The organism is Streptomyces sp. NPDC093591 (genome assembly GCF_044764885.1).
Taxonomy (GTDB): Bacteria; Actinomycetota; Actinomycetes; order Streptomycetales; family Streptomycetaceae; genus Streptomyces.
The window spans coordinates 282,912-392,617 of the sequence record NZ_JBIWIY010000003.1 but is presented as its reverse complement, the minus strand read 5'-3'; the positions used below and the strand labels follow the sequence as shown (position 1 = coordinate 392,617).

The 109,706-nt window shown below is 71.2% G+C and carries 94 protein-coding genes, 1 tRNA gene and 3 pseudogenes (1 of these 98 only partly in view); 45 read left to right on the top strand and 53 right to left on the bottom strand.

Annotated elements, in window-relative coordinates; genetic code table 11:
* Positions 1–99 precede the first annotated feature (99 nt).
* The gene (locus ACIREI_RS08410; protein ID WP_403328910.1) at positions 100–1,095 is read right to left on the bottom strand and encodes a methyltransferase domain-containing protein; all 996 of its coding nucleotides are present in this window, start codon (positions 1,093–1,095) and stop codon (positions 100–102) included.
* Positions 1,096–1,212: 117 nt separating this feature from the next.
* Here ACIREI_RS08410 and ACIREI_RS08405 point away from each other — a divergent pair, with 117 nt between their 5' ends.
* Entirely contained in the window at positions 1,213–1,617 is a 405-nt protein-coding gene (locus tag ACIREI_RS08405; RefSeq protein ID WP_403328908.1) for a globin, read from the top strand.
* A 203-nt stretch (positions 1,618–1,820) separates the two neighbouring features.
* Here the strand turns inward: ACIREI_RS08405 and ACIREI_RS08400 are convergent, their stop codons facing one another.
* From ACIREI_RS08400 to ACIREI_RS08360, 9 genes are all read right to left on the bottom strand, one after another.
* Positions 1,821–2,513: a hypothetical protein gene (locus tag ACIREI_RS08400; protein ID WP_403328905.1), complete on the bottom strand. Its 693-nt coding sequence runs from the start codon at positions 2,511–2,513 to the stop codon at positions 1,821–1,823.
* Positions 2,510–2,923, bottom strand: a complete 414-nt coding sequence (locus tag ACIREI_RS08395) for an acyl-CoA thioesterase (protein WP_403328902.1) — start codon at positions 2,921–2,923, stop codon at positions 2,510–2,512. The genes ACIREI_RS08400 and ACIREI_RS08395 overlap by 4 nt, the downstream gene beginning before the upstream one ends.
* 6 nt (positions 2,924–2,929) lie before the next feature.
* Entirely contained in the window at positions 2,930–4,594 is a 1,665-nt protein-coding gene (gene ettA / locus ACIREI_RS08390) for an energy-dependent translational throttle protein EttA (RefSeq protein ID WP_403328900.1), read from the bottom strand.
* A gap of 208 nt (positions 4,595–4,802) precedes the next feature.
* A complete protein-coding gene (locus ACIREI_RS08385; protein ID WP_403328898.1) occupies positions 4,803–5,417 on the bottom strand; it encodes a dihydrofolate reductase family protein in 615 nt (204 codons plus the stop codon).
* A 143-nt stretch (positions 5,418–5,560) separates the two neighbouring features.
* Positions 5,561–6,094, bottom strand: a complete 534-nt coding sequence (cpt, locus tag ACIREI_RS08380) for a chloramphenicol phosphotransferase CPT (RefSeq protein WP_403328895.1) — start codon at positions 6,092–6,094, stop codon at positions 5,561–5,563.
* 152 nt (positions 6,095–6,246) lie between these two features.
* Positions 6,247–7,668, bottom strand: a complete 1,422-nt coding sequence (locus ACIREI_RS08375; RefSeq protein WP_403328892.1) for a Cys-Gln thioester bond-forming surface protein — start codon at positions 7,666–7,668, stop codon at positions 6,247–6,249.
* Positions 7,669–7,941: 273 nt separating this feature from the next.
* Positions 7,942–8,406: a single-stranded DNA-binding protein gene (locus tag ACIREI_RS08370; protein WP_403328889.1), complete on the bottom strand. Its 465-nt coding sequence runs from the start codon at positions 8,404–8,406 to the stop codon at positions 7,942–7,944.
* Between the two features lie 399 nt (positions 8,407–8,805).
* On the bottom strand, positions 8,806–10,473 hold the full coding sequence (locus ACIREI_RS08365; protein ID WP_403328886.1) for a GTP-binding protein: 1,668 nt from the start codon (positions 10,471–10,473) through the stop codon (positions 8,806–8,808).
* 648 nt (positions 10,474–11,121) lie between these two features.
* A complete protein-coding gene (locus tag ACIREI_RS08360; protein ID WP_403328883.1) occupies positions 11,122–12,729 on the bottom strand; it encodes a dynamin family protein in 1,608 nt (535 codons plus the stop codon).
* Positions 12,730–13,051: 322 nt separating this feature from the next.
* Between ACIREI_RS08360 and ACIREI_RS08355 the strand changes: the two genes are divergently transcribed.
* Positions 13,052–13,124, top strand: a tRNA-Arg gene (locus ACIREI_RS08355).
* An 80-nt stretch (positions 13,125–13,204) separates the two neighbouring features.
* Here ACIREI_RS08355 and ACIREI_RS08350 read toward each other — a convergent pair.
* Positions 13,205–14,059, bottom strand: coding sequence for an SDR family oxidoreductase (locus ACIREI_RS08350; protein ID WP_403328880.1), 855 nt, complete (start codon positions 14,057–14,059; stop codon positions 13,205–13,207).
* A gap of 98 nt (positions 14,060–14,157) precedes the next feature.
* On the bottom strand, positions 14,158–15,102 hold the full coding sequence (locus ACIREI_RS08345; RefSeq protein ID WP_403328877.1) for an NAD-dependent epimerase/dehydratase family protein: 945 nt from the start codon (positions 15,100–15,102) through the stop codon (positions 14,158–14,160).
* 144 nt (positions 15,103–15,246) lie between these two features.
* Between ACIREI_RS08345 and ACIREI_RS08340 the strand changes: the two genes are divergently transcribed.
* On the top strand, positions 15,247–16,206 hold the full coding sequence (locus ACIREI_RS08340; protein WP_403328874.1) for a D-2-hydroxyacid dehydrogenase family protein: 960 nt from the start codon (positions 15,247–15,249) through the stop codon (positions 16,204–16,206).
* A gap of 43 nt (positions 16,207–16,249) precedes the next feature.
* Here ACIREI_RS08340 and ACIREI_RS08335 read toward each other — a convergent pair whose 3' ends face one another.
* The 5 genes from ACIREI_RS08335 to ACIREI_RS08315 form a co-directional block, all read right to left on the bottom strand.
* Positions 16,250–16,846 carry a DUF2087 domain-containing protein gene (locus tag ACIREI_RS08335; RefSeq protein ID WP_403328871.1) on the bottom strand — a complete coding sequence of 199 codons (597 nt, stop codon included), beginning with the start codon at positions 16,844–16,846 and terminating at the stop codon, positions 16,250–16,252.
* 82 nt (positions 16,847–16,928) lie between these two features.
* Positions 16,929–17,789 (bottom strand): tyrosinase family protein, encoded by an 861-nt coding sequence (locus ACIREI_RS08330; protein WP_403328868.1) that lies wholly within the window; start codon positions 17,787–17,789, stop codon positions 16,929–16,931.
* On the bottom strand, positions 17,773–18,270 hold the full coding sequence (locus ACIREI_RS08325; protein WP_403328866.1) for a tyrosinase cofactor: 498 nt from the start codon (positions 18,268–18,270) through the stop codon (positions 17,773–17,775). The genes ACIREI_RS08330 and ACIREI_RS08325 overlap by 17 nt, the downstream gene beginning before the upstream one ends.
* 100 nt (positions 18,271–18,370) lie before the next feature.
* Positions 18,371–18,973, bottom strand: a complete 603-nt coding sequence (locus ACIREI_RS08320; protein ID WP_403328863.1) for a vitamin K epoxide reductase family protein — start codon at positions 18,971–18,973, stop codon at positions 18,371–18,373.
* A complete protein-coding gene (locus tag ACIREI_RS08315; protein ID WP_403328861.1) occupies positions 18,970–19,707 on the bottom strand; it encodes a beta-glucanase in 738 nt (245 codons plus the stop codon). Before ACIREI_RS08315 ends, ACIREI_RS08320 begins: the two co-directional genes overlap by 4 nt.
* A gap of 233 nt (positions 19,708–19,940) precedes the next feature.
* Here ACIREI_RS08315 and ACIREI_RS08310 point away from each other — a divergent pair, with 233 nt between their 5' ends.
* The 4 genes from ACIREI_RS08310 (at position 19,941) to ACIREI_RS08295 (ending at position 21,895) form a co-directional block, all read left to right on the top strand.
* The gene (locus ACIREI_RS08310) at positions 19,941–20,333 is read left to right on the top strand and encodes a hypothetical protein (protein WP_403328858.1); all 393 of its coding nucleotides are present in this window, start codon (positions 19,941–19,943) and stop codon (positions 20,331–20,333) included.
* A gap of 468 nt (positions 20,334–20,801) precedes the next feature.
* Positions 20,802–21,137, top strand: coding sequence for a hypothetical protein (locus ACIREI_RS08305; protein ID WP_403328855.1), 336 nt, complete (start codon positions 20,802–20,804; stop codon positions 21,135–21,137).
* A 55-nt stretch (positions 21,138–21,192) separates the two neighbouring features.
* Entirely contained in the window at positions 21,193–21,513 is a 321-nt protein-coding gene (locus tag ACIREI_RS08300) for a hypothetical protein (RefSeq protein ID WP_062714412.1), read from the top strand.
* A gap of 61 nt (positions 21,514–21,574) precedes the next feature.
* Positions 21,575–21,895, top strand: coding sequence for a hypothetical protein (locus ACIREI_RS08295; RefSeq protein WP_062714413.1), 321 nt, complete (start codon positions 21,575–21,577; stop codon positions 21,893–21,895).
* A 408-nt stretch (positions 21,896–22,303) separates the two neighbouring features.
* Here the strand turns inward: ACIREI_RS08295 and ACIREI_RS08290 are convergent, their stop codons facing one another.
* Positions 22,304–22,606 (bottom strand): hypothetical protein, encoded by a 303-nt coding sequence (locus tag ACIREI_RS08290; protein WP_062714421.1) that lies wholly within the window; start codon positions 22,604–22,606, stop codon positions 22,304–22,306.
* A gap of 366 nt (positions 22,607–22,972) precedes the next feature.
* On the opposite strand from ACIREI_RS08290, the gene ACIREI_RS08285 reads away from it, so the two are divergent.
* Genes ACIREI_RS08285 through ACIREI_RS08250 form a run of 8 tightly spaced genes read left to right on the top strand, consistent with a single transcriptional unit; the run spans position 22,973 to position 32,343 of the window.
* Positions 22,973–24,112, top strand: a complete 1,140-nt coding sequence (locus ACIREI_RS08285; RefSeq protein ID WP_403328851.1) for a glycosyltransferase — start codon at positions 22,973–22,975, stop codon at positions 24,110–24,112.
* Positions 24,109–25,575: an exopolysaccharide biosynthesis polyprenyl glycosylphosphotransferase gene (locus ACIREI_RS08280; RefSeq protein ID WP_403328848.1), complete on the top strand. Its 1,467-nt coding sequence runs from the start codon at positions 24,109–24,111 to the stop codon at positions 25,573–25,575. The genes ACIREI_RS08285 and ACIREI_RS08280 overlap by 4 nt, the downstream gene beginning before the upstream one ends.
* A gap of 6 nt (positions 25,576–25,581) precedes the next feature.
* A complete protein-coding gene (locus ACIREI_RS08275) occupies positions 25,582–26,937 on the top strand; it encodes an O-antigen ligase family protein (RefSeq protein ID WP_403328845.1) in 1,356 nt (451 codons plus the stop codon).
* A complete protein-coding gene (murJ, locus tag ACIREI_RS08270) occupies positions 26,934–28,628 on the top strand; it encodes a murein biosynthesis integral membrane protein MurJ (RefSeq protein ID WP_403328842.1) in 1,695 nt (564 codons plus the stop codon). The genes ACIREI_RS08275 and murJ overlap by 4 nt, the downstream gene beginning before the upstream one ends.
* Positions 28,618–29,409: a polysaccharide deacetylase family protein gene (locus tag ACIREI_RS08265; RefSeq protein WP_403328839.1), complete on the top strand. Its 792-nt coding sequence runs from the start codon at positions 28,618–28,620 to the stop codon at positions 29,407–29,409. Before murJ ends, ACIREI_RS08265 begins: the two co-directional genes overlap by 11 nt.
* Complete coding sequence (locus ACIREI_RS08260; protein ID WP_403328836.1) at positions 29,406–30,560, top strand: glycosyltransferase; 1,155 nt, start codon at positions 29,406–29,408, stop codon at positions 30,558–30,560. Before ACIREI_RS08265 ends, ACIREI_RS08260 begins: the two co-directional genes overlap by 4 nt.
* A complete protein-coding gene (locus ACIREI_RS08255) occupies positions 30,560–31,231 on the top strand; it encodes a lipopolysaccharide biosynthesis protein (RefSeq protein ID WP_403328833.1) in 672 nt (223 codons plus the stop codon). The genes ACIREI_RS08260 and ACIREI_RS08255 overlap by 1 nt, the downstream gene beginning before the upstream one ends.
* Positions 31,228–32,343: a GNAT family N-acetyltransferase gene (locus ACIREI_RS08250; protein ID WP_403328830.1), complete on the top strand. Its 1,116-nt coding sequence runs from the start codon at positions 31,228–31,230 to the stop codon at positions 32,341–32,343. Before ACIREI_RS08255 ends, ACIREI_RS08250 begins: the two co-directional genes overlap by 4 nt.
* Here ACIREI_RS08250 and ACIREI_RS08245 read toward each other — a convergent pair.
* The 11 genes and pseudogenes from ACIREI_RS08245 to iolC form a co-directional block, all read right to left on the bottom strand.
* On the bottom strand, positions 32,340–33,608 hold the full coding sequence (locus tag ACIREI_RS08245) for a glycoside hydrolase family 26 protein (RefSeq protein WP_403328827.1): 1,269 nt from the start codon (positions 33,606–33,608) through the stop codon (positions 32,340–32,342). The two genes, ACIREI_RS08250 and ACIREI_RS08245, sit on opposite strands and share 4 nt — an antisense overlap.
* 155 nt (positions 33,609–33,763) lie before the next feature.
* Positions 33,764–35,683 carry an AMP-dependent synthetase/ligase gene (locus ACIREI_RS08240; RefSeq protein WP_403328824.1) on the bottom strand — a complete coding sequence of 640 codons (1,920 nt, stop codon included), beginning with the start codon at positions 35,681–35,683 and terminating at the stop codon, positions 33,764–33,766.
* Between the two features lie 549 nt (positions 35,684–36,232).
* Positions 36,233–37,795 (bottom strand): von Willebrand factor type A domain-containing protein, encoded by a 1,563-nt coding sequence (locus ACIREI_RS08235; protein WP_403329448.1) that lies wholly within the window; start codon positions 37,793–37,795, stop codon positions 36,233–36,235.
* A gap of 147 nt (positions 37,796–37,942) precedes the next feature.
* Positions 37,943–38,809, bottom strand: coding sequence for an ABC transporter permease (locus tag ACIREI_RS08230; protein WP_403328822.1), 867 nt, complete (start codon positions 38,807–38,809; stop codon positions 37,943–37,945).
* Entirely contained in the window at positions 38,806–41,463 is a 2,658-nt protein-coding gene (locus ACIREI_RS08225; RefSeq protein WP_403328819.1) for a CocE/NonD family hydrolase, read from the bottom strand. Before ACIREI_RS08225 ends, ACIREI_RS08230 begins: the two co-directional genes overlap by 4 nt.
* 223 nt (positions 41,464–41,686) lie before the next feature.
* A complete protein-coding gene (locus tag ACIREI_RS08220) occupies positions 41,687–43,078 on the bottom strand; it encodes an APC family permease (protein ID WP_403328816.1) in 1,392 nt (463 codons plus the stop codon).
* Positions 43,079–43,308: 230 nt separating this feature from the next.
* Positions 43,309–44,811, bottom strand: coding sequence for a CoA-acylating methylmalonate-semialdehyde dehydrogenase (mmsA, locus tag ACIREI_RS08215; RefSeq protein ID WP_403328814.1), 1,503 nt, complete (start codon positions 44,809–44,811; stop codon positions 43,309–43,311).
* A gap of 14 nt (positions 44,812–44,825) precedes the next feature.
* Positions 44,826–46,709 carry a 3D-(3,5/4)-trihydroxycyclohexane-1,2-dione acylhydrolase (decyclizing) gene (iolD, locus tag ACIREI_RS08210; protein WP_403328812.1) on the bottom strand — a complete coding sequence of 628 codons (1,884 nt, stop codon included), beginning with the start codon at positions 46,707–46,709 and terminating at the stop codon, positions 44,826–44,828.
* A 77-nt stretch (positions 46,710–46,786) separates the two neighbouring features.
* Positions 46,787–46,918 (bottom strand): annotated as a pseudogene (locus ACIREI_RS08205) (5-deoxy-glucuronate isomerase); the annotation flags it as partial.
* 19 nt (positions 46,919–46,937) lie between these two features.
* On the bottom strand, positions 46,938–47,819 hold the full coding sequence (locus tag ACIREI_RS08200) for a deoxyribose-phosphate aldolase (protein ID WP_403328810.1): 882 nt from the start codon (positions 47,817–47,819) through the stop codon (positions 46,938–46,940).
* Complete coding sequence (gene iolC / locus ACIREI_RS08195; protein WP_403328808.1) at positions 47,816–48,766, bottom strand: 5-dehydro-2-deoxygluconokinase; 951 nt, start codon at positions 48,764–48,766, stop codon at positions 47,816–47,818. Before iolC ends, ACIREI_RS08200 begins: the two co-directional genes overlap by 4 nt.
* A gap of 391 nt (positions 48,767–49,157) precedes the next feature.
* Between iolC and ACIREI_RS08190 the strand changes: the two genes are divergently transcribed.
* Positions 49,158–49,361 (top strand): helix-turn-helix transcriptional regulator, encoded by a 204-nt coding sequence (locus tag ACIREI_RS08190; RefSeq protein ID WP_403328805.1) that lies wholly within the window; start codon positions 49,158–49,160, stop codon positions 49,359–49,361.
* A gap of 53 nt (positions 49,362–49,414) precedes the next feature.
* On the top strand, positions 49,415–49,972 hold the full coding sequence (locus ACIREI_RS08185) for a GNAT family N-acetyltransferase (RefSeq protein WP_403328802.1): 558 nt from the start codon (positions 49,415–49,417) through the stop codon (positions 49,970–49,972).
* A gap of 7 nt (positions 49,973–49,979) precedes the next feature.
* On the opposite strand, the gene ACIREI_RS08180 is transcribed toward ACIREI_RS08185, so the two are convergent.
* Together ACIREI_RS08180 and ACIREI_RS08175 are read right to left on the bottom strand one after the other, a co-directional pair.
* Entirely contained in the window at positions 49,980–51,023 is a 1,044-nt protein-coding gene (locus ACIREI_RS08180; protein WP_403328799.1) for a zinc-dependent alcohol dehydrogenase family protein, read from the bottom strand.
* 218 nt (positions 51,024–51,241) lie between these two features.
* Positions 51,242–53,488 carry an MMPL family transporter gene (locus tag ACIREI_RS08175; protein ID WP_403328796.1) on the bottom strand — a complete coding sequence of 749 codons (2,247 nt, stop codon included), beginning with the start codon at positions 53,486–53,488 and terminating at the stop codon, positions 51,242–51,244.
* Positions 53,489–53,649: 161 nt separating this feature from the next.
* Between ACIREI_RS08175 and ACIREI_RS08170 the strand changes: the two genes are divergently transcribed.
* The 3 genes from ACIREI_RS08170 (at position 53,650) to ACIREI_RS08160 (ending at position 57,112) form a co-directional block, all read left to right on the top strand.
* The gene (locus ACIREI_RS08170) at positions 53,650–54,321 is read left to right on the top strand and encodes a TetR family transcriptional regulator (RefSeq protein WP_403328793.1); all 672 of its coding nucleotides are present in this window, start codon (positions 53,650–53,652) and stop codon (positions 54,319–54,321) included.
* 275 nt (positions 54,322–54,596) lie between these two features.
* A complete protein-coding gene (locus ACIREI_RS08165; RefSeq protein ID WP_403328790.1) occupies positions 54,597–54,839 on the top strand; it encodes a heavy-metal-associated domain-containing protein in 243 nt (80 codons plus the stop codon).
* A gap of 8 nt (positions 54,840–54,847) precedes the next feature.
* A complete protein-coding gene (locus tag ACIREI_RS08160) occupies positions 54,848–57,112 on the top strand; it encodes a heavy metal translocating P-type ATPase (RefSeq protein WP_403328787.1) in 2,265 nt (754 codons plus the stop codon).
* Positions 57,113–57,811: 699 nt separating this feature from the next.
* On the opposite strand, the gene ACIREI_RS08155 is transcribed toward ACIREI_RS08160, so the two are convergent.
* The 3 genes from ACIREI_RS08155 to ACIREI_RS08145 all read right to left on the bottom strand — a co-directional run bounded on the left by ACIREI_RS08155 (position 57,812) and on the right by ACIREI_RS08145 (position 62,024).
* On the bottom strand, positions 57,812–59,101 hold the full coding sequence (locus tag ACIREI_RS08155; RefSeq protein WP_403328784.1) for a citrate synthase: 1,290 nt from the start codon (positions 59,099–59,101) through the stop codon (positions 57,812–57,814).
* 265 nt (positions 59,102–59,366) lie between these two features.
* The gene (locus ACIREI_RS08150; RefSeq protein ID WP_403328781.1) at positions 59,367–61,628 is read right to left on the bottom strand and encodes an ATP-dependent RecD-like DNA helicase; all 2,262 of its coding nucleotides are present in this window, start codon (positions 61,626–61,628) and stop codon (positions 59,367–59,369) included.
* Positions 61,629–61,658: 30 nt separating this feature from the next.
* On the bottom strand, positions 61,659–62,024 hold the full coding sequence (locus ACIREI_RS08145) for a hypothetical protein (protein ID WP_403328778.1): 366 nt from the start codon (positions 62,022–62,024) through the stop codon (positions 61,659–61,661).
* A 222-nt stretch (positions 62,025–62,246) separates the two neighbouring features.
* Here ACIREI_RS08145 and ACIREI_RS08140 point away from each other — a divergent pair, with 222 nt between their 5' ends.
* From ACIREI_RS08140 to ACIREI_RS08105, 8 genes are all read left to right on the top strand, one after another.
* Positions 62,247–63,284, top strand: coding sequence for a LacI family DNA-binding transcriptional regulator (locus tag ACIREI_RS08140; protein ID WP_403328776.1), 1,038 nt, complete (start codon positions 62,247–62,249; stop codon positions 63,282–63,284).
* Positions 63,281–64,822: a sugar ABC transporter ATP-binding protein gene (locus ACIREI_RS08135; protein WP_403328773.1), complete on the top strand. Its 1,542-nt coding sequence runs from the start codon at positions 63,281–63,283 to the stop codon at positions 64,820–64,822. Before ACIREI_RS08140 ends, ACIREI_RS08135 begins: the two co-directional genes overlap by 4 nt.
* Positions 64,812–66,761: a substrate-binding domain-containing protein gene (locus tag ACIREI_RS08130; RefSeq protein ID WP_403328770.1), complete on the top strand. Its 1,950-nt coding sequence runs from the start codon at positions 64,812–64,814 to the stop codon at positions 66,759–66,761. The genes ACIREI_RS08135 and ACIREI_RS08130 overlap by 11 nt, the downstream gene beginning before the upstream one ends.
* 88 nt (positions 66,762–66,849) lie before the next feature.
* Positions 66,850–67,752, top strand: coding sequence for a ribokinase (locus ACIREI_RS08125; protein ID WP_403328767.1), 903 nt, complete (start codon positions 66,850–66,852; stop codon positions 67,750–67,752).
* Positions 67,749–68,138 (top strand): D-ribose pyranase, encoded by a 390-nt coding sequence (gene rbsD, locus ACIREI_RS08120; RefSeq protein WP_403328764.1) that lies wholly within the window; start codon positions 67,749–67,751, stop codon positions 68,136–68,138. Before ACIREI_RS08125 ends, rbsD begins: the two co-directional genes overlap by 4 nt.
* Before the next feature lie 245 nt (positions 68,139–68,383).
* Positions 68,384–68,767: a DUF937 domain-containing protein gene (locus tag ACIREI_RS08115; protein ID WP_403328761.1), complete on the top strand. Its 384-nt coding sequence runs from the start codon at positions 68,384–68,386 to the stop codon at positions 68,765–68,767.
* 109 nt (positions 68,768–68,876) lie between these two features.
* Entirely contained in the window at positions 68,877–69,023 is a 147-nt protein-coding gene (locus ACIREI_RS08110) for a hypothetical protein (RefSeq protein ID WP_403328759.1), read from the top strand.
* Between the two features lie 145 nt (positions 69,024–69,168).
* Positions 69,169–70,035, top strand: a complete 867-nt coding sequence (locus ACIREI_RS08105) for a maleylpyruvate isomerase family mycothiol-dependent enzyme (RefSeq protein WP_403328757.1) — start codon at positions 69,169–69,171, stop codon at positions 70,033–70,035.
* Between the two features lie 171 nt (positions 70,036–70,206).
* On the opposite strand, the gene ACIREI_RS08100 is transcribed toward ACIREI_RS08105, so the two are convergent.
* Positions 70,207–71,253, bottom strand: coding sequence for a LacI family DNA-binding transcriptional regulator (locus tag ACIREI_RS08100; RefSeq protein ID WP_403328754.1), 1,047 nt, complete (start codon positions 71,251–71,253; stop codon positions 70,207–70,209).
* A 317-nt stretch (positions 71,254–71,570) separates the two neighbouring features.
* On the opposite strand from ACIREI_RS08100, the gene ACIREI_RS08095 reads away from it, so the two are divergent.
* Genes ACIREI_RS08095 through ACIREI_RS08085 form a run of 3 tightly spaced genes read left to right on the top strand, consistent with a single transcriptional unit; the run spans position 71,571 to position 74,709 of the window.
* Positions 71,571–72,728: a Gfo/Idh/MocA family protein gene (locus tag ACIREI_RS08095; protein WP_403328752.1), complete on the top strand. Its 1,158-nt coding sequence runs from the start codon at positions 71,571–71,573 to the stop codon at positions 72,726–72,728.
* Positions 72,725–73,879, top strand: coding sequence for a dihydrodipicolinate synthase family protein (locus tag ACIREI_RS08090; RefSeq protein ID WP_403328749.1), 1,155 nt, complete (start codon positions 72,725–72,727; stop codon positions 73,877–73,879). Before ACIREI_RS08095 ends, ACIREI_RS08090 begins: the two co-directional genes overlap by 4 nt.
* Before the next feature lie 32 nt (positions 73,880–73,911).
* Positions 73,912–74,709: a sugar phosphate isomerase/epimerase family protein gene (locus ACIREI_RS08085; RefSeq protein WP_403329446.1), complete on the top strand. Its 798-nt coding sequence runs from the start codon at positions 73,912–73,914 to the stop codon at positions 74,707–74,709.
* A 65-nt stretch (positions 74,710–74,774) separates the two neighbouring features.
* Here ACIREI_RS08085 and ACIREI_RS08080 read toward each other — a convergent pair whose 3' ends face one another.
* Positions 74,775–75,515 (bottom strand): class I SAM-dependent methyltransferase, encoded by a 741-nt coding sequence (locus tag ACIREI_RS08080; RefSeq protein WP_403328746.1) that lies wholly within the window; start codon positions 75,513–75,515, stop codon positions 74,775–74,777.
* A 280-nt stretch (positions 75,516–75,795) separates the two neighbouring features.
* Between ACIREI_RS08080 and ACIREI_RS08075 the strand changes: the two genes are divergently transcribed.
* The 3 genes from ACIREI_RS08075 to ACIREI_RS08065 all read left to right on the top strand — a co-directional run bounded on the left by ACIREI_RS08075 (position 75,796) and on the right by ACIREI_RS08065 (position 78,927).
* Positions 75,796–76,728: a GNAT family N-acetyltransferase gene (locus ACIREI_RS08075; RefSeq protein WP_403328743.1), complete on the top strand. Its 933-nt coding sequence runs from the start codon at positions 75,796–75,798 to the stop codon at positions 76,726–76,728.
* Between the two features lie 61 nt (positions 76,729–76,789).
* The gene (locus tag ACIREI_RS08070; protein WP_403328740.1) at positions 76,790–77,590 is read left to right on the top strand and encodes a sugar phosphate isomerase/epimerase family protein; all 801 of its coding nucleotides are present in this window, start codon (positions 76,790–76,792) and stop codon (positions 77,588–77,590) included.
* Between the two features lie 98 nt (positions 77,591–77,688).
* Complete coding sequence (locus tag ACIREI_RS08065; RefSeq protein ID WP_403328737.1) at positions 77,689–78,927, top strand: MFS transporter; 1,239 nt, start codon at positions 77,689–77,691, stop codon at positions 78,925–78,927.
* Here the strand turns inward: ACIREI_RS08065 and ACIREI_RS08060 are convergent.
* Positions 78,908–79,489, bottom strand: coding sequence for an RBBP9/YdeN family alpha/beta hydrolase (locus ACIREI_RS08060; RefSeq protein WP_403328734.1), 582 nt, complete (start codon positions 79,487–79,489; stop codon positions 78,908–78,910). The two genes, ACIREI_RS08065 and ACIREI_RS08060, sit on opposite strands and share 20 nt — an antisense overlap.
* A gap of 50 nt (positions 79,490–79,539) precedes the next feature.
* Between ACIREI_RS08060 and ACIREI_RS08055 the strand changes: the two genes are divergently transcribed.
* Positions 79,540–80,541 (top strand): LysR family transcriptional regulator, encoded by a 1,002-nt coding sequence (locus ACIREI_RS08055; RefSeq protein WP_403328731.1) that lies wholly within the window; start codon positions 79,540–79,542, stop codon positions 80,539–80,541.
* Here the strand turns inward: ACIREI_RS08055 and ACIREI_RS08050 are convergent.
* Positions 80,456–81,097, bottom strand: a complete 642-nt coding sequence (locus tag ACIREI_RS08050) for a GNAT family N-acetyltransferase (RefSeq protein ID WP_403328728.1) — start codon at positions 81,095–81,097, stop codon at positions 80,456–80,458. The two genes, ACIREI_RS08055 and ACIREI_RS08050, sit on opposite strands and share 86 nt — an antisense overlap.
* 13 nt (positions 81,098–81,110) lie before the next feature.
* On the bottom strand, positions 81,111–82,346 hold the full coding sequence (gene aroA, locus ACIREI_RS08045; protein ID WP_403328726.1) for a 3-phosphoshikimate 1-carboxyvinyltransferase: 1,236 nt from the start codon (positions 82,344–82,346) through the stop codon (positions 81,111–81,113).
* 436 nt (positions 82,347–82,782) lie between these two features.
* Here aroA and ACIREI_RS08040 point away from each other — a divergent pair, with 436 nt between their 5' ends.
* Positions 82,783–84,645: a glycoside hydrolase family 3 protein gene (locus ACIREI_RS08040; protein ID WP_403328723.1), complete on the top strand. Its 1,863-nt coding sequence runs from the start codon at positions 82,783–82,785 to the stop codon at positions 84,643–84,645.
* 129 nt (positions 84,646–84,774) lie between these two features.
* Positions 84,775–85,422, top strand: a complete 648-nt coding sequence (locus ACIREI_RS08035) for a hypothetical protein (RefSeq protein ID WP_403328720.1) — start codon at positions 84,775–84,777, stop codon at positions 85,420–85,422.
* A 7-nt stretch (positions 85,423–85,429) separates the two neighbouring features.
* Here the strand turns inward: ACIREI_RS08035 and ACIREI_RS08030 are convergent, their stop codons facing one another.
* From ACIREI_RS08030 to ACIREI_RS08015, 4 genes are all read right to left on the bottom strand, one after another.
* Positions 85,430–85,819 carry a hypothetical protein gene (locus ACIREI_RS08030; protein WP_403328717.1) on the bottom strand — a complete coding sequence of 130 codons (390 nt, stop codon included), beginning with the start codon at positions 85,817–85,819 and terminating at the stop codon, positions 85,430–85,432.
* Between the two features lie 93 nt (positions 85,820–85,912).
* Entirely contained in the window at positions 85,913–89,650 is a 3,738-nt protein-coding gene (locus ACIREI_RS08025; protein ID WP_403328714.1) for an ABC transporter ATP-binding protein, read from the bottom strand.
* 134 nt (positions 89,651–89,784) lie between these two features.
* On the bottom strand, positions 89,785–90,816 hold the full coding sequence (locus ACIREI_RS08020) for an esterase-like activity of phytase family protein (protein WP_403328711.1): 1,032 nt from the start codon (positions 90,814–90,816) through the stop codon (positions 89,785–89,787).
* Positions 90,817–90,882: 66 nt separating this feature from the next.
* Positions 90,883–91,776: a serine hydrolase gene (locus tag ACIREI_RS08015; RefSeq protein WP_403328708.1), complete on the bottom strand. Its 894-nt coding sequence runs from the start codon at positions 91,774–91,776 to the stop codon at positions 90,883–90,885.
* A 61-nt stretch (positions 91,777–91,837) separates the two neighbouring features.
* Between ACIREI_RS08015 and ACIREI_RS08010 the strand changes: the two genes are divergently transcribed.
* The 4 genes from ACIREI_RS08010 to ACIREI_RS07995 all read left to right on the top strand — a co-directional run bounded on the left by ACIREI_RS08010 (position 91,838) and on the right by ACIREI_RS07995 (position 96,208).
* Positions 91,838–92,329, top strand: coding sequence for a nucleotidyltransferase domain-containing protein (locus ACIREI_RS08010; RefSeq protein ID WP_403328705.1), 492 nt, complete (start codon positions 91,838–91,840; stop codon positions 92,327–92,329).
* A 224-nt stretch (positions 92,330–92,553) separates the two neighbouring features.
* Complete coding sequence (locus tag ACIREI_RS08005; protein WP_403328703.1) at positions 92,554–94,833, top strand: glycosyltransferase family 39 protein; 2,280 nt, start codon at positions 92,554–92,556, stop codon at positions 94,831–94,833.
* Between the two features lie 207 nt (positions 94,834–95,040).
* Positions 95,041–95,844, top strand: coding sequence for an endonuclease I family protein (locus ACIREI_RS08000; protein WP_403328701.1), 804 nt, complete (start codon positions 95,041–95,043; stop codon positions 95,842–95,844).
* Between the two features lie 130 nt (positions 95,845–95,974).
* Positions 95,975–96,208, top strand: a complete 234-nt coding sequence (locus ACIREI_RS07995) for a hypothetical protein (RefSeq protein WP_403328698.1) — start codon at positions 95,975–95,977, stop codon at positions 96,206–96,208.
* 105 nt (positions 96,209–96,313) lie between these two features.
* On the opposite strand, the gene ACIREI_RS07990 is transcribed toward ACIREI_RS07995, so the two are convergent.
* A complete protein-coding gene (locus ACIREI_RS07990; protein ID WP_403328696.1) occupies positions 96,314–96,580 on the bottom strand; it encodes a hypothetical protein in 267 nt (88 codons plus the stop codon).
* A gap of 260 nt (positions 96,581–96,840) precedes the next feature.
* On the opposite strand from ACIREI_RS07990, the gene ACIREI_RS07985 reads away from it, so the two are divergent.
* Positions 96,841–97,071, top strand: coding sequence for a hypothetical protein (locus ACIREI_RS07985; protein WP_403328693.1), 231 nt, complete (start codon positions 96,841–96,843; stop codon positions 97,069–97,071).
* A gap of 61 nt (positions 97,072–97,132) precedes the next feature.
* Here the strand turns inward: ACIREI_RS07985 and ACIREI_RS07980 are convergent, their stop codons facing one another.
* From ACIREI_RS07980 to ACIREI_RS07955, 6 genes are all read right to left on the bottom strand, one after another.
* On the bottom strand, positions 97,133–97,429 hold the full coding sequence (locus ACIREI_RS07980) for a S1 RNA-binding domain-containing protein (protein WP_403328691.1): 297 nt from the start codon (positions 97,427–97,429) through the stop codon (positions 97,133–97,135).
* Positions 97,426–97,578 carry a hypothetical protein gene (locus ACIREI_RS07975; RefSeq protein ID WP_403328688.1) on the bottom strand — a complete coding sequence of 51 codons (153 nt, stop codon included), beginning with the start codon at positions 97,576–97,578 and terminating at the stop codon, positions 97,426–97,428. The genes ACIREI_RS07980 and ACIREI_RS07975 overlap by 4 nt, the downstream gene beginning before the upstream one ends.
* A 286-nt stretch (positions 97,579–97,864) precedes the next feature.
* Complete coding sequence (locus ACIREI_RS07970; RefSeq protein WP_403328685.1) at positions 97,865–98,314, bottom strand: SUKH-3 domain-containing protein; 450 nt, start codon at positions 98,312–98,314, stop codon at positions 97,865–97,867.
* A gap of 313 nt (positions 98,315–98,627) precedes the next feature.
* Positions 98,628–99,131 (bottom strand): polymorphic toxin-type HINT domain-containing protein, encoded by a 504-nt coding sequence (locus ACIREI_RS07965; RefSeq protein ID WP_403328683.1) that lies wholly within the window; start codon positions 99,129–99,131, stop codon positions 98,628–98,630.
* Positions 99,132–99,497: 366 nt separating this feature from the next.
* Positions 99,498–99,821: a hypothetical protein gene (locus ACIREI_RS07960; protein WP_403328680.1), complete on the bottom strand. Its 324-nt coding sequence runs from the start codon at positions 99,819–99,821 to the stop codon at positions 99,498–99,500.
* A complete protein-coding gene (locus ACIREI_RS07955; RefSeq protein WP_403329481.1) occupies positions 99,821–100,246 on the bottom strand; it encodes a hypothetical protein in 426 nt (141 codons plus the stop codon). Before ACIREI_RS07955 ends, ACIREI_RS07960 begins: the two co-directional genes overlap by 1 nt.
* Between ACIREI_RS07955 and ACIREI_RS07950 the strand changes: the two are divergent.
* Positions 100,232–100,354, top strand: a pseudogene (locus ACIREI_RS07950) (GlsB/YeaQ/YmgE family stress response membrane protein); the annotation flags it as partial. The gene ACIREI_RS07955 and the pseudogene ACIREI_RS07950 sit on opposite strands and share 15 nt — an antisense overlap.
* Before the next feature lie 941 nt (positions 100,355–101,295).
* Here the strand turns inward: ACIREI_RS07950 and ACIREI_RS07945 are convergent.
* From ACIREI_RS07945 to speB, 3 genes and pseudogenes are all read right to left on the bottom strand, one after another.
* Positions 101,296–104,573, bottom strand: a pseudogene (locus ACIREI_RS07945) (polymorphic toxin-type HINT domain-containing protein); the annotation flags it as partial.
* 131 nt (positions 104,574–104,704) lie between these two features.
* The gene (locus tag ACIREI_RS07940; protein WP_403328678.1) at positions 104,705–106,396 is read right to left on the bottom strand and encodes a thiamine pyrophosphate-binding protein; all 1,692 of its coding nucleotides are present in this window, start codon (positions 106,394–106,396) and stop codon (positions 104,705–104,707) included.
* Positions 106,393–107,373: an agmatinase gene (gene speB / locus ACIREI_RS07935; protein WP_403328675.1), complete on the bottom strand. Its 981-nt coding sequence runs from the start codon at positions 107,371–107,373 to the stop codon at positions 106,393–106,395. The genes ACIREI_RS07940 and speB overlap by 4 nt, the downstream gene beginning before the upstream one ends.
* 177 nt (positions 107,374–107,550) lie before the next feature.
* Here speB and ACIREI_RS07930 point away from each other — a divergent pair, with 177 nt between their 5' ends.
* Positions 107,551–109,017 (top strand): PucR family transcriptional regulator ligand-binding domain-containing protein, encoded by a 1,467-nt coding sequence (locus ACIREI_RS07930; RefSeq protein WP_403328672.1) that lies wholly within the window; start codon positions 107,551–107,553, stop codon positions 109,015–109,017.
* 74 nt (positions 109,018–109,091) lie between these two features.
* Positions 109,092–109,706, top strand: the 5' portion of a protein-coding gene (locus tag ACIREI_RS07925; protein ID WP_403328669.1) for a phosphatase. 177 nt of this gene lie beyond the right edge of the window; 615 of the gene's 792 nt are visible here — the first part of the coding sequence; its start codon is at positions 109,092–109,094; the stop codon falls past the right edge of the window.

The following is a 109,706-nucleotide window of genomic DNA, read 5'->3' as shown; positions in this document are numbered from 1 at the left end:
GCCCGCGCGCGGGGGGGGGGGGTTCGGGGGGGCGGGGCGGGGGGGGGGGGGGGCGCCCCCCCCCCCCCCCCCCCCCCCCCCCCCCCCCCTCCCGGTGTGTCAGCCGGGCAGCGCCCATGCGTACGGCCCCTCTGGATCGTCCAGCCACGCCCACTCGTGCTCGCCGCTCACGGTGATCCCGTACCGCTCCCGCGGCGGCTGTCCCTCGCGCTCCCACAGCGCGTACGCCTCCTGCGGATCGAGGCTGCCGCGGGTCAGGGCCAGCAGGAAGCGGAACAGCTCGTGCTCCCTGGCCCGGCGGGGCAGCCCGCCGACGTGAGCGGGCTCCGTTTCGGACAGGCTGCCGCCGCGCAGCGGCACGAAGTAGGCGGGCGTGTGCAGGAAGCGGCCCTCGGCGTGCTCGGCGTCGTGCACGACGAGGGCGACCAGGCCGGTGGCGAGCGGCGTGAGGATGCGGGCGCCGGGGCGGCACTGGGCGAGCCAGGCGCGGGGGATCGACCGCAGGGTGCAGGTCGCGATGATCCGGTCGAAGGGGGCGCGTTCGGGTACACCGCGCGCGCCGTCGCCGGTGACGACGACGGGGTGGTACCCGGCGGCGGCCAGGTGCTGCCGGGCCGACTCGGTGATCTCCGGCTCCAGGTCGACGGTGGTGACGAGGCCGTCGTCGCCGAGCCGGTGGGCGAGCAGGGCGGCGTTGTAGCCCGTGCCCGCGCCGATCTCCAGGACTCTGTTGCCGTCCTCCACCTCCAGCGCGACCAGCATCATCGCCATCAGGGACGGCTGGCTGCTGGAGGAGAGCAGCTCGCCGTCGCGCAGCCGGGTGGCCAGCGGGGTGTCGAGGTACGCCCCGCGCACCCAGCGCTCCCGCGCGGCCGGGTCGGGGCTCTGGCCCCAGCGGCGCTCGTAGCCACCGGCGACGCCGACGTAGTAGTACGGCACGAACAGATGCCGCGGAACGGCGGCGAAGGCCTCCCGCCACACCGGGTCCTCGGCCCACGCCCCGCTCGCGTCGATCTCGTCGACCAGTGCGGCCCGCGCCGAGGCGGCGACGTCGGCGAGCTCCTCTGCGTCCCTGCCGAGATCCTGCGCGCTCATACGTCCACTGTGCTGCGGCGGACGGCACGAGGCGAGTACCGCGGCCGGAACCGAGGGCTCGGTACCGGTGGTCCTAGGCCTTGAGTCCTGGTCCGCCCGGTCTGAGACCATGGGTGGGTGAATGAGATTCGGCGCGGCACGCTTCAGGAGCAGACCTTCTACGAGCAGGTCGGCGGGGAGGAGACCTTCCGCCGGCTCGTCCACCGTTTCTACGAGGGTGTCGCCGAGGACCCGCTCCTGCGGCCCATGTACCCCGAGGAGGACCTGGGCCCGGCCGAGGAGCGGCTGATCCTGTTCCTGATCCAGTACTGGGGCGGCCCGACGACGTACAGCGAGAACCGCGGCCACCCCCGGCTGCGGATGCGGCACGCCCCCTTCACCGTCGACCGCGCGGCCCACGACGCCTGGCTGAAGCACATGCGGGTCGCCGTCGACGAGCTCGGCCTCTCCGAGGAGCACGAGCGGACGCTGTGGAACTACCTGACGTACGCGGCGGCGTCGATGGTGAACACGGCGGGCTGATCCTGCCTGCCGAATTGCCGCCTGGGTCTGCCCCTGCGCGCCGCCCAGGACGGCTGCGGTCTGACGACTGCGGTCTGACGGCCGCGCTCTGGCAGCTGGGATGCCCGGAGCGCTCGTACGGCCGGGGTCGGTGTGCCCGGTGAGGATCGGCTCGTACGGCCGGGATCAGCGGGCCCGGCGGGAATCAGCTCGCACGGCCGGGATCAGCGGACGCTGACGTCCAGCGCCCCGAGCCCGGCCCTGCGTACGGCGATCGACCCGTACGGCGTGCGCAGCCTCAGCCACGCGCCCGACGAGAACAGCGCCAGGTGCGCCGCGTCGGGCGCCTGCGTGCCGCCTCGTACGCGTAGGAAGCCCAGCGACTGGGCCGCGTGCACGGCCCGTACCGGAAGCCGGGTGTCGCCGACCGTCCGGGACCAGATCTCGCGTCCGATCCGGTCGAGTTCGGCCCGGGTACGCCGCTCGGGCGCCAACTCCTGCGTACGGGACCGGAACTCGGCGACCCCCGCCCTGACCATGGCCTGCAGCTCGCCCGGCGCCGGCAGCCCCGCCTCGGGTCGCCAGCCACCGCGCGGCGGCAGCACCCCGGCCCACGGCGGACCGGTCACCGCGGCCGGGACGACGGCCGTGCCGGCCGCCTCGTCGACGGACTCCAGCAGCTCGCCCGCGGACACGGTCACGTCCAGGGTGACGTCGAGCCCGTTCTCGTACGGCTTCGCCAGTCGTACCGCGCGGATCGCCAGCACCTCGAAGGACGGCGGCCGCCCGAAGACGGCGAGCGCGGTACCGGCCGCCTGCAGGCGCACCGCGGCGGAACGGTCGTAGTGGATCAGCCGGGAGAGGAAGGCCGCGAGATCCGCCGCCTCCCCCTCGTCGGCGAGGTGGAGCACCGTCATGCGGCGACGGCCTCCTCCTCGTCGTCGTCCGTGTACTCCTGGAGGAACTCCTTCTCCTCCGCGGTGATCCGGCGGGGCCGCTGCGCTTCGAAGTCGAACGGCACTATCACCGTCGACGCGCGCACATAGACGAGATCGTCGTCCTTCACCTCGTAGGTGAGGGTGAAGGACGCCGCCCTGATCTCCGTGACCCACAGCTCGATGTCCACGGGGGTGTGCCGGTGGACGAGCTGCCGCTTGTAGTCGATCTCGTGGCGCGCCACCACGGACCCCTGCTTGAAGTCCTTCTCCGGGCGGAACAGGAAGTCGATACGGGCTTCCTCCAGGTAGCGGAGGAAGACCACGTTGTTGACGTGGCCGTACGCGTCCATGTCCGCCCAGCGCAGCGGGCAGCGGTAGATGTGCCGCAAGATCGATCAGCCCCGGGTCAGCTTCTTGTAAGTGGCGCGGTGCGGACGCGCGGCGTCCGGCCCGAGCCGCTCGATCTTGTTCTTCTCGTACGACTCGAAGTTGCCCTCGAACCAGAACCACTTGGACTCGCCCTCGTAGGCGAGGATGTGGGTGGCGACCCGGTCGAGGAACCACCGGTCGTGGGAGACGACGACGGCGCAGCCCGGGAAGTCGAGCAGCGCGTTCTCCAGGGAGCTCAGGGTCTCGACGTCGAGGTCGTTGGTCGGCTCGTCGAGGAGCAGCAGGTTGCCGCCCTGCTTGAGGGTGAGGGCGAGGTTCAGCCGGTTGCGCTCACCACCGGAGAGCACGCCGGCCGGCTTCTGCTGGTCGGGTCCCTTGAACCCGAAGGCGGAGACGTAGGCGCGGGACGGCATCTCGACCTGGCCCACGTTGATGTAGTCCAGCTCGTCGCTCACGACGGCCCAGAGGGTCTTCTTCGGGTCGATGTTCTCGCGGCTCTGGTCGACGTACGAGATCTTGACGGTCTCGCCGACCTTGATGTCGCCGGAGTCGGGCGTCTCCAGACCCTGGATCATCTTGAAGAGGGTCGTCTTGCCGGCGCCGTTGGGGCCGATGACACCGACGATGCCGTTGCGGGGCAGCGTGAAGGAGAGGTCGTCGATGAGGACCTTCTCGCCGAAGGCCTTACTGAGGTTGTTGACCTCGACGACGATGCTGCCCAGGCGCGGCCCCGGCGGGATCTGGATCTCCTCGAAGTCCAGCTTCCGCATCTTCTCGGCCTCGGCGGCCATCTCCTCGTAGCGGGCCAGACGCGCCTTGGACTTGGCCTGCCGCCCCTTGGCGTTGGAGCGGACCCACTCGAGCTCTTCCTTGAGCCGCTTCGCCCGCTTGGCGTCCTTCTGCCCCTCGACCTTCAGACGGGTCTGCTTGGTCTCGAGGTACGTGGAGTAGTTGCCCTCGTACGGGTACGCACGCCCGCGGTCGAGCTCGAGGATCCACTCGGCGACGTTGTCCAGGAAGTACCGGTCGTGGGTGATGGCCACGACGGTCCCCGCGTACTTGGCGAGGTGCTGCTCCAGCCAGTTCACGGACTCGGCGTCGAGGTGGTTGGTGGGCTCGTCGAGCAGCAGCAGGTCAGGGGCTTCCAGCAGCAGCTTGCACAGCGCGACACGGCGCTTCTCACCACCGGAGAGGTTGACCACGGGCCAGTCACCGGGCGGGCAACCGAGCGCGTCCATGGCCTGCTCGAGCTGGGCGTCGAGGTCCCACGCGTTGGCGTGGTCGAGGTCCTCCTGCAGCTTGCCCATCTCGTCGAGGAGCGCGTCGGAGTAGTCGGTGGCCATCAGCTCGGCGATCTCGTTGAACCGGTCGAGCTTGCCCTTGACCTCGGCGACACCCTCCTGGACGTTCTCCAGGACGGTCTTCTCGTCGTTCAGCTTGGGCTCCTGCATCAGGATGCCGACGCTGTACCCGGGCGACAGGAACGCATCACCGTTCGACGGCTGCTCGAGCCCCGCCATGATCTTCAGAACGGTCGACTTACCGGCACCGTTCGGGCCGACGACGCCGATCTTCGCCCCGGGGAGGAAGTTCAGGGTGACGTCGTCGAGGATCACCTTGTCGCCGTGCGCTTTGCGCGCCTTGCGCATGGTGTAAATGAACTCAGCCAAGAGAAACCGTCCGGCAGCTTGAAATCTGGCAGTGGGCAGATACACCCCATCTTGCCGTACCGCTACCCCTGGGTGGAAACGCGTATGACAGGCAGGCTCTGACCTGGGGTTTCACTGCCTGTAGGCCTACGTCACGGCTAGGGATGCTCCTTGGACGGCAAGCGATGTCGCCGCCGGCCGTCGTCCGTCTCGGCTCACGCCAGCGCAGTCACCCGGTCGCGGCCGGCCGGTACCGCACGTTCACCGCGGCCGAGCGGTCGTCGCCGTTGAGCAGCTCCAGCCGTACGGGGGAGCCACCAGGGGCATCGAACAGCCGGATTCCGTCGCCGAGGAGCACCGGCGCGATGTGCAGGTCGATCTCGTCGATCAGTCCGCGATCGAGGAGCTGGCGGCCGATCGTGGGCGAGAAGACTTCGAGGTTCTTGCCGCCGGCCGCCTCCAGCCCGATCCGGACGGCGTCGGCCACATCGCAGCTCAAGAACGTCACGCCCTCGGCGGGCTGCGCGTCGTCGGGGTGATGAGTGAGGACGAACAGCGGCCCCTGCCATGCGCCGCCGTAGATGTTGCCGGCATCCGGGTAGGCGTCCCAGCCGTCCCGGCCTCCGAGCACGGCGCCGGTGGTCTCGGCGTACTCCTCGACCAGGCCGGGCCGATGCGAGACTCCCGTCATCCAGTCCATCGCATGATTCGGCCCCGCCACGAACCCGTCGAGCGACATCGTGAAGTGCCAGAGCACCTTGCCGCCGGCGGTCTGTCGTTCCGTGCCGTCCACCGGCGGGCCGGGTGTGGTGTCGATGCGCTGCGAGCTGTCTGCGGTGGGCATGATCAATCCCCTCTGGGCGGGCTTCGGGCGACCGTCGTACGCATAGACCCGGCGCGCTTGCGAAACTCATCGAGATCAAACTCATCGAGATCGATGACAGAACGACCCACCACCGACTCCGCTGCGTCGGTCAGCTGAGTAGGTCAGCCGACCCGCCCCGCGATGAGGCGCGCACACGTCAGGGACTCGGTGTGAGTCGTGTCCACCTCCAGGTCGTAGGCGACACCCTCGTGAACCACCTCCGCCTGCAGCGCGGCCATCCCCCGGCCCCGGTCTCCCCGTGCGATCTCACGGCCCGCGGCGACCGTGCTCTCGCACCTGACGCCGACCCACAGCACGGTCAGTCCACCGAGAGCCTTCTCCCAGCGCTGCTGGGACGCCGCGCCGCCGAGGAAGACGTCGTCGACGATGATCCTGGCGCCTGCGCGGGCCATCGCCGCGATGCCCTCCATCCAGGTCGCCTCCAGCGCCATGAAGTCCGCTCCGACGTTCACGCCGCCGTCGGCGGCGAACGTGATCCCCGCGTCCGACGTCTGCATCTTGGCGGGCAGGGCGTCGACGAACGAGTCGATCCCGAACGCCGGCCACGGGTCCGGCAGTACGGCCTGCAGGCACCGTACGATCCCGGACTTCCCCGAGCTGGAACCACCGTTGAGGATGATCACCTGAGTCGCCACCGCGCCACAGTAGGGCGCCCGCGGCTCGGCACGAAGCGAATTTCGGCAGGCGGCTCGGTCCGCGTTGCAGATGGCTTCGAGGGGGCCGGGCCACGGCGGCCCGCACCCCCTCGGCGCGTCACCTCGCGCTCATGCGCCCCTCGCGCCGGCGCTCAGCCCTGCGTCCGCGCTTCCTTCTTCCGTACGAGGACCAGAGCCGCGCCGCCGATCAGGACCAGGCCGATGGCGATGCCCGCGATCAGGGGGGTCATGGTGGACCCACCGGTCGCGGCGAGGTTGGTGTCGTCGGATGCGGTACCGACCGTGGCGGGGCTCGGCTCACTGACGGTCTGGGTGACGGTGCCGGTCTTGTCGGCCTCGGTCGCCTGCGTCATGCAGTCCAGCACGCCGGTGAAGCGCTGCTCGAAGCCGGCCGGGCCCTGGATGGTGAAGTCGTAGGCCTGGTCCTCCTGGAGCGGAACCGTCACCGTGCGCGACTTGCCCGCCGGGATGCTGTACTCGATCCCGAGCAGTTCGAAGGTGAAGGCCTCGTCGCCCTTGTTGACCGCGGTGATGTCGACACCGCCCTTGTCGCAGTTCTCCACCGCGGACAGTGCGGGTATCGCACCGGTCCCCGCCCAGGTCGCGGTCGCCGTCGCCGACACGGTCGACTCGCTGGAGCCGGCCAGGATCTGCGTCTGGCTGCGGCTCTCCGCGGCGAAGGCCCGGCCCACCGGCACGGTCGTCGAGGCCTGCACGGTCAGCTCGGCCCGGCCGTCCGCGGCCTTCTCGGGCACCTCGAAGAACACCTGACCGCCGTCGGCCGCGGAGGTGACGGCCTTGCCGTCCTTGTCCACGATCCGCACTCCGCTGGTGGCGGCGTCCGCGGGCGGCGTCACCGTGACGCTGCCGGCGTTGGTGTGCACCGTCACCGGACCGAGCCGCTCGCCGGGGTGGCCGGAGACGGCGGGCGGGTCCAGCGTCAGCGACGCCTCAGGTTCGGCCACGGCGCGTGCGCTGCGCTCCAGGTAGTCCGCGAGCTTCTCGGCCTGCGGGTCGGCGGCGTCGACGTCCACACCGTCGGAGTAGCGCCAGATGGCCACCTGGGTGCCGGCCGCCGCGTCCTGCTCGGTGAGGCCGCCCTTGACGCCCGCCTTGCCGGCGAGTGCCGCGAGGTCGTTCACCTGCGGGTAGGAGTTCTGCAGGATCCAGCGGATCTTGCCCGCGTCCTTGTTGGCGCCCAGCGAGGTGCCGCCCCAGGACGTCTCGTGGTACTTGGCGTCGCGCTGCGTGGGGTTGTGGATGTCGACGCAGTACGTCTGCAGGGTGCCGCCGCCGTCGACGGACATCTCGAACAGGCCCGCCGAGATCTCCTGGTCGCCGGAGTCGGTGTGGACGACCGCCGCGCCGTATGTCTTCAGGCCGCCTATGGTGGCGGTCGCCCCGCCCTGGCTCCGCGCCGTCGCGTCGGCCGCGGCCGTGCCCGCGCCGGCCATCACCGAGGCGGCGACGAGCCCGGTCAGCAGGGTCGAGGCGGCGAGGCGGGCAGCCGTCCCTCGTCCGCGCACCGACAGCGCGGAGAACGCAGAAAACACAGAATTCCCCTTCGAGCAGGACCCGTTGACGTGGGGGATGGGGTCCCACCAGCAGAATCAGAAGCCCCTGGAGCTATGTCCGGCATCCTAGGGACGCGCCGCACCACGCTTCCCTGTGATCCCGTCGGAGGGTCGATCCGACTCGGAATCGTTATCGCCAAGATCCGTTGCGAGCAGGGCTTATCGACAAATCCACCGGGGTCGTTCGGAACGCATTCGTCGATAAGCCGCAGTTCGGTCAGCGTCGGCGTCGGCTGTCGGGCGTGACTGACGTCACGTCACTGCCACTGGTTCCGGAGCCCGTTGGGCTTCGCTCTGCGCGGGTTGCGTCTCCCAGTCGGGCTCGGGACGGTCCGGCGCGGCGGCGGCTCCGGCCTCCGGCCTGGAGGCGCGCCGGAAGGCCGAGGTGCCGCGGGCGAGGTCGTGGCCGATCGCCACCGCGTCGATGTCGGCCGAGGTCCAGCTCTGCCCCTCGCGTACGTCCGAACGCACCTTCAGCCTGCCCTGCACCACGACGGGATCGCCCACGTTCAGCGACGCGGCGGCGTTGGTGGCGAGCTGCCGATTGGCCCACACCGTGAAGAAGTTGGTGTGCCCGTCGGTCCACTCGTTCTTCCCGCGGTCCAGGTAGCGCGCGGTCACCGCCAGCCGGAAGCGCGCGGACGGTCCCGTCGGCAGGTCCCGGTACACGGGTTGCGTGGCCACGTTGCCCACCGCGCAGACGATCGTCTCGTTCATCTCGAACCCCTCCCTCACCCGGCCACGCCGGCCGGGCGGATACACGTACGGGCCCGTCCCGTACGGCTGCGTCCGACATGACGGCCGCGCACCCCTGGCACGTCCCCGGGACGTCTCTCGTACGTCCCCGGTACGTCCCTGCCGCCGTCACCGCGATCGACCGCTTCCGTCGCGATCGCCGCGAAGCCAGACTGCCTCCGCCGGGCCGAGCCCGCTGAGCCCTGTGGATCACCGCCCGCCTGTGGATATCTCCGCCACCCGGACGAGTGATCCACCGGATCCATCGGCGCCTGCCCAAGGTCGCCGCAGGGCCCGAGCCGCCAGGGCCCGAGCCGCCCGCGTGCCCTCAGTTCACCCGGCAGTTCACCCGGCCGTTCACCCGGCCGTTCACCTCGCTCTTCACCTCGCCGCGACCCCCGCCCCCATCACACGCCCGTACTGCTCCCGAACCTCCCGATAGCGCAACAGCTCCGCCGCCACCGGATCCAGCACCCGGGCCCGCCCGCACCCGGCCGCCGCCTCCCGCAATCGCCGCTCAGCCTCCAAGCCGTACCGCCGTGCCGGCCCCCGTGCCGCGATCCGGCACCCCCACTCGACGAGCGGACCGCCGACGATGCCGGCCACCATCAACAGCACCGGCACGCCCAGGTTGGGCGCCATCACGCCGATGATCTGCCCCACCAGCCAGAGCCCGCCGACGACCTGAAGGATCGTCATGGCGGCCTGCACCAGGACCGCCGCCGGCCACCAGCCCGGCCGCGGCGGCCGCCCCGGCGGCAGTCCGGCCCGCGCGGCCAGGTCGTCCAGCGCCTCGGGCAGCCCCTGGGACCCGCGTACGGCCGCCTCACGCACCGCCTGTGCCCAGGCGGGAGGCAGCCCGGCCGACGCGGTGTCGGCGACCGTACGCACCGCCTGTTCGACGCGCTGCCGCGCGGTGGCCTCCTCGTCCGTCTGACCGCGCAGGGTCAGGCGTCCCGTCGGTGCTTCGCCCCGGTCCTGGTACCAGCGCCACAGCCGCAGCCAGGGCGTCCCGCACGCGCGGTTGGCGTTGCGCAGCCACGCCCGCTCGGCGGCCTCGCCCGCGGCAGTGGCGCCGATCGCGTCCGCGAGCCGGGCGGAGAACTCGTCCCGCGCCTCCTCGGTGAGCCCGGTCCGCCGACGCGCCGCGTACGCCGGCCGTAGCCGCCACCCCGCGGCGTCCACGTCGGCCGAGATCCGGCGCGCCGCGGCCCCACGCTCCGCCACGAACTGGCCGAGCGCCTCGCGCAGGTCACCGACGCCGTCCCCGGTCAGCGCGGACAGCGCCAGCACGGTCGCGCCCGGTTCGCCGTGCTCGCCCAGCGCGATGCCGTCCTCGTCCAGCAGCCGCCGCAGGTCGTCGAGGACCTGGTCGGTGGCCTCCCCGGGCAGCCGGTCGATCTGGTTCAGGACGACGAACATGATCTCGGCGTGCCCCGCCATGGGCCGCAGATAGCGCTCGTGCAGCATGGCGTCGGCGTACTTCTCGGGATCGACGACCCAGATGACCGCGTCGACGAGCGCCAGGACGCGGTCGACCTGCTCGCGGTGCTGTACGGCCGCCGAGTCGTGGTCGGGCAGGTCGACCAGGACGAGCCCGCGCAGCTGCCCGTCCGCGGTCGCGTTCTGTGCCGGGCGCCGCCGCAGTCGTGGCGGGATGCCGAGCCGGTCGATGAGGCCGGCCGCGCCGTCGCTCCAGCTGCAGGCGAGGGGCGCGGCGGTCGTCGGCCGCCGTACGCCCGTCTCCGAGATGGTCACTCCGGCGAGCGCGTTGAAGAGCTGCGACTTGCCGCTGCCCGTGGCGCCGGCGATGGCGACGACGGTGTGCTGACCGGAGAGCCTGCGCCGCGACGCCGCCTCGTCGAGCACCTTGCCCGCCTCGGCGAGGGCCTTGCTGTCGAGCCGGGTGCGGGAGAGCCCGACCAGTTCACGCAGCGCGTCGAGCCGGGACCGCAGCGCCCCGTCGTACGCGAGCGGCGTCACGACCGGCGAGCCGACGGCCCGCGGCTCCACGACGGCGGGCGGTTCGGAGGCGGCGGCCTCGTTCACCCGCCGCGCGATGAGCCCGTCGTCCCAAGGGGTCGCGGACTCCGCGCCGGATGGGGAGTCCGTGCGGGAGGAGGACTCAGTGCGCGCCGGCGACTCCGTACGCGAAGAAGACGAAGACTCCGTACGGGAGGGCTCAGCGCGAGACGAGGACTCCGCGCGCGAGGAGGGCTCCTTGCGCGAAGAGGGCCTCGGACGCGAGGAGGATTCCGTACGAGAGGAGGGTGGCTGCGGACGCGAGGCGAGCGGCGTACGGGGCGAGGACGGCTCCTTGCGTGACGCGGGCGACTCCTTACGCGACGAGGGCGGCGTACGACGTGAGGCGTCACCGGGCTCCTCGCCGCCGGCGCCCTGGCCGCCCACGCGCGCGTCGGTGTCACCGTCCCCCACGCGCGCGTGGTCGTCGTCCGCGCGGCCCTCTCCAGGGAGGCCGCGTTCGGAAGGGCTCTCCGCGCCGCCCGCCTCCACGGCGTCGCATGCGCCCGCCGCATCGGGAGCGCCCCCTGCCGAGGCGTTCACAGGGACGTCCAGGGGGGCGCCTTCAGGGGCATGTGCAGGGACGTCGGTTGAGCGTTCGTCGTCCATGGTGACGCCGTCCTCCCGCTGATCGACGTGCTCCGTGTGGTCCTGGTCAGTGACGGCAGTCACCGGTCACCTCTCCTTCAGCAGTACGGACAGCGCGGCGATGAGTTCGGCCTGGGGGTCCGGATGGATCTCCAGGGCGTCGAGGGGGGCGAGCCGGCGCTCGCGTTCGTTGTGCATCACCCGGTCCAGGTGCTCGGCGAGCAGGCGCCCGGCCCGGTCGCGCAGCCGCAGCGCCCCGTGCGCCCCGATCCGCTCGGCGAGCCCCTCCCCCGCGTTCCGCGCCCGGCGGGCGCCCAGCAGCGCGGTGGCGACGAGGGCGGTGACGACCTCGGCATCGGGGACGACGCTGCGGTCGTGGACGCTCACCTCGTCCTCGGCGTACTCCTCCAGCTCCCGCCGCCATCGCCGTACGGCCAGCCCGATGCGGTGCTCGACACTCGTCGGCCTCGGGTCACGGTTCGCTAGTTCGGGGGCCGCGGCGGCCGGTTCGCGCCGCCAGGCGTCGTCGACGCGCTCGTCGGCGGCGGTGACGGCGCACAGCAGGAGGGTGCTCAGGCTGTCCACCAGCGAGTCGAGGAGCTCCCCGGCGGAGCAGTCGAGCGGGAAGGCACGCCAGCGCTTCAGGGCGTCCCCGGCGAGTACGGCGCCGGCCTGCAGCCGGGCCCGCACGCGCGCGTACTCGCTGTCGTACGCGCTGTCCACGGCGGCGGTGAGCCGCAGCGCGGCCGCGTACTGGGCGGCGGCGGCACTGGCGAGCTCGGGCATGCGGGCCTTGAGGGAGTCGAGAAGCCCGTATGCCGTACGGGCCACGACGTGCTCCCGGGCCGCCGGATCCTGGGCCTGCTGGACGAGCCAGGTGCGCAGCGCCGCCACCGCGCTGGCCGGCAGCAGGCCGCCGCCCCAGGCCGACTCGGGCAGCTCGGGCACGGTGAAGCGGGGTACCTCGCCGAGGCCGGCCTTGGTGAGGAGCGCCCCGTACTGCCGCGACACCTCGGACACGACCTGATGGGGAACCCTGTCGAGAACGGTCACCAGGGTGGCGTCGTACTCCTTGGCGGTGCGCAGCAGGTGCCACGGGACGGCGTCGGCGTACCGCGCGGCCGTGGTGACCATGACCCAGATGTCGGCCGCGCAGATCAGCTCCGCGGCGAGGGCGCGGTTGTCGGCGAGCAGGGAGTCGATGTCGGGCGCGTCGAGGAGGGCGAGCCCGGCCGGCAGCGTGTCGGCGGTCTCGACGCGCAGCACGCGCGCGCCGTCGTCGCCGGGCAGCATCAGTTCCTCCGCCGGATCGTGCTCGGGCTTCCACACGCGTGTGAGGTCGGGCAGTACGCGCATCCCGCTGAACCAGTGATGGTCCTCCGGATGGCAGACGAGCACCGGGTTTCGCGTCGTCGGCCGCAGCACGCCCGCCTCGGTCACGCGTCTGCCCACGAGCGAGTTGACGAGCGTCGATTTCCCGGCCCCGGTGGATCCTCCCACCACGGCCAGCAAGGGCGCTTCGGGCTCTCTCAGGCGGGGCACCAAATAGTCGTCGAGCTGCGCGAGGAGTTCGTCGCGGTTGGCACGCGCGCGTGGGGCCCCCGCCAGGGGCAGCGGGAAGCGTGCGGCAGCGACACGGTCGCGCAGAGCGGAAAGTGCGTCGAGCAGCTGAGGCCGTACGTCCAAGGTCACCACATGCGAAGAATGCCCAATTTTAGGGGAATTCTGAAGCATATGAGCATGTCTGCGCGCCGACGGGACAGAAGGGATGGAAGGGGCGACTGGGACACAGGCACAGTCCAGGCATAACGAGTGCACAACACCCGGGGCCCAGGAGGCCAAAAGCGGTGCACGATTCGTACCTGCCTGCGATTATCAGGACCGCTTCACCGAACCTCCACATCGAGCCACGGAGGCGAAGCAACTGGGACATGGACGCGGGAGCCCTATCCTTGTCCCCGGCATCGTCACGGATCAGCCCACACCCCGGGCACCACGACCGAGGCCACCACAACCGGCCCCCGTAGCTCAGTGGATAGAGCAGGCGCCTTCTAAGCGCTTGGCCGCAGGTTCGAGTCCTGCCGGGGGCGCCCAGTCTCCGCCCTCCTCCTCGGGAGGGCGTTCCAGCCCCCGTGGCCAGTAACCGCCCCTGCCCTCCAGGCCACCGCAATCACAGGTCGGTCCCCCCACTCACCTCCAGATACTGCCCCGTGACCCACCGGGACTCGTCAGAGGCGACGAACGCCACCACGTCCGCCACGTCGGAGGGCGTGCCGATCCGGTCGAAGACCGACCGCGCGGCTAGGGCGGCCCGGGCCTCGGGTGTCGTCCTGCGTCGGGCGTTCATGTCCGTCTCGATGAAACCCGGCGCGACCGTGTTGACCGTGATGCCGCGACCGCCGAGTTCCTTCGCCAGACACAAGGTCATCGTGTCCAGCGCGCCCTTGGACATGGCGTACGCGACGGACTCGGGAAAGGCTCGCCGGGAGGCGAGTGAGGAGATGTTGATGATGCGCCCGCCGTCACGCATCCGCGGCAGCGCGCCCTGCACCAGGAAGAACGGCGCCTTGGCATTGACGGCGATCATGCGGTCGAAGACCTCGGGAACCGCCTGACCCACCGGCCCCGAACCGCTCACCCCCGCGTTGTTCACCAGGATGTCGAGCGAGCCCGCGACACCGGCACCCGCATCGCTTCCCTCAACTCCCGCAACTCCCTCAGCTCCATGCACTTCCTCCCCTCTCTCCCCTCCCTCCCCTCGCTCCGCCCGCAACCCAGCGTCGAACGCCGCGAAGACCGCGTCAGCGTCGCCCGGCACCCCGAGCTCCGCCTCGACCAGGAAGGCGCGCCCGCCCTTCTCACGTATCTCCGCCACGACCTCCTGGGCGGCGGCCGCGCTGTGGCCGTAATGGACGCCGACGAGCGCCCCGTCGTGGCCGAGCCGCCCGGCGATGGCTCTGCCGATTCCCCGGCCGGCCCCGGTGACCAGTGCGATCTTGCCCGTCAGTGTGCGTTGGGTATCCACGAAGACCTTGTGTATCAAAGGAGGGGATCGGGAATCAGGAATCAGCAACGAGCGACCAGCAACCAGCAATCAACAACCAAGGGAAGGAAGGGTGCCCGTCAGCCGCCCATGAACTGCCGGTACCACCCCGCGTGTTCGGCCAGACTGGCCCTGAACCCCGCCCCGGGATCGACCCCCACCCCGCCCCAGAACCCGCCGTCCGCGAACCAGTGGTCCACGGCGAGCATGCCGAGGTGGTGCAGTGCGCGCGGCTGCCCGGCGAGACGGGTCCGGGCCTCGTCGATGGTCGAGGGTGCGCCCGGCAACCGTAGGCCGAGCGCGTCGGCCAGCGTGTCCAGGAGTTCCGAACAGTCCACCGGCTCGGGGTGGTTGACGTGATGTGCGCCCGCGAGGTCCCGGTCCGACAGTCCGGCGGCGGCCACCGCGCGCCCCAACGCCCGTACGTCGACCACGGAGTGCCGGGCGGTGCAGCCCTTCAGGCCCGCTGACAGCAGCTTCAGCAGTCCGGCCAGCCCGGGCACCACCCATCGGTCGCCGGTCCCGAGCACGAGGTGCGGACGCAGCACGACCCCGCCGGCTTCCAGCACATGCCGCTCGGCGGCGGCGCGGGAACGGCTGGTGGGCGAGACCGGGGCGAGCGGCAACTCGCCGGGGAGCGCGGCGGTGAAGGGTCCCCGACCGTATACGGCGGCCGTGCTCACGTAGACGACACGAGACGCACCGGCGCGCGTCGCCTCCTCGACGAGGGCTCGGGTGCCGTGGTCGTTGACGGTCTCGGTGCGGTGCTCGTCGTCGCTGATGTGGGAGGCGCAGTGCAGTACGACGTCGATGCCGTCGCAGATGCCGCGCAGGGACGCCGGGTCGGCGAGGTCCGCGCGTACGACGTCCGCCACCGGGGCTCCGGCGCCCGTTGGCAGCTTGCCGGGGTCGCGCAGCAGGAGCCGTATGCGGGACGGCGTCACGTCCCGCGTCTCCCCGAGGGCCGCGACGACATGGCCTCCGATGAAGCCGCCGGCACCGGTGACGAGGATGCGTGGTGACAAGGTGAGTTCCTCCCGGTCGGGGACGATGACAGGTGCACCTGGGTCAATACGCGGTGACCGTCACGGTACTGCGGCAGGCCTCACGCCCGTCCTGCCGCCCCGCTTCCGTACAGTCGTTCCACCTGGCCATGGAAAGGAACCACCGTGCGGCTGCGCTGTGCTGTGCTCGACGACTTCCAGAACGTGGCGACCGAGGTCGCCGACTTCTCGCCCCTCGCGGACGACGTGGAGGTCGTCCCCTTCACGACCCACTTCCCCGACGAGGACACCCTCGCCGCGGCCCTCGCCGACTTCGACATCGTCGTCACACTGCGGGAACGCGTCCCCTTCCCCGCCTCCCTGCTCGCCCGTCTCCCCCGGCTGAAGCTGCTGATCGCCTCCGGCATGCGCAACTCGGTCATCGACTACGCCGCCGCCGAGGCGCACGGCGTCACCGTCTGCGGTACGGCCAGTTCCTCGACCCCGCCCGTCGAACTCACCTGGGCCCTGCTGCTCGGCCTCGCCCGCGGCATCGTCCAGGAGAGCAACGCCCTGCGCTCCGGCGGCCCTTGGCAGAGCACGGTCGGCGCCGACCTGCACGGGCGCCGCCTCGGACTGCTCGGTCTGGGCAAGATCGGCAGCCGGGTGGCGCGGGTCGGCCTCGCCTTCGGTATGCACGTCAGTGCCTGGAGCCAGAACCTCACCAAGGAATACGCCGACGAGGTGGGCGTCCATCTGGCCGCGTCCAAGGAGGAGTTGCTCGCCGAAAGCGACTTCGTCTCCGTCCACCTGGCCCTGAGCGACCGCACCCGAGGCCTGCTCGGCGCGCCCGAACTCGCCCTCCTCAAGCCGACGGCGTACCTGATCAACACCTCGCGCGCGGCGATCGTCGACCAGGACGCCCTGCTCACCGCCCTGCACGAGGGCCGCATCGCCGGCGCCGGCGTCGACGTCTTCGACGTGGAGCCCCTCCCCGCCGATCACCCGATGCGCACGGCCCCCCGTCTGCTCGCCACACCGCACCTGGGCTATGTCTCGCAGGCCAACTACGCGACGTACTACGGCCAGGCGGTCGAGGACATCCAGGCGTACCTGGCGGGTTCACCGGTACGACGGCTGCCCTGAAGCCTGCGATCCGGCGCGGGTGCGGCCGGCGCCCCGGCGGCGGTCAGGCGATGTCGGCGTCCCCGGCCCGCGCCGCCTCGACGGGCCGCCGGTAGATCCCCTCGCTCCGGCGCAGATGGTGCAGGTCCACCAGGTAGCGCCGGAGCGTCACATGGTCGATGTCGTCGCTGTCCTCGCACCAGACGCGCAGCTTGTCGTTGACGGTCCGCTCCGGGTACTCGATGCCCGGTTCGAAGGTCTGCTCGGCGATGTGGCGCAGCACCAGCTTCTTGCGGGTCCACCGCGCGGGCAGCCGGACCAGCCGCCCGTCCCGGACGAAGGTCCGCAGGACGAGGTCGGCCGGGTCGTCCCCGGAGGCGGTGCCCTGGGCGGCCGCGGCGTCGGTCTCCCGCCGCGCCGCCTCCCGCGCGTACTCCTTGAACAGGCCGTAGGCCACGCCCAGTTCCCCGTCGTCCCCCGCCGTCACCACGCCCTGCTCGCGCAGCCGAAGCAGCGCCGTGGCCGTCTCCTTCGGGGACAGCCCCGCCGCCCGGGCGACCTGCTCGCTGTTCTCCGCGCCCAGCGCCACGGCGGCGAAGGCACGCACCCGGCTCTCCTCGGCGAACAGCCGGACGAGTTGTTGCGTCGGATCGGTAGCCATGCCCCGAGGTTAGGGGAGGCCGACCGCGAGGTTCAGCGATTTTTCGGCGGGCGAGAGGCGGCGGGACGGGCGGGGGCGGGTCTCAGGCGTACCGGTAGATCGTGGACATGTCCTCCAGCTCGTCCGGGGTCACGTCCCACGGCGGCAGCCGCTCGTGCCGGGCGATGATCCGGCCGTACTGCCGGCTGCCCCGGCCGGGCGGCTTCGCCGGCAGGTAGCGGTGTTTGCGGTGGCGCCGCTGCCAGCGTTGCCACTGCATGTCCATGAAGGCGTGGACCAGCCAGAAGACGGGGTCGTTGACGGACGCGCCGCCGAGCATGACTCCCCCGACCCAGCGATGCACCCGGTTGTGGTTGCGCCAGACGACCCTGCCGGTGCCCCACCCCTCCATCTTGTTGCGGAAGCCCTTGGTGACCGTCGAGTCCCACGGGGCGACGTCGTAGACGGGGTCCTTCAGCGCCCAGTTCAGATCGTCCCGGGTGGGCAGGTCGATCGGGTCGCGCGGGCGGCCCAGGTTCCGGGTGAGGAACTCGACGTTGGTGATGCTCTCGGTGATGGTCCAGTTGCCCGTCCGGTAGGCGAACGGCCCGGTCATCACCTGCCGGTCCACGGGCCGCCCGGTGCCGCCGAGCAGATCGTCGGTCCACGGCACCGAGGTGATGGAACGGTCCCGGGTCCAGTCCCAGTACGGCACTGTCACCGAGGGGTCGACACGCTGCAGGGCGCTCTCCAGGTCCAGCACGAACCGGCGGTGCCAGGGCAGGAAGGAGGGCGCCATGTGGGCGGCGCGCAGACCTCGGTCGCCGTCGCCGACGAAGTACTCGATGTGCAGCCGTACGAACTCGTCGTACTCACCACTGCGTTTGAGTTCGAGCAGCGCCTCGACGAATCGCCGCCTCTCGGTGCGGGTCAGCTTGCTGACGTTCTTACGCACGTACACCATGCTCCGCCTCCATGTGCAGATGCCCGCCGTGGAACGGTCCGGGAGCCAGGTCGAGCAGCCGTCGGCGGGGCCCGAGCTCGTCGACGGCCGCGCGGGTCGCCTCCAGCGGGGTCCGGTACCAGCTGTAGTGGTCGACCATGCTCAGCCAGGTGCCGTCGGCGCGGCGCATCAGGTGCAGCGGGCGGCCGTCCACGGTGACGCGCCATTCGGCGCCGAGGGCGCTCAGGCCCTCGAGGGGAAGCGGGGCGCCCTGGATACGGCGGCCGCGGTAGGTCTCGTCGAAGGGGATGTCGGACTCCCGCTGCCCCTCCACGGACCGCGAGGGCCGGGAGGCGGCGAGCACCGGCGTGAGCGCCACCGCGGCGGAGGCGAGCAGCATCCGCGCCGCCTCCCGCCGTGTCCGCCGCTCCGGCTCACTCCCCGCCGGGACGCCCGCCTCCTGTACCGCACCCACCGACACTCCGTCTGCGCTGACGGCCATCGCTCACTCCTCGTACGGTTCGGCTGTTCGTACGAGTAACCGTCCAGGACACCGCGCGGTCACCGCCGGAAGCCCATACGGCGGTGTCACCCGGTCGGCCTCAACTCGTCCAGAAGTCCCACCAACGGGTCAGGATCAGCATCCCGACGATCCCGATGTGCAGCAGCGGAAGCACCCAGGTGAACTCCGCGAGGAAGGCCTTCACCGGGCCCGGCGCGGGCAGGAAGGAGTTCCGCACGAGGAAGGAGGTGACGTACCAGAACAGCGGGATCGTCGCGAGCCAGGCCAGGCAGCACCACAGGCACAGCGCGTTGATCCGGTACAGGGACTCGAACTGCAGCCAGGAGACGAACCCGATCCCGAAGAGGCATCCGGCTCCGAAGGTCAGCCAGTACCAGCGCGGGAAGGCGGCCCCGGCCAGCAGGCTCACGCCGACGCAGATCACGATGGCGTAGGCCGCCAGGCCCAGCATCGGGTTGGGGAAGCCGAAGGCCTCGGCCTGGTCGCTCTCCATCACGCTGCCGCAGGACAGCACCGGGTTCAGGCTGCAGCCCGGGACGAAGTCCGGGTCTTCGAGGAGCTTGAACTTGTCGAGGGTGATGACCCAGGAGGCCAGCAGCCCGGCCGCCCCGGTGAGCACCAGCAGCAGGGCGAACGCCCGGCCGCCGCCCACGGCCTGCCGCGTGCCCGGCGTTGGGGTCACCACCGCCCGGCCTCGCGGTGGACGCGGAGGTAGTCGACGCCGAAGGTGATCGGTGCCGGGCCGCAGGGCGCCGGGTGGTACCGGCCGGCGCACACCGACAGGTTCAGGATCAGGTACGCCGACCAGTCGGCGCCGACGCCGGTGCCGTCGGCGAAGACACACGCGCCATTGACGTACCACTCGACGGAACACGCGCCGTAGCGGGTGCCGATGGTCACCCACCTGTCCGGGGCGATCGCGTCCGCGTCGGTGTAGTACGTCGAACCGCGGTGGACGTGGTTGGACAGCTCCAGCAGGTGTGGATTGTCCGGGTGGTACTCGAAGGAGTCGACCTCGTTCTCGCCGTCCTTCCAGGTCCACAGCGCCGGCCAGGCTCCGGCCCGGGAGGGCAGTCGGACGCGGGTCTCGACGTAGTCGCCGGTCCGCACCCGGAACCCCTCGTCGGAGTACTCGGTGGTGAGCAGGCCGGTGTGCCAGGCCTGCCGGCCGTTCTCCAGGGTGTGGCCGGACGGTGTGGCGGTGAAGGTCGCCGTACCGCCCGAGACGGTCACGCAGCCGGGAGTGAGCCAGTCGAGCTTGTTGTCGTCCGGGTTGTGATCGCGGTAGCGGTAGGCGCTCGACCGGTCGCCGACCCATTTGGCGCCCCAGGCGATCGGGGCGCTGAACTCCTCCGACCAGATGGGCGACCTGTCGGCGGTCGCGGCCGAGACGGACTTGACGCTGTCGGTGGTCATGGCGGCGAGGGTAATTCCTCTTTCGGATCGAGCAGGCGATCGACCGAGCCGGACGCACCATATGATCAATCGATTCGTGGACCAGATGCCAATCCCTCCGAATGCCTCTGTGCATTCCATTCTTCACCCCTGCGATTTTCACGCGTATGGAGCAACGCGTCGCTTTTGCAGCGGCCTTGGACTGCTATGTTCTCCAACCGTTGGATCAGAGGTACTTTCAAGCGAGGTGAATCATGAAGAAGGCAGTTTTCACCACTGCTGCGTTGGCGATCGGGGCGGGTCTTGTGGGTGGCTCCGCCGCTGCGGCGTCGGCCGCCGGGGGATCGGGAATCTCCACCAGTCCGCTCGGCGGGCTCATGTCCCCGACCAAGGTGAGCCCGGCGGTTCTGCCCGCGGCCGATGCCGTGACGCGACTGGCCCGCGAAGGCGGTGTTGCGAAGGGCAGCGCGTTCGACAAGAACAAGTCGGGTGGAATGTCGGGCATTTACCTGGACGGAATGGACCCGACTGCCGCCAAGAAGCCCACGATTCCGGTGAAGAACCCGGCCGGGAGCGGCACGGTCCAGGTGCGCCCGCTGCAGGCGCCGACCGCCGCGGGGCTCGGCACCTTGCTCCCGAAGAAGTGAAGCCCTTGGTCCCGCCCGTTCGCGGGACAGAGCTGGGCCCGGAATTCTGAGACTCTGATCCGGTTCTCGGGAGCCGGAGACCGACAGCAGGCCCAGACGCTGGATCCGGACCCGCAGTTCCCCTCCGCACACGGCGGGCCCGCAGGCCCGCGCCCCCGCGAACCATCTGTCCGGCCCACCGGCCCTCCCCCTGCCGGTGGGCCGGACGCATGTCGGCCCGCACTCGGGCCGGCTCCATTCGGCCCAACTCACCGGAATTTTCCCGGAACACCACGCGGATTCCGCCTCGGTTCCGCCGTCCCGGGCCTTCATGGGAATGAGCGTAAAGCGGAACGCCGGCGGGGCTGCCGCGTTGCGCCATCCGAAGGAATCTGGCCACGTTTGAATGTTCCCGCCGTGACTTATGCATGCATATACGGGTTTCCTTTTCGTAAGCGTGCGCAACCGTGAATTCAGGAAGGAACCGAGTTGCCCAAGAAGTTCGCGGTCATCACGGCCCTCGCCCTCAGCACCGTCGTCGGAACTGCCGGCCTTGCCTCTGCTGGTGAATACGACGGCAACGGCAAGACCACCACCGTCAAGGGCGGTGGCGGATTCTCGACTGCCCCCGTCGTCGTGAACGCCCCCCAGCAGGGCGTTCTCATCGTCAACGGCACCGTCGTCGACGGTCGCTGCCTCGCCCCGTGGTCCAACGGAGCCGTTCTCGGCGGCGTCGTCCCACCGAACTCGCACTACGCCGCCTGCAACACGGCCGAGGTCAACCAGGCGCAGAACGCCCCGTACGCGGGCGGCCTGCTGTTCTGATCTCTGCTGTTCGCAGCACCTGAATCACCCCAACGCAGCCCGAAAGGCGCAACTCATGCGTAAGAAGGTTACGGCCATCTCCGCGCTCGCGGCAGGCATCGCCCTCGCGACCGGCGGCACCGCCGCGGCCGACGCCGACACCACCACCGTCAAGGGCGGTAGCGGCTTCTCGACGTCCCCGGTCGTCGTGAACGAGCCCCAGCAGGGCGCCGTCATCGTGAACGGTACGGCCGTCGACCTCCGCTGTGCCGTGCCGTGGTCCAACGGAGCCGTTCTCGGCGGCGTCGTCGCCCCGAACTCGCACTACGCCTCCTGCAACACGGCCAAGATCGACCAGTCGCAGAACGCCCTGTACAAGGGCGGCCTGCTGTTCTGACTCCTGCTCCGAGCAATTCGGAGCAGGTAAATCCCGAACGCAGCCCGGAAAGGCTCAACTTATGCGTAAGAAGGTTACGGCCATCTCCGCCATCGCCGCGGGCATCGTCCTCGCGACCGGCGGCACCGCCGCGGCCGACGGTGACACCACCACCGTCAAGGGCGGTAGCGGCTTCTCGACGTCTCCGGTCGTCGTGAACGAACCCCAGCAGGGGATCGCCGTCGTCAACGGCGCCCTCCTCGACGCTCGCTGCCTCGCCCCGTGGTCCAACGGAGCCGTTCTCGGTGGCGTCGCTGCTCCGAACTCGCACTACGCGGCCTGCAACACGGCCAAGGTCGACCAGGCGCAGAACGCCCCGTACGTGGGCGGCCTGCTGTTCTGAGCAGTGGCTCCAGCCGATGGCGGCCCGCCGGAATCCCGGCCGGCCGCCATCGGCTTTTGTGTGCGGAGATTTTTCGGTACCGATCCGTACCAAGCTCGTGGGCCCTGTCCGCATCGGTGTGCGGACAGGGCCCGGATGAGGGAGCGCCAACAAGGAGGAATGAGCGCCCATTCGACAGGAACAACGAAGCTGGGCCATCCGTGGTCACCCTGATTCCTTCGTTTGGCCCAATGCGCAAGCACAATGCGGCAAGCTCGACTGCAAGCCCGATACGGCAAGCTCGATACGGCAAAGAGCGAGGGCAATTGCCGAACATGACGAAGGGCCGGCTCCGGAGATGCGGAGCCGGCCCGGAACGTCGAGCCGATGGGCGACGAAGTCGAGGAAACGAATCGCCTACCTGATCGCCTACCTGATCGGAAGTCCGCCGAGCAGCTGGCCGTCGACGGGGTTCGGCAGGGTGCCGCCGAAGACGGGGGTCTTCACCACGGACGACTTCTTCACGCCCTGCTTCACGCCGTCCGCCGTGCGCTTCACGTTGTTGCCCACGTAGCCCGTCGGCAGCTTGGCGGCGTTGGGCAGGCTGCGGGCGACCGTCTTCCCGTTGTCGACGAGGCCCGACGCCGGCATGTCCACCGCGGCGGCGGGGCCGGCGACTCCGGCGACAGCGAGGGAGCCGGCGACGACGGCAGCGGCCTTCAGGTTCTTCATCATGTTCCTTTCGTGGGGACTCGACTTCCGTAACTCGCGTCCACTGGAAGGGATTTCGCGCCTCGGGCGTCGCGAGTGACTCGGTCTCGGTTCTCCTGGGCTAACGAGAGGGGATCCCGGTAGAAACTCTGCTGCCGACAAGTGTGATCACCAGCCGGTCACCCCGAACGGCCCACGGCCCCCAAACGGGTGGTCCCGTGCGAGAAACCACTCAGAAAACGCGACCATTCCGACGCCGTTGACCGGTTGGCAGATAAATATGGATAAGTGGCTGGTGTGCTAGTCCCATGACTCCAGGAAGCCGAACGCGAGCCACACATCGTGTTGCTGGTTCGGACTCTTTTCTTCGGAAGGGCAGCCTCGCTCATGCGCAGTTCCGTGCCGCACATTCTGCATGTCGCCCAGCCCGTGGAGGGCGGAGTCGCGCGGGTCGTGACGGACCTGGCGACGGCGCAGCTCGCCGAAGGGCTGCGCGTGACGGTCGCCTGTCCTGAGGGCGGCACGCTCGCGGACACCCTGCGCGGGCCGGACTGCACGGTGCTCCGCTGGGACGCCACCCGTTCACCGGGGTACCGGCTTCCGGGCGAGGTGCGGCTGTTGGCGCGGCTGGTGGACGAGGTGCAGCCGGACCTGGTGCACGCGCACAGCGCGAAGGCCGGGCTCGCCGCCCGGCTCGCGGTGCGCGGCCGCCTTCCCACCGTCTTCCAGCCGCACGCCTGGTCGTTCGAGGCCGCGAACGGTGTCGTGGCACACCTGGCGCGCGGCTGGGAGCGGCTCGGGGCGCGGTGGGCGACGCGCGTGCTGTGTGTGAGCGAGGCCGAGCGGCGTACCGGGGAGCGGCGCGGGATCACCGCCGCGTGGCGGGTGGTCCCCAACGGTGTGGACACCCAAAGGTTCCGGCCGGACGGAGCCAGAGCACGGTCCGGGACGAGGCCGCTCGTGGTGTGCGTGGGCCGGCTGTGCCGCCAGAAGGGGCAGGACGTCCTGCTGGCGGCCTGGCCCGAAGTGGCGCGGCAGGTGACCGGCGCCCGGCTGGTGCTGGTCGGCGACGGCCCGGACGCGGACCGGCTGCGCTCGGGGGCGCCCGCGTCGGTGGAGTTCGCCGGTGCGACGTCCGACGCCGCTCCCTGGTACCGGGCCGCCGACGTGGTGGTCCTGCCGTCCCGCTGGGAGGGCATGGCGCTCGCCCCGCTGGAGGCCATGGCGTGCGGTCGGCCGGTCGTCGTCACGGATGTGGCCGGGGCGCGCGAGAGCCTTCCGCCCGGCCGTCCGCCGTCCTGCCTGGTGCCGCCGGAGAACCCCGGCGCGCTGGCCCGGGCACTTACGGCGCTGCTGGGGGACGAACCGCTGCGCACGGCGCTGGGCGCACGGGGCCGGGCCCATGTGCTCGCCGCCCACGACCTGCGGCGCGTCACGGACGCGGTGACCGACGTGTACCGCGAGTTGCTCGGCTTCGCCACCACGCCGGTCGTCACCGACGGGGGCAGGAAGTGCATCACCCCATGACCGCGGACAGCACCGTTGCCTCGCCCGCGGGGCAGCAGCCGGCGCCCGAGGGCGCCGGCTCCGTTCTTGGCCCGCGCGGCCACGCCGCCGGACGCCGGGCGCCCGCCGACCGGGGTGCCCGGCGTTCGCGGCGGGTCTCCGGGGTGCTCCTGGGGCTCGTCGACGGCGGCGCCGCCCTGCTGGGCGCCCTGGTCGTGCCCGCGCCGCACAGGTATCCGCTGGTCTTCGCGCTGCTGGCCCTCGGTGTGATCGTTCTGAACCGGCGGGCCTCGTTGTACGACACCTCGGTCGTCCCCGGTGTGTTCGACGAACTCCCGGCCGTCTGCGGCCGGATCGCCGTCGGCTGGGCGGCCGTGGTGACGCTGTCGCCGCTGCGGTTGCTCCCGCTGACCGTGCTGGTCACCGCGGTCGCCGTGCACTGTGCGGCGGGCTGCGCGGGCCGCGCGGCGGTGCACGGCGGTCGGCGCCGGGCACTGCGGCGCCGGCCCTGTCCCGCCCTGGTGGTCGGGCCGGTCACGCCGGCCCGGCGGGTCGCGGCCGCGTTGTTGCGCCGACCGGACTGCGGGGTGCGGCCGGTGGGGGTCGTGGCCGACGACCCGGAAGTCCTCGGTGACATGGGCGACGAGCCCGGTCTGCCGGTACTCACCACGGTGCAGGACGCGCGTCGGGCGCTCGTCCAGAACGGTGTGGAGACGGTGCTCGTCGTGGGCGCCGCGACCCGGGTGGAGAAGGCCGCTGTGCTGCGGGGGCTGGCCGCGTACGGGTGTGTGCTGTGGGAGCTGGACACCGACTCGCCCTGGTACGGACTCGGCGGGGGCGGCCAGGGGGCGGGGCATCTGGCCGGTTTCTCGCGGCGGTTGCTGTGGCCGAGGCGCGGACGGCGGCGCGGCCGGCTGGGCAAGCGGGTGCTGGACGTGGTCCTCTCGGGCTCGCTGCTGGTGCTGGCCGGCCCGGTGCTGCTGGTGTGCGGGGTCGTGCTGCGGGTCCTGGACGGGCCGGGCGTGGTGTTCCGGCAGGAGCGGATCGGCAAGGACGGGCGGCCGTTCACGATGCTGAAGCTGCGCACCCACCGGCCGGCCAGCGCGCACGAGGCGGCCACCCGCTGGAGCGTGGCGAACGAGCAGGACATGAGCCGCTTCTGCCACTTCCTGCGCCGGACCTCGCTGGACGAGCTGCTGCAGCTGTGGAACGTCTTCCGCGGTGACATGAGCCTGGTCGGCCCGAGGCCCGAACGGCCCTATTACGTCGCCAAGTTCAGCCAGGTCCATCCGGGCTACCCGGCCCGTCACCGGATGCGGACCGGGATGACCGGGCTCGCCCAGATCCACGGGCTGCGCGGCGACACCTCGATCGAGGACCGGTGCCGCTACGACAACGCCTACATCGACAACTGGTCGCTGTGGCAGGACGTCTGCATCCTGCTGCGCACGGCGGCACAGTTCGTACGGCCGACGGGGAGCTGAGCGCCGGTGAGCACTCCCCCGACGGCCTCTCCCCCGCTCGCACCGCCGCTGCCGGCGCCGGCGTCGTCGCCGGCGCGGCGGGCCGGATCCGTCCTGTCCGTCCTGCCGGTCATGGCGGTCGTCGTCCTGCTGGGGCTGCCGGTCGCACCGGAGAGCACCGTCACCCCCGCCGACGCGGCCTCGGGGCTGCTCGTGCTGTGGGCCGTCGTGGACACCGTACGGCGGGCGCGGCGCCCGCTGACACGGACGGCGGCCGTCGTGCTGGGGCTGCCCGTGGTGGGGGTCGCGGTCGCCGCGGCCGGGGCCTTGACCACCGGGGACGCGATCGAGGGGCTGGGCCGCTATCTGCAGGTGTTCGTGCTCGTCCCGGTCGCGGTGGTGCTGCTGGTGCGCGACCGGCGGGGCGCGCGGCTGGTGCTGTGGTCCCTGGTCGGTCTCGCGCTGTGGCAGGGCGCGGTCGGGGTGCGCCAGTACCTCACCGGGACCGGGGCCCTGTACCAGGGGGCGGACATCCGGGCGGTGGGCACCTTCGGGCCGTCCGATGTGATGGGGATGGCGAGCGTCGTCGCGTGCGGGGTGGTGGCCGCGACCGGTCTCGCCCTCGGGACGCGGGCGCGGCGGCAGCAGGTCGTGGCGGCCGGCTGTGCGCTGGTGCTGCTCGTGCCGCTCGCGGTGTCCTTCAGCCGGGGCGCCTGGATCGCCACGGCGGTCGCCTGCGGGGTGCAGCTGGTGCTGGCCGGGGTGCGGCTGGCGGTGAAGGTGTTCGCGACGGCGGTCGCGGCCTCGGTGGTGCTGGTCGGAGGGCTCGGCGTGGGCGCCGCGGCGTTGCAGGAGCGGCTGACCAGCATCACGCAGGTCGCCGAGGCGCCGGACCAGTCGGTCGTCGACCGGTACACCATGTGGGCGGCGGCGGCCGACATGTGGCGCGGGCACCCGGTGACGGGCGTGGGGCTGAAGGCCTTCCCCGCGCACCGGGACGGCCATGCCTCGCTGGCGCTGTCGTCGGGCAGCGACACTCAGGGAGCGGGCCAGGCCTTCCGGCGCCAGCCCCTGCTGTCGCCGCACAACATGTACCTGCTGCTGCTCAGCGAGCAGGGCCTGCTGGGGCCGCTCACGGTGGCGGGCAGCTGGCTGGCCCTGCTGGTGTGCGCACTGCGGCGGCTGCGGCGGAGCGGACGCGTGGTCCGGGACTGCGCCCTCCCGGCGTGCGGGCTACTGGTGTGGCAGCTCGTCAACTTCCTGTACGCCGACATCGGCGGGCCCTCCACCGTCCTCACGGCGATCTGCTTCGGCCTCGCCGCCTGGTGGGCCCTGGCACGCGACGCGGCGAAAGCACCGGCCGCGGAAGCGGACCCGCGATGAGCCTCCGCCCGGCGGCGACCGGCGACGCTCCCGGCATGGACGCCCCGCCCCTCGACGGAGGCAGGGGCGACACGGCAGGGCCTCGCGCCGGGGCGGCCCCCTCGGGGCGCTTTCTCGCCAGGGCGACCCTGTTGTCCGCCGCGCTGTCGATGCTCGGGGCGCTGCTGGGGCTGGGGCGGGATCAGGCGCTGGCGCATCTCTTCGGGGCCGGGGCGGACACCGACGCGTTCCTGGTCGCCTGGACGTTGCCGGAGATGGCGTCGACGCTGCTGATCGAGGACGGCATGGCGTTCGTGCTCGTGCCGGCGTTCAGCGTGGCGCTGGCGCGGCGGGCGGGCGGGATCGGCGCCCCCGACCCCGTGCAGGCCCTGGTCGCCGCCACGCTGCCGCGGCTGTGCCTCGCCCTCGCCGGCGCGGCCGCCCTGCTCGCGGCCGGGGCGCCGCTGCTGGTGTCCGTCCTCGCGCCCGGGCTGCCCGACCCGACCCTGGCCGTCGCCTGCACCCGGCTGACCGCGACCTGCGTGCTGAGTTTCGGGCTGGCCGGGTACTGCAGCGCGGCCCTGCGGGCGCACCGCAGCTATTTCGCGCCGGGCTCGATCTACATCGCGTACAACGCCGCGATCATCGCCACGATGGTCGTGCTGGCCGCCCGCTGGGGCGTGCGGTCCGCCGCTCTCGGGGTGGCGCTCGGCGGGTGCCTCATGGCCGCCGTACAGGCGCCGTCGCTGTGGCGGCGGATCGCCGGGCGGCCCGGCCGGTCCGTGTCCGGAGCGCCGTACGACGGGGCCGGGGGCCGGCCGCTCGCGGTCGGTCTCGTCTGCGCGGTCCTGCTCTTCGCCCTGTGCCGGCAGTCGCAGGTCCTCATCGAGCGCTACTTCGCGTCCGGGCTGCCCGCAGGTGCCATCTCGCACCTCAACTACGCCCAGAAGGTCGCCCAGTTGCCGATGTCGCTGTCGCTGATGGTGTGCGTCGTCACCTTCCCGGTGGTGGCGCGGGCCCTCGCCGACGGCGACACGCGGCGGGCCAGGGACCGGGTCGAGCGGGACCTGGTGCTGACGGCCTGTCTGGTCCTGCTCGGCGCCGCCGTGGTCGTGGCCTGCGCGCCGCAGATCGTCCAACTCCTCTTCCAGCGCGGCGCGTTCACCGCCCAGGACACGGCCGCGACCGCCGCCGTCATGCGGGTGTACGCGGTCGGGCTGCTCGGGCACACGCTGGTGGGGGCGCTCGTCCAGTCGTACTTCTCGGCCGGCCGCACCACCTGGTACCCGCTGGGCGCGATGGGCGCGGGTACGCTCGCCACCGTCGTCCTCAGTGTCTGGGCCGTGGGGCCCTGGGGGGCGCGCGGCATCGCCGGGGCCAACGCGGTCGGCATCACCCTCACCGCGCTGCTCCTGCTGCACGGCCTGGGCCCGCGCACCGTGCCCGTGCGTGTCCGCCGGGTCGTCGCCGGACTGGCCGGACCGGTGTACGCGGCCGTGTGCGCCACCGGAGCCGGGCTGGTCTGCGCGGGGCTGTTCGCCTCGCCGGTGGCGGCCGTCGCCGTCTGCGGCATCTGCGTGAGCGCGGTCTTCCTGCTGCTGACCTGGCTCCTCGACACGGCCGACGCCCGGTCCCTGCTCCTCTCCGTCGCACGTTCCGTCGCGCATTCGTTCCGTCGTACCGTCACACGAAAGCCTCGCCATGGTCGCTGACATCTCCGCCGCGCCACGCGCGGACGAGCCCGCTCCCCCACCGATCGCGGGGAGGCCCCCCAAGCGGCGCCCCGCCCCCTGGATCGCCATGTACCACTCCGTCTCGGACTGCCGGGACGACCCGTACAACGTCACCGTCACACCCGCGCGCCTGGAGCGGCAGCTCGGCTGGATGGCCCGCCGCGGCCTGCGCGGGGTGAGCGTGCGGGAGCTGCTCGCGGCGCGTGCCCGTGGCGCCGAGGGCGGGCTGGTGGGGCTCACCTTCGACGACGGGTACACCGACTTCGTCACCGCCGCGCTGCCCGTGCTGCTCCGCCGCGGGTTCACGGCGACCGTGTTCGTGCTGCCCGGCCGGCTCGGCGGCGCGAACGCGTGGGAGCCGACCGGCCCGCGCAAGCCGCTGCTCGACGCGGACGGCATCCGCCGAGCCGTGGCCGCGGGCATGGAGGTCGCCTCGCACGGCCTGACCCACCTCGATCTCACCGAGGCCACCGACCAGGTCCTGCACACCGAGGTCACCGACAGCCGGCACCGGCTCGCCGGGATCACCGGCGAGGACATCGAGGGCTTCTGCTACCCGTACGGCCGTCTCGACGCGCGTGCCGCCGACGCCGTACGCCGGGCCGGTTACCGCTACGCCTGCGCGATCGCCCCCGGCCCGGCCGGCTCCGGCGACTTCGCGCTGCCCCGCATCCACGTCGGGGAGGCGGACACCTCGGTGCGGCTGGAGCTGAAGCGGCGCCTGGCCCGGTGCTACGGCCGTGCCCTGGAGGCCGTGTGAGGGCCCTGCACATCATCACCGGCCTCGGCGTGGGCGGGGCGGAACAGCAGCTGCGGCTGCTGCTGCGGCATCTGCCCGCCGAGTGCGACGTGGTGGCGCTGACCAACCCCGGCCCGGTCGCCGCGGGCCTGGCCGCCGACGGCGTCCACGTCACCCACCTCGGGATGGACGGCAACCGCGACCTGCGCGCACTGCCGCGCCTGGCCCGGCTGATCCGCGCCGGCGGCTACGACCTCGTCCACACCCACCTGTACCGGGCCTGCCTCTACGGCCGGATCGCGGCGCGGCTCGCGGGAGTTCGGCCCGTGGTGGCCACCGAGCACTCCATCGGCGCCACCCGGCTGGAGGGCCGGCCGCTGACCGGGGGCGTCCGCGCGCTGTACCTGGCCGGCGAGCGCCTCGGCCGCGCCACGGTCGCCGTCTCGCCGACGGTGGCGCAGCGGCTGCGGCACTGGGGTGTGCCCGGACCGCGCATCCGGGTCATCCCGAACGGCATCGACGCGCCCCGGTTCCGCTTCGACGAGGCGCGCCGCCGGGAGGCACGGGCGTTCTACGGGCTGCCGCAGGACGCGTACGTCGTCGGGGGTGTGGGGCGCCTCGCCTCCGTCAAGCGCTTCGACCTGCTCGTGCGGACACTCCCCCAACTCCCCGGTGACGTACGGCTGTTGCTGGTCGGCGACGGGCCCGCCCAGTGGCCGCTGCGGCGCATCGCCCTGGGGCTGGGGGTGGCGGACCGCCTGGTGCTGACCGGCGAACGGCCGTATCTGCCCGAACCCGGTGACGACGCGCCCGACCTGGTCGCCCTGCTGTCCGCGATGGACGTGCTCGCCTCGCCGTCGCCGGAGGAGTCCTTCGGCCTGGCCGTGGTGGAGGCGCTGGCGGCCGGGCTCCCCGCGCTGTACGCGAGCTGCCCCGCCGTCGAGGACCTGCCGCCGGACGCGGCACCCGGTGCCCGGCGCGTCCCGGGCGACGCCGGGGCGTACGCGCGGGAACTGCTGCGGCTGCGGGCGGCGGGACCGGGCGAGCGGACCGCCCCGGACGTCGTGGGCCGCTACGACATCGCGTGCACCGCCCGGCAGCTGATGGATCTGTACACGGACGCTCTGTCCGGCTCGACACTGTCCGGCTCGACCCTGGAAGCGAGTTCCTGATGACCGACAACCCCGATCGGCGTGCCCCGCTGTCCGACCGTGCGGGCACCCGTGTGAAGCGGCGGCCCGCGTGGTGGCTGCTGCCCGCCGGCGCGCTGCTCGGTGCCGTGGCCGGCGGAGCGTACGGCCAGCTGAGGCCGCCGCAGTACACGGCGACCAGCTCCGTCGTCGCGGTGTCGACCGGCGAGACCGACGCCGACTGCACCGACGCGCTCGGCTTCGCCCAGGCGTACGGCCGGGTGGCCCCGCAGCTCGCGGTGCTCGGGGACGCCCAGATGTGGGCGGGCGTGCCGGTCTCGACGCTGCGCGAGAGCGTGCAGGTCGCGACGTCGCCGGACGCGCCGATGGTCGCGGTCTCGGCGACCTCGTCGAAGCCCGCCCAGGCCGTCGACATGGCCAACGCCGTGTCCCGCGCGCTGGTGACGCAGGCGGACCACACCAAGGCCGACACCGGCATCAAGCTGGAGCGCCTCGCCCGTGCCCTCAAGCCCACCGAGCCGTCGTCCGCGTCACCGGCGCTGACCTCGCTCGTCGGCGCGTGCGCCGGTGGTCTGCTGGGCGGCCTCGCGCTGCTGGCCCGGCCGCGGCGGCCCGCCGAGGACGACGACCGGGGCGTGGCATCCGTACCCGGCCCGGCCAACGCCGCCGACGCCCGCGGGACGCTTGGATGACCGCGGCCGGCCGCGCGCTGTCGGTCGAGGTGTGCACCGAGGAGCGCGCCTTCGCGGAGCTGGCCGGGGAGTGGGACCGCCTGTACCGGGCGTGCCCGTCGGCGACACCCTTCCAGAGCCATGCCTGGCTGCACTCGTGGTGGCTGTCGTACGGCCACCCCGGCAGGCTGCGGCTCGTCCTGGTGCGCAGGAGCGGTGAACTGGTGGCGGCGGCACCGCTGATGCGGGTGCACCATCCGCTGCCGGCACTGGTGCCGGTCGGCGGTGCCATCACCGACTTCTGCGACGTGCTCATCGACGCGGCGGCGGCCCTCCAGGGCGCCGGGGCACTGGCGGACGCCCTGGCCGACATGGCGCGCACCGCCCTGGTCGACTTCCGCGAGGTGCGGCCGGGCGGCGCGATGGAGCGGGTGTACCTGTGCTGGCGCGGCCCGCGTCACCGGGTGCGCGACTCCGTGTGCCTGGAGCTGCCGGCCGTTCCCATGGGCGAGTTGGTCGAGCGGCTGTCGTCGCGGCACGCCCAGCGGGTCCGCAACAAGGTGAACCGGCTCGCCCGGCTCGGCGTCGACTGGCACGAGGTGAGCCCCGACGAGGCCGGGGACGCGCTGCGCCGGCTCCTCGCCCTGCACCGGCTGCAATGGCAGGGCAGAGGGATGTCGCCGGAGCACGCCCGGCCGCGGTTCCTGGAGCACCTGGTCCGCTCGGTGGTCCCCATGGCCCGCTCCGGCGAGGCGGCGGTGACGGAGTTCCTGCTCGACGGGGAGGTGGTGGCGGTCAATCTGAACGTGGTGTCGGGACGGCTGGCGGGCACGTACCTGTACGGCTTTCACCCGCGGTTGCGGGAGGAGCGGAAGGTGGACGTGACGGCGATGCTGCTGCACGCGTCCACCGAGCGCCTGGCGTCCGGCGGCGGGCCCCGGGTGCTGAGCCTGCTGCGCGGCGACGAACCGTACAAGTACCGCTGGCACCCCGAGGCGGTCCCCAACCAGCGTTTCCTGCTGGCCCGGCGCCGCACCGCCCCGCTGCTGGCGGCCGCGGCCGGCGAGGCGGCCGCGCGCCACCGGGCCAAGCAGGTCCTGCGCCCGAACGCCGGTCCGGCCGGTCGCCGTTAGCGCTCCGCCGGCTCCAGGCAGACGGTGAGTCCGCCGCGGACCTGCTGTCCGGACCACTCCTCGAGGTCCAGCGGTGTGCAGTAGGGCAGCTTGGAGGGCATCGGTGTGGGCGTCGTCGGATCGGTCGGGGCGGAGGCCGGCTGTTCCGGTACCGGTACCGGCCGCGGTTGCGGTCCCGGTTCCGGCTGGGGTTCCGGCTGCGGGAGGAAAGGGCTGGACAGCAGCAGGCGGTACAGGGCGGAGGCGCGGGGATTGTCGGGGCACAGCCAGACGCCGTGCGGGCAGTAGTCGGTGATCGTGTTGTACAGCGGTTTGTGCTCGTCCATCCACGCGAGCATGCGCAGCATCCACGTGATGTTGTCGCCGTTGCGGAACAGGCCCCATTCCGGATACGAGATCGGCTTGCCGTGCGCCCGCGCGAAGTCCACGTGGTGCTGGAGGCCGTACGGTTCGGAGACCTGATCGTCGAAGCTGAGGCCGCGCGGCTGGTCGTAGGCGTCCATGCCGACGATGTCGACGAAGTCGTCGCCGGGATAGCACTCGGTCCAGGCAATGGCGTCCCTGCCCCGGCTCGGGGCGAAGTCGAACCTGAAGTCCTGTCCGGGGACCGAGCGCATGGCGGTGACGATGCGTCTCCAGTACCGCTTCCAGCTCTCCGGGTCGGGGGCGCAGCGGTGGGTGTAGGTGACGCCGTTCATCTCCCAGCCGAGCACGATGACCGTGTCCTCGGCCCCCAGGTCGACCAGCCGCTCGGCCAGCACCTCGAAGTGGTCGTCGAACTCGCCGTCCGCCGCGCGTCGCAGCAGCTGCCTGACCTCCGCGTCGGGGACGTTCTCCTCGTTGCGTTCCATCATCGGGACGTTGAGCACGAGCATCCGGTCGGCCTTGTCCTGCCGCCACCTGGCCCAGCTGTCGAGGAAGCCGTGTCCGCCCTCGATGTTGCGCCACAGGTCCCCCGGCAGATACGTGTGCCCGACGCGCGGTTCGTGGCCGCCCAGCCAGCGGCCGAGTTCCTTCATGCGCTCCAGTCCGGCGGGCCCGTAGTGGAGGTAGGCGCCGAACGCGGGCAGGCGCGCGATCCTCTCCTCAGGGGAGTGCTCGGCGGGCGTCGCCGCATGCGTCGCGGGCGCGGGGGGCGGCGGGTCGGGGTGGGACGCGGCCCCGGCGGGGAAGGCGGGGCCCGGAACGAGCACCGCCGACATGGCCATCGCGGCGGTGATGAACGCCAGCCGCCTGACGGCGGACCGGCGGTGTTCAGGGGCCATGCGTCCTCCCTCGGGCGGCTCCTCCTTCATTTCTTCGGCGATGCATGGGCATATATACGCTTATTGCACCGATTGAGTGCGGCGGCTCGGCAGGGATCGCCCGTAAGAGTGACCCGGACCGGGCGGGGGCGCTGAGGGTGCCTCAGGCGCGGTCCTCAGGTGCCGTACAGCGCCTCGATGTCCTGCGCGTACGCCGCCGTCACCGCGTGCCGTTTGACCTTCAGGGACGGGGTGAGCATGCCGTTCTCCTCGGTGAACTCGCCCTCGACCAGGGTGAACGCGCGGATCGACTCGGCGCGGGAGACGGCCTCGTTGGCGTAGTCGACGGCCTTCTGGACATCGGCGCGCATCCGGGGGTCGCGGATCAGGTCCGCCATCGGGGTGTCGGCGGGCATCTTGCGTACGGCGAGCCAGTGGGCCACCGCGTCCGGGTCGAGGGTGATCAGGGCGGCGACGAAGGGGCGGTTGTCGCCGACGACGACGCACTGGCCGACCGGCGGGCGGCTGCGCAGGCGGTCCTCCAGGACGGCCGGGGAGACGTTCTTGCCGCCGGAGGTGACCAGGATGTCCTTCTTGCGGCCGGTGATGGTGAGGTAGCCGTCCTCGTCGAGGGAGCCGAGGTCGCCGGTGGCGAACCAGTCGTCCTGGAGCACGGCGTCGGTGGCGGCCGGGTTGTTCCAGTAGGAGCCGAAGACGATGCCGCCCTTGATGAGCACCTCGCCGTCGGCGGCGATGCGTACGGCGGTGCCGGGGACGGGCCTGCCGACCGTGCCCGGGCGGGGCTTCAGGGGCGGGACGATGGTGGCGGCGGCCGTCGTCTCCGTCAGACCGTAGCCCTCGTAGACGATGATTCCAGCGGCGTAGAAGAACAGGTTGAGGTTGCGGTCGAGCGGGGAGCCGCCGCTGATGGCGTAGCGCATGCGGCCGCCGAGTTCCTTGCGGACGCGGCGGTAGACCAGCAGGTCGTAGAGGGCCCATGCGGCGTAGAGGGTGGGGGTGGGGCCTTTGCCGGTGCCGAGGAACTTGTTCAGGTACGCCTCGCCGAAGCGGACGGCGATGCGGTCGGCCCGGTCGAAGGAGGCACCGCGGCCCATCTTCTCCGCCGTCGCGCGGCCGGTGTCGTGGATCTTCTCGAAGAGGTACGGGACGCCGACGAGGAACGTGGGGCGGAACTCCTTGAGGGCCGGGCGCAGTTCGTCGGGCTTGATGCTCGGGCAGTGGCCGATCTCTATGCGGGCCATCAGGCAGGCGATCTGGAGGGTGCGGCCGAGGATGTGGGCGAGGGGGAGGAAGAGGAGGGTGGAGGCCTCCTGGTGCGTGACCTCTTTGAAGATGGGGTGCAGCAGCTCGACCGTATTGGCCGCCTCGGCGTGCAGGTTGGCGTGGGTGAGGACGCAGCCCTTCGGCCGGCCGGTGGTGCCGGAGGTGTAGCAGACGGTGGCGATGGTGTCGGGGGTGAGGGCGGCGCGGCGCTTGGTGACCTCGTCGTCGGGGAGGTCCTGGCCGAGGGTGGCCAGGGTGGCGACGGCCCCTTCGTCCAACTGCCATATGTGTGGGGGCTGTTCGTGCGCTGCGGTGCCTGTCGTCACCGTCTCCGTGTTCTCCGCCGTCTCCGTGACGACGTAGCGGGCGCCCGAGTCGCGGACGATCCAGTCCACCTGGTCGGCGGAGGAGGTGGCGTAGACGGGGACAGTCTGGCCGCCGGCGGCCCAGATGGCGAAGTCGAGGACGGTCCACTCGTAGCGGGTACGGGACATCACGGCGACGCGGCCGCCCGGTTCGAGGCCGGCCGCGATCAGCCCCTTGGCCACGGCGGTGACTTCGTGTGCGAAGGCGGTGGCGGTGACGGGGTGCCAGGTCGTGCCCTGCTTGCGGCGGAGGACTACGGCGTCGGGGGCCTCGGCCGCGTTGGTGAAGGGCAGGTCGGCGGTGCTGCCGGTGGCGGGGTGCGGTGCGAGGGGTGGGGTGCGCGCCTCGCGGACCACGCCCTCGGCGTCCTTGACGACCTCGACCTTGGTGCGGTCCATCAGGTCGGTGCGCTGCTTCGCCCGCTTCAGGTCCTTGCGTACGCCCATGTCGGCTCCCGGGTGCCAGTCGTACTTACCGGGAAGTCAACTTACTCATGCGTAACAGAAGGTCAATGCCTCCGGCGGTGGGGCGGGAGTGCCTGCGGCGGCCTGTGCGGGGTCGGTGGGGGTTCGCGTAGCGCCTGCGGTGCGTTGTGGGTCGGGGCCGCGCCGGGGGGGGTGTCCGTCCTCGGTCCGGCGGCTCGGTCACTCAGAAAGGTGCTGTGTCTTGACGCCGGCCGCTGCGGGCGGACACCCCCCGGCACGTCCCCTCCCCGCCGTGCGCGACTGCGGGCTCGTGGGGCTACGCGACATCCCCAGCCTCATCCACACAGTGCCGACGACCCCCTTCCAGCGCCGACCCAGGTGGGGCGGCAGCCCCCAGCGAGGCCCGCGCTGACGCCGGGCGCCTGATCAGAGGGCGGCGCCCGCGGTTCGGCCCTTCGCCGGAGGCTCTCCGGTCCGCGTACGGTCATGAGCTGGACGCTGCATGGGGACGGGCTCCTGCGGGCGCTGCCCTCCGTCCGCGCGGGCTGAGCCGCCGGCCCGCACCCGTACTCAGTCCATCACCCGCTCCGCCCGGCCGATGGCCTCGGCGAGCTGCCGCACCGCCCCGTCCTCCGTTTCCTTCGCCAGGCCCTCGGCGATCTCCCCGAGCTCGCGGAGGGACGGGGCACCGGGCAGGGAGCTCCAGCGGTTGTCGCCGTCACGCAGGGAGTCGGCGAAGTAGGCCGCGGTCGCGGTCACCTGGAACCTGGAGGAGGCGTCGTCCAGGGAGTCGTGCAGGGACCCGGTCTCCAGTCGGCCCGACTCCTCGTGCGGGGCCCGGGTCTTCGGGTCGAGCCAGCGGACGCTCGCCGTGGCGAGGTGGCCTGAAGTGCCGGGCCTGGTGTGGACGGCGTAGAGGGCGGTGACCGTGTGGCCGGGGCCGATCTCGCCGCCGTCGACGCTGTCGTCCCGGAAGTCCTCGTCCGCGACCTGGCGGTTGTCGTAGCCGATGAGGCGGAAGTCGGAGACGGTTGCCTCGTCGAAGGCGACCTGGGCCTTGGCGTCGCGGGCGGTCAGGTCGATGTTGCGGGGCAGCTCGTCGCAGAAGACCTTCCGGGCGTCGTCCTCGCCGGAGACGTAGACCGTGTGGCCGTCCCCCTTGTCGGCCAGGCGTTCCATGAGGGCGTCGCCGTAGTCGCTGCCGACCCCGACGCCGAAGAGGGTGATGCCGTGTTCGCGGCGCTCGGTGGCGATGCGTTCGAGGATGGTGTCCGCGTCGGTGTCGCCGGTGTTGGCCAGGGCGTCGGAGACGAGTACGACGCGGTTCGTGGCGCCCTCCCGGAGGCCCTCCTCGGCCGTTTCGTAGCCCGTCTCCATGCCCGCGCCCAGATTGGTGGAGTCGGTGGGCTCCAGGCTGTCGATGGCGTCGTGGATGTCGTCGCGGTTGCCGTCGAGGCGGGTCATCGGCAGGACCGTCTCCGCCTCGTCGCTGAAGGTGACGATGGCCACCGAGTCGTCGTCGCGCAGCCGCTCCGTCATCACGCCGAGGGAGTCCTTGGCGAGGTCGAGGCGGCCCGGTTCGGCCATGGAGCCGGAGATGTCGATGACGAAGGTGAGGGCGGCGGGTGGGCGTTCGCCGGTGTCCTCGGCGGGGCGGGTGGCCAGACCCACGCGGACCAGGGACCAGTCCTCGCGGTCGGTTCGGGCTCCGTCGACGGTGACCGTGAAGCCGTTGCCGTCGGGGCGGTCGTAGTCCTGGCGGAAGCTGTTGACGAACTCCTCGGGGCGGACCGTGGAGGGGTCGGGCAGGCGGCCCTCGGCGAGGGTGCGGCGGGCGTAGCCGTAGGAGGCGGTGTCGACGTCCAGGGCGAAGGTGGAGAGGTAGTCGGGGGCGGGCGCGAACTCGCGGGAGTCGGTGTCGCCGGTGTCGTCGGTGCCCTTCTGCTCGCCCGTTCCGCCGCTGCCGTTGTTGTGGTCGGGAGCGGGGAAGGCGTTGCCGTTGCTTCCGTCCTCCGCCTTGTGGGCGCCGCTGTCGCTGCCGTCCCCGCCGCCGCAGCCGGTGAGCAGCAGGCCGCCTGCCGCGGTGAGTGCGAGCAGGGCGGCGCGCAGCCTTCGTGTGCGGTACCGGTCCATCATCCGTGCCCCCTTGGTCCGTTGACGTCGACTTCTGTGACTGTGACGGGCCAGGGGGCCGGAACGTGCGCTACGGAGCGTTGCGGATGAGTCTCGAAGAGGGCACGGAGGCGGTCTGTCGAGACCGGTGGGTGATCTTCCGTTGACCTACGACACGATGTCCTTGCGGGCGAAACCGCGGAAGGCCAGCGCGAACAGCACGAGGGCGTACGTTACCGACAGGGACGTGCCCTGGATCATGTCGGACCACTCCAGTTGGGGCCGTACGGCGTCGAGCCAGGCGTACTGCCAGTGCGCGGGCAGGAAGTGGCGCCAGTCGCCGAGGGCCGTCACCTCGTCCAGGACGTTGCCGATGATCGTCAGGAACACCGCGCCGCCGACCGCGCCGAGCGGTGCGTCCGTCCGGGTCGACAGCCAGAACGCCAGGGCCGCGGTGACCAGTTGGGACACCATGATGTAGGCGACGACGATCAGCAGGCGCTGCGCCGCGGTGCCGGTGTCCAGGGCGCCGCCGGTGGGCAGCTGGAGCGGGCCCCAGCCGTAGGCCGCCGTGCCGACGGCGAGGGCGACGACGGGGAGCAGGACCAGCGCGGCCAGGCTGAGGCTCAGGCCTACGGCGAGCTTGGACCACAGCAGCCGGCCCCGGGGCACGGGCGCCGCGAGCAGATAGCGCAGGGACGACCAGCTCGCCTCCGAGGCGACCGTGTCCCCGCAGAACAGCGCCACGGGGATGACGAGCAGGAAGCCCGCGGAGGCGAAGAGGTTGACGGCCGCGAAGTTGGCCCCGGACACCGTGGCCGTGTCCATGAGGTTCGTGCGGTCGTTGCCCTGGCCCGGGTCGCCGCCCACCTGGAAGGCGACGAGCAGGACGATCGGCAGGGCGAACAGGATGCCGCCCATGACGAGCGTGCGGCGCCGCTTCAGCTGCCGGACCAGCTCGACCCGGACGGGCAGGGTGCGGCCCGCGCGGTAGCCGTCGGCGACCTCGACGGGCCGCTCGGCGAGCTTGCTCATGCTTCGGCTCCGATCAGGGTGAGGAAGGCGTCCTCCAGGCGGCGGTGCGGGCCGACCGAACGCACGGGCACGTCCAGTCGTACGAGGTCGGCGACCAGGCGCTGCGGGGTGCCGTCGGCGTCGAGCTGGACCAGCAGGCCCTCGTCGGCGCGTACGGCGGAGGCGACGCCGGGCAGGGCGGCGACCTTCTCCACGACGGGTTCGTCCACGGGCGTGGCGGTGCCCACGAGGAGGGTGTCGCCCGAGCCGACGATGTCCTCGACCGGGCCCGCCTGGACGAGCTGTCCGTGGTCCATCACGACCAGGTGGGTGCAGGTCTGCTCGACCTCCGCGAGGAGATGGCTGGAGACGATGACCGTGCGGCCGGCGGCGGCGTAGCGGATCATCACCTCGCGCATCTCGCGGATCTGGGGCGGGTCGAGGCCGTTGGTCGGTTCGTCGAGGATGAGCAGGTCCGGCATGCCGAGCATGGCCTGGGCGATGGCGAGGCGCTGGCGCATGCCCTGCGAGTAGGTGCGCACCGCGCGGGCGAGCGCGTCGCCGAGGCCCGCTATCTCCAGGGCCTCGTCCAGGTGCGCGTCCTCGGGCGGGCGGCCGGTGGCCCGCCAGTACAGCTCCAGGTTCTCCCGGCCGGACAGGTGCGGCAGGAAGCCGGCGCCCTCGACGAAGGCGCCGACGCGGGAGAGCACGGGGGCGCCCGGCGCGATCGCGTGGCCGAAGACGCGGATCTCGCCGCCGTCCGGCTTGATCAGGCCCATCAGCATGCGCAGGGTCGTCGTCTTGCCCGCGCCGTTCGGCCCGAGCAGTCCGAGCACCTGGCCCTTCTCCACCCGGAAGGACAGGTCCTTGACGGCGTAACGGTCGGCCGACTTGGCGTAGCGCTTGCTCAAGTCCGTGATCTGGAGCGGGACTTCGGCCAGTTCCGGGTCGGGCGCGGCGGGGGCCGCGGTCCGGCGGCGTCCGGTCACCAGCAGCGCGAGTGCGATCAGCGCGCCGGTGAGCGGCAGCCACCACACCCAGGCGGGCAGCCCCGTCGGCCCGCTCGTGTCACCGAGCGGCGTCGGCACCGACAGCTCGCCCTTGAGGGAGACGGTGTACGTCGCCGGGGCCGCCGGGGAGGCGTATGCGAGGTCGGTGGAGGCGAGGACCAGCCGCAGGCGGTGACCGTCGTCGATCTCGTGGTCGATCGCCGGGAGGGTGATCGTGACGTCCTTGCCGGCCTTGGCGTCCTCGACGCGGATGGGCTCGACGAGCTGCGAGGGCAGCACCTGCGCGCCCTGACCGCCCGGGCCGACGTCGTACAGCTTGGCGAAGAGCACCGCGTCGTCGCCGGTGGACTTCACATGGACGGTGGCCTTCGGCGACCCGGTGATCTGCACGTCCTCCCGGACGGGCGCCGACTCGAAGGCGGCGAACTGGCCCGGGAAGTCGAGGGAGACGCCGATGCCGAGCGAGGACAGCTGGGCGAGGCCGCCGGCGCTGCCGAATCCGGGCAGGGCCGACACGGCGGGCGGGTTGGCGCCGGCCGGGTTGGCGAAGCTCTGCTCCCGCCCGGTGAGGGCGATCGAGCGCGTGCTGCCCTCCAGGCCGGGGTACTTGTCCTCGCTCACGCCGCTCAGCCGGGTCTCGCCGTCTCCGGTGCCGGTGCCGAGGGTGCGGGTGACGCGGAAGGCGGGACCGGTGTCGACGCTCTTGTCGTCCTTGAGGTAGCGGTCGAACCAGGACTTCACCCGCCCCTGGACGCGGCTCGACTCCATGTCACCGCCGTCGTGGCCGCCGGAGATCCAGTCGACGTCCACGGGCGCGCCGTTGGCGCGGATCGCCTTCGCGGCGGCGTCGGCCTGGTCCAGCGGGAAGAGGGAGTCGGTCTGGCCCTGCATCAGCAGCGTGGGCACGTCGATGCGGTCACCGACCGCGGACGGCGAGCGTTCCTCCAGCATCGTGCGGGCCTGGGCGTCCGGGGTGCCGGACTCGGCGACCCGGTCGTACATCTCGCAGATCCGCGTCTCGAACTTGTCGCAGCCGCCGCCCGAGTTGACGAAGATTCCCGCCCAGAGCTTCTTGAAGACGCCGTTCGGGAACAGGGCGTCCGCGAGGTTCCAGTACGTGATCGCCGGGGCGATGGCGTCCACCCGGTCGTCGTGGCCCGCGGCGAGCAGCGCGATGGCGCCGCCGTAGGAGCCGCCCGCCATGCCGACCCGCGGGTCGCCGGTCTTGTCGAGCTCGACCTGGGGCTGCTTCGCCAGCCAGTCGAGCAGCCGGGAGACGTCGGCGACCTCACCCTTCGGGTCGTTGAGTCCGATCTTGCCGGTCGACCTGCCGAAGCCGCGGGCCGACCAGGTCAGTACGGCGTAGCCGTCCCGGGCGAGGTCCTCCGCCTGCTGCCGTACGTCGTCCTTGCTGCCGCCGAAGCCGTGTCCCAGCAGGACGGCCGGGCGGCGTCCCGAGGCGCCCGAGGTGAAGTACGAGGTGTCGATCCGTACCCCGTTCCCCATGTCCATGACCCGGTCGGTGCTGCGCACCGGCGGCGCGTCGTCGTCGGCGACGGCCGTCCATGTACCGGCGCCGGCGAGGACGACGACGGAGGCCGCGGCGGCGAGCCACCGTCGCGGCCTCCGTACGCGCCCTCGCAGGGCGGGCAGTCGAAGATCCATGCTTCAACCGTACGGGGTGAACCTGTCGGACAGTTATCGACCGAGGGCTGAATCCCGGGCCCTTCCGTGGGGGTACGGCGGGGGATTTGTCTACCGCGTTCGCGGTAGGGCCGAGGGAGAGCTCGGGGTGTCCCGTGGTCTGCCGCGTGCGGCGCCATCGTGGTCGATCGCGCCCACGCGGCGGAGCCGCAAATCGATTCAGCCCCGCGGCCCTGAAGGAGCACTAGCCATCCGTTGGAATCGAGACCAGCCACCGGGCCTCGCGGCGCGGGCGCAGGTACAGCGCCCAGTACAGGGTCGCCACCGCCGTGATGCCGCCCGTCCACAGCAGGTACTCCGTCTCCTGCCGGCTCAGGATGTACACCAGCACCGCGATCAGCAGCACCGGCATAGCCGGCCACAGCGGCATCCGCCACGCCTGCCCGTGCTTGTGGGCGCCTCGGCGGGACAGCAGCGCCGCCACCGCCACCAGCAGGTACATGCCGGTCACCGAGACGCCCGTGATGCCGTACAGGGTGTCGAGGTTCACGAAGCACAGGGCGGCGCCGGGGACGCCGACCGTGAGGGTGGCGACCCAGGGGGAGCCGAAGCGGCCGAGCTTGGCGAGGACGTTGTTGACCGGCTCCGGCCAGGCCTTGTCGCGGGCCGAGGCGAACAGGACGCGGGAGTTCTGGATGACCATGACGATGCCCGCGTTGATGATCGCGAGGGCCACGCAGAGGCTGACGAAGGTGCCGACGGCGGAGTTGGACCAGGCGGTGACCATGGTGCCGATGTCGCCGCCGGTCAGTTCGTCGAGGTCCGACGCGCCCAGCGTGATGGCGGCGACGGGGACCAGGATGATCACGGCGGAGATGCCGAGGGTGGCGAGGACCGTGCGGGCGACGTTGCGGCGCGGGTTCTCCATCTCCTCGGACAGGTACACGGCGGTCGAGAAGCCCTGGGTGACGAAGAGGGCGATCGCGAGTCCGGAGACGATCAGCAGGGCCGTCACGGTGTCGGTACGGCCGTCCGCGCCGGCCACCTCCAACGAGACGAGGCTGCCGGGGCCGCGCTCGGCGTGGGCGAAGCCCAGCACGGCGACCACGGCCGCGGCGATGACCTCCAGGACCAGGAAGACGCCGGTGATCCAGGCGTTGGCGCGCAGGTCGAGCAGGCCGGCGAGGGTGGCGAGCAGCATGACGCCGGCGCCGGCCATGGACGGGTCGAGGTGGACGATCGGGGCGAGGTAGTCGGCCGTGCCCATCGCGATCACCGGCGGGACGATCATGACGACCAGCAGGGAGAGCACGAAGACCAGCCAGCCCGCGAGCCGTCCGGCCAGCGTGGAGACCATCGCGTACTCGCCGCCCGCGCTGGGGATGAGGGTGCCCAGCTCCGAGTAGCAGAACGCCACGGCGATGCAGAGCAGGGAGCCGATGGCGATCGTCAGGGCGGTGGCGGTGCCGAGCGAGCCGAACAGGTCGGGGACGACCACGAAGAGGGTGGAGGCGGGGGTCACGCAGGAGAGCGTGAGCAGGGTGCCGCCGATGACGCCGATCGAGCGCTTGAGCTTGTGAGGGCTGTCCGACGCCTCGACGACGGCGCCCTCGACTGGGGTGAGGGTGTCGGTCACGAGGGGGATGCAACATCGACGGAAACCGTCACGTCAATGGCTGTTTAACTACGGAATTCGTTGCTGGAGATCGTCTTGACGCGCGTTAACGTTGCATCAAGGCCACCCCCAGGGCGACTTCCGGGCGTGCGGGAACCGCAGCGCGGGCCCGTAAAAAAATGGGGCCGTCCGCGATGCGGACGGCCCCGGGCACTCGGCGCCAGTGGCGACGTCAGTGGTTGCGCTCGGTGTCAGTGGTTGCGCGGGAAGCCCAGGTCGACGCCGGACGGGGCGTCCGCCGGGTCGGGCCAGCGGGTGGTGACGACCTTGCCGCGGGTGTAGAAGTGCGTGCCGTCGTTGCCGTAGATGTGGTGGTCGCCGAAGAGCGAGTCCTTCCAGCCGCCGAAGGAGTGGTAGCCGACCGGAACCGGGATCGGGACGTTCACGCCGACCATGCCGGCCTCGATCTCCAGCTGGAAGCGGCGGGCTGCGCCGCCGTCCCGGGTGAAGATCGCCGTGCCGTTGCCGAACGGCGAGCTGTTGATCAGCGCCACGCCGTCCTCGTACGTCTCGGCGCGCAGCACACACAGGACGGGGCCGAAGATCTCGTCCTGGTACGCCTTCGCGCTGGTCGGCACCTTGTCGAGGAGCGAGATGCCGATCCAGTGGCCGTCCTCGAAGCCGTCCACCGTGTAGCCGGTGCCGTCGAGGATCACCTCGGCGCCCTCGGCCGCCGCGCCCGTGACGTAGGAGGCCACCTTGTCGCGGTGCGCGGCGGTGATCAGGGGGCCCATCTCGGAGGTCGGGTCGTTGCCCGGACCGATCTTGATCTTCTCGGCGCGCTCGCGGATCTTCTCCACCAGCTCGTCGCCGATGGCGCCGACCGCGACGACCGCGGAGATGGCCATGCAGCGCTCGCCCGCGGACCCGTAGGCGGCCGATACGGCGGCGTCGGCGGCCGCGTCCAGGTCGGCGTCCGGCAGGACCAGCATGTGGTTCTTGGCGCCGCCGAGGGCCTGGACCCGCTTGCCGTTGGCGGAGGCGGTGGTGTGGATGTAGCGGGCGATCGGGGTCGAGCCGACGAACGACACCGCCTTGACGTCGGGATGCTCCAGGAGGCGGTCGACGGCCACCTTGTCGCCGTGGACGACGTTGAAGACGCCGTCCGGCAGACCGGCCTCGGCCAGCAGCTCGGCGATCTTGATGGAGGCCGACGGGTCCTTCTCGCTCGGCTTCAGCACGAAGGTGTTACCGCACGCGATGGCCATCGGGAACATCCACATCGGGACCATCGCCGGGAAGTTGAACGGCGTGATGCCCGCGACGACACCCAGCGGCTGCCGGATCGACGAGACGTCCACGCGGCTCGCGACCTGCGTCGACAGCTCGCCCTTCAGCTGCACGCTGATGCCACAGGCCAGGTCGACGATCTCCAGGCCGCGCGCCACCTCACCGAGGGCGTCGGAGTGCACCTTGCCGTGCTCGGCGGTGATCAGCTCGGCGATCGCGTCCCGGTTGGCGTCCAGCAGCGCCCGGAACTTGAACAGGATCGAGGTGCGCTGGGCCAGCGACGACTGGCCCCAGGTCAGGTAGGCCTCCTTGGCGGCCGCGACCGCGGCGTCCACCTCGTCGACCGAGGCGAAGGCGACCTTCGTGGTGACCGCGCCGGTCGCCGGGTCGGTGACCGGCCCGAACGTGCCCGACGCGCCTTCGGCGGTCTTGCCGCCGATCCAGTGGTTGACGATCTTCGTCATGCCCAGATACTCCTTCAGAGATGGCGGCGTCGGGTCGAGACGTGCCGTTCGTACAGCTCACGTGCCTTGACCGCGGACGCTCGCGTCGCGGTCTCGGCCACAGGAACATCCCACCAGGCCTGCGCGGGCGGCGGGCCCGACACAGTGTCTGCCGTTTCGGTCTCGACGTAGACACATGTGGGAGTGTCGGCCGCGCGGGCCTCGGCGAGCGCCTCGCGCAGGTCCCGTACGGTCTTCGCACGCAGCACCCGCATGCCCAGGCTCGCGGCGTTGGCGGCCAGGTCGACGGGGAGCGGGGCGCCGGTGAACGTGCCGTCGTCGGCGCGGTAGCGGTACGCCGTGCCGAAGCGCTCGGCGCCGGTCTCCTCCGACAGTCCGCCGATCGACGCGTACCCGTGGTTCTGCACGAGCAACACCTTGATCGCGATCCCCTCCTGCACGGCCGTCACGATCTCCGTCGGCATCATCAGATAGGTGCCGTCACCGACCAGCGCCCACACGGGCCGGTCCGGTGCGGCCATCTTCACGCCGATGGCGGCCGGGATCTCGTAGCCCATGCAGGAGTAGCCGTACTCCAGGTGGTACTGGTCGCGCGAGCGCGCCCGCCACAGCTTGTGCAGGTCGCCGGGGAGGGAGCCGGCCGCGTTGATGATCACGTCCGACTCGTCGACGATCGCGTCCAGCGCGCCCAGGACCTGCGGCTGCGTCGGCCGTACGTCCGGCTCGTCGGCCTCGTAGCAGGCGTCGACGCGGTGCTCCCAGCGGTCCTTGTCCTCGGTGTACTCGGTGACGTAGGAATCGGCGACCCGGTGCTCGTGGACCTCCAGGGCCTGGGTCAGCTCCTCCAGACCCGAACGGGCGTCCGCGATCAGCGGCATCCCGGAGAGCTTGTGGCCGTCGAAGGGCGCGATGTTGAGGTTGAGGAAGCGCACGCCCTCGTCGGCGAAGAGGGTGCCGGAGGCGGTGGTGAAGTCGGTGTAGCGGGTGCCGACGCCGATCACCAGGTCGGCGGTGCGGGCGAGTTCGTCGGCGGTGGCGGTGCCGGTGTGGCCGACGCCGCCGACGTCCTGGGGGTGGTCGAAGCGCAGGGAGCCCTTGCCGGCCTGGGTGGAGGCGACCGGGATACGGGTGGTCTCCGCGAACTCGGCGAGCGCCTCCTCGGCGCGGCTGTGGTGGACGCCGCCGCCCGCGACGACCAGGGGCCTGCGGGCCGACCTGATCGCCCGGACGGCCTCGGCGAGCTCGGTCGGGTCGGCGCCCGGGCGTCGTACGACCCAGGTGCGCTCGGCGAAGAGGTCGTCGGGCCAGTCGTACGCCTCGGCCTGCACGTCCTGCGGGAGCGCCAGCGTCACGGCGCCGGTCTCGACGGGGTCCGTCAGTACCCGCATGGCGTTCAGGGCGGAGGGGATCAGAGCTTCCGGGCGGGTGATCCGGTCGAAGTACTTGGACACCGGGCGCAGACAGTCGTTGACCGACACATCGCCCGCGTACGCCACTTCGAGCTGCTGCAGGACCGGGTCGGCGGGGCGGGTGGCGAAGATGTCGCCGGGGAGGAGCAGGACCGGAAGGTGGTTGACGGTCGCGAGGGCGGCGCCGGTGACGAGGTTGGTCGCGCCCGGGCCGATGGAGGTCGTCACCGCGTGGGTGGAGAGGCGGCCCGACTGGCGGGCGTAACCGACGGCGGCGTGCACCATGGCCTGTTCGTTGCGGCCCTGGTGGTACGGCATCTCGTCGCCGTACTCGATCAGCGCCTGGCCGATCCCGGCCACGTTGCCGTGGCCGAAGATGCCCCAGGTGGCGCCGATCAGCCGCTGTCGTACGCCGTCGCGCTCGGTGTACTGGGCGGACAGGAAGCGGACGAGCGCCTGTGCGACCGTGAGCCTCGTCGTTGAGGTCATCGGGAACCCTCCGTGTGGTCCGGGCGGAAGCAGATCCGCCACTCCCGTACGGCTGCGCCACCCGGTGCGACTCGACGGCCCGCGCCGGGCTCGGTGTCGGGGACCTCCGGCGCGGGGCCGTAGCGGGCGGGGAGTCTTCGCTCGCACTTCGCTCCTGCCAAAGCAAAGCGGCGACCCGCGCCGGAGGCGATCTGGGGGCGGAACGTACGGCTCGTGGTCATGGTGACCTCACAGCAGTCCTACGGCAGTGTCCACCGCGGCGGCAACGTCCCCGTCCGCCGGGTAGAGCAGTGAGCGGCCGACCACCAGGCCCCGCACGGTGGGCAGTTGGAGGGCGCCCCGCCACTTCTCGTATGCCCCGTCCTGGTCGTCGCCGACCTCTCCGCCGAGGAGTACGGCGGGCAGCGTGGAGGTCGCCATGACCTCGGCCATGTCGTCGGGGTTGTCGGTGACCGGCACCTTCAGCCAGGTGTAGGCGGAGGTGCCGCCCAGGCCGGAGGAGATGGCGATGGACTTGGTGACGGCCTCGGCGGACAGGTCGTTGACGACCTTGCCCTCGGCGGTGCGGCGGCTGATGAACGGCTCGACGAAGACCGGGAGCCGGCGTGCGGCCATCTCGTCGACGGCGCGGGCGGTGGACTCCATGGTGGTGAGGGAGCCCGGGTCGTCGTAGTCGATCCGCAGGAGCAGCTTGCCGGCGTCGAAGCCGAGGCGCTGGATGTCCTCGGGGCGGTGGCCCGTGAAGCGGTCGTCGAGTTCGAAGGTCGCGCCCTGGAGGCCACCGCGGTTCATGGAGCCCATGACGACCTTGCCGTCGAGGGCGCCGAGCAGCAGCAGGTCGTCGAGGATGTCGGCGGTGGCGAGGACGCCGTCGACGCCGGGTCGGGAGAGGGCCAGGCAGAGGCGTTCGAGCAGGTCGGCGCGGTTGGCCATGGCGAGCCCCCGGTCGCCGACGCCGAGGGCGCCGCGGGCCGGGTGGTCGGCGGCGACGATCATCAGCCGGCCGGAGTCGCCGAGGAGGGGCCGCCGGGTGCGGCGGGCGGCGGCCTCCGCGATCGCCTCGGGGTGCTGGGTGCGCGTGCGGACGAGTTCCGCGATGTCGACGGTCACTTGACGGCCCCCGCGGCGATCGCGGCCTCGATCTCGTCCGGCGTCGGCATCGCGGAGGAGCACTCCAGGCGGGAGGCGACGATGGCGCCGGCGGCGTTGGCGTGCCGCATGGTCTTCTCCAGGTCCCAGCCCTCCAGCAGGCCGTGGCAGAGCGAGCCGCCGAAGGCGTCGCCGGCGCCGAGGCCGTTGAGGACGTTCACGGGCAGCGGCGGGACCTCGGCCTGGTCGCCCTTGCTGTTGACGGCGAGGACGCCCTTGGGGCCCTGCTTGACGACGGCGATCTCGACACCGGCGTCGAGGAGCGCGCGGGCGGCGGCATGGGGCTCGCGCACACCGGTGGCGACCTCCACCTCGTCGAGGTTGCCGACGGCGACGGTGGTGTGCTTGAGGGCCTCGGCGTAGAAGGGGCGGGCCGCGTCCGGGTCGCTCCAGAACATGGGGCGCCAGTCGAGGTCGAAGACGGTGATGCCCGCCTTCGCCCGGTGGGCGAGGGCCGCCAGCGTCGCCGTACGGCTGGGCTCCTCGCTCAGGCCGGTGCCGGTGATCCAGAAGATACGGGCGTCGCGGATGGCGTCGAGGTCGAGCTCGTGGGCGTCGATCTCCAGGTCCGGGGCCTTGGGCCGCCGGTAGAAGTACAGCGGGAAGTCGTCCGGCGGGAAGACCTCGCAGAAGGTGACCGGGGTGGGCAGGCCCGGGACCGCGGTGACCCAGCGGTCGTCGACGCCGAAGCCCTGGAGGGCCTCGTGCAGATAGGTGCCGAAGGGGTCGTCGCCGGTGCGGGTGATCACCGCGGTACGGCGTCCCAGGCGGGCCGCGGCGACCGCGACGTTCGTCGCCGAGCCGCCGAGGAACTTGCCGAAGGACGTGACCTGCGGCAGCGGGACGCCGGTCTGCAGCGGGTAGAGGTCCACTCCGATCCGCCCCATGGTGATCAGGTCGTAGGCCATCGCGTTCCCTTCGTATCGGCTCTCCCGGCTTTGTAGTCCGCCGGACGCGACCCTGTCAATGTTTTGTCCAGACATTCGGACCAGACGTTGACAGCGCTTACCATGCAGCCGGACCCGGTCACGTCCGCGCCGCGGCCGGGACGGCGTCCGTCAAAGCGCCGCGCCCTCGCGCCCGCATGCGCCTTTGCGGCATCTGTGTCACAAACTCACCTTTCCTGTCACGCATGTCGCAAGTACGCGGGTCTTGCGTCACACCCGGTGCACAGGCCCTTGCTCCTGCTCACGACGCCTCGTTCACGGGACACAGGCTTTGTGATCGCCAGCGCAGCGCCCGGTACCCCCGACGACCGCTCCTGGTCGCCGCCGCGGCGCGCGCAGGGAGGTGCAATCGATGACCGACCGAAGGCTCTGGTCCTACAAGGAGATCGCGGCGCACATCAAGGTGCAGCCGGACACCGTGCGGTCGTACCGCAAACACGGGCTGCTGCCGCCGCCGGACCATGTGGAGGGCGGCAAGCCCTTCTGGTACGCCGACACGGTCCGGGCCTGGGTGGCGTCCCGGCCGGGAAACCGAGGGCGGCGCAGATCGGACTGACCTCCCGGAAAAACCAGCTGTGCCCCACCGGTCGCGTGGGGCACAGTCGCCCGATGGACTTCTCCGTCAAACCCACGCTCACCGGTGACAGGACCGTCCTCCGACCGTTCACGGAGGCCGACGCCCAGGTCATGGGGGAGATCATCGAGGACCCCGAGGTCATACGCTTCACCGGCGATCCGTCCCATGAACTCACCCCGGAGCGACTGCGTTCCTGGTACGGCTCCCGGTCCGACCAGCCCGACCGCCTCGACCTCGCCGTCACCGACCGCGCCAACGGCGAACTCGTCGGCGAGGTCGTGCTGTACGAGTGGGATCCCCAGGCGCGCAGTTGCACGTTCCGCACGATCATCGGGCCCAAGGGGCGCGATCGAGGACTCGGCACCGAGGCCACCCGCCTCATCGTCGGCCACGGCTTCGATCAACTCGGGCTGCATCGCATCGAGTTGGAGGCGTATGGCCACAACCACCGCGCCCTGCGGGTCTACGAGAAGGTCGGTTTCGTGGTGGAAGGGGTTCGGCGGGAAGCCGAGTCGAGGGACGGCGAATGGGTCGACTCGGTGGTCATGGCCCTTCTCGACCGCGAGTGGGCGGCCCTGTCCCGGCGGTGAGAAAGCGTCAGCTCCACGGCTCGATCACCGTCACCCCCGCTCCCGGCGCCGTCCCGATCGCCGTCAGCGCCTGGGGCACCGCATCCAGCGGGATCGTCGACGTCACCAGCAGATCCGGCCGCAGCACACCCGCCCGCACCAGCTCCAGCATCGGCGGGTAGGTGTGCGCGGCCATGCCGTGGCTGCCCAGGAGTTCCAGTTCGAGGGCGATCGCGCGGGCCATGGGGACGGGGGTCGTGCCGGACGTCGAGGGCAGCAGGCCCACCTGGACGTGCCGGCCCCGGCGGCGCAGGGCGCTCACCGACGCGGCGCAGGTGGCGGGTGATCCGAGGGCGTCCAGGGAGAGGTGGGCGCCGCCGCCGGTCAGGTCCTGGATCGCCGCCGCCGTGTCCGGCGTGCCCGACGCGTCCAGGCACTCGGCCGCCCCGAACTTCCGGGCCAGCTCCAGGGCCTGCGGTGAGACGTCCACCGCCACGACCCTCGCACCCGAGGCCGCCGCGATCATCACCGCCGACAGGCCCACCCCGCCGCAGCCGTGCACCGCAACCCACTCCCCCGCCGCGACCCGGCCCTGCTGCACGACCGCCCGGAACGCGGTGGCGAACCGGCAGCCGAGCGAGGCGGCGGTCGCGAAGGACATCTCCTCGGGAATGGCGACCAGGTTGACGTCGGCGTGGTCCAGCGCCACGTACTGGGCGAAGGAGCCCCAGTGGGTGAAGCCGGGCTGGGTCTGGCGCTCGCACACCTGCTGATCGCCCGCCGCACACGCCCCGCAGCTGCCGCAGGCGCACACGAAGGGCACGGTGACCCGGTCGCCGCGGCTCCAGCGCGTCACCTGGTCGCCCACCGCCTCGACGACACCGGCGAGTTCATGGCCCGGCACATGCGGCAGCGTGATGTCCGGGTCGTGGCCCTGCCAGCCGTGCCAGTCGCTGCGGCACAGCCCCGTCGCCTCGACGCGCACGGTCACTCCGTGGGGGGCGAGGTGGGGGTCGGGCACCTCACGTACCTCGGCCTGTTCCCCGTACCGCTCGAACACCACAGCCCGCATCCCCGTCTCCTTTCGACCGCGCCCCTTGCACGGAGATCACCTCGCCCGCGCCCTTGCACGGAGATCATCGCGAAACGCTAGACGCTCCGCCCGGCCTGCGGTACGGCACGCGTGGCCGGCCGGGGTGAGCTGCCGGCGAGCTGCCGGCGGGTGTGCCCACGCGGCGGAGCCGCGAGTCAATACAGCCCCGCCCGCTGGCGCCCCGCCTTCCCGGGAGGTCAGCCGTGCGCGCTCACCTTGTCCCGCTCCCGTGCGGGCTCGGCCGCCGGGGTCGCCGCCGGCTCGCCCTCGCTGAGGCCGAAGCGGCTGTGGAACCGGCGGAGCGGTCCCGGGGCCCACCAGGTCGCCCGGCCCGTGAGGCGCATGACCGCCGGGACCAGGAGGCTGCGAACGATCATGGCGTCCATCAGCACCGCCAGGGCGATACCGAGGCCGAGCATCTTGGTGTTGGTCACCCGGGAGGTGCCTATCGCGACCATCACCACCGCGAGGATCACGGCGGCCGCGGTGATCAGCCCGCCCGTGCGCTGAAGGCCGTGCCGGACCGCCTGGTCGTGGTCGCCGGTCGCGTCGTACTCCTCCTTGATGCGGGACAGCAGGAACACGCCGTAGTCCATGGACAGGCCGAAGGCGACGCAGAACATCAGCACCGGGAGAGTCGTCTCGATCGAGCCGGGGCTGGTGAAGCCGAGCAGGCCGGAGAGATGGCCGTCCTGGAAGACCCAGACGACCGCGCCGAACATCGCCGTCAGACTCAGCGCGTTGAGCACCACCGCCTGGACCGGGATCAGCACACTGCCCGTCAGCAGGAACACCAGCAGCAGGGTCACGATCGCTATGAAGGCGGCCGCCAGGGGCAGGCGTTCGGCTATCGCGTCCTTGGAGTCGACCAGGACCGCCGCGGCGCCGGTCACCTTGGTGTCGAAGGGGGCCTGTGTGGCGCGCAGTTCATCCACCAGAGCCTGCGCCGGGTCGTCCACCGCCTCGCCCTTCGGCAGCACCGTGAAGTACGCCGAGTCGCCCTTCACCAGTGGTCCGTCGACCCTCAGCACCTCCGGGAGCCCGGCGATCCGCTCCTTGTACGCGGCGTACTGCGCCGGCGTGGCCCGGCCCTCGGCGAGCACCTCCAGGCCGCCGCCGGGACTGCCCGGGAAGCCGTCGCGGATGTGCTGCTGCACGACATGGGACTCGGCGCTCGAGGGCAGCTGGCGGTCGTCGGCGGTGCCGAACTTCACGCCCAGGAAGGGCAGTCCGAGCAGGACCAGGACGGCGGTGGTGCCCAGGGCGAAGAAGGGGGCGCGGCGCATCACGAGGCTCGCGGTGCGGGTCCAGGCCCTGCCCTCCGTCGTACCGGAGGCCGCAACGGGCACCTGGTCGGACGGCTTCGGCCGTCCGCGCCGGAACAGGCGGCGCAGGTCCAGGGAGTTGACCCGGTGGCCGAGCAGGACCAGCGCCGCCGGAAGCAGGATCAGCGCGGCAGCCGCGGCCAGCAGCACCACCGCGATCCCGGCGTAGGCGAAGGACCGCAGGAAGTACTGCGGGAAGAGCAGCATCGCCGCGAGGGACACCGCGACCGTGAGGGCCGAGAACAGGACCGTACGGCCGGCCGTGCGCAGGGTCGTGCCGACCGCCGCCAAGGGCTCGGCCCCGGTGGCGAGTTCCTCGCGGAAGCGGCGCACGATGAACAGGGCGTAGTCGACGGCGAGGCCGAGACCCAGGGCCGTGGTGAGGTTCATCGCGAAGACGGACACGTCGGTGAACTCGGTCAGGCCGCGCAGCACCGCGTTCGTGCCGAGGATCGCGACTATGCCGATGCCGAGCGGCAGCATGGCCGCGACCGCGCTGCCGAAGACCATCACCAGTAGCACCAGGGTGACCGGCAGGGCGATCACCTCGGCGCGGACCAGGTCCTCCTGGATGATCGTCTGCATCTCGTGCCGCACGGCGACCGGGCCGCCGACGCTGACCTCCACCGGGCCGTGCGCGCCCCGGAACTCGGGCGCGATGCGGTCCAGGGTCTCCCCCGCCTCCTTCTCCTCGCCGGTGATGCGGGCGGCGATCAGCGCCTCATGGCCGTCCTCGGCACGCAGGGCGGGGGCCGTCGAGGAGTCCGCCTGCCAGTAGGAGCCGACCCCCGTGACGCCCTTCTCTCCGGCCAGCCGCGCCACGAGCCGCCGGGCCTCGGCGGCGACCGCGGGATCGTCCACGGAGGCGCTGCCCGCGTCCACCAGGAGCAGGAGGTTGGGCTGGGAGGCGGGAAACTCCCGCTCCAGAGCCTTGGTCGCGTAGGTCGACTCGGCCTGCGGGTCCTCCCAGCCGCCGCTGCCCAGGCGGTCGGCGACCCCGCTGCCGGCCAGCACGGCGAGCGCGGTGATCACCAGGGCCACGAGCAGCGACAACCGGGGGCGGGCCGTCACGAAGCGGGTCCAGCCTCCGACTCGGGGCGGCCTGTTGACTTCGGTCATGGTGCGGTGTCCCCTTCAGCCTGATCCATGCTGTGCGCGGTCGGGCAGCATGGAGCCGTCACTGCCATAGACTGACAAACACGAGCTGTCGCTCGCGTTTCTCCAGAATGCGAGCGAGCGCTCGTGTTTGTCAATCGCGTTCGGAGAACTGGGGATAACGCGTGCCCGCCAACCGGGAGAAGGACAGCCAGGACCAGCAGGAGAAGGACCAGCCGCGCCGTCGACAGGCCCGCGGCGAGCGCCGTATCGCCCAGCTGCTCGAGGCCGCGGCCGCCGTCTTCACCGCCACCGGCTACACGGCCGCCAGCACCAACGCCATCGCCCGCGAGGCGGGCGTCTCGCCGGGCACGCTGTACCAGTTCTTCCCGAACAAGGAGGCGATCGCCATCGAGCTGGGCGACCGGCTCATGCACGAGATGCGCGAGACGTACGGCGAGGCGCTCGCCCCGGTCGATCCCGCGACCCCCCTGGAGGAGGCCGTAGGCGCGGCCGTGGACCGGTTCATCGCCTTCAACTGCGAGCACCCGGTGTTCTTCGCGCTGATGCACGGCCCGGACATCCCAGGCCGCATCGCCGCGGAGCACGACGCCCTGCACGCGGCCCTGCTGTCCCGGATCGAGGGCCTGCTCGCCTCACTCCTGCCCGACGTCACCCCGGCCGACCTCTCCCGGACCACCCATATGTGCCTGGGTCTGTACAAGGCGGGCCTGGAGCTGGTCCTCGCCCATGAGGGCGCCGAGCGCGAGGCCTACGTCCAGGAGTTGAAGAACGCCCTGTTCCGTTACCTCGACCCACTGGTGGGCACCCGGCTCGGACGCGGCGACACGACGTGAACCACACCATGACGCCCGCCTGACACAAGGTGCGCATCTGGTACAAGCTGCGCATGAATCAGCTCCCGGGCTCGGCGAAAGCCGCCGTGATCCACTCTCCACCGCACGACCCGGGCCCGCATCCCGGGGCCGCGAGGCCGGAGGCAGGCCGACGTTCACCCCCTGTCCGGGCAGGCACCCAGCCCTCTTGGAGAAATACCCCGTAGGGGTATAGCGTGGAATGGAGGGACCCCGTGGGTCCCCCCAGCCCCACACGGCTCGACGAGGAGAACGACATGACCGCCCAGACCGACGCCACCCCGGGTTCCGTCACCGCCGTCTACAAGGTCAGCGGCATGAGCTGCGGGCACTGCGAGGGTGCCGTCTCCGGCGAGATCTCCGAGCTCCCCGGTGTCAGCTCGGTGAAGGCCGTCGCGGCGACCGGTGAGGTCACCGTCGTCTCCGCGGCCCCGCTGGACGAGGAAGCTGTACGCGCGGCTGTCGACGAGGCCGGCTTCGAACTGGTCGCCAAGGTCTGAGCCTGGCCATGACCCGCACCACCGAAGAACCGCCGATAGCCGATACGGCCGACACGACCGGCACCTCCCAAGTGGAGCTGCTCATCGGCGGGATGACCTGCGCCTCCTGCGCGGCCCGCGTCGAGAAGAAGCTGAACCGCATGGACGGCGTGACCGCCACGGTGAACTACGCGACGGAGAAGGCGAAGGTCAGCTACCCGGCGGGCATCCAGGTCGCCGACCTGATCGCCACCGTGGTGAGGACGGGCTACACGGCCGCGGAGCCGGCGCCGCCGCAACCCGCGCCGCAGGCGTCGCCGGAAGGCGCCGAACTGCCGGAAGACCCCGAACTGGCGGGCTACCGCCGGCGCCTCACGGTCTCCGCCCTGCTCGCCGTCCCCGTCATCGTGCTGTCGATGATCCCGACCCTGCAGTTCGACAACTGGCAGTGGCTCGCGCTCACCCTGGCCTCACCGGTCGTCGTCTGGGGCGGACTGCCCTTCCACCGGGCCGCGTTCACGAACGCCCGGCACGGTGCGGCGACCATGGACACGCTGATCTCGATGGGCACACTGGCCGCCTACACGTGGTCCCTGTGGGCGCTGTTCTTCGGTGACGCGGGCATGAGCGGCATGCGCGACGACTTCGAGTTCACGGTCGCGCGCGTGGACGGCGCCTCGCAGATCTACCTCGAAGTGGCGTCCGGCGTCGTCACCTTCATCCTCCTCGGCCGCTATCTGGAGGCCCGCGCCAAGCGCCGCGCGGGGGCCGCGCTGCGGGCGCTGATGGAGCTGGGCGCGAAGGACGTGGCCGTGCTGCGGGACGGCCGCGAGATCCGCGTCCCCGTGGACCGGCTCGCCGTCGGCGACCGGTTCGTCGTACGGCCCGGCGAGAAGATCGCCACCGACGGCACCGTCGTAGAGGGCACCTCCGCGGTGGACGCCTCCATGCTGACCGGGGAGTCGGTGCCGGTGGACGTGACGGTCGGGGACGCGGTGACCGGTGCGACCGTCAACGCCGGGGGCCGACTGGTCGTCGAGGCGACCCGGATCGGCGCCGACACCCGGCTCGCGCGGATGGCGAAGCTCGTGGAGGACGCGCAGAACGGCAAGGCCGAGGTGCAGCGGCTCGCCGACCGGATCTCCGCGGTGTTCGTGCCGACGGTCATCGTCCTCGCGGTCGCCACCTTCGGGGCGTGGCTGGGCGCCACCGGCGACACGGTCGCCGCGTTCACCGCCGCCGTCGCGGTCCTGATCATCGCCTGCCCGTGCGCACTGGGCCTGGCCACTCCCACGGCCCTCATGGTCGGCACGGGACGTGGGGCGCAGCTCGGCATCCTGATCAAGGGTCCCGAGGTACTGGAGTCCACGCGCCGGGTCGACACCGTCGTCCTGGACAAGACCGGCACGGTCACCACCGGCCGCATGACCCTCCAGAAGGTGTACGCCGCCGACGGCGAGGACGAGGACCACGTGCTGCGCCTCGCGGGCGCCGTCGAGCACGCCTCCGAGCATCCCGTCGCCCGGGCGGTGGCCACGGGCGCGGAGGAGCGGTTCGGGCGGCTGCCGGAGGTCACGGGTTTCGAGAACGTACCCGGGCGCGGCGTACGCGCACGCGTGGAGGGCCGTGACGTGGCCGTGGGGCGCCTTTTCGACGCGGTGCCCACCGGGGTCGCCCGCGCCAAGGAAGAGGCCGAGAGGGACGGTCGTACGGCCGTCGTGGTCGGGTGGGACGGAGCGGCCCGCGGTGTCGTCACCGTCGCGGACGCGGTGAAGGAGACCAGCGCCGAGGCGGTGCGCGAGCTGCGTGCGCTGGGACTGGCTCCGGTGCTGCTGACCGGGGACAACCGGGCGGTCGCCGAAGCGGTGGCGGAGGCGGTCGGTATCGATCAGGTGATCGCGGAGGTCCTGCCCGAGGACAAGGTCGAAGCGGTACGGCGACTGCGGCGCGAGGGCCGGTGCGTCGCCATGGTCGGCGACGGCGTCAACGACGCGGCCGCGCTCGCCACCGCCGATCTGGGTCTCGCCCTGGGCACCGGGACTGACGCGGCGATCGAGGCGGGCGATCTGACGCTCGTGCGCGGAGATCTGCGGGTGGCGGCGGACGCGATCCGGCTGTCCCGGAAGACGCTGGCCACGATCAAGGGCAACCTCGTGTGGGCCTTCGGGTACAACGTCGCCGCGTTGCCGCTGGCCGCGGCGGGGCTGCTGAACCCGATGATCGCGGGGGCCGCGATGGCCTTCTCCTCGGTGTTCGTGGTGACGAACAGCTTGCGACTGCGGACGTTCCGGTGAATTCGTAGTAAGAACCCCACTGGGTCCCTCTGGAGTCCGACGCCCAGCTCACATAAGCTCTTCACAAGGCTCACGCATCATCCTTACGCTTGGGCCCCGATCGCCATATCGGGGCTCTTGCGCATCTAACGGACATATGCAAGAGACGCAGATCACAGTGATGTGAACGTAACCATCGAAGGGGTTCGAAGGTCTAAGTTGACGATGTCAGGCAGCGTCTTGGGGGGCGCTTACTGGCATCTGAGGATGTCTTGGGGGACTTCCTCAGAGTTGCGTTGCCGGGGCACGCACTTCGGGAAGCTTTGAGCGGCCCTCCCGAGTGTGCGCTGTCCCGGCAGACCGCACACCCATGAGTACGACGAGTTTTGCTCGTTCTGCTCAACGGCAGTACCGAAAGACAGCGATTCAGGCGCTGGTCTCTCAGACGCCCGGCCGGATCCCGTGGGGGGAATCCGCACCGGGACATGGGAAGGCGCCCTGGACGTCGGCCCGTGGGGGGACCGCCGCCAGGGCGCCTTCTGTTTTTCGCCTACGGAGCTGCAGCGCCTTCTTGGCTACGGATGCGCAGCACCCCAAAGGGGCCGCAGGGCCCTGAAGGGGCGCGGGGCTGTGTCGATATGCGGCTCCGCCGCGTGGGCGCGACCAGCCACAACCAACCCTCAGCCGATCCGACGCCCCCTCCGCGCCCCAAGCGGAGCGCTACCGCTGCTCTACGGGAACGAAGTCGCGCTCCACCACACCCGTGTAGATCTGGCGCGGGCGGCCGATGCGGGAGCCCGGCTCCTTGATCATCTCGTGCCACTGGGCGATCCAGCCCGGGAGGCGGCCGAGGGCGAACAGGACCGTGAACATCTCGGTCGGGAAGCCCATGGCCCGGTAGATCAGGCCGGTGTAGAAGTCGACGTTCGGGTAGAGGCTGCGCGAGACGAAGTAGTCGTCGGAGAGCGCGTGCTCCTCCAGCTTCAAGGCGATGTCCAGCAGCTCGTCGGACTTGCCGAGGGCCGACAGGACGTCGTGCGCGGCGGCCTTGATGATCTTGGCGCGCGGGTCGAAGTTCTTGTAGACCCGGTGGCCGAAGCCCATCAGGCGGACGCCGTCCTCCTTGTTCTTCACCTTGCGGATGAAGGAGTCGACGTCGCCGCCCGCGTCGCGGATGCCCTCGAGCATCTCCAGCACGGACTGGTTGGCGCCACCGTGCAGCGGGCCCCACAGCGCGTTGATGCCGGCCGAGATCGACGCGAACATGTTGGCCTGGGACGAGCCGACCAGGCGGACCGTGGACGTCGAACAGTTCTGCTCGTGGTCCGCGTGCAGGATCAGCAGCTTGTCCAGGGCCGAGACGACGATCGGGTCGAGGTCGTACTCCTGCGCCGGCACCGAGAAGGTCATGCGCAGGAAGTTCTCGACGTAACCGAGGTCGTTGCGCGGGTAGACGAACGGGTGGCCGATCGACTTCTTGTACGCGTACGCCGCGATCGTCGGAAGCTTGGCGAGCAGCCGGATCGTCGAGAGGTTGCGCTGCCTCTCGTCGAACGGGTTGTGGCTGTCCTGGTAGAACGTGGACAGCGCGGAGACGACCGACGACAGCATGGCCATCGGGTGGGCGTCGCGCGGGAAGCCCTTGTAGAAGTTCTTGACGTCCTCGTGCAGCAGGGTGTGCTGCGTGATGTCGTTCTTGAAGGTCGAGAGCTCGTCGACGGTGGGCAGCTCACCGTTGATCAGCAGGTAGGCCACCTCCAGGAAGGTGGAGCGCTCGGCCAGCTGCTCGATCGGGTAGCCGCGGTAGCGGAGGATGCCCGCCTCGCCGTCGAGGTAGGTGACGGCGGATTTATAGGCGGCGGTGTTGCCGTAGCCGCTGTCCAGCGTCACCAGACCGGTCTGGGCGCGGAGCTTGCCGATGTCGAAGCCCTTGTCGCCGACGGTGCTGTCAATCACCGGGTAGGTGTACTCGCCGTCGCCGTACCGCAGTACTACAGAGTTGTCGCTCACGTCTTCCCTCACCGACGTTGTGCCTCATCTTCGAGGTTGCCCTGACTGTCTCTACCCTCCCCCATTCGGCTCAGGAGAGTGCACTCGGGGTCGACCATTGGGCCTATTGGCGGCACTGAGTGCCGCCAACTTGTCATCCTGCCCCCTGTTTTCCCCATCCGGAAGTGCTCTGTGACCTTCACGACTCATTTGATCGATCATTTTTTTCGGTGCCTCACGAATCGCCAGGTCAGAGGGGGGTCCGGCGACAGGACGCGAGCAGGGTTCAGGAGGAGCCCGCGAGGCGGAAGTCGAGCGCCGTGCAGCGCCGCCCCGCCGACACGGTGCGCACCGCCTGGCCGATCGCCTTGCGTGAACCCACGAGAACGACCAGTCGTTTGGCGCGGGTCACCGCCGTGTACAGCAGGTTCCGCTGGAGCATCATCCATGCTCCGGTGGTGACGGGGATCACCACGGCGGGATATTCACTTCCCTGTGAACGGTGGATCGTCACCGCGTACGCGTGCGCCAGTTCGTCCAGTTCATCGAATTCGTACGGCACCTCCTCGTCCTCGTCCGTCAGCACCGTCAGGCGCTGGTCGACCGGGTCGAGCGAGGTGACCACGCCCACGGTGCCGTTGAAGACGCCGTTCTTCCCCTTCTCGTAATTGTTGCGAATCTGGGTGACCTTGTCGCCGACGCGGAAGACCCGCCCGCCGAACCGCTTCTCCGGCAGATCGGGGCGCCCCGGTGTGACGGCCTGCTGGAGCAGGCCGTTCAGGGTGCCCGCGCCGGCGGGCCCGCGGTGCATGGGGGCCAGGACCTGAACATCCCGGCGCGGGTCGAGGCCGAACTTGGCCGGAATGCGACGGGCCGCCACGTCCACGGTGAGCCGTCCGGCCGCCTCCGTGTCGTCCTCGACGAAGAGGAAGAAGTCCTTCATGCCGTCGGTGACCGGGTGCTGCCCGGCGTTGATCCGGTGCGCGTTGGTCACCACGCCGGACTGCTGGGCCTGGCGGAAGACCCGGGTCAGCCGCACGGCGGGGATCGGGCTGCCGTCCGCCAGGAGGTCCCTCAGCACCTCCCCCGCGCCGACGCTCGGCAACTGGTCCACGTCCCCGACGAAGAGCAGATGGGCACCGGGCGGTACGGCCTTGACCAGCTTGTTGGCGAGCAGCAGGTCCAGCATGGACGCCTCGTCGACCACCACCAGGTCGGCCTGGAGCGGGCGGTCCTTGTCGTACGCCGCGTCACCGCCCGGCTTGAGCTCCAGGAGGCGGTGGACGGTGGAGGCCTCGGCGCCGGTGAGCTCGGCGAGGCGCTTGGCGGCGCGGCCGGTGGGGGCGGCCAGCACGACCCTGGCCTTCTTGGCGCGGGCCAGCTCCACGATCGAGCGGACCGTGAACGACTTTCCGCAGCCGGGGCCTCCGGTGAGGACGGCGACCTTCTGCGTCAGCGCCAGTTTGACGGCGGCCTCCTGCTCCGGGGCGAGCTCGACGCCCGTACGGCCCTTCAGCCAGCCCAGCGCCTTGTCCCAGGCCACGTCACGGAAGCCCGGCATCCGGTCCTCGTCGGTGCGCAGCAGGCGCAACAGCTGGGCGGAGAGGGAGAGTTCGGCCCGGTGGAAGGGGACGAGGTAGACGGCGGTGACGGGATCGCCCGAGCCGCCGTCGGGGCCGGGGACCTTCTCCCGTACGACACCGGGGTCGCCGCCCTCCTCCGGGACCTGGGCCAGCTCCGCCAGGCACTCGATGACGAGCCCGGTGTCGACCTGGAGCAGCTTCACCGCGTCCGCGATCAGCCGCTCCTCGGGGAGATAGCAGTTGCCCTGGTCGGTGGCCTGCGACAGGGCGTACTGCAGGCCCGCCTTGACCCGCTCCGGGCTGTCGTGCGGGATGCCGACGGACTGGGCGATCTTGTCGGCGGTGAGGAAGCCGATGCCCCAGACGTCGGCCGCCAGCCGGTACGGCTGGTTCTTCACGACGGAGATCGAGGCGTCGCCGTACTTCTTGTAGATGCGCACGGCGATGGAGGTGGACACCTCGACGGTCTGGAGGAAGAGCATGACCTCCTTGATCGCTTTCTGCTCCTCCCAGGCGTCGGCGATCTTCTTGGTGCGCTTGGGGCCGAGGCCGGGGACCTCGATCAGGCGCTTCGGCTCCTCCTCGATGATCTTCAGGGTGTCCAGACCGAAGTGCTGGGTGATGCGGTCGGCGAAGACCGGGCCGATGCCCTTGACCAGCCCGGAGCCGAGGTAGCGGCGGATGCCCTGGACGGTGGCCGGCAGGAGCGTCGTGTAGTTCTCGACGGTGAACTGCTTGCCGTACTGCGGGTGGGAGCCCCAACGCCCCTCCATCCGCAGCGACTCGCCGACCTGGGCGCCGAGCAGCGCGCCGACGACCGTGAGGAGGTCGCCGCCGCCGCGCCCGGTGTCGACGCGGGCGACCGTGTAGCCGTTCTCCTCGTTGGCGTACGTGATCCGCTCCAGGACGCCTTCGAGTACGGCAAGGCGCCGTTCGCCCGTGGAAGCCCCCGCCTGATCGGTCATGATCCGACGGTACCGCCCGGCACCGACAGTTCAGCCGGCCTGTGACTTCACGTGGTCGATGACCTTCTGGAAGTCCTCGGTGGGCGAGAACTCCACGAACTCGCAGTCCTCCAGGGCCACGGGGACGTGACCCGGCGCCCAGTAGTACGCCTGCCCCGCCTCGTACGTCTGCTCGCCCTCGGCCGTGTGCATCACCAGCCGCCCTTTGAGCAGGTAGCCCCAGTGCGGGCACTGGCACGCGTCGCCGGGCATGCCCTTCAGGGCCGGGCCCATGTCCGTGCCCTGCGGCAGGCGTATGTAGCCGACCGACATCCCGCCGCCCATCGGTTTGATGCGCAACTCCACGCCGTCGCCTTCCAGCGCGACAGGGACGTCCTTTCGAGCCGCTGCCGTCATGACTCCTCCGCTCCGGCCCGCGAGGGCCCCGAGGAAACGACACCTGTACTTCCAGCCTGAACCGCCCCGGGCGGCCCCGCGACATCACGATCCGGTCTCGGGATGTGGTTGAGGGCTTGATTAACCCCCGTGTAATCGATTCCAATCCTCCGTACCACGTCGATGTAATCGATTCCACGAGTGCGTCGGTCCCTGAACGATCCACAAGGAGGTGGAGCGGCGATGGCGAGCATCAAGGACGTCGCTGCCGAGGCGGGCGTCTCCGTCGCCACGGTCTCGCGCGTCCTGAACGACCATCCATCGGTCAGCGCCGAGGCACGCACGCGCGTGCTGGCCGCCGTCGAGACCCTGGGCTACCGCCCGAACGCCGTCGCCCGCTCCCTGCGCACCGACCAGACCCACACCCTCGGCCTGGTCATCAGCGACGTGATGAACCCGTATTTCACCGAGCTGGCCCGCTCCGTCGAGGAGGAGGCCCGCGCGCTCGGCTACAGCGTCATCATCGGCAACGCCGACGAGCGGCCGGATCTGCAGGACCACCACGTACGGAACCTGCTGGACCGGCGTATCGACGGCCTCCTGGTCTCCCCCACCGACGGCGGCTCGCCGCTGATGCTGGACGCCGTGCGCGCGGGGACGCCGATGGTCTTCGTGGACCGGTGGATCCCGGGCGTGGACGTGCCGGTGGTGCGGGCGGACGGGCGAGGTGCCGTACGGGATCTCGTCGCGCATCTGCACGGGCTGGGGCATCGCAGGCTCGCCATCATCGCGGGCCCCGCGGCGACCACCACCGGACGGGAGCGGGTCGAGGCCTTCCGGGAGGCGCTCGGCGCCTACGGACTCGAACTCCCCGACGCCTACATAGGCCAGGGCGACTTCCAGGCCGAGAGCGGGCGGCGGGTCACCGAGGGCTTCCTCGACCTGCCCGAGCCGCCCGAGGTCGTGTTCGCTGCCGACAACCTGATGGCGCTCGGCGCGCTGGACGCCGTACGCGCGCGTGGGCTGCGCGTGCCGGACGACCTCGCGCTGGCCGCGTTCGACGACATCCCGTGGTTCGTGCACACCGATCCGCCGGTCACCGCGATCGCCCAGCCCACGGGCGAGCTGGGCCGGGCCGCCGTACGGGCCCTGGTCGACCGCATCGAGGGACGGCCCGGCGAGTCCGTCACCCTCCCCGCCCGTCTCGTCGTACGCCGCTCCTGCGGCGAACCACCGGCTCCCCCGGAGCCGTCCCCCGTAACGAACAGGAGCCAGTCGTGAGCAACGCGGACGAGTTGCTGCGCATCGAGGGCATACGGAAGGCCTTCCCGGGCGTGGTCGCGCTGGACGGCGTCGACTTCGATCTGCGCCGGGGCGAGGTACATGTGCTGCTCGGTGAGAACGGCGCCGGCAAGAGCACCCTCATCAAGATGCTCTCCGGCGCCTACACGCCCGACGCCGGGCGGATCCTGGTCGGCGGCGAGGAGACGCGCATCCATGGTGCGCAGGACTCCGAGCGCCTCGGGATCGCCACCATCTACCAGGAGTTCAACCTCGTTCCCGATCTGACGGTCGCCGAGAACATCTTCCTGGGGCGCCAGCCGCGCCGTTTCGGGATGATCGACCGGAAGAGGATGGAGGCCGACGCCGAGGTGCTCCTCGCGCGCGTGGGTGTGAACGTGTCGCCACGCGCGCGGGTGCGCGAACTCGGCATCGCCCGCCTGCAGATGGTCGAGATCGCGAAGGCGCTCAGCCTGAACGCGCGCGTGCTGATCATGGACGAGCCGACCGCCGTGCTCACCTCCGAGGAGGTCGACAAGCTCTTCTCCATCGTGCGCAAGCTGCGCGAGGACGGCGTCGGGATCGTCTTCATCACGCACCACCTGGAGGAGATCGCCACCCTGGGAGACCGGGTCACGGTCATCCGGGATGGCAGGAGCGTCGGGCAGGTCCCGGCCACCACGCCCGAGGACGAGCTCGTACGGCTCATGGTGGGACGCTCCATCGAGCAGCAGTACCCGCGCGAACGGGCCGACCGCGGAGCCGCGTTGCTGTCCGTCGAGGGGCTGACCCGCGACGGCGTCTTCCACGACGTCAGCTTCGAGGTGCACGCCGGTGAGGTGGTCGGCATCGCGGGACTGGTCGGTGCCGGCCGTACCGAGGTCGTGCGGGCCGTGTTCGGGGCGGACCCGTACGACAAGGGGGCCGTGAAGGTCGCCGGTTCCTCCCTCCCCGGGCACGACGTCAACGCGGCGATGACCGCGGGCATCGGGCTCATCCCCGAGGACCGCAAGGGCCAGGGCCTGGTGCTGGACGCGTCCGTCGAGGAGAACCTCGGCCTGGTGACGCTGCGTTCGGCCACGCGCGCGGGGCTCGTCGACCTCAAGGGGCAGCGCGAGGCGGCCGCGCGGATCGCGGGGCAGCTCGGCGTGCGGATGGCGGGCCTCGGCCAGCACGTGCGCACGCTCTCCGGCGGCAACCAGCAGAAGGTCGTCATCGGCAAGTGGCTGCTCGCCGACACCAAGGTGCTGATCCTCGACGAGCCGACGCGCGGTATCGACGTCGGCGCCAAGGTCGAGATCTACCAGCTCATCAACGAACTCACCGCTCAGGGTGCCGCCGTCCTGATGATCTCCAGCGATCTGCCGGAGGTCCTCGGCATGAGCGACCGGGTCCTGGTGATGGCCCAGGGCCGGATCGCGGGCGAACTCACCGCCGACGAGGCCACCCAGGACTCCGTGATGGCACTCGCCGTCAGCAACCCCACCAGCGATCTCACCACCGACAAGACCGGAACGGAGGCCACCCGTGGCCACTGACACGCTCAAGAGCTCGGCGGGCGCGAGTGGCGCCCCGGGCGGCCTGCGCCGCCTCCTGCTCGACAACGGCGCGCTGACCGCGCTGATCGTCCTCGTCGTCGCGATGTCGGCGCTGTCCGGCGACTTCATGACGACCGACAACCTCCTCAACGTCGGCATCCAGGCGGCCGTGACCGCCATCCTCGCCTTCGGCGTGACCTTCGTGATCGTCTCGGCGGGCATCGACCTGTCGGTCGGCTCGGTGGCGGCCCTGTCGGCCACCGTCCTCGCCTGGAGCGCCACCTCCGAAGGCGTCCCGGTCTTCCTCGCCGTCCTCCTCGCCATCGCGACCGGCATAGCGTGCGGCCTGGTCAACGGCATCCTGATCTCGTACGGCAAGCTGCCGCCGTTCATCGCGACGCTGGCCATGCTGTCGGTGGCCCGCGGTCTGTCCCTGGTGATCTCGCAGGGCTCCCCCATCGCCTTCCCCGACTCGGTCTCGCACCTCGGCGACACCCTCGGCGGCTGGCTGCCGGTGCCCGTGCTGGTGATGGTCGGCATGGGGCTGATCACGGCGTTCGTGCTGGGGCGTACGTACATCGGCCGCTCGATGTACGCGATCGGCGGCAACGAGGAGGCGGCCCGCCTCTCCGGTCTGCGCGTGAAGAGGCAGAAGCTCGCGATCTACGCCTTCTCCGGTCTGTTCGCCGCCGCCGCGGGCATCGTGCTCGCCGCCCGCCTCTCCTCCGCGCAGCCGCAGGCCGCGCAGGGCTACGAGCTCGACGCCATCGCGGCGGTCGTCATCGGCGGCGCCTCGCTGGCCGGCGGCACGGGCAAGGCGTCCGGCACGCTGATCGGCGCGCTGATCCTCGCGGTCCTGCGCAACGGCCTCAACCTCCTGTCGGTGTCCGCCTTCTGGCAGCAGGTCGTCATCGGTGTCGTGATCGCGCTGGCGGTGCTGCTGGACACGGTGCGGCGCAAGGCGGGGGCGACTCCCGTGGCGGCCGGTACCGGGGGCAACAAGGGCAAGCAGGCGGCGACTTATCTGCTGGCGGCCGTCGTCGCGGCGGCGATCGTCGGCGCCACCTCCTTCCTGCACAGCGGCACGTCGGAGGCGAAGAGCCAGAAGATCGGGCTGTCGCTGTCGACCCTCAACAACCCGTTCTTCGTGCAGATCCGGGCTGGTGCGCAGGCCGAGGCGGAGAAGCTGGGCGTGGACCTGACCGTCACCGACGCGCAGAACGACGCCTCGCAGCAGGCCAACCAGCTGCAGAACTTCACCAGTGAGGGCCTCGGCACGATCATCGTCAACCCGGTGGACTCCGACGCGGTGACCCCGGCGGCGAAGGCCGTCAACAAGTCGGACATCCCGCTCGTCGCCGTCGACCGCTCGGTCAACAACGCCACCACCGCCGCCCTCGTCGCCTCCGACAACGTCACCGGCGGCAAGCTCGCCGCCAAGTCGCTCGCCGAGAAGCTGGGCGGCAAGGGCAGGATCGTGATCCTCCAGGGCCAGGCCGGCACCTCCGCCAGCCGTGAGCGCGGCTCGGGCTTCGCCGAGGGCCTGAAGGCCTACCCGGGCATCGAGGTCGTCGCCAAGCAGCCCGCCGACTGGGACCGCACCAAGGGCCTGGACGTCATGACGAACCTGCTCCAGGCCAACCCGGACATCGACGGTGTCTTCGCCGAGAACGACGAGATGGCCCTCGGCGCGATCAAGGCGCTCGGCGCCAAGGCCGGCAAGTCCGTCCAGGTCATCGGCTTCGACGGAACCGCGGACGGGCTGAAGGCCGTCGAGGCGGGCACGCTGTACGCGTCGGTGGCGCAGCAGCCGACGGAACTCGGCAGGATCGCCGTGCGGAACGCGGTGAAGGCCGCCGCGGGCGACAAGGTCGAGAAGTCGGTGATGGTGCCGGTGAAGGTGGTCACGAAGGAGAACGTGGCCGGCTTCACGGGCTGAGAACGACGGGCGGGCGGGTCCTCGGCGGAGTCCTCTGCGGGGATCCGCCCGCCTCACGTCACTACGGGGATCTATCAGGGAGCAACTCATGTACGACTACGACCTCCTGGTCGTAGGGTCGGCCAACGCCGACCTGGTGATCGGCGTCGAGCGTCGGCCGGGGGCCGGCGAGACCGTGCTCGGCTCCGATCTGGCCGTCCACCCGGGCGGCAAGGGCGCGAACCAGGCGGTCGCGGCCGCCCGGCTCGGGGCCCGTACGGCCCTGCTGGCGCGGGTCGGCGACGACGCGCACGGCCGGCTGCTGCTCGACTCGCAGCGGGCGGCCGGCGTCGACACGGTGGGCGTCCTGGTCGGCGGCGCGCCGACCGGCGTCGCGCTGATCACGGTGGACCCGTCCGGGGACAACAGCATCGTGGTCTCGCCGGGCGCCAACGGACGGCTCGCCCCCGAGGACGTACGGGCCGCCGCGAGCCTCTTCCAGGCGTCGCGGGTGGTGTCGGCCCAGCTGGAGATCCCGCTGGAGACGGTCGTCGAGGCCGTACGCAGCCTGGCGGACGACAGCCGCTTCGTCCTCAACCCCTCCCCGCCGCGCCCGCTGCCCGCCGAGGTGCTGGCGGCCTGCGACCCGCTGATCGTGAACGAGCACGAGGCGAAGGTGATCCTCGGCGACTCGGCGGTGGGCGAGACGCCGGAGGACTGGGCGCGGATCCTGCTCGCCAAGGGGCCCCGCTCGGTGGTCGTGACCCTGGGCGCGGAGGGTGCGCTGGTGGCCTCCGCGCAGGGCGTGACGCGGGTGGCGTCCGTGCGGGTGGACGCGGTGGACACGACGGGCGCGGGCGACGCGTTCACGGCCGCGCTGGCCTTCGGGCTCGGGACGGGCTCGTCCCTGGCGGAGGCCGCGGCGTACGCGGCCCGGGTCGGGGCCGCGGCGGTCACGAAGGAGGGCGCGCAGGCGTCGTTCCCGACGGCGGCGGAGGTCGAGGCGCTGTGAAGAAGGCCGGAATCCTGAACCGTCACCTCTCCGGCGCCCTGGCCGAGCTGGGCCACGGCGACGGAGTGCTGGTGTGCGACGCGGGCATGCCGATACCCGACGGCCCCCGGGTCGTGGACCTGGCCTTCCGGGCCGGGGTGCCGTCGTTCGCCGAGGTGCTGGACGGTCTGCTGGCCGAGCTGGCGGTGGAGGGCGCGACGGCGGCGCGGGAGGTGCGCGAGGCGAATCCGGCGGCGGCCGCGCTGCTGGAGGGCGCGTTTCCCGAGCTGGAGCTGGTCCCGCACGAGCGGCTCAAGGAGCTGTCGGCCGGGGCGCGGCTGGTCGTACGGACCGGGGAGGCGCGGCCGTACGCGAATGTGCTGCTGCGCTGCGGGGTCTTCTTCTGACCTCTGTGGGGCCTTCTGCTGACCCAGGAACGTTTCGAGGGGCCCGGTCCGTCGACCGAGCCCCTCGGGGTTTCCCCTCCCCATCAGAACCCCCGCGATCCCCCCAGATCCCCCTCCAAGAGTCCTGATGCCAAGTACGACCCGCGAGGTGGGGGAAGGGTTGCACGGTCTCCGCGGATTTTTTTCCGGCGCGTCCGGGCACCTTCGGAATGCCCGGAAATCCGAACAGACGTAGCGTTTCAGATATGTCAGAAGTAGACGCAAACCCCCTCACGTCCCTCCAGGACGACGTGCTCGACGAGCTCGGTGACGACCGGATCGGCGACATCGCGGGGCTGCTGGGCACCGACGAGCCGGGCGCCCGGCAGGTGGTGTGTACGACGGTGTCGGCACTGTCCGGCGAGGCGGAGGCCGTGGCGACCCCGCACGACGCCCCTCTCACCGGCGTGGCCACCGTGGGCGGCTTCGCGACCGGAGGCCTGATGGCCGGGCTGCTGGCCGAGGAGGCCAAACCGGTCGCGCATGCGGTGGCCCGCAGGACGGGACTGGCGCCGGGTGCCGTGTCCCGGGTGGTGGAGATGGTGATCCCGGTGGTGCTGACGGTGCTCACGAAGCGTGCCGGGAAATAGCGGTCGCTCACGGCAGGAGGCTCACCGGGGCACTGGGCCGTCGCCGCCCCACATGCGGCCGTCGGATGCGAGAGCATGCCCGTCCGCAGCGGACGACGCCATCCACGCCATGAGCCCGGCCTCGGACATCGGCACCGCGCTGCGCGGCGCACACGTCCTCGGCAGTGAGCTCCTGGCCGTCGCCCCGCGAGACAAGACAAGGACGAGAAGGCGCGTCCAGGCCGTCGCAGGCATCTTCCACTGGTCCGCCCACTGATCCAACCGAACCGCCCAGTCCTCTGCACCGGGGAAGCCACCGGCGCGGAAAAGACCGTGGCGGTGAGCGATCCGTCCACGCACCCGAGGCCGACCGACGGAATAAGCGCTGGCGGCCCCAACTCCTGGACGGCAGCCTTGACTTCATGGTTCCGCGCCCTGCCACCACCGCACCCGACGCCTCCTGGCTCGGCCCCCCGATCGATGCCCGCCCCCTCTTCGCCCCCGAGCACACCGCCCTGATCGCCACCTTGCGCGGACTGCCCCCGTCCGACTGGGAACGGGAGGCAGTACCGGGCTGGAGCGTGCGCGATGTCGCCTCGCATCTGCTGCGGGACTGCTACGGGCGTCTCGCCCGGCACCGCGACGGGCACCAGGAAGGTCCCGGCTTCGCGCCCGGCGAGGACCTGACGGCGTACATCCACCGCATCAACCAGCAGTGGGTCGACGCCCACGCCGGGGTGAGCCCCGCCGCACTCACCGACACCCTGGAGCTGGTCGGCGGTCAGGTCGCCCGTCTCTTCGAGGACACCGACCCGGCGGCGCCGTCACTCGGGGTCTCCTGGGCCGGAGTCGATCCGGCGCCGATGTGGCTGGACAGCGCACGGGAGCTGACCGAGTACTGGACCCACCGTCAGCAGATCCGCCACGCCACCGGCCAGGGCACCGACCCCGACCCGAGGTTCCTGTCCGTGGTCCTGGACACCTTCCTGCGCGCCCTGCCGCACACCCTGCGCGACACCGCCGCGCCCCCCGGCACCCAGGTCCAGGTCCGCGTGGACGGCCGCGCCGGCGGGACCTGGACCATCACGGCGACCACCACCGAGGGCAGCTGGTCCCTGGCCGAGTCCCCCGTCAGCCGCCCCGCCGCACTCGTCCACCTCGACGCGGAGACCACCTGGCGCCTCTGCGTCCGCGGCATCGAACCGGCCGACGCGCTCGCCGTTGCCCACATCGACGGCGACCCCCGACTCGCGGAAGCCGCCTGCAGGATCGTTTCCATCATCCGCTGACAGGGCAGCTGCACAGGCCCGCGCCCCGCCGGAGCCCGCACGCAGCCGGCCCCCACAGGAGCTCTGACTCCCGAGACCGGACAGGAGCTCCGAACCCAAGAACCTCAGGCCCAGGGAGCTCCGACTCCAAGACTCCGCGGGAGCTCCAACCCCACTGCTCCGCAGGGGCTCTTACTCCCGAGGCCCCCCGGAAGACCCCCGCACCATCAGCTCGCCCCGGATCGTCGCGATCCCCCCGGGCGGCGGCTCCTCCCGCCCCATCGCGATCCGACCGGCCCGCGCCCCCGCGTCCGACAGCGGCAGCCTCACGGTTGTGAGGGAAGGCACCGCATCGATGCTGAACGGGAGGTCGTCGAACCCCGCCACCGAGACATCGTCCGGAATCCGCAGCCCCGAATCCCGCAGCGCGGCGCAGGCCCCCAGCGCGACGGAGTCGTTCGCCGCGACCACGGCCGTCAGTGACGGGTCGCGGCGCAGCAGCTCCAGCGTCGCCTCGTAGCCCGACTGCCGGTCGTAGCGGCCGTAGACCGTCCAGCGCGGGTCCTCCTCGATGCCGTGGGCCTGAAGCGCGGCCCGGTGGCCCTCCAGCCGGTGCCGGGTCGTGGTGCGCTCCTCGGGGCCCGCGATGTAGCCGAGGCGTCGATGCCCCAGCCCGATCAGGTGCTCGGTCAGTTCGCGTCCGCCGCCGCGGTTGTCGAAGGTCAGCGCGATCGCGCCGGTGTCCGGTGCCGGCGGCCGGCCGCACAGCACCACGCGCGTGCCGGCGTCGGCGAGCTTCCGCAGCTTCGCCGCGACCGCCGCCGCGTGCGGCGCGTCCTCGACGGCGCCGCCGGTCAGGACGACCGCGGCCGCCCGCTGCCGCTGAAGCAGGGTCAGATAGGTCAGCTCGCGCTCGGGCGAACCTCCCGTGTTGCAGACGACGGCCAGCCGTTCGCCGCCCGCCCGGCCGCCCGGGCCGCCGATCTCCAGCTGGATCGCGCTCGCCATGATCCCGAAGAAGGGGTCGGCGATGTCGTTGACCAGGATGCCGACCAGGTCGGACGTGGCCGCGGCCAGGGCGCTCGCGGGACCGTTCAGTACGTAGTCCAGCTCGTCCACCGCCCGCAGCACCCGCTCGCGGGTGGAGGCGGCGACGGGGTAGTTCCCGTTCAGCACGCGCGACACCGTCGCGGGGGAGACCTGGGCGCGGGCCGCCACGTCCGCCAGGGTCACCGTCATCTCGTCGTCCTCCGGTCGCGCATCTCGTCGTACCACCTCGTACTGCTCACAGACAGGCCTGCCTCCTCGTAGACAGGCCGTCGGCGGCCACGGTTCCGTGTATGTCGAGCAGACCTTACGGCCAAGAACCCCCGCTGTTCGTCCCCTCGAACAACTCAACCCGGTCACGGTCTTGTCCGGACCCCTGGTCAGAGGCTAGCTTCTTATCGGATAGAAAGCGCTTGCTGTGACGCTCAACAGGGTAGGGCGTACGCGGCGCGCACAACCGCGTACGAAGCGCGCACGAACGTTGCGCAGACACCTACGAAGGGAACGACGTGACACGCAAGACGGTGCGTATCGCCATGAACGGTGTGACCGGGCGCATGGGCTACCGCCAGCACCTGGTCCGCTCCATCCTGGCCATCCGTGAGCAGGGCGGCCTCGACCTCGGCGACGGCACCGTGCTGTGGCCGGAGCCGATCCTGGTCGGCCGCCGCGAGCACGCCCTGAAGGCGCTCGCCGAGCAGCACGGCCTGGGCCTGGAGAACGTCTCGACCGACGTCGACGCGGTCCTCGCCGACCCGAGTGTCGACATCTACTTCGACGCCCAGGTCACCTCCGCCCGCGAGGAGGCGCTCCGGAAGGCGATCGCCGCGGGCAAGCACATCTACACCGAGAAGCCGACGGCCACGGGCCTGGAGGGCGCCCTGGAGCTCGCGCGGCTGGCCGCCGACGCCGGCATCAAGCACGGCGTCGTCCAGGACAAGCTGTTCCTGCCGGGCCTGCTGAAGCTGAAGCGCCTCATCGACGGCGGCTTCTTCGGGCAGATCCTCTCCGTCCGCGGCGAGTTCGGCTACTGGGTCTTCGAGGGCGACTGGCAGGACGCGCAGCGCCCGTCATGGAACTACCGGGCCGAGGACGGCGGTGGCATCGTTGTCGACATGTTCCCGCACTGGGAGTACGTGCTGCACGAGCTGTTCGGCCGTGTGAAGTCCGTGCAGGCCATCGCCACCACCCACATCCCGCAGCGCTGGGACGAGAACGGCAAGCCGTACGACGCCACGGCCGACGACGCCGCCTACGGCATCTTCGAACTCGACGGCGGCGCCATCGCCCAGATCAACTCCTCCTGGGCCGTGCGCGTCAACCGCGACGAGCTCGTCGAGTTCCAGGTCGACGGCACGGAGGGCTCCGCGGTCGCGGGCCTGCGCAACTGCCGCGTGCAGCACCGCTCCCTCACCCCCAAGCCGGTCTGGAACCCGGACATCCCGGCCACCTACTCCTTCCGCGACCAGTGGCAGGAGGTGCCGGACAACGCCGAGTTCGACAACGGCTTCAAGGCCCAGTGGGAGCTGTTCCTCAAGCACGTCTACGCCGACGCGCCCTACCACTGGGACCTCCTCGCCGGTGCCCGCGGCGTCCAGCTCGCCGAGCTGGGCCTGAAGTCCTCGGCCGAGGGCCGCCGTATCGACGTCCCGGAGATCTCGCTGTGACCGTCCGACTGCCTGACTTCAAGGGCGGCCTGCGGGCGTACGAGCCCCGCACCGAGCCGCTAGCCCTCACGCCGGGCGCGCCCCTCACCTCCCGTACGGTCTTCTCGGCGGCGCACGTCGTCGCCGACCCGTACGCCGATGTGTCGCCCGACTCGGCCGCCGCCGTCGACTGGGACGCCACCCTCGCCTTCCGCCGGCACCTGTGGTCCCACGGGCTCGGTGTCGCCGAGGCCATGGACACCGCGCAGCGCGGGATGGGCCTGGACTGGGCGGGTGCGGCCGAGCTGATCCGGCGCAGCGCCGCCGAGGCCAAGTCGGTCGGCGGGCTCATCGCCTGCGGTGTCGGCACCGACCAGCTCACCGGCCCGGCGTCCCTGGACGAGGTCCGGGCGGCCTACGAGGAGCAGCTCGCCCTCGTCGAGCAGTCCGGCGCGCAGGCCATCCTGATGGCCTCCCGGGCGCTCGCGGCGGCGGCCAAGGGCCCCGAGGACTACCTGGAGGTCTACGGCCACCTGCTGCGCCAGTCCGCCGAGCCGGTGATCCTGCACTGGCTGGGCCCGATGTTCGACCCGGCGCTGGAGGGCTACTGGGGGTCGAGCGACCTCGACGCGGCCACCGACACCTTCCTGGAGGTCATCGCCGCGCACCCCGACAAGGTGGACGGCATCAAGGTGTCGCTGCTGGAGGCCCAGCGCGAGATCGACATCCGCCGCCGCCTCCCGCAGGGCGTGCGCTGTTACACCGGCGACGACTTCAACTACCCCGAGCTGATCGCGGGCGACGAGAAGGGCTTCAGCCACGCCCTGCTCGGCATCTTCGACCCGCTGGGCCCGCTGGCGGCCGAGGCGGTGCGGGTGCTGGACACGGGGAACGTCGGCGGCTTCCGTGAACTGCTCGACCCCACGGTCGAGTTGTCCCGCCACCTCTTCCAGACGCCGACCCGCTTCTACAAGACGGGCGTGGTCTTCCTGGCCTGGCTGGCCGGCCACCAGTCGCACTTCACCATGGTCGGCGGCCTGCAGTCGGCCCGTTCCCTCCCGCACTTCGCCCGCGCCTACGAACTCGCCGACGGACTGGGCCTGTTCCCGGACCCGAAGCTGGCCGAGGAGCGGATGAAGAACCTGCTCGCCCTGTACGGAGTGGCCCAGTGAGCACCGGACTTGAACGCTTCTCCATCAACCAGATGACGGTGAAGCAGCTGAGCATGCCCGAACTGGTCGAGGCCTGCGGCGATTTGGGCGTGGCGAACGTCGGCCTGTGGCGCGAACCCGTCCAGACGTACGGCCTGGAGGCGACGGCCAAGCTGGTGCGCGACGCGGGCCTGACGGTCACCACCCTGTGCCGCGGCGGCTTCTTCACGGCGATCCGCCCGACGGAGCGGGCCGCGGCGCTGGACGACAACCGCCGCGCCATCGACGAGGCGGCGACGCTGGGCACGGAGGTGCTGGTCCTGGTGTCAGGCGGCCTGCCGACCGGCTCCAAGGACCTGCACGGCGCACGCGAGCGGATCGCCGACGCGCTCGGCGAGTTGGGCCCGTACGCCGAGGAGCGCGGCGTGAAGCTGGCCATCGAGCCGCTGCACCCGATGTACGCCGCCGACCGCTGCGTGGTGTCGACCCTGGCCCAGGCCCTGGACCTCGCGGAACGCTTCCCGGCCCACCAGGTCGGCGTCACGGTGGACACGTACCACATCTGGTGGGACGACACGGCGCCGGAGCAGATCGCCCGGGCGGGGGCGGGTGGCCGTATCCACACCTTCCAGCTCGCCGACTGGACGACGCCGCTGCCGGAGGGCGTGCTCACCGGGCGCGGCCAGATCGGCGACGGCGCGATCGACATGCGGGAGTGGAAGCGGTACGTGGAGGCGGCCGGGTACACGGGCGCCATCGAGGTCGAGCTGTTCAACGACGGGCTGTGGGCGCGGGACGGGCGGGAGGTGCTCGCCGAGACGGCGCGGCGGTTCGTGGAGCACGCCGCGTGACGAGGCGGGGTGGTCCGCCCCCGCCGGGAGGGCGGACCACCCCGTGCCCCGGCCGCCGGTGCGGGTCAGGCGCGGCAGCGCAGCATCTCCAGTGGCGGGTTGGCGAGGTAGTCGGCCCAGAAGTCCGCGCCGAACTCGCGCAGGCCCGCGTCGGAGACCTCCAGTGGGACCCAGGTCAGCTCGCTGAATCCGGCCGCCCGCAGGGACGCTTCGTAGACCTCGCGGCGCGGGGCGGCGGCGAGGATGCTGATCGGCGGGTCGAGCAGGGCCGTGACCCGGAAGCGCGGCCCGGTCTCGGTCTCCTCACCGGTCGGCTCGCAGCGGAAGCCGTACTTCTCCAGGGTCGCCGGGTCGGCACGGTAGTCGGGTGACTGGCCGAGCACGAAGAACTCGGCGCCGGGCGCCAGGCTCCGGTGCACGTTGCGGCACATCCGCTCCATGTCGGCGACGTCCTGGGCGTAGTTGAGCATCTGCACCCCGATCGCGACGTCGAAGCGCCGGTCCAGCGGCGGCAGTTGGGACACGTCGCCCACCTCGTAGAGCACACCCAGCGGAATGCTGTCCTCCAACTTCCGTGCGGCCGCGATCATTTCGCCGGAGATGTCGACGCCGAACACCTCCGTGGCACCGCGCCGCTTGAACTCCCGGCTGTAGAAGCCGGTGCCGCAGGCGAGGTCGAGGACCGCCTTGCCACGCACGTCCCCGACCATGGCCAGGAAGCCGGGCACCTCCGTGTACCGCGTCAGCGGCAGGGACTTGAAGCCCTCGAACGCCTCACCGATCTCGTCGTACTGCTGCACGCTCATCGTGGTGTCCTCCCGTGCGCTTCGTCATGTCCTCGGCCGCGGGCGCCCGTTCCCGGGAGCACCGCGGCCTCCGGCGGGCAGTCTGGTCGCACCCCGGGAGGCGGTCGTACTGGCAGAAGCCACGAAGATGCGGGCACCGTTCCGGCCTCCCGTACGAACGGGCCTCGCGCACCGTCCGGCCGCCGAGGGCTGGCAGCGAAGGCTCGGGCGTCCTAGGCTCGATCCACGGCATCTCTGACTGAGTCAACCATCTGAGTCAATCATCCGGGGGTCGACGACCATGACCGTCCATGACATCCGCGCCTTCAACCGCTTCTACACGAACGTCATCGGCGCCCTCGACTACAGCCGCCACCTCTACGCCCCGTACACCCTCACCGAATCCCGCGTCCTGTACGAGCTCGCGCACTCCCCGCGTACCGACGCGGCCGACCTGCGGGCCGAACTCTCCCTGGACGCCGGGTACTTGAGCCGGATCCTGAACAAGTTCGAGCAGGACGGGCTGATCGAGCGCACGGCCTCCCGGGAGGACCCCCGGCGCCGTCGTGTCACGCTCACCGCGCGCGGCCGGGAGACCGGCAAGCTGCTGGAGGAGCGGGCCACCGAGTCGGTCGGCTCGCTGCTGTCGACCGTGCCGGCCGCCGAACGCCCGCGCCTCGCCGAGGCGATGACGACCGTCCGCACGATCCTGTCCCACGGCCGCCCTCCCCGCCGCGAGGACGTCCTGCTGCGCGAGCCCGGCCCCGGCGACCTCGGCTGGATCGTGCAGCGCAACGCCGCGCTGTACGCCGCCGAGTACGGCTTCGACGCCGACTACGAGGGGCTGGTGGCGAGGATCGTCGCGGACTTCGCGGAGGACCACGATCCGCGTCTGGAGCGGGTGTGGATCGCCGAGCTGGACGGGCGGCCGGTGGGCTGCGTGATGTGCGTACGGGACGAGGCGCCGGCCACGGCCCGGCTGCGGCTGCTGCTGGTCGAGCCGGACGCCCGCGGCCTCGGCATCGGCGACCGGCTCGTCACGGCCGTCGTCGACTTCGCCCGCGACGTCGGCTACCGCGAGCTCGTCCTGTGGACCAACGACGTCCTGGCCGCCGCCCGCCGTATCTACCGGCGCCACGGCTTCGTCCTGGCCGCCGAGAAGCCGCACCGCTCCTTCGGCCAGGACCTCAACGGCCAGGACTGGCGGCTCGATCTGCACGGCACGCCGGAGTGAGGCACCGGGACCACCGCCTGCCGGATGTGCCTCCCCCGGTTTCCCTGGCAAGGTGGGATGCATGAAACTGGCGTTCTCCACCCTCGGCGTCCCCGGCCTCCCCCTGCCCGACGTGCTGCGGCTCGCGACCACGCACGGCTATCACGGTGTCGAGCTGCGCACCCACCCGGAGGAGCCGGTGCACACCGGCCTCGACGCGGACCGACGAGCCGATGTGGTGGGCGAGTTCAAGGCGGCCGGCATCGAGCTGCTCGGCCTCGCCGGGTACGCGCGCGTGGCCGCGCCGGGAGACGACGAGCCCGTGATCGAGGAGATCCGCACCCTCCTCGACCTCGCCCACGACCTCGGCGCGGGCTTCGTCCGCGTCTTCCCCGGCGCCGACCCCGGGCAGAGCCGGGAAGAGGCGGACGCGACCGCCGCGCGGCGTCTGGGTACGGCGGCGGAGTACGCCGCCGACATGGGCGTACGGATCCTGCTGGAGACCCACGACTCGCACCGCACCGGCGCCGACGCGATCCGCGTCCTCGGCCTGGTCGGCCACCGTCATGTCGGCTCGCTGTGGGACGTCATGCACACCTGGCTGGGCGGCGAGCAGCCCTCCGAGAGCTACGCGGCCCTCTCCCCGTACCTGGGCTACGTCCAGGTCAAGGACATCGCCTCCGCCGACGACACGACCCCGCTCCCGCTCGGCGCCGGGGTGCTGCCGCTCGCCGAGTGCGTGGAGGTGCTCTCCCGGCACGGCTGGGACGGCTGGCTGTGCTGGGAGTACGAGAAGCGGTGGTACGAGAACGCCGCGCCGCTCGACGGACTGCTGGCCGCCGGACGCGACCACCTCGCGCGGCTGCTGAACGAGTCGGCCTAGGCCCAGCCGGTTGCCGGTAATTCGGTGGCCCGGCGGGCGGACCGCCGTATAGCGTCCCCCCTCGTGCCCGAATCCATGCCGCGCCCCGCCATGCCCTCATGAGCCTCGCCCGTACGTTGATGGACGTACGGCCGCTGCGTACTTCCCCCGTCTTCCGGCGGCTGCTGATCGGGCGGACGGTGTCCGTGCTCGGCAGCTTCATGACCATGGTGACCGTCATGTTCCAGGTCTGGGACATGACGCACAGCGCGGTCTGGAGCGGTGCGGTCGGTCTGGCGCAGGCGCTGCCCATGGTGGGTGTGGGTCTGTTCGCCGGGTCGTGGGTGGACCGGGGCGACCGGCGGCGGATCTTCCTGGTCGCCACCGTCGGGCAGGCGGTCTGTGTGCTGCTCCTCGCGGTGCAGGGCTTCACCGGAGGGGTGCCGGTGGCCGGGATCCTCGCCCTGGTGGCGGCCGGCTCCTGCTTCGGCGCGGTCGGCGGCCCGGCGGCGGGCGTGTTCGTGCCGCGGCTGCTGCCCAAGGAGCAGGTGGCGGCCGGGCTGGCCCTCAACCAGGTCACGGGGCAGGCGATGATGCTGCTCGGCCCGGCGCTGGGCGGACTGTTCCTCGGCTGGTTCGGCATCGGCGTCTGCTATCTGCTGGACGCCCTGAGCTTCGGTCTCGCCTTCTACGGCGCCTTCGGCCTGCCCGCGCTGCCGCCCGAGGGCGAGCCGTCGCGGGCCGGGCTGCACGGCGTCCTGGACGGCCTGCGGTTCCTGGCCGGCAACCGGGTGGTGCGCGGCGCGCTGATCACCGACCTCGCCGCCACGGTCCTGTCCATGCCGGTCAGCCTCTTCCCCCTGATCAACGCCGAACGCTTCGGCGACGACCCGCGCACCCTCGGCCTGTTCCTGTCGGCCGTCGCGGTGGGCGGCGTCACGGCGACGGCCCTGTCGGGTTCGGTCACCCGCCTCGGCCGCCCCGGCCTGGTGATGCTGTGCGGGGCGGGGACATGGGGTGCGGCGTTGGCGGTCTTCGGCCTGACGACCAGCCCGTGGGTGGGGCTCGGGCTGCTGGTGGTGGCGGGTGCCGCCGACGCCCTGTCGGTCGTCTCGCGCGCCACGATCGTCCAGACCCGCACTCCGGACGCCCTGCTCGGCCGGGTGACCGCGGCCGAGCAGATCGTCGGCCAAGGCGGCCCGCACCTCGGCAACCTGCGCGGCGGCCTGGTCGCCGGCTGGTCCTCCGGCGCGACCGCCCTGGTCACGGGCGGGCTGCTGTGCGTTCTGGCGGTGGCCTACGTCGGTGCCAGTACGCCGGAACTGCGGGACGGCACGACTAAGCCGGACGGGCCATGAGCAGCGCCGTCGGGTCCAGGCACCACCCCAGTACGGCGGGCCACGGTCCGTAACCGGCGTCCAGGTCGAGGTGGGCGGCGCCGGGGAGGATGTCGGTCGGCAGGGCGAGGGGGTGGCCGTAGAGGGTGTCGGCGCCCTCCTCGCAGTACGGGTCGTCGTCGCCGGCGACCAGGCGGGTGGGGCCGGGGAGGGTGAAGTCCAGGGGTGGCAGGGCGAATCCGGCGACCTGCGGGTGCCGGGCGAGCACGGCGCCGGACGGCGGGGCGACGAGCAGTACCCGGTCCACGGCGTCGAGCCCCGGCAGCCCGCGCGCGGCCGCGTGCAGCCACAGCACGGCGGACAGACTGTGCGCGACGACGACCCGCTCCGACCGCGCGTCGAGCTTGCCGAGATGCCGGGTCAATTCCTCCAGCCAGACCTCGAGTTCGGGGTCGTCGGGGTCGGGCAGCTGCGGGTAGACGACCTGGTGGCCGATGTCGGTGAGACGGTCGGTGAGCCAGTGCTGCCAGTGGTCCTCGGGGCGGTGGTTCTGCCAGCCGTGGAGGATGAGGTAGGCGGTCATGGATTCGATGGTTTCCGATCACCCCGGGCGGGTCCAGTTAATCTTTTGCGGTGGAAGAGTTAAGTGAGAGCTTCACCATCGATCTGCGCCGCCTGACCGTCCTGCGCGAACTCCAGCGCCGGGGCAGCCTCGCCCGCACGGCCGAGGCCCTGCATCTGACGCCGTCGGCGGTCTCGCAGCAGATCGCGGCGCTGGCCCGTGAGGCGGGCGTCCCCCTGACCGAGCGCAAGGGACGAGGCGTACGGCTCACCGGCCAGGCCCGGGTGCTGCTCGCGCACGCCGACCTGATCGCGGCCCAACTGGAGCGGGCCCGGGCCGACTTGGCGGCGTACGGGGCCGGCGGGCGCGGGTCGGTGACGATCGGCTGCTTCTCCAGCGCGATCCTGGGCCTGCTGCCGGGAGCCCTGACGGCACTGCGCGAGCGCCTGCCGCAGGTCCGTGTCGACGTCGTGGAGGCGGAGCCGCCGGACCTGTTCACGGCCCTCGACGGGGGCGAGGTCGACGTGGCCGTGGCGGTGGACTTCGCGGCGACACCGCCGTACGCGGACCGCCGCTACCACCGCGTCGACCTGTGCACGGACGTCCTGGACATCGCCGTCCCGTCCGGCCACCGCCTCGCGGACCGTGACCGCGTCGCCCTGCGGGAGCTGGCCGCGGAGCACTGGATCGTGGGCGACGCGCGCAGCTGTTGCGGAGCGGTGGCACGGTCGGTGTGCGCGGCGGCGGGTTTCACACCGGACATCCGGCACGCGGTGAACGACTGGGGCGCGCTTGCGGCGCTGGTGGAGGCGGGGCAGGGCGTGGCCCTGATCCCGCGCCTGGTCCAGCCCCTGTACGGGCACCGCCGGATCGCCCTGCTGACGACGGAGGGGACACCGCCGTCCCGGAACGTCTTCGCTGCCGTACGCACGGGCGCGGAGGGCGATCCGGTCCTGGCCGCCGTACGGGACCAGCTGTCGGCGTCCGCTAAGGAGTCGGCGACACCTGCGGCAAGTACCCGGCCACCCGCTTCTCCAGCCGCCCCCGGCACTGCGGCCACTCCCCCGCCGTGATCGAGAAGATGGCGGAGTCACGCAGCCGCCCCTCCTCCCCCGGCGCCCAGGAGCGCGACCAGTTGCGCAGCACACCCTCGAAGCGGGCCCCGACACTCTCGATGGCCGCGCGGGAGCGCTCGTTGCGGGCGTCCGTCTTCAGGTCCACCCGGGACACGCCCCACTCCTCGAAGGCGTGCCGGAAGAGCAGCAGTTTGGCCTCGGCGTTCACGCCCGTGCCCTGGGCGGAGCGGGCGAGCCAGGTGAAGCCGACCTCTACGGCGTCGAGTCGGTCGTCGGAGAGCCAGTGGCGCGGCTCCCAGTAGGAGGTGGCGCCGACCGCCCGGCCCGAGGCGACGGAGACCTGCGCGTAGGGCGCCAGCATCCCCGTCTCCGCGCGGGCGAGCTGCGCGTCGATGTAGGCGCCGACCTCATGAGCCCCGGGCACCCACGTGAACGCGTAGGTGCCGCGGTCCTCCTCCGCCGCCACCGCCAGATCCGCCGCATGCCGATGCCCCAGCGGCTCCAGGCGCACCAGCGCGCCCTCCAGGACCGGTCCCACCAGCTCGAAGCTCACCCGACAACCCCCGTCACAACCGCGCGCGCAGCGCCCCGAACTCCTCGTGGAAGCCCGGGAAAGTCTTCCGTACACACTCGGGGTCGTCGAACGAAATACCAGGCACCCGAAGCCCGGTCACCGCGAAGGACATGACGATGCGGTGATCGCCGTACGACGTGATCCGCGCCCCGTTCGTGGCAGGCGCCCCCGGCCGGATCTCGATCCAGTCCGGGCCCGTCGCCGCGTCCACCCCCAGCCGCCGCAGGTTCTCCGCGCACGCCTCCAGCCGGTCGCACTCCTTCACCCGCGTGTTCGCCACGTCCTCGATCCGCACCGGTCCGGAGGCGAACGGTGCGAGGGCCGCGAGGGTCGGCATGGTGTCGGAGATGTCCCGCATGTTGACGGTGATGCCGCGCAGTTCGCCGGTTCCGCGGACCGTCGTGCCCTCGGCGCCGATCTCGACGTGCGCGCCCATCCGCCGCAGGACGTCGACGAAGCCCAGGTCGCCCTGGAGAGCACCCTCGCCCAGCCCCGGGACCGTCACCTCGCCGCCCGTCAGAGCCGCCGCCGCGAAGAAGTAGCTCGCGGTCGACGCGTCCGGCTCCACCGCGTAGGTCGTGGCGCGGTAGCCACCCGGGGGCACCACGAAGACGTCCCCCTCCCGCCGTACCTCCGCCCCGAACGCCCGCATCATCGCGATCGTGATCTCGACGTACGGCACCGAGACCAGGTCGGTGACCCGGATCCGCAGGCCTTTCCGGGTCAGCGGCCCGAGCAGCAGCAGCGCCGTCAGGTACTGCGACGACTGTCCCGCGTCCAGCGTCACCTCCCCGCCCTCGACGCCGGCCGCCGTGACCGTCAGCGGATGGTGGCCCTCCCTGTCCTCGTGCCGCAGGTCCACGCCCAGGTCGCGCAGGGCCGAACTCAAGGGCGCCAGGGGGCGGCGGCGCATCTGGGGCGAGGCGTCGAAGCGGTAGGTGCCGTGGCCGGTCGCGGCCAGCGTCGGCAGGAAGCGGGCCGTCGTCGCGCCGTCGCGGCAGTAGACGTCCGCCTCCGCGACCGCGGGGCCCTGCGGGCGGCCGTCGACCTGCCAGGTGTCCGGGGTCCGGCCCACGCGGTAACCGAGCCGGGTCAGCCCCTCGGCGAAGCCCTCCGTGTCGTCGGAGCGCAGCGGCCGTACCAGGGTGGTGACACCGTCGGCCGCGGCGGCCAGGAAGAGGGCGCGGGCGGTGATGGACTTGGAACCGGGGATGTCGACTGCGGGCATGGCCTCATGATCGCCCGGGCCGTGGCCGGGCCGCCGCCGCGTCCACGGGATGGACCCGCATCGGACCCTCGCCCGTTGCCCACACGTCACGTCCGCCACCGGCTTACCGACTTCGCCGATTCCGGCCACCCGCGGGAACCCAGCCCCACCCCCGCCCGTCCAACCCGCGAGCTGCCGGAGAGTCACCACGGTGCGGTGTCGGCCCTCGCTGCTGGCTGCGATCGCTGACCACCCTCTCCGCCGTACCGCGGCCGGCAGCACGCCGTCATCGGCGCGCCCCCCTCCAACTGCGCCGATGGCGGCCCCTCTTCCCCTGCGCTTCCCGTCCTCTTCCCGTCCTCGGTTACGGCCCGTTCCCTTGACCGGCAGAAACTTCCCGGTTATTGGTGACTTCTCGGAAGTTTCCTTCAGCGCACCACCTCCGGAAGGAGCGCACGTGCCCGACACCAGCACGGGAAGCAGGCGTAGCACGGGAAACACCGCAACACCTTCAAGACGTACGGTCCTCGCGGCCACCGCCGGCGTCACCACCGCCCTGGCCGTCGGCGGCACCGCCCACGCCGGCGCCCCGGACGACAGGAAACTGCGCGCACTCATCGCCCGGATGACCCTGCCGGAGAAGGTCGGCCAGCTCTTCGTCATGCGGGTCTACGGCCACTCCGCGACCGCCCCCGACCAGGCCGACATCGACGCCAACCTCAAGGAGATCGGCGTCCGCACGGCCGCCGAGCTGATCGCGAAGTACCGGGTGGGCGGCATCATCTACTTCACCTGGGCGCACAACACCCGCGATCCGCATCAGATCGCCGACCTGTCCAACGGCATCCAGAAGGCGTCCCTCACCCAGCCCCGCGGCCTGCCCGTCCTCGTCTCCACCGACCAGGAGCACGGCATCGTCTGCCGCGTCGGCGAACCGGCCACCCTCTTCCCGGGCGCCATGGCCATCGGGGCGGGCGGCTCGCGCGCCGACGCCCGCACCCTCGGCCGGATCGCCGGTCAGGAACTCAGGGCGCTCGGCATCCGGCAGAACTACTCCCCCGTGGCCGACGTGAACGTCAACCCGGCCAACCCGGTCATCGGCGTCCGCTCCTTCGGCGCCGAACCGGCCGCGGTGGCCGGCATGGTCGCCGCCGAGGTGGCCGGATACCAGCGGTCGCGGCAAGTGGCCGCCACCGCCAAGCACTTCCCGGGCCACGGTGACACCGCCGTCGACAGCCACTACGGCTTCCCGGTCATCACGCACACCCGCGAGCAGTGGGAGACCCTCGACGCGCCGCCGTTCCGGGCCGCCGTCCGCGCCGGCATCGACTCGATCATGACCGCGCACATCATGGTCCCGGCCCTCGACGACTCCGGCGACCCGGCCACCCTCTCCCGCCCGATCCTCACGGGCATCCTGCGCGAGGAACTGGGCTACGACGGGGTCGTGGTGACCGACTCGCTCGGCATGGAGGGCGTGCGGACGAAGTACGGCGACGACCGCGTCCCCGTCCTCGCGCTCAAGGCGGGCGTGGACCAGCTCCTCAACCCGCCCTCCCTCGACATCGCGTGGAACGCCGTCCTGAAGGCCGTGGAGACCGGCGAGTTGACCGAGGCGCGGCTCGACGAGTCGATCCTGCGGATCCTGCGGCTGAAGGCGAAGCTGCGGCTGTTCGAGGAGCCGTACGTCAGTCAGGGCGGGGTCGAGAAGAACGTCGGCACCGCGTCCCACCTGGCGACCGCCGACCGCATCGCCGAGCGGACGACGACCCTGCTGGTCAACGAGGGCTCGCTGCTCCCGCTGTCCCGCCGCACCCACCCCAAGGTCCTCGTCGTCGGCGCCGACCCGGCCTCCCCGTCCGGTACGACGGGACCACCGACCGGCGTGCTCGCCGCCGCCCTCACCGAACTGGGCTTCACGGCGACCGCCCTGTCCACGGGTACGGCGCCCTCCGCGAGCACCATCGGCCGGGCCGTCACGGCGGCACAGGCGGCGGACGCGGTGGTGGTCGGGACGTACAACGTCACGGCGAGCAGTACGCAGAAGGCGCTGGTCGAGCAACTCCTCGCCACAGGGCGGCCGGTGGTCGCGGTCGCGATCCGCAACCCGTACGACGTCGCCCATCTGCCCACCGTCTCCGCCTACTTGGCCTCGTACTCCTGGACCGACGTCGAGCTGCGGGCGGCCGCGCGGGTGATCGCCGGACGGGTGGCACCGCGCGGGAGGCTGCCGGTGCCGGTGCAGCGGGCGGACGATCCGACGCGGGTGCTGTATCCGGTCGGGCACGGGCTGTCGTACGGGCGTGGCCGGCGACCGTAGCGCTTTGGACGTAGTACCCGTACGCCATATACCGATCCCACTCACCCCTAACCGACTCAAAGGACCCCACATCCCTGGCGTGCGCCCGTTGTCGCGGGCCACGCTGGACGGGGGACCGGGGGGAGTGCGATGCGTGCGAGAAGTGCCGTGGGGGTGGGCTGTGCGTTGCTGGGGCTGCTCATCACGTCGTTGACGGGGTGTCAGAATCCGTCGGGGGCGGCGGAGGAAGAGGACGGGCGGCGCGACAGGACCGCGAGCGAGCAGCAGGTGGCGCCGAACCGGCCCGCCGGATACGGCGCCGTGTTCCTCGGCGTCGACGAGTGCAGTTCCTTCGGGACGTCGAGCTTCACCGAGGTGTCCTGCACCAGTGAGCGGGCGGCGGCGCGGGTCGTGGCGCGGCACGACGGCAAGGTGGGCGACGGGCCGCTGTGTCCCGGCACCACGGACTTCGTCCTGCACATCAGCGAACAGAGCCGCACGTCCGACGAGGACGGCGACGGCGCGGTCCCGCAGGGCTACGCCTGTATGCGCAACCTGACGGCGCCCCACCCCGGCGACCCCGGCGGCGGAGGCGGCCCCCGCACGATCGTCGGCGACTGCGTCTACGGTTCCGGCGACGGCGAGGTCCGCGAGACGTCCTGCGACGGCAAGGGGAAGCGGAAACCGCAGTACAAGGTGACCAAGTCCGTCGGCGCACGGGCCGACTGCCCCCTGTCGACGGCCCTGTACGTCCAACTGGGCGGCGAGAAGCCCGTGGGGTGCGCGCGGCCGGTGTGAGCGCCGGTCAGCAGAGGATCCAGCCCTTGCTCACCGACCCGCTGCCCACCCGCCCCTTCACCCACACGCACCGCTGCCCGGCGTGCACCGTCACCGGCCCCGCCCGGTGGCTGTAGTACCACTCGTCGACGACCGCGTTGGCGCGGCGGGCCTGCACGCTGACCATCATCCACTGCTTGCGGCCGGGGTCCTTGGGCTTGGTGATGGCGCAGACGTAGCCGCTCTTCTTGTAGACGTACAGCGTGCCGGTGGAGAACGGGTACGTCTTGACCTTGCGCCCCTCGCAGCGCGTGGGGGCGGCCTGCGCCTCGGTCGGCGCCGCGACCGCGAGCAGTCCGGACGCGGTCAGCAACGCCAGGCCGACCGCCAGTCGTCGGCGTATCGCTCCTGTGTCCACAGTGTTGTCCTCCCCGTACACCGGCAATGAGCGTACTGGTGTACGGACGCACGGCGTATGCCGGATGGTTGCACGACCGTCACGCGGACACGTTCACGGGACCTGTCGGGACGCGCCGACCGGCTCCTCCGGCTCGGCCTCCCCCACGAACACCCGCCACAACCGCGCGTACCGTCCCCCGCGCGCCAGCAACTCCTCGTGCGTCCCGTCCTCGGCGACCGCACCGTGGTCCATCACGACGACCCGGTCCGCACGCGCGGCCGTCGTCAGCCGGTGGGCGACCACGAGTGTCGTACGGCGGCCCGCGAGGCGGTCCGTCGCCTGGTTGACCTGGGCCTCCGTGGCCAGGTCCAGCGCGGCCGTCGCCTCGTCGAGGAGCAGGATGTCGGGGTCGACCAGCTCGGCGCGGGCCAGGGCGATCAGCTGGCGCTGCCCGGCGGAGAGGTTGCGGCCGCGCTCGGCGACCTCGTGGAGGTAGCCGCCGTCGAGGGTCGCGATCATCTCATGGGCACCCACCGCCCGGGCGGCGGCCTCGACCTCGGCGTCCGTCGCGTCCGGGCGGCCGTAGGCGATGGCGTCGCGGACGGTGCCCTGGAAGAGGTAGGCCTCCTGCGGGACGACGCCGAGCCGGTGCCGGTAGGACGTGAGGTCCAGGGAGCGCAGGTCCGTGCCGTCGACGGTGACCCGGCCGCCGGTGGGGTCGTAGAAGCGGGCCACCAGCTTGACGAGGGTCGACTTGCCCGCGCCGGTCTCGCCGACGAAGGCCACCGTCTGCCCGGCGGGTATGCGCAGGTCGATCCCGCCCAAAGCCTCCTCGTCGTCACCGTACTTGAAGTGCACGTCCTCGAAGGCGACTTCGCCCCGCAGCGACAGCACCTCCAGCGGCTCGTCGGGCGCCTTCGTCGACGTCGGCTCCTGGAGCAGCTCCTGGATGCGGCCGAGCGAGACCGTGGCCTGCTGGTAGCCGTCGAAGACCTGGGAGAGCTGCTGGACCGGGGCGAAGAACAGGTCGATGTAGAGCAGGTACGCCACCAGCGCGCCGGTCGTCAGCGTCGCGTCGTCGATCCGCATCCCGCCCACGATCAGCACCGCCGCCGCGGCCACCGACGACAGGAACTGCACGAAGGGGAAGTAGATGGAGATCAGCCACTGTCCCCGGATACGGGCCCTGCGGTAGCTGTCGCTGCGCTCGGCGAACCGCGCGCCGCCATCCCGCTCGCGCCGGAAGGCCTGCACGATCCGCAGCCCGGACACCGACTCCTGGAGGTCGGCGTTGACCACCGACACCCGCTCACGGGCGAGTTCGTACGCCTTCACGCTCGCCCGGCGGAAGAAGTACGTGGCCACGATCAGCGGCGGCAGCGTCGCGAAGACGACGAGGGCGAGCTCAAGGTCGAGCACCAGCAGGGCGATCATGATGCCGAAGAAGGTGACGACGGAGACGAAGGCGGTGACCAGGCCGGTCTGCAGGAAGGTCGACAGCGCGTCGACGTCCGTCGTCATCCGCGTCATGATCCGGCCGGTCAACTCGCGCTCGTAGTAGTCGAGTCCGAGCCGCTGGAGCTGGGCGAAGATCTTCAGGCGCAGGGAGTACAGGACGCGTTCACCGGTGCGCCCGGTCATCCGCGTCTCGCCGACCTGCGCCGCCCACTGGGCGATCACGGTGAGCAGGGCGAGCAGCGAGGCCGTCCACACGGCGCCGAGGGCGACCTGCGTGACGCCCGAGTCGATGCCGTGCCGGATCAGGACCGGGAGCAGCAGTCCCATGCCGGCGTCCACGGCGACCAGGCCGAGACTGATCAGCAGTGGCAGCCCGAAGCCTCGCAGCAGCCGTTTCAGGCCGTACGACTCCTCCGGCCGGACCGCACGGGCCTCGTCGATGTCGGGGGTATCGGCCGCCGGGGGTAGCGCCTCCACCTGGGCGAGGAGCTCGGGAGTGGCCGGGGACTCCGTCAGCGCCAGGTCCTTGCGCTCGCGGTCGCCGGTCCACAGCCTCGGGGTCACCCCGCGTTCGGCGTCGAACTCGGCGTCCAGTTCGTCGCGTACGGAGGTGTCCTCGCGGGGGCAGGCGGGCTGGGCGTGGCCGGGTGAGACGCCGCCGAGTTCGTCGGGGTCGGTGAGCAGGCGGCGGTAGAGGGCGGAGCGCTCCTGGAGCTCCTCGTGGGTGCCGATGTCGGCGAGGCGGCCGGCGTCGAGGACGGCGATGCGGTCGGCGAGGTTGAGGGTGGAGCGCCGGTGGGCGATGAGGAGGGTCGTGCGCCCCTCCATCACGTGCTTGAGCGCCTCGTGGATCTCGTGCTCGACCCGGGCGTCCACCGCCGACGTCGCGTCGTCGAGGACGAGGAGGCGGGGGTCGGTGAGGATCGCGCGGGCGAGCGCGACGCGCTGCCGCTGGCCGCCGGAGAGGGTGAGGCCGTGCTCGCCGACCTTGGTGTCGTAACCGTCGGGCAGCTCGGCGATGAAGCCGTCGGCCTGGGCGGCGCGGGCGGCTTTGCGGATCTCCTCCTCGGTCGCGTCGGGACGGCCGTACGCGATGTTGTTGCGGACCGTGTCCGAGAAGAGGAAGGAGTCCTCCGGCACCAGCCCGATCGCGGCCCGCAGCGAGTCGAAGGTCAACTCGCGCACGTCGTGGCCGCCGACGAGGACGGCGCCGCGCGTCACGTCGTAGAAGCGCGGGAGGAGGAGGGAGACGGTGGACTTGCCGGAGCCGGAGGAGCCGACCACGGCGAGGGTCTCGCCGGGCTGGATCTCGAAGGAGAGCCCGTCGAGGACGGGGCTGGTGCCGGAGGCTCCGTCGTACCCGAACGAGACGTCGTCGAACTCGACGGTCGCGGGGGCGTCGGCGGGGAGGGTCTTGGTGCCCTCCTTGATGGACGGCTCGGTGTCGATCAGTTCGAGCACGCGCTCGGTGCCCGCACGGGCCTGCTGCCCGACCGTGAGGACCATGGCGAGCATCCGGACCGGCCCGACGAGCTGGGCGAGGTAGGTGGAGAAGGCGACGAACGTGCCGAGCGTGATGTGCCCGCGTACGGCCAGCCAGCCACCCAGCGCCAGCATGGCGACCTGCCCGAGCGCCGGGACCGCCTGCAGCGCCGGGGTGTACCTGGAGTTGTACCGGATGGTGCGCAGCCGCCCCGCGAAGAGCCGCCGGCTGACGTCCCTGAGCTTCCCGGTCTCCTGCTCCTCCTGACCGAACCCCTTCACCACGCGTACGCCGCTGACGGCACCGTCGACCACGCCCGCGACGGCGGCGGCCTGGGCCTGGGCGTACCAGGTGGCCGGGTGCAGCTTGGTGCGGCTGCGCCCCGCGATCCACCACAGGGCGGGCGCCACGGCGATGGCGACCAGGGTGAGCGGGACGGACAGCCAGGCCATCACGACCAGGGATATCAGGAAGAGCGCGAAGTTCCCGATGGTCATCGGGAGCATGAAGAGCAGGCCCTGGATCAGCTGGAGGTCGCTGGTGGCCCGTCCGACGACCTGACCCGTGGACAGCTCGTCCTGCCGCCGCCCGTCGAGCCGGGTGATCGTCCCGAACATCTCCGTGCGCAGATCGTGCTGGACGTCGAGGGCGAGGCGGCCGCCGTAGTAGCGGCGGACGTAGGTGAGGGCGTAGACGACGAGGGCCGCGGCCATCAGCAGGCCCGCCCAGACGGCCATGCTGCGGCTGTGGTCGCCGATCACGTCGTCGATGATCACCTTGGTGATCAGCGGGACGATCGCCATGACGGCCATACCGGCGAGCGAGGAGCCGAGGGCGAGGATCACATCCTTGGGGTAGCGCCACGCGTAGCCCCACAGTCGTCTCGCCCACCCCTGCTGCGCTGCCACGCCGGTGCCCTCCGTTCGCCCTGATCTACCGGAAGGCACCAACACGGACAGAACCGGATTTCATCCCTCCGCAACAAGGCCGGAGGCCGGGGTCGAGCTCGGGGCCGAGCTGGGGGCCGAGCTCGGGTTCGGGGTCAGATGCGTACCCGCAAGTAATAGAACCGCGTCGTCTGCGCCGCGTTCTGGTTGTCGTCGCTGACCAGCAGCACCTTCAGGCGCCCCTTCGAGTACCCCGTGATCGCCATGCCCTCGATGTTGTCGAGCAGCGGGTTCGGCTGGGGCTGCTTGGCGGTCGCTCCCAGTGACGGGCAGTTCACGATGTCGGCGAGGAGCGTCTTCCTGACCAGCCGTACGCCGTCCTGGCCCGTCAGATTCTCGACACCGCTCGTGTCCGTCGCGTGGCGCGGGTCGGCCAGGTAGAGACGGACCGTGTTGCCCACGCCCGAGGTGAAGCCGCGCTCCAGGACGAGGAGGCGGCCGTCGGGGGTCGCCTGGACCTCGGGGACGCCGAGGCCGGTGTCGGCGCGGTAGGCGTACTGACGGCCGAGCTCGAAGTGACCGTCCTTGGTCCGCTGCCAGGTCTGGAAGCGGACGAGGCCGGCGCTGTCGCCGCTGAGCGCGTACTCCATCGACGCGAGCAGGGTACGGCCGCCGGGGAGCAGGGTCAGCCCCTCGAAGGTGCCGTTGGAGACGGCACGGCCCGCCGGGGCGACCTTCAGCGCGTCCGGCACGGGAAGGCGGTCGAGGATCTTGCCGTCGCGGGAGTAGCGGCGTACGGACGGCTCGGTCTCGGAGGAGATCAGCCGGGTGCCGTCCCGGTCGACGACGAGGCCCTCGGAGTCGAGGACGGCACCGCTCTCGTCGGCGAGCGGAACGACCGCCTTCGGCGCGAGCGTCTTCGCGTCCAGCCCGAACAGGGACGAACGGTCGGAGACGGCCGCGAGCGAACCATCGCCGTCCACCGCGAGCGCGGAGAAGTTGCCGACGAAGGTGCCGTCGTACGTCGTCTTGTCGAGCGCGTCGGAGAAGCGGTCGAGGGAGACGTAGGGCGAACAGGCGTGGCTGTCCTGTTCGCTGGTGTGGGCGTTCGCCGGGCCGACGGCGGTCAGGCAGGTGGCGGCCGCGAGGCCCGCGGAGGCGGTGGCGAGTACGGTTCTCAGGCGCATGGGGGTCACCGTAGGACGGGTGGGTGACGCGAGGTGGGCCACCGCGTTAAGGGTCGGCTCGAACGATCAGCTCGCGGCCAGGTCCTTGTGGATGACCTTGGCGACGCCCTGGATGGTCGCGATGCCGTAGTTCATGGTGCTGTTGCCGTGCGTGAGGACCGTGATCATGTAGTCGTGGCCGCCGCCCTTGAACGCGCCGACGCTGTGCACCCGCCAGCCGTGGGTGGCCCGTGACAGCCAGCCGTTCTTGACGGCCACGGAGACACCGGACGGCACTCCGTACGGCGTGCCCCAGCGCTGCGAGGAGATGACCTGGCCCATCAGCTTCAGGATGTAGGCGCGCGCGTTGTCGCTGAGCACCGTGTTCTTGGCGGTGATGAGCTTGAGCAGCTTCTGCTCGTCGGTGACGGTGATCTGGGTCAGGCCCCAGTAGCCGTTCGCGCCGGGCTTGGTCTGGGTCATCCCGGCCGCGGTCAGAAAGCCCTTGATCTTCGTCAGACCGAGCTGCTTCCAGAGCGTGCTGGTCGCCGCGTTGTCCGACTTGGTGATCATGGCCTTGGCGAGGGACACCTCCCGGTCGGTGAGATACCGGTTGTGCTTCTTCGCGTCCCACAGCAGCGCGGCGAGGACGGTGACCTTGACGACGCTGGCGGAGTCGTAGGCGCTGGAAGCCCTGAGCGTGCAGGTGGTCTTCGTGGAACGGTCGTAGAGACCGACCGCGACGGTCCCCGTCCGGTTGGCCAGGGCGGCGGTGATGTCCTTCTTCAGCTTGTCGGCGAGGCCGGCCTTGGCGGACGTACAGCTGACGGTGGGCGCGGTCGCCGCGGCGGCGGGTGAGGCGGCGGCGATGCACGGTATGAGTACGCCGGCACCCACGCCGGCCGCGACGAGCGCTCTGGCCCGCCTGGAAAGGTCACTCGGCTTCTTGCTCGATGTCCCGCTCGATGTCCCGTGAGTCATGCCCCTCTTGACTCGCGAGGCCGAGAGAATGGTTGTACGGGCGTGAGAGGTTGTGAGGGTGATGACAGCTGACGACGTGTTGACCGTCCTGGCCTTGCTGCGCGAGGCGGAGACCGACATCTGGGTCGGCGGCGGCTGGGGCATCGACGCCCTGCTCGGCAAGCAGACCCGCGACCACCGCGACCTGGACCTGATGCACCGCCAGGAACAGGAGCCGAAGGTGGTCGCGGCCCTGACGGCCGCGGGTTTCACGGAGACCGTGAACTGGCGCCCCGTCCGTTTCGTGCTCACGGCGCCCGACGGCCGGGAGATCGACCTGCACCCGCTGGTCTTCGCCGAGGACGGCTCCGCGGTGCAGGCGTCCCTGGAGCCGTCGCGTCCCTTCGTCTACCCGGCATCGGCTTTCGTGACGGGAAGGATCGCCGGAACGCCGGTCCCATGCCTGTCCGCCGAGCAACAAGTCCACTTCCACCAGGGCTACGAGCCGACGGACCGCGACCGCCACGACATGGCCGAGCTACGCCACGCCTTCGGCATCACAACACACTTCTAACCCCTGGCCACGAAACGGCAACAGCACGGCCGCGCCCATCACGAGGACAGCGATTGGCAGATCTGGGCCAGGTCGTGCGGCTGTGAGCAGGCCTTACCGAAGTTGCGCGTGGCCCACATCTGCCAATCCTCGAGCCCGGGGCTTTGCGGACTCCTTTGAGGATCCACAGCAAACCGCCAGGTGCGGCACAGGGCGCACCCAACCCCGCTTTGCAGCATGCCCGGGTGACATCAGCCACCGATCCCCACCCCCACACCGACACCGAGGCCGTGTCCGCCGGCTGGGCGCCGCCGGCTCCGCCCGCGGCGCCTCCGGACAAGGCCCCTCGCTGGTCGCTGCCCGCGCTGATCGCGATCCTGGTCCTGGCGGGCGTCCTGTACGGCTGGAACCTGTCCGGCAACAGTCTGAACAGCTTCTACAGCTCCGCCATCTACAGCGGCACGCAGAGCTGGAAGGCCTGGTTCTTCGGCTCGCTCGACTCGGGCAACTTCATCACCGTCGACAAGCCGCCGTTCGCGCTGATGGTCATGGGTCTGTCGTGCCGGATCCTCGGCTTCGGAACGTGGCAGATGATGGCGCCGGAGATCGCGGCCGCGCTGGGCACGATCTGGATCCTGCACTCCTCCGTGAAGCGGTACTTCGGGCACGCGGCGGCCGCGATCGCCGCGCTCGTCCTCGCGCTCACCCCGATCACGGTCGCGATCAACCGGGACAACAACCCCGACACGATCCTCGTGTTCTTGATGGTCTCGGGCGCTGCCCTCGCGCTGCGCGCGGTGCGCACCGACAAGCTGCTGCCGCTGATCGGCTCCGCGGCGTGCTTCGGGCTCGCCTTCAACACCAAGATGCTCCAGGGCTACATCGCCCTGCCCGCCGTATTCGCCGTGTACGTCTACGCCTCGAAGCTCGGCTGGAAGAAGAAGGTCGTCAACCTGGCCCTGGCGGCGGTCGCTCTCGCCCTCTCCAGCTTCTGGTGGGCCGCGGCCGTCTCCCTCGTACCCGCCGACGACCGCCCCTACATCGGCGGCTCGACCGACGGCTCGGCCTGGGACCTGATCATGGGCTACAACGGCCTGGGCCGGGTCCTCGGCGGCGAGGGCAACGGTGGGGGCGGTGGCGGGGGCGGCGGCACCTTCGCCGGCACCGCGGGCATCGGCCGGATGTTCAACGACGTCCTCGGCGGCCAGATCTCCTGGCTGATCCCCTTCGCGTTCCTCACGCTCGTGGCCGGCCTGGTGCTGTGCGGGCGGGCCCCGCGCACCGACCTCACGCGGGCCGCGCTGGTGCTGTGGGGCGGCTGGCTGGTCCTGCACTACCTGACCTTCGCCATGGCCGAGGGCACCATGCACCCGTACTACACGACCGCGCTCGCCCCGGGCATCGCGGCGCTGTGCGGTGGCGGCGGCGTCATGCTGTGGCGCGCCTTCCGCGGCGATGACGCCCGCTGGTCCTGGGTGCTGCCCGCCGGGTTCGCGGTCACCGGCATCTGGGCGATCGTGGTGCTGCGCCGGGCCACCGGCTGGAACACCTGGCTGTGGCCGACGGTCGGCGTGCTCATGGTCCTGGCGGTCGTGGGGCTGTTCGTCTTCCGTACGGCGGACTCCGGCACCAAGGTCCGGCTGCTCGGTGTGTCCGTCGCCGCGGCGATCGTGGCGGCCCTCGCAGGTCCGACGGCGTACGCCGCCTCGCCCGCCTTCTCCTCCACCAGCGGCGGCATGGGCGGCACCAACCCGACGGCGGGTCCGTCGACGGGTGGCGGCTTCGGTCCCGGCGGCGGTGGCGGCGGCGGCCGGGGGGGCTTCCCCGGCGGCGGCAACGGTGGCCCCGGCAGCCAGCAGGGCGGCACCCAGCAGGGCGGCCAGGCGAACGGCGAGTTCCCCGGCGGCGGCAACGGCGAGCTCCCGCAGGGCGGCGAGCAAAGCGGCGGCACGGGCGCCGGTTTCCCCGGCGGGGGCGAGATGCCGGGCGGGCAGAACGGCGGTACGGCTGCCGACGGCCAGAACGGCGAGACCGGTACGGCTCCCGGCGGCACCCGCGGCGGTGGCGGCCCGGGCGGCAGGGGCGGCATGGGCGGCAACGTCGACAGCGGGCTCATCTCCTACCTGGAGAAGCACCAGGACGGGGCCAAGTGGCTGCTCGCGGTGTCCAACTCGCAGAGCGCGGGCCAGCTGATCCTCAGCACCCACAAGCCCGTCATCTCCATGTGGGGCTTCACCGGCTCGGACAAGGCGATGACCCTCGCCAAGCTCAAGGAGCTGGTGAAGAAGGGCGAGTTGCACTACATCCAGCTCGGCGGCGGCGGTATGGGCGGCAACAGCAGCCTGAACCAGGAGATCACCGCGTGGGTGCAGAAGAACGGGACGGCGGTGAAGGAGAGCGAGTACAGCTCCAACTCCAGCTCTAAGTCCAGCTCCAGCACCAACTCCTCATCCTCGTCCCCCTCGTCCTCGTCACAGAACAACCAGTCGACCATCTACCGCCTGGACCCGTCCGACGTCAGCTGACGCCGACTCGGATCCCCCGGAACGGCTCCCGACTCCCCGTCGGGGGCCGTTTCACGTTCCCGCCCACGATGCAACTCGCGTAGACAAGCCCCGATTTGCCGTTTCCCGTCACCCAATAGACACGTGCAAGCCCTCGACACCACCGCATGTGCATGCCACTCTCCCGTTTGCCGCCTCCATTCAACCCGCGTAGATGGGACACCCCACATGCTGGCGACACGCATACGCCCCCGCTGGAAGTCAGTGGCGCTGACGACTGCCGCCGTCCTGGTCGCCGTCACCCCGGCGCTGACGGCGACCCCGGCCGCGGCGACGACGACCGAGTACGACGACACGTACTACGCCGACGCGATCGGCAAGTCCGGTACGGCCCTGAAGGACTCGCTGCACACGATCATCAGCGACCAGACGAAGATCTCGTACTCGGCTGTCTGGGAGGCGCTGAAGGTCACCGACCAGGACCCGAACAACAGCAGCAACGTGAAGCTGCTCTACTCGGGTATCTCCCGCAGCAAGTCCCTCAACGGGGGCAGCACCGGCAACTGGAACCGCGAGCACGTGTGGGCCCAGTCCCACGGCGACTTCGGCACCTCGGCCGGTCCCGGCACCGACCTGCACCACCTCCGCCCCGAGGACGTGCAGGTCAACAGCATCCGCGGCAACAAGGACTTCGACAACGGCGGCAGCAGCTTCACCAACTCCGGCGGCAGCCTGACCGACTCCAACTCCTTCGAGCCCCGTGACGCCGTCAAGGGCGACGTGGCCCGCATGATCCTCTACATGGCCGTCCGCTACGAGGGCGACGACAGCTGGCCCGACCTGGAGCCCAACGACGCCGTCACCAACGGCAGCGTGCCCTACCACGGCCGTCTGTCGGTCCTGAAGGCCTGGAACGACGAGGACCCGCCGGACGCCTTCGAAGAGCGCCGCAACGAGGTCATCTACGACAGCTACCAGGGCAACCGCAACCCGTTCATCGACCACCCGGAGTGGGTCGAGGCGATCTGGTAGGCGACAGGGCGGCCCTGCTCAGTCGCCGTGGAGCCAAGGAAGCGCCAGGGGCCTCGTCGGCTCCTGGCGTGCTCGGGCACCACCTGTGCAGCGTATTAACCTGCGCTGATCCGATGCCGTTGACCCGGCTATGAAGAAGATCAGCGCGCTCGCCGCGCTCACCATGGCAGGCCTCCTACTCGCCACACCGGCCCACGCCGACAACGGCGACCGGGGCCGTATCAACATCGCCGGCCACCGGGACTTCTCCACCGCCTACCTCTGCAGGGAGGCGATCGGGCTCATCCCAGTGGCCGCACCGTGGACGGGCGCCGCGTTGAACGACGCCTGCAACAACCGCGACCACGACGAGATGCGCGACTAGGCAGCCGGGGCATCCCATCGTGAGGTGCGTCGGCGCGAACATCCGCAGCACGGCCGGGAGGACGACCACCAACGGCCGACGCGGGCCGCTCGCGTCGGCGCCTCGTCAACCTCTTACAGGACGGCCGATATCGGACGGCCAGTCGGGCCGGAAACGCGCCACGAAGTCCGCGAAGTCCTCCCGCAGGTACTGCGGATCGGACGGCTTCAGCCGGATCTGCTGACGGCTGTCCGCCCACCAGACCTCGAAATCAGCGACCGTGCCTTCGGTGGGCCAGCGTTCTTCCCGCTCCGGCAACAGCAGGACGTCGACGAAGCCGCCGACGTCCAATCCGATGTCCACGAAGATCCCGATCGCCCCAGGTCTGGGCACCTTGACGACAGTGCCCCGGAAGACCTGCCCGAAGCACAGATTCCCCCGGATCCGATCCCACTCCGCATCCGTGACCACACAGCGCATCTTGGCAGCCGCACCGTACGCGCCGACAACCGTCGCCCTCGCCATGACGAGCAGCGGGTCGTCATCGGCATCGTCTTCCCGTACACCTCGACGAAGGTGAGCGCCTCGTCGAAACCGAGGGCCTCGGCGTACCGCAGTTCGGGGTCCCGGGTGAGGTCCATCCAGGTGATGCCGTGGTGGAGCGTCACCCGCGGTGCACCGTCGACGACGTCGAGGAGGACCTGCGGGATGAGTGCCGTCTCGTCGTCCTCGGAGTCGCCGCTGAAGTCGAACTCCAGGTAGCGGCCGAGCATGAACTCGGCGAGCTGCTGCTGGAAACGGTCCAGCGACAGCTGGAACCGCGTGAACTTCTGTTCAGACAAACGGAGTCCAACCTCTCCGCATCGGATTCGAGGTACCACTGACACGGCGATCGCCGGCGAGCTCGTCGTACGTGCTCCCCGGCGATCACCGTTGTCCGGAAGGTCAGGAGGAGAGGCCTCGCTGCTCCTCGAGCCTGCGCAGGCGTTCCGCGAGCGGTACCTGCCCCGGGGGCCTGAGGATGAACTTGTTCTTCATCTCGTCGAAGGCATCCAGATAGCAGGACACACGGTCTCCCACCTGGTAGTTGTCGTCGTCGTCGATGTAGAGGACATCGATGAGGCCGTCCCGTGACAGGCCCAGGTCCACGATGACGCCCCAGGGGAAGACGGCCGTGGCGTCTCCCTCGACGACGCTCCCCACTAGGCGCATCTCGGCCTCGGGTACCTCAGGGTCGGTCATAGCTCGTCCATCACTCTCAGCGGATATGAGTTGAGGAGACCGAGCGTCTCCTTGGGGATTCCGACCTCGGCGCGTGGAACGCCGCTGTGCGACCCGACGAACTTGTCGAAGTGCTTGTCGAAGTCGGCCCTGGGCATCTTGATCTCCACGACCTTCGTCGTAGCCGTAGGTGATGTCGGCGTCCGGGGTCTTGACAATCTCCCGGTCGATCCAGGCGCGCTCCAGGCGCCGGGTGCCCTCCTCATAGGTGTTGGTCAGCCAGGTGCAGCCTCAGCCACCGCAGGGCTTCCGGCAGGGTGGCGCCCTCCGGCACCAAGACAAACCCGCGGATGCCGCACCGAAGAGTCGGCCGGGCATCCGCGGGTTGGAGTTCGCAGGAACCTCAGCGGCCCGACTCACTCGTTCGATCGGTCCGCGCGGGCAGATTCGGATCTCTCATTTGTCTCCGTCACCAATCCCGGTCGGCTGTACGCCAAGAATGAGATTCTCCATCCCCACCGGCATACGCCCGAATGACGCCAACCAGGCTTCGACCAGATAGAGCTCGCCCTGTCCGTCGACCCCGAGGAAGAATCGCCCCTCGTCGTGCACACCGACAGGGAAAATTGATCTCTTGGTCTCCTCACTCCATTCCAGGAACCTGTCTCCCTCCCCCACGCACATCATGGGGTCGAGCTCAAACGGTTCGCGCGCGCGGCTGATCCCCGGTCCGGAGATGCTCACGGTGATGCCTCCGAACTCGGAAAGGAAGGAACGGGCTGCCGCGTGCGCTCGCAGTCCCTCCCGGGCGAAAGCTGCCAGCCACGGCTCTACGTCGACACACCGACCGGGGAACCACCCGGACTCGCGGAGCACGCGATCCACTTCTTCCGAGAAGACAGACATTCAGATCACCCCGCAGTCACAAAATCGATGTCGAATGCGTCCTCCAACGCCACACAACTGTCGCAGGGGCCGACGGGGAAACCGTGCATGGGATTATCCTGCGCCCCCGTACAATCACCGCCGCCGCCGAGGATCCTGTGGGATTGTGCCCGTCCGACAACGCTTCCGAGACGCACACGGCCAACCCACACTTTCCGTGGCCAACCCCTCGCTCCGCAGCCGGAATGTCATCCAAGATCTCCTGAACGATCGGGTGCAAATCCGGGGCGTCGCCCCTGATGCTCGGACTTGAGTACGTCTTTCCGCCGGGCAACTACAGGGCTTCCGCGACAGCAGGTCGATCCTTGCTCGGACGCGCAGAGGACGCCTTGTCCGCCTCAGCGCGGGCCGCAGCTGTGACACCACAGTTGTGGACGAGGACAGACGTATCACCGGCCACCACATAGTACGTATGAACGTCATCGACAGTCAGGTTGTGAACCCTCGCCGACTCCGTCCGTCGCTCCACGGCCGTGATCTGCACGAGCGTCCCGGCACTCGTGCGCAACCACTGCCCGCTCTTCAGGTCGGTGGCATTGACCCATTCGCCGAGTTCGGGGACCCAGAAGGGGTGCCCGTCGGTCTCGGTGATGGTGTCCGTCGCCTCGCCCGCGTCGCCGTCCGTGTCAACCTTCACCTCGACCAGGTGTTTGACGCCCTTGCCCTTGATCTCGGCGGTGACCGTCTCCGCTGTGGTCTCGCCACTCTCGGGGTCCGTGGCAAGGACCTTGTCGCCCGTCTCCACCTCCTCGATGCGCTTGGTGGAACCGTCCGCCATCAGGACCAACGTGCCGGGCTCGAAGCTGTTGCCCACCTTGCACGAGCCGCCCCCGGCAGGAGCGTCGGAGCCCTTGCCACCTGTGTCGGACTTCGCCTCCGCCCCATCGCCCTTCTTGCCGCCGGAGTCGCCCTTCTTGGCCTCGGGTGCCTCCTTGGCCTTGGCCGGCGGGGCTGGGGCCGGCTTCTCCTTCGGCTTCGGGGTGACCGGCGGGGTGACCTTGTCGGCCGCGTCGACCGCGTCCTCGGCCTCGCCCGCTGCGTCGTACTCGAATGCAGCAGGGCCCCACCGAAAACCGCTTCGGTGGGGCCCTGGGACTCACGGCCAGGCGCTAGGCACGGAGACAGCCTGGGTTACGGTCGCCTCTCAGCCCTCGCCCCCCGTCTCGCCGGACCATGTCAACAAGTCGGCGAGCGCTTGACGCAGGTCCGCGACCGAGTGGAACTCACGGTGCTCGTGCCGAGCCGCCCCCGTGCCGACCTCCGCGAATTCCAACTCAGCTTCTCCGGACTCCCAAACGGTCAGCTGCCCGACGAAATCGTCCCCGTCGATGGCCAGCGAAAGGCTCGCCTTGTCCATTCCGATACGGGATTCGTCCAGGGTGAGGGAGACTCCCTCCGCGCCCGGATCTGTCCCCCGCTCTACCACCCAGCTCCGCAGCGCGGACAGAAGCACCTCGCCGTGCGCCATCATTTCTCCATCAACCACTGGATGTTCCGTGCAAGCGGAAACTCCGGTACCGGCAGACCCTTGCGCAGGTTGAGCCGGGCCCGCATCGAGTTGGGGCCGGGCCACACGCCCGCCGCCGGCTTGGCGCCGCGCACCTCGCCGAAGGGGAGCGTACGGCGCTGGGTGATCGCCGAGTCCGCCGCCTTCATCGCGATCTCGGCCGTGCCGTTCTGGCCGCCGACCAGCCAGGTCACCCCAGCAGTCGTCCGCACCGCGATCGTCTGACCGCCGTGGGAGTAGTAGCGCGTACCGGACAGGGAGTTCTTCGCCATGTCGAGGCGGATCTCCTGGGCGCCCAGGTACAGGGTCACCGCGCCCTTCTCCTTGCGCAGCAGGCGGCTTCCGTCCGGGCCGTACACATACGAGGCGGCCGCGGGCTGAACCACTCGATCACCAAGGACTTCTACGACGGTGCCACCTGGGCCGCCGCGATCGGTGGCTCCCTCGTGCTCCGGATCGCCTACCGCCTCCTGTTCGGCCACTCGCGCAACTGAGCGCGAGGCACGCACGTCCCTGGACCGCAGCCAGCAGGCGAGGGGCAGGCGAGAAAGGGTGGGCACCGCGGGGTGCCCACCCCACTGCTGCCCCCGCCGGATCCTCCGGTGGGGGCAGCAGTGTAATTCCTCAGACATCCCTACGGAGAATCGTCCCAGAAAGGCATCTCAAACCTCGACCCGCACACCTCCGCGCGAGAAGTCGAGAGATTTAATGCCTATTTCTTCGATCCCTCTCGGATTGGATTCCCACGGCCGGAACCCAACAATCGGACGCGGAGACCCACCTCCCCAAGAATCCCAAGAATCGAAGTAGATCGAAGCTCTGACTATTGGCCCATAAGGACCAACAGTCACGGGCTCCCCAATCGATTGCTGGATGGCATCCAGTACTTGTCCCACCTGGCCAGCATCGACCCTCTCCTGAGTGCTCCAACAACCGAGCCAGGACACCGGCGGCAGTGATTCAGGGGACCGCAGGCATACCCAGGTCCTCTCGGAAAGCTCACCATCCCCACGCAGCACGTACGCCGTGAAGTGTACGGAGGACTCCAGTCGGACAGCCCATGCCTCCACTAGTTCCCTCCAATCATCATTTCAATGAGTGTATCCGGGTGCATCCGCCCATCCAGAACGCGGTTCCTTATCTCCTCGGTTCTGTTATTCCCGTCAGCGATATGCAGCCGAGATCCGGGAAGGTTTATATCATCCCCAGGAGCGAAATCCCTGAACCCGGTAATGGGTTCACGCCCATTCGGCCCGCCGAATCGGATCAGGTCGTCATTACTCAGCGATGTCACACCGCCATGCCCTGCATCGGCGCCGCCATACATCTGCTCGCGAGTCGCAGGGTTCCCCTGAATGCGGTCCAACATCTCACTCGCCTTTGCATAAAAACGCGTCGGCCTCTCATGGACCGGAAGGTCAGCGAGCTTTCCGTTGCAGTTGTGGACAAGGACCGGCGTGGCCCCCGCCAGCACATAGTACGTATGGGCGTCATCGACCGTCAGATTGTGAACGGTGGCAGACCCGCTGGTCCGGTGTTCCACCGCCGTGATCTGGACCAGCGTCCCCGCGCTCGTGCGCAGCCACTGGCCACTCTTCAGGTCGGTGGCATCGACCCACTCGTCAAGTGCGGGGACCCAGAAGGGGTGGCCGTCGGTCGCGGTGATCGTGTCCGTGGACGCGCCCTCGGCGCCGTCCGCGTCGACGGTGAGCTCCACCAGGTGCTTGAGGCCCTCGCCCTTGATCTCGGCGGTGACCGTCTCCGCGGACGTCTCACCGGTCTCGGGGTCCGTGGCCAGGACCTTGTCCCCCGTCTCGACGTCCTCGATCGGCTTGGTGGAACCGTCCGCCATCAGGACGAGCGTGCCGGGAGTGAAGCTGTTGCCCGTCTCGCAGGTCTTGCCCTTGGTGGGAGCATCGGCGTCCTTGCCGCCCCCGCCGCCCGAGTCGGACTTCTTCTCCGCCCCGTCGCCCTTCTTGCCACCCGAGTCGCCCTTCTTCGCCTCGGGAGCCTCCTTGGCCTTGGCCGGAGGCGCCGGGGCCGGCTTCTCCTTCGGCTTCGGGGTGACCGGCGGAGTGACCTTGTCGGCCGCGTCGACCGCGTCCTCGGTCTTCTTCGCCGACTTGGTGGCATCCGACGCCGTGTCGACCGCGTCGACCGCCTTGTTGACGTACCGCGTGCCCTTCGCCGCCGTGGCCGCGTAGCCCGCGATCGGGATCGCGGAGGCGTAGGACAGGCCCGCGTCGATGTAGTTGCCCTCGGCCGTGTACCACAGGCCGTTGAGCAGGTCGGCGGGTCACCGAGGCCGGGCACCAGGCCCACGACGTCCAGGGCGCCATGGCCGATCGGGCTGATCCAGGACTCGCCCCAGTACAGGCCCGTCGGGTCCGGGAAGGCGAGCGGGTTGTTGCGGCCGTAGGCGTAGGCGTTGAGGTGTTGTGAGTCCCCGACGTTCAGCACAGGGTCGACAGAGACGAACCGTCCCGTCGCCGCGTCGTAGGCACGGGCACCGAGCTGGATCAGACCCGTCGTCGCGTCCGCCGTACCGCCCACGAACGACTTGTCGCCGGGCCACGCGCCCCCCGCCGGCTTGGCGCCGCGCACCTCGCCGAAGGGGAGCGTCCGACGCTGCGTGATCGCCGAGTCCGCCGCCTTGATCGCGATCTCGGCCGTGCCGTTCTGGCCGCCGACCAGCCAGGTCACCCCAGCAGTGGTCCGTACGGCGATCTTCTGGCCGGCGTGCGAGTAGTAGCGCGTGCCCGACAGGGAGTTCTTGGCCGTGTCGAGGCGGATCTCCTGGCTGCCCAGGTACAGCGTGACCGCGCCCTTCTCCTTGCGGAGCAGGCGGCCGCCCGAGGCGTCGTACACGTACGAGGTCTTGTTCGCCTCGTCCAGGTTGTCACCGGACAGGTACGGGGTCACCGCGCTCAGGCGGCCCTCCTCGTCCCAGTCCAGCTTCTGGTCGACCGCCGGGGAGAGGTCCGTCGCCGCCTTGGTGCGACGGACGGTGTTGCCCGTCTCGTCGTACCGGAAGCTCTGGGCCGCCGTCACTTCCTTGGCCGCCGTCGCGGTGCGCACCTCGGCCGACTTCAGGGCATGCGCGTGCGTGCCGCCCTTGGTGTCCTGGGCCTTCGGTACGTACGTGGTCGTCTGCGTGATCGCCGCGTCCCCGGTCGTACCGGTCGCGTGGCGGACCTCGCCGGTGCGGTTGCCCGCCGCGTCGTAGGTGTAGGAGTGCCGGTACGGGGCCGGGCCGCCGACGGTCGCCTCACCGGCGCTCGGCGCGCAGGTGGTGGCGGTCTGGGTCCACGCCTCGGTCAGGCGGCGCAGGTAGTCGTATGTGAAGCACTGGACGTCCGCGGTCCTGCCCTCGGGCGTGTCCGCGATCTTGAGGATGTTGCCGGTGGCGTCGTAGCCGTAGGTGATGTCGGCGTCCGGGGACTTGACGATCTCCCGGTCGATGCGGGCGCGCTCCAGGCGCCGGGTGCCTTCCTCGTAGGTGTTGGTGAGCCAGGTGTACTTGTCGGCGCTGGCGGTGCCCAGGGTCAGCTGGAGCATCTCGCCGTAGTTGGAGTAGCGGGTCTCTCGGGCGTAGTCGGTGGTGTCGCCCAGGGTGAAGGACGGCAGGCCGGTCGCCGTGTAGCCCGTGGTGATCGTCTCCGCCGGGAGACCGCCTGCCGCCGGGAGGCGGACGTCGTCGATCGAGCCGTCCGGCTTGTACGACGCCGTCAGGGTGTACGTGCCGGCCAGCTTGCCCGTGTCCGCCGAGGCGGGGACCTTCACCGAGGTCTTCGTCGGGCGGCCCGCAGCGTCATAGGCGTCGACCGAGTTCGTGTAGGCGTCGTCACCCACCCACTTGGTGGCCGAGGCCAGACGCCCCTTGCCGTTCGGCACGGCCGCGCTGTCGTACTCCCAGGTCGTCAGCTTCTTGTCGCCGTTGTACAGCGAGCGCTGACGGCCCAGCTTGTCGTAGTTGAAGGTGAGGGTGAGGTCACGCTGGTTGCGGACCGTCTTCACCTGGTCGAGGTCGTTGTACGTCATCCACGTCGTGCCCGCGTCCGGATCGACCGACTTGGTCTGACGGCCGCGCACGTCGTACTCGGACGACCAGACGTTGCCGGACGTGTCCTTCACCTCGGTGAGGCGGCCCGCCGCGTCGTAGCCGTACGACGTCGTGTCCGCCGCGCCCGTGGGCGACGAGGCCTTGAACTCCAGGACCTTGGTCGTCTGCCCCTGCGCGTTGGTGTACGTCGCGGTGGGGGTAGCGCCCGCAGGTGGGTCGACCGTCGTGTGGTCACCGTGGTACGCGGTCTTCGTACGCCACTTCTCGGTGCCCGCGACGCGGAAGATCGAGTCGGTCGCCCGTCCAGCCGCGTCGTAGACCGTCTCCGTCTCCCGAGGTGTCCCCTCGGAGGCGTCCTTCACGTTCACGAACGTCGTACCAACGGCCGCCGAGTTGTAGAACGGCCCGATCTCCTTCACCGCCAACCCGCGGCTGTCGTACTCGGTCGTCGTGATGACCCGCCCCGAGTTCGCCGCCGGGGTCTGCGTCTGACGGGGCCGCAGCAGACCGTCGGGGAGCTGGTGGCTGGTGGCCACCGAACCGTTCGGCAGCAGCGACTTCGTGGTGGTGACCACCGCGTCGTTGTTGCGGACCAGGTAGCCGTACTCCAGGCTCGGCGTGTCCGAGGCCTTGGCCCGGCCCGGGAGCCAGCCCAGTCCGCCGCCGCCTCCGCTTCTCGCAGCGCGGTCACCGCCAGACGGACGGCATGGGTCACGTCACCGGCGGTGACGGGGGCGGGAGTTCGGGACTGAGCCCGTGAAGTCCCCCTCCGGTACGTACCTCAGCCGAGGTGCGTCGGCGCGAACATCCGCAGCACCGCCGGGAGTACGACCACCGACGGCCCCGGCTCGGACAGCGCCTTCGCCAGATCCGCCTCCAGTGTCTCCGGGGTCGTACGGACCCCGGGGACGCCGAACGACTGGGCCAACGCCACATAGTCCGGCCGCGTCAGTTCCGTCGCCGCCGCCGTCGCCTCGCCGAACGCGTCCGTCATGTACTCGCGCAGGATGCCGTAGCCGCCGTCGTCGACGATGAGCCAGGTGACGTTCAGGTCGTACTGCCGGGCCGTCGCCAGCTCGGCGATCGAGTACAGGGCCCCTCCGTCGCCGGACACCGCGAGCACCGGGCGGGTCGGGTCCGCGACCGCCGCGCCGAGGGCCGCCGGGAAGCCGTAGCCGAGGCCGCCGGCGCCCTGGGCGGAGTGCATGTGGTTGGGGCCCTTGGCGTCGAAGGCCGACCAGGCCCAGTAGGCCAGGATCGTCATGTCCCAGAAGGACGGGGAGTCGGCGGGCAGGGCACGGCGGACCGACGCCAGCACCTGCTGTTCCAGGGCGAGTTCCTGGGCGGCGATGCGGTCGGCGACCTTCCCGAGGACCTCACGGACGCGCTCCGGCGCCGACGGGTCCTCCCGCTTCGTCACCGTCTCCAGCAGCGCCTGCAACGCCAGCCGCGCGTCCGCGTGGATGCCCAGCGCCGGGTGGTTGGACTCCAGCTTGCCGAGGTCGGCCTCGATCTGGATGACCCGGCCGCGCGGCTTGAACGTGTGGTAATTCGAGGAGAGTTCGCCCAGGCCCGAGCCGACGACGAGGAGCACGTCGGCGTCCTCCAGGAAGTCCGTCGTGTGCCGGTCCTCGATCCACGACTGGAGGGACAGGGGGTGCTTCCAGGGGAACGCCCCCTTGCCGCCGGGCGTCGTGACGACCGGTGCCTGGAGCGTCTCCGCCAGCTGACGGAGCTTCTTCGACGCGTCCGCCCGTACCACTCCCCCGCCCGCGATGATCGCCGGGCGGGCGGCTCGGGACAGCAGGTCGGCGGCCACCGCCGTCAGTTCGGGGCGTGGCGGCAGTTCCTCGGGGAAGGCGTCACCGCCCGTCACGACCGGGATCGACGTCTCCGCCAGCAGTACGTCCTGCGGGATCTCCACCCACACCGGGCCGTGCGGGGCCGTCAGCGCGGACTTCCAGGCCGCCTCGATGGCGGAGGGGATCTGGGACTGGGTGCGCACGGTGTGGACGGACTTCGCCACGCCCCGGAACGAGGCCGCCTGGTCCGGGAGTTCGTGCAGATAGCCGTGCCGGCCGCCGCCCAGTCCCGCCGTCGGGATCTGGCTGCTGATCGCCAGTACGGGGGCCGACGCCGCGGCCGCCTCCTGCAGCGCCGCCAGCGAGGTCAGCGCCCCCGGCCCCGTCGACAGCAGCAGCGGGGCCGCCTCGCCCGTGATCCGGCCGTACGCGTCCGCCGCGAACCCGGCGTTGTTCTCCACCCGCAGCCCGATGTACCTGAGGTCGGACCGCCGTAGCGCGTCGAACATGCCCAGCGCGTGCTGGCCGGGCAGCCCGAACACCGTCGTCGCGCCGAGCCCGGCCAGCGTCTCCACGACCAGGTCTCCGCCGTTGCGGCCGGCGGGAGGGTTCAGCGCGGCTGCGGTCTGCGCCTCCGTCGGGCGGAGTACCAGGTCGTGGTCGTGGGTCACTTGCCCTCGTTCTCCTCACGGGCCGCCGCGATCTGGCGGGACATGATCGTGGTCAGTTCGTACGCCGTGTGGGACGCGGCCACCGACGTGATCTCGGCGTGATCGTACGCGGGCGCCACCTCGACGACATCAGCCGAGACCAGGTTGCAGGAGGCGAGGCCCCGCAGGATCTCCAGCAGCTCGCGCGAGGTCATGCCGCCCGCCTCGGGGGTGCCGGTGCCGGGGGCGTGGGCCGGGTCGAGGCAGTCGATGTCGATGGAGATGTAGAGCGGGCGGTCGCCGATGCGCTGGCGCAGCTGGTCGGCGACCTCGTCGGCGCCGCGGCGGTAGACGTCCGCCGACGTGACGATGCCGAAGCCCATCTTCTCGTCGTCGGTCAGGTCCTGCTTGCCGTACAGCGGGCCGCGGATGCCGACGTGGGAGAGCGCCTCGGTGTCGAGGATGCCCTCCTCGACCGCGCGGCGGAACGGGGTGCCGTGCGTGTACTCGGCGCCGAAGTACGTGTCCCAGGTGTCGAGGTGGGCGTCGAAGTGGAGCAGGGCGACCGGGCCGTGCTTCTTGGCGACCGAGCGGAGCAGCGGGAGGGCGATGGTGTGGTCGCCGCCCAGGGTCATCAGGCGGGCGCCGGTGCCGAGCAGGTCGTCCGCGGCGGCCTCGACGGTCTCGACGGCCTCGTTGATGTTGAAGGGGTTCACCGCGATGTCGCCCCCGTCCGCCACCTGGGCGAGGGCGAAGGGGGACGCGTCCTGTGCCGGGTTGTAGGGGCGCAGCAGCCGGGAGGCCTCGCGGATCGCGTTGCCGCCGAAGCGGGCGCCCGGCCGGTACGAGACTCCCGAGTCGAACGGCACGCCGACCACGGCCACGTCGGCGCGGCCGACCTCGTCGAGGCGGGGCAGCCGGGCGAAGGTCGCGGGTCCGGCGTAGCGCGGGATGCGGGAGGAGTCGACGGGGCCGCGGGGCGTCTCGTTGCCAGTCACTGTGGAATGCCTTCTTTTCTACGCTTCATCGCGTATGCGGGTTTTATGCCTACGACTCTACGGGTGAGCCGGCGCCGGTTCCGAGGCCGGTTCGGGAGCCAACCTAGGTGTCCGGAAGGCGGCTGCGAAGTGTACGTTTCATCCATCCCGGGATGACTGGATGGAGGGAACGCACATATGCCGGAGCCGACCGTTCCCCCGACCCCGCCGGTACCGCTCTCGGCCCTCCTGGCCCGCGAGGACCTCGGCCTGCGCCAGATCGCCGGCCCGACGGACGCGGACACGGTGATCCACTGGGCCCACACCTCGGAGATGGCCGACCCGTATCCCTACCTGCTGGGCGGCGAGCTGCTGCTGACGGCGGGCGTGCACATCCCCGAGGCGGCGGGCTCCGGCACGTACTTCGACGACTACGTGTCCAGGATCGTGGCGGCGGGCGGCGCGGCGCTCGGCTTCGGGCTCGTCCCCGTGCACGAGACGGTGCCGCGCGCCCTGGTGGCGGCGTGCGACGCGTACGGTCTCCCGCTGGTGGAGGTGCCGCCCCGGACGACGTTCTCGGGCGTGGCCCGCGCGGTCTGGCAGCTCATGGCCCAGGCCCGGCACGCCGAACTGCGCCGTGTGACGCAGGCCCAGCAGAGCCTGGCCGCGGCGGCCTCGCGCCCGGATCCGGTGCGGGCGGTCCTGCGGCAGCTGGCTCAGCGGGTGGACGGCTGGGCGGTGCTGTACGGGCCGGAAGGGGCGGTGGTCGCGGCGACGGGGCGGGGGCCGCGGGAGGCGGTGGGCGGATCGCTGGCCGAACTCGCGGAGGTCGTACGTCCCTCGGGTCCGGGGACGCCCGCCTCCGCCACCGACACCGCCTCCGGCATCCACCTCGCCGCCTACGCCCTCGGCGCCGAGCAGGGCTTCGTCCTCGGCGTCGCCGCCCCGCGCCGCGATCCCGGCGACCACACCATCGCCTCCGTCGCCGCCGTGCTCCTCTCCCTGCTCACCGGCGAGCAGCAGAGCGGCTCGGGGGCGGCCCGCTCGTCGGCGCTCGTACGGCTGCTGCTGGGCGCCGAGCCGCAGGCGGTGGCCCCGCTGCTGGGCGCCGACCGGTGGCTCGTGGTCCACGGCCGCCCCGACTCCCAGCCCTGCGATCCGGTCGCGGCCTCGGCGCTGGGCGCGGCGCTCGGCTCCCCGCTGGTCGACCTGGCGCGGGACGTCGTACGCGTCCTCGTCCCGGCGGACCGCGAACCGTCCCCGCTGCCCGGCTGGACCCTGGGCGTCAGCGACCCCGCGGCCCCGCCGGACTGGCCGACGGCCGACGCCCGGGCGGCCCGTGCCCTGGCCCGGGCGAGGGCCACCCGTACGCCCCTGTTCCGGCACGGCGCCCACCGCCCGGCCCTGGCGGACCTGCTCTCCCCCGACGAGGCGCAGGCCCACGCCCGCGCCCTCCTCGCGCCCCTCACCGCGCCCCTGGCCGAGACGCTGCGCACCTGGCTCTCGCTGCACGGCAGTTGGGACCGCACGGCCGTCGCCCTGGCCGTGCACCGCAACACCGTCCGGCAGCGGATCGCCCGTTGCGCGGCGCTTCTCGGCACGGACCTGGACGACCCGGACGTACGGATGGAACTCTGGTTCGCCCTGCGGTACATCGAGCGCTGATCCGCACAGTGACCCGCGTCGCACGCGCACCGGAGGCGGGCGTTCCCACAGTTGTCTGCCTCACAATGGGGACCATGCCGATACCCGGGACACCCAGCCGCGCCGAGCTCGTCGACCACCTCGTCAGAACCCGTATCGCGGGCGATGTCGCGACGCCCCGCGAGAACAACCTCTCCCACTACCGCCAGCTGGCGAACGGCAACCGCCACTACTGGCTGGGCCTGGAACTCGGCGACCGCTGGACGGACGAGCAGGACGTCCTCGCGGTGATGGCGGAGCGCGTCGGGGTGAACGACGACGCGGAGCACCGCCACGGCCAGGACACCATCGACCCCGAGCTGACGGTGGCCGCGCTGGAGCGCATGGCGGGCCGTCTGCGCAAGGCGGCGGAGGGCCGGCAGCGGGTGCTGTTCGCGACCGGCCACCCGGGCGGCCTGCTGGACGTCCACCACGCGACAGCGGCGGCGTTGCGCGCGGCGGGCTGCGAGATCGTCGTCATCCCGGAGGGCCTGCAGACGGACGAGGGCTACGTCATGCAGTTCGCCGACGTGGCGGTCCTGGAACACGGCGCCACCCTGTGGCACACCCACTCCGGCGAGCCGATGAAGGCCATCCTGACGGGACTCGAGCGCGAGGGACGCCCGCTGCCCGACCTGGTCGTGGCCGACCACGGCTGGGCGGGATACGCC

Bases quoted from the DNA above. Each gene is read 5' to 3' on its own strand.
- ACIREI_RS07980 (WP_403328691.1), bottom strand. From the start codon at position 97,429: ATGACCGACCCTGAGGTACCCGAGGCCGAGATGCGCCTAGTGGGGAGC.
- ACIREI_RS07960 (WP_403328680.1), bottom strand. From the start codon at position 99,821: ATGGCGCACGGCGAGGTGCTTCTGTCCGCGCTGCGGAGCTGGGTGGTA.
- ACIREI_RS08250 (WP_403328830.1), top strand. From the start codon at position 31,228: ATGACCGCGGCCGGCCGCGCGCTGTCGGTCGAGGTGTGCACCGAGGAG.
- ACIREI_RS08100 (WP_403328754.1), bottom strand. From the start codon at position 71,253: ATGACGGTGACCCTGGCGGACGTGGCGGCCCGCGCCCAGGTCTCCCCC.
- ACIREI_RS07970 (WP_403328685.1), bottom strand. From the start codon at position 98,314: ATGTCTGTCTTCTCGGAAGAAGTGGATCGCGTGCTCCGCGAGTCCGGG.
- ACIREI_RS07930 (WP_403328672.1), top strand. From the start codon at position 107,551: ATGCCGGAGCCGACCGTTCCCCCGACCCCGCCGGTACCGCTCTCGGCC.
- ACIREI_RS08285 (WP_403328851.1), top strand. From the start codon at position 22,973: ATGCGCAGTTCCGTGCCGCACATTCTGCATGTCGCCCAGCCCGTGGAG.
- ACIREI_RS08125 (WP_403328767.1), top strand. From the start codon at position 66,850: ATGTACGACTACGACCTCCTGGTCGTAGGGTCGGCCAACGCCGACCTG.
- ACIREI_RS08190 (WP_403328805.1), top strand. From the start codon at position 49,158: ATGACCGACCGAAGGCTCTGGTCCTACAAGGAGATCGCGGCGCACATC.
- ACIREI_RS08145 (WP_403328778.1), bottom strand. From the start codon at position 62,024: ATGACGGCAGCGGCTCGAAAGGACGTCCCTGTCGCGCTGGAAGGCGAC.
- mmsA (WP_403328814.1), bottom strand. From the start codon at position 44,811: ATGACGAAGATCGTCAACCACTGGATCGGCGGCAAGACCGCCGAAGGC.
- ACIREI_RS07965 (WP_403328683.1), bottom strand. From the start codon at position 99,131: ATGGCGGACGGTTCCACCAAGCGCATCGAGGAGGTGGAGACGGGCGAC.
- ACIREI_RS08370 (WP_403328889.1), bottom strand. From the start codon at position 8,406: ATGAACGAGACGATCGTCTGCGCGGTGGGCAACGTGGCCACGCAACCC.
- ACIREI_RS08150 (WP_403328781.1), bottom strand. From the start codon at position 61,628: ATGACCGATCAGGCGGGGGCTTCCACGGGCGAACGGCGCCTTGCCGTA.
- ACIREI_RS08080 (WP_403328746.1), bottom strand. From the start codon at position 75,515: ATGAGCGTGCAGCAGTACGACGAGATCGGTGAGGCGTTCGAGGGCTTC.
- ACIREI_RS08410 (WP_403328910.1), bottom strand. From the start codon at position 1,095: ATGAGCGCGCAGGATCTCGGCAGGGACGCAGAGGAGCTCGCCGACGTC.
- ACIREI_RS08230 (WP_403328822.1), bottom strand. From the start codon at position 38,809: ATGAGCAAGCTCGCCGAGCGGCCCGTCGAGGTCGCCGACGGCTACCGC.
- ACIREI_RS08105 (WP_403328757.1), top strand. From the start codon at position 69,169: ATGGTTCCGCGCCCTGCCACCACCGCACCCGACGCCTCCTGGCTCGGC.
- ACIREI_RS08110 (WP_403328759.1), top strand. From the start codon at position 68,877: ATGAGCCCGGCCTCGGACATCGGCACCGCGCTGCGCGGCGCACACGTC.
- ACIREI_RS08070 (WP_403328740.1), top strand. From the start codon at position 76,790: ATGAAACTGGCGTTCTCCACCCTCGGCGTCCCCGGCCTCCCCCTGCCC.
- ACIREI_RS08035 (WP_403328720.1), top strand. From the start codon at position 84,775: ATGCGTGCGAGAAGTGCCGTGGGGGTGGGCTGTGCGTTGCTGGGGCTG.
- ACIREI_RS08185 (WP_403328802.1), top strand. From the start codon at position 49,415: ATGGACTTCTCCGTCAAACCCACGCTCACCGGTGACAGGACCGTCCTC.
- ACIREI_RS08280 (WP_403328848.1), top strand. From the start codon at position 24,109: ATGACCGCGGACAGCACCGTTGCCTCGCCCGCGGGGCAGCAGCCGGCG.
- ACIREI_RS07995 (WP_403328698.1), top strand. From the start codon at position 95,975: ATGAAGAAGATCAGCGCGCTCGCCGCGCTCACCATGGCAGGCCTCCTA.
- iolD (WP_403328812.1), bottom strand. From the start codon at position 46,709: ATGACCTCAACGACGAGGCTCACGGTCGCACAGGCGCTCGTCCGCTTC.
- ACIREI_RS08015 (WP_403328708.1), bottom strand. From the start codon at position 91,776: ATGACTCACGGGACATCGAGCGGGACATCGAGCAAGAAGCCGAGTGAC.
- murJ (WP_403328842.1), top strand. From the start codon at position 26,934: ATGAGCCTCCGCCCGGCGGCGACCGGCGACGCTCCCGGCATGGACGCC.
- iolC (WP_403328808.1), bottom strand. From the start codon at position 48,766: ATGGCCTACGACCTGATCACCATGGGGCGGATCGGAGTGGACCTCTAC.
- ACIREI_RS08265 (WP_403328839.1), top strand. From the start codon at position 28,618: ATGGTCGCTGACATCTCCGCCGCGCCACGCGCGGACGAGCCCGCTCCC.
- ACIREI_RS08020 (WP_403328711.1), bottom strand. From the start codon at position 90,816: ATGCGCCTGAGAACCGTACTCGCCACCGCCTCCGCGGGCCTCGCGGCC.
- ACIREI_RS08295 (WP_062714413.1), top strand. From the start codon at position 21,575: ATGCGTAAGAAGGTTACGGCCATCTCCGCCATCGCCGCGGGCATCGTC.
- ACIREI_RS08255 (WP_403328833.1), top strand. From the start codon at position 30,560: ATGACCGACAACCCCGATCGGCGTGCCCCGCTGTCCGACCGTGCGGGC.
- ACIREI_RS08160 (WP_403328787.1), top strand. From the start codon at position 54,848: ATGACCCGCACCACCGAAGAACCGCCGATAGCCGATACGGCCGACACG.
- ACIREI_RS08085 (WP_403329446.1), top strand. From the start codon at position 73,912: ATGACGGTGAAGCAGCTGAGCATGCCCGAACTGGTCGAGGCCTGCGGC.
- ACIREI_RS08245 (WP_403328827.1), bottom strand. From the start codon at position 33,608: ATGGCCCCTGAACACCGCCGGTCCGCCGTCAGGCGGCTGGCGTTCATC.
- ACIREI_RS08075 (WP_403328743.1), top strand. From the start codon at position 75,796: ATGACCGTCCATGACATCCGCGCCTTCAACCGCTTCTACACGAACGTC.
- ACIREI_RS08310 (WP_403328858.1), top strand. From the start codon at position 19,941: ATGAAGAAGGCAGTTTTCACCACTGCTGCGTTGGCGATCGGGGCGGGT.
- ACIREI_RS08060 (WP_403328734.1), bottom strand. From the start codon at position 79,489: ATGACCGCCTACCTCATCCTCCACGGCTGGCAGAACCACCGCCCCGAG.
- ACIREI_RS08235 (WP_403329448.1), bottom strand. From the start codon at position 37,795: ATGGACCGGTACCGCACACGAAGGCTGCGCGCCGCCCTGCTCGCACTC.
- ACIREI_RS08290 (WP_062714421.1), bottom strand. From the start codon at position 22,606: ATGAAGAACCTGAAGGCCGCTGCCGTCGTCGCCGGCTCCCTCGCTGTC.
- ACIREI_RS08010 (WP_403328705.1), top strand. From the start codon at position 91,838: ATGACAGCTGACGACGTGTTGACCGTCCTGGCCTTGCTGCGCGAGGCG.
- ACIREI_RS08385 (WP_403328898.1), bottom strand. From the start codon at position 5,417: ATGCCCACCGCAGACAGCTCGCAGCGCATCGACACCACACCCGGCCCG.
- ACIREI_RS08175 (WP_403328796.1), bottom strand. From the start codon at position 53,488: ATGACCGAAGTCAACAGGCCGCCCCGAGTCGGAGGCTGGACCCGCTTC.
- ACIREI_RS08180 (WP_403328799.1), bottom strand. From the start codon at position 51,023: ATGCGGGCTGTGGTGTTCGAGCGGTACGGGGAACAGGCCGAGGTACGT.
- ACIREI_RS08325 (WP_403328866.1), bottom strand. From the start codon at position 18,270: ATGGCCGTCAGCGCAGACGGAGTGTCGGTGGGTGCGGTACAGGAGGCG.
- aroA (WP_403328726.1), bottom strand. From the start codon at position 82,346: ATGCCCGCAGTCGACATCCCCGGTTCCAAGTCCATCACCGCCCGCGCC.
- ACIREI_RS08115 (WP_403328761.1), top strand. From the start codon at position 68,384: ATGTCAGAAGTAGACGCAAACCCCCTCACGTCCCTCCAGGACGACGTG.
- ACIREI_RS08065 (WP_403328737.1), top strand. From the start codon at position 77,689: ATGAGCCTCGCCCGTACGTTGATGGACGTACGGCCGCTGCGTACTTCC.
- ACIREI_RS08240 (WP_403328824.1), bottom strand. From the start codon at position 35,683: ATGGGCGTACGCAAGGACCTGAAGCGGGCGAAGCAGCGCACCGACCTG.
- ACIREI_RS08000 (WP_403328701.1), top strand. From the start codon at position 95,041: ATGCTGGCGACACGCATACGCCCCCGCTGGAAGTCAGTGGCGCTGACG.
- ACIREI_RS08300 (WP_062714412.1), top strand. From the start codon at position 21,193: ATGCGTAAGAAGGTTACGGCCATCTCCGCGCTCGCGGCAGGCATCGCC.
- ACIREI_RS08330 (WP_403328868.1), bottom strand. From the start codon at position 17,789: ATGGTGTACGTGCGTAAGAACGTCAGCAAGCTGACCCGCACCGAGAGG.
- ACIREI_RS08140 (WP_403328776.1), top strand. From the start codon at position 62,247: ATGGCGAGCATCAAGGACGTCGCTGCCGAGGCGGGCGTCTCCGTCGCC.
- ACIREI_RS08335 (WP_403328871.1), bottom strand. From the start codon at position 16,846: ATGGCTACCGATCCGACGCAACAACTCGTCCGGCTGTTCGCCGAGGAG.
- ACIREI_RS08400 (WP_403328905.1), bottom strand. From the start codon at position 2,513: ATGACGGTGCTCCACCTCGCCGACGAGGGGGAGGCGGCGGATCTCGCG.
- ACIREI_RS08225 (WP_403328819.1), bottom strand. From the start codon at position 41,463: ATGGATCTTCGACTGCCCGCCCTGCGAGGGCGCGTACGGAGGCCGCGA.
- ACIREI_RS08315 (WP_403328861.1), bottom strand. From the start codon at position 19,707: ATGACCACCGACAGCGTCAAGTCCGTCTCGGCCGCGACCGCCGACAGG.
- ACIREI_RS08165 (WP_403328790.1), top strand. From the start codon at position 54,597: ATGACCGCCCAGACCGACGCCACCCCGGGTTCCGTCACCGCCGTCTAC.